Below are 114,494 nucleotides of genomic sequence, written 5' to 3'. Positions count from 1 at the left end.
ATCTGGCTTGTCCGTGGAGATTTCGCCGATCCGCGACTACGAACGAGAAGCCCGATACAGCGACACCCCGAGCCGGTGGCGCCAGATCTCCCGGAGACCGGGCGGGGATTCGCGGTTGCCTCAAGGCGGTGGCGGGGCCGGGCTGGGTGCCTCCGCGCGGGCTGCCCCCTCCGGCGTCCCGGTAAATCAACGCGTCGTGCCGGAAGTCCGGCGGCGCGCGCGTGTGCGCTTCGTGCCGTCGGGCGGCGTGGTCGATGGAATGATCTGCTCACCGGTCATCGAATCCAGGGAGGTCGTCCTCGAATTCCCCGCTGCTCGCAGCAGGCCGGTGTGGCGGTGGGTTCGCGATGCGTGAATCGCGCTGGTTCTCTGCGAATCGACCACGCTCGAGGGTCGGCGCGGCAGAATCGCTCGGCAGGGTGTGGGCACCTCCCGGCATGAACCATGCTGGCGGACATACAATTCGGCGAATCGGAAGATCCGTGTGATGCCGGTGAGCGCGCTGGCTATGTGGACCGCCGGACCACCAGGTACGAGCGTGCCGCGTGGAGTGCAGGCCGGCCCGGTGCTGTTCTGATCGATGGAACAGGACAGCACCGGGCCGGGAATGGAGTGATCGGCGGAATCCGTTGGTGGGCAGGGCCCTCGGTTACTCGGTGTAGAAGTCGCGGTAGGCGTTGATTTCCACATCCGTGGCTCCGTGCAGAAGCCGTGGTATGTCGGGATCGGCGCCAGAGTGACGAATGACCGATGCGACGTAGTCGCGTTCCTGGTCGCTCCACACGAACTCGGTGGTCTGACGCCACCCCAGATCCGCGATCAGATCCACGGCCCCGGCCAAGTCGTCGACGGGTGCGACGGCAGCCAGCACGACTCGAACCCGGTCGTGCTGCCAGAACTCCAGATCACCGGTGTCGGGTCGGTAGAAGATGTCGACTTCCCCAGATGTGGCAGGAGCGATGCGAACACCCATGAAAATACTTTCTCCGTTCTCGGGGTTGTGGCGACAGCCGAAAGCCTGTGCGGCCATATCGTTCTCACGCAGCAAGGCCCATGCGAACTGTCGATCGGCCATGGACGGCCAGCACCACGCTGGCCGATGGTGCATGTTGAAAGCGATCCGCCCGGGAACAACATCATCGGCACCGTGAGTGCCGATGATGTCCGGGCTGGTGCGGCGAAGCGCGCCGGAACGGCCGCGCGCGCCGCACGGGAGATAGGCACGAGACGAAGACCGGCCACGTTCGGTATTTCGGCGCTCAACCCGGTGGACCTGGAATCATCCCTCCCTGCGTGCGCTGATGACAACGTTGCTCGGCGAAGTCGCAATTCGCAGGATGAAGGGAAGAGCAAGATGGTCAGCGACAGTCGGATGTTATGCCGCGCGGCCGGTGGACGTGGCGCTCCGCATCACGACGGTGTCTGCGTGCCTGCAAGTTTCCCGGATGCGCCGGAGTCCTCCGGCAGGCGCTCCTGTGGAGGAGGGCCGTCGAGCGCAGAGCGGGAGGCCAGAGTGAGCCGGGTGGAAGGCCGGCGAAGGATTGGAGTCGCCGAGCGGATCCGGTCTCACAGTCGTGTGGTTCCCGCGGGCAGCGGTTGCCCGGACGTCGCGGTGCGGGGGCGGGCGATCGGAGTGAAACCGGTCTCGGTCAGGGCATAGTAGCGGTGATCGATCGCGATCACGTCACCGCGCGCCAACGGGCGGTTGCCACGATCGACGTAGTTGGCGACGCGATGATCCGCTGCCCGGTCGGCGGGATCGGGCACGACACCGAACGACTCGATGATCTGCCCGGCGAGATCCAGGTCGGACACACTATTGGGGACATCATGCTGGTAGTAGGCGTAGACCTCGGCGACCTCGTCCGTCTCGGCGGAATAGCCGACGGTCACTGCCGAGGGCGACGTGTTGTGGTAGAGGTTCGTCACCACGGCGTAGCGCGCCGACCGGAACGGAATCTGCGACGGGGCCGACACAGTGGACTCGCCTTCGGCATGTTTGGGCATGGCCGTCTCTCCTAACGAGATGAGGATTGGTGGCTGCCGCCCGCCCCACCGGCCGTGGCGGCACAGCTTCCATAACATCCCGAAAGTGTTGGCATGTCCAGGGATTCGACCGCCACGGCAGGTGGCCCCACAACCAGTGGCGGTGAGATCGCCTCCCCCAGCAGCGACCTCGAGGACAAGGACAGCCCTCGGTGGCGCCGAAACTCCCCCGGCGGGCAGCAACGGCCCCAGGCACTTTCGAAGCCGCGGCAGGTCGCCGGGCACTCTCACGCGGAGCCATCGAACAAATTTACTGCGGCACATCGTATTTGATGCCGATCAACAGCTATACGAGCAGGGGTAACAGCACCGCGACTCCCGCGATTCCACATACGACGCTGGAGACGGTCAGGGGCGTCGAGTCGTTGTCGCGCATATCGTTGGCGAGTTCGGCGATGAGGGCAGCGAGGACCAGGACGATCCCGGTCAGCAGTCGCGCCCACCAGGAAATGTGCTGAATTATGTTCACGGAGTGAACCTTTCGGGTCCGATCTGATAGACAGGTGAGATTCCTGCGGGGTCGGTGCAGTGGTACGTCGCGGTCGATCAGCCTGGCGCGCACCCCGAGAGAGCCGGCGGCGGCGCGGTGCGCGTTGTCGATAAGCCGCCGCCCGCGTTGCCCGTCGCCGTACACCCTGGCGCGCAATCGAACACCTCTGGCACTAGGTGGGGGCAGTCCGGTGATGACACGGTGAGAGTGAAGCGACGGTTGCTGGAGTGGCCGGAATGTGACTCGGGTCAGGATTCGGGCCACCAGTCACGGTCGACAGGCACGGTCGGTCGCCAGAAGGTGCGCACTTGCATGACGCCGTCGAGCGAGCAGGTGGATTCGGTCACGTATTTGCGGACCTCCCCGGGATGTCGGACCCCAAACCATGTTGCCGCCGCGCGGCGATGGGCGCTGCGGTAGCCGCGGCCTCGATTGCTCAGCACACTCAACGCACGCGGCCCGTGATGAGCATGCCAGGGTTGCGGTGGAAGCCACCCCAGGACCATCCGGCAGCCGAACACCGCACCAGTCGCCGAGGCAGCCAGTAGGTAATCGGGTTCAGCTGCGCAGCGAGAACCGTTGCGGCTCACGACCCGTGCTCAGGAGTGTGTGGCCCTGTGGTGCCGGGAGCGAGCCCATCGCCGGGGTGGGACCCGGATCGTTGGAGAAGGGCGCGGCACAGTTGTGTCCACTGCCCGGACGCGCGCGCGGCGTGGACCTCGGCGATGCGATGGGCGTGAGCAAGGGCCTGCTGAACGTCGTGGCCGGTCGTGGCATCGGCAGCGGTGCCGAGGGTATCCAGCCACTGATCGAACGCGGTGGCAGGCGGGACGGCAGTCACCTGACACTCTCCTTATTGGGTTGTAGCGCAATGGGTTACGTAGAGGGCAGCAACAGTGTCGCCTCGTGGCAGAGCCGGTGCAGTGGTTCCGGTCGTGGGTCGTGAGGGTCGAAGCGGTCGTGGTTCCAGTCCTGGACGTCCTGGTAGCAGGTGCTGCACCAGGGATAGGCGCGACCTTTCTCCCGGACGTCCACGGTGTGCTGGTGGGTCCGGTAGTGGCAGCCGCAATCGTGGTCGGCGTGGCATTCGCGGGTGCCGCCGTCTGGGTGGTTCTGGTCCCACTCGCGCTGCCAGAGGTCCTCGTCATCGAGGACGGGATAGTTTTCCAGGGCCGTGATCACGGCATCGAGTGCATCCAGCGCGCCGGCATCATCGGCGCGGACCACCAGGGTGCGGAGGGTTCCGCCGGGCCACAGGTCGTACCGGTACCCGACCCCGAACGCGGAGGCGGCGTTGATGCGGGACTCGGCGACGTCGAAGTTCGATTCCACGGCGGGGGTATCGCCCCGATCGTCGACGGTCAGCGGTGTGGTGAGCTCGAACCACCGCTGGCAGCTGGCGCGGCGGGTCATCGGACTGCTGTCGCACTCGGCGCCGTGCGCACGCAGCGTGGCAGCCAGCGGTATCGCCTCGGCCACCCGACGTGCACGGCGTGTTCTGGCCCCGGCCATCGCACAAGGTCCTTTCTTGCGGCGTATCGGATCTTGCAGCGGATCGGTCACTCGAGGGATAGCGGTAGCACCGTGCGTGCGGCTGGAAATACGCAGATCACAGCACTTCGAATGGATCGGTGTCGACCAGAATGAGGTGACGGCCGCTGTCCCAGGACACGAAGATCTGGGTTCCCCAGGAATGAGGGAGAACAGCGGTGACGGTGCCCTCCTCACCGATATCCAAGGGCGCGGGGTCGTCCATCGGGCCGGTGATCCGGACCCGGTCACCGACAATCGGTATCTCTGCCATCGGGGCACCGCCTTCGTGCATGCGACGAATCCGTCGCGAGTGTCGGAACTGGTGGTGTGAGAGGGGACAAGTTGCTTCGGTCAGTGGTTAGAAGCCGAAGTGAGGGAGCTGACCGAATGCCTTGACGAGGTATCCCTCCAGATCGGGCAGATCCATCACGACAAAGACCGCGTAGCCGCCCAATTCCATATTGGCGGTTGCGGAGACCTGGCCGCGCAGCGGAGCGGGGCAATGACCTACTTGCCAGGATTCGAACGAGACGCCGGCACCGGCCAGCATCGCCCATGCTTTCGGGCAATACAGCCGCAGGATTTCGGGCCATACCCGCTCGGGGACATCGACCCAACTGTTGGTCACACACGCCACGACCGCCGTCGTGGACGCGTGGCCGGTCAACAAAAATTCCCAGTTCGGGTCGAACTGCTCGGTCGGGCGTTGCCGTTTGTACCGGCCGGTCGCCGGCGGCAACACGGTGCCCGCCTCGGGTTCGGCCGCGCGGTACAGATCCGGTGGTACCGGGATGAACTCGATGGTCATGCTCGATGTCCTGTCCTCGAAGTTCCGTGGAGTAAATGGCTTGTCGCACAGCGTGATTACGGGTATCGACGTTGCGCGGCCGCAGCACGCGCTGATGCGATCCGGTCGACGTGGTAGGCGCGATAGCCGTTGCCATCAGGGATCGGCATCGCGGTGATCCCTCGCGCGTACGAATGAATCGCATCGTGTGAGCGCGCTGGTGGGCGCCGCCGCCTCGTCGACTCGCCGAGGTTCGCTGATTCCGTTGGTGTGCACGGAAATTCACGGTGGCGGTTGTTGGCCTGACTGCAAGCCGGATGCGATCCTCGTGGGCGGCATCAGTTGTCGGTGGGGGGCACGGCCCGTTCGATCACCAGGTGCCGGTAGTGCCATTCGTCCAGGCCGCGATCGGCCACGACGCGCCATCCGTGGCGTTCGAGTACATCGACGGGATCCTCTCCGATCGGAGAGAGCGGATTGGTGTGCACGGTGTAGGCGGCGACGAGTGTGCCGTCGCCGCCTTGGACGGTGATTGCGATGTCGGCGCTATGGCGCGAGGGCACCCCGGCGAGTTCCTCGACGAGCTCCGGATCGGCGAGTTCTTCGCTTGTGGCCCAGACACTCTCGTCGGTGACACACCGTGCCAGGAGTATCGCGTTGTCGGGGATCTGCGGCGTGGTGACGTAGCGCCTGGTTTCGTGCAGGGTCTCGATGAGCAGATCCAGCAACGCCGGAGGGATCGTGGGTTCGCGGAAGTCGCCGGCCAGGACGATCTGGCCGTCCTCGAGCACGACGACGTGGCCGTCTGCGTGTGGCGATCGGCCCCGGACGACCAGTCGGCCGTGCGGGTCGTGATCGGTGGTGATGTGCGATATGGTCTCTCCAGACGCGCCGGGACTCCCCGGTCGAGATGCTCGGTGGTGCCGAGACGGAGGGTCGGGTTCAGTGGGATCGTTGCTGCGCTGAGCGCATCGTGCGGTGAATCTCGTTGTGTGGCAGTCCGATGTCCGATGCTGCGGCGACGAGGTCATCGAGGAGTTTCTGGTTCGCGGCCTCGCGATAGGCGCGGGAGGCCGCCCAGAACAGAGCCTGGTTGCGATGGCCGGGCTGGGCGCGCCGCACGTACCGGACCAGGCCCTCGCCGTCGCGGTCGTGACGGTACAGGTGGGTGGTGTCCGGGAACCGAATCTGCGCTCTGGATCTCAGGTGTTCAGGCAGCGCCTGGATTCGGGTGTCGTTGAGCCATGTGTACACGGCGCCGGAGGGGTGGATGCTCGGCGGAACGACGACGTAGCCGGTGTGAGACTTGATGTCGACCCCGGACGCGTTGCCCAAGCGCCCTCGAATCCGCCCCGGGCAACGGAACCAGAGGTGCCAGCCTCCCCCGCCGGTCACCGCGGTCCATGTTTCCGGAAGCAGCCCGAGAGTGTCGAGGTTGCCACCGGCACGAGGGTCCACATCCAGGACCAGCACGCCCTCGGGTGGCCGGATGCCGATATTGCGCAACGGATAAGCATCCCACCACGCCCGGATGGCGTCGAGGTCGGTGGTGGCATCATTTTTGCCGTGGGCGGTGACCGGCACCTTGCCGCGCCGAGCCAGCGGCAGCACAGCCAGCCCGGCTGAAGCGTAGCCCAGGGCGTGAACGAGCATCGAATCGTCGACAGACAGAAGACGGCCTCCCTTCATCTCCAGATTCCATCCGGCCGTACACTGCGTATTCGCAGGCCGCGCATGTCGACAGCGAGCCGATAACGTTGGCAAGGGGTAGGTCGGAATGACGTTCGGGATTCCGTTAGAGGGGTATCGCAACCAGTGGACTGTGATCGTCCTCGGTGCCGTACGCCTCGGCAACTCGCTGTAGGGCATCGATCTGGCTACTACTCAAGACGTCGAACTGGTCGCCAGTGGTGCCGAAAAGTTCGATACCAGCGCGGGCTGCGAAAACGAGTTCTCCCAGCGACACCACCGATACGCGGTCGACGGGCTCCGTCGTCGATGCGGATTCCGGCCGCGTCCGCGGTGCATCGCACAGGGCGGTGATCCGCGCGTCGGCGCGCTGATCCTGGTCGTGGAGCCAACCCAGAATCGAGTCGAGCACGGTGCGGATGGGTTCGCTGGTGGTGTAGCCCCGATCGTCGCGGGGACCGTTGAAATTCCGATCGTAATCCACACCGTCGAAGGCGACAGTCACGGTGCCCCGAGGGGTGGGGATATCTTTGGTGAAATAGCCGCAAATGCCATCCTCGTCACTGGCATCGTGAAAGTTGATATCGGTCGACACCAGCCCGGCATCATGAAGGGTATGCAGAACGACGTCCATGTCGAATTCGTCATCGATGCGATACTGGTCTTCAACGGTCATATCGACACCACCATAGGTGGACAGGGCCATGAGAATTCTCGGTATCCGCTCATCGAGCAAGTCGGGATAAATCACCGAACTACAATCCTTTTCAGAGAATGCGGGCGAGGCGGCGACAGAATCGGTGACCCCGCACGATGGACGTCGAGACACGGATCAGTGTTCGAGCAAGTGAGTGAATCAGCAGGTGAATCGCTCCCGTAGGGGTTGAGTGGTTGATGCCCCAGGTGTGCAGCGCGGCAGCAAGGCCGCATGCTGCGCTCGGGGTCAGGTCGATTCCGGCCGTGGGATCCTCGGGATTTCCCACCAGCAGCAGGAGCAGGCCATCATCGACATCGCTCAGCTCGAGATAGAACCCGTCGTCGTCGACGAGCCGATCGCGCCCATTGATCTGGACGATGTTCACTGTTACATCCGTTCTGGTCTCGAGGTTCGTCGAGTGCGGCGGTGCCATGCGGACATCAGGGGAATACAACGGCTCCGTAACGCGGGCCCGGCGCGATGTCGGCCAGCGCCCGCTCCGCGGTCGCGGCGGTATCCCGCCGAGCTATAGCCTTGTCGCCCAACGCAATCGCATATGTGCGGCGGCCCTCGAGATGGATGTTGTCGTATGTCATCCGGATCTCCCCGGGCGATCCGGAGACGGGAGTCGCCGGGTCGCGACCGCCAGCCGTCGGCGCGTCATCGTCTCGAGTTCATCGATCCGGGAGCCGACGCTGTGCTCGTAATAATCGAGATCGTCGGTGACGCCGTCGATTTGCGGGAGTCCCGCCATACGCCACATCCGCAGGTAGAGCCCGACCGCGGCGGCACGGAAGGGCGCTGCCAGGCTCGTCACCGAGCACACTGCACAGACCTCCGCCGCGGTTCCGGGACGGGTGTCGGTTCCGGCCGCGACACGGGTGAGGATCTCACGGCAGTGGGACCGGTAGAGATCGGTGTTGCGCATCAACGGATGCGTAGGGCCCAACAGGTCGATGCCGGCGATCAGAATATCGGCGTCCTGCGGGTAGTGCGTGATCGCCGCCGCGATTTCCTGGAGAACAATCGCATGGTGGGCCGGGAGAACCGACTCCAGGGCCGCGGCCCATGCGTGGTCGGAATCCATCAATTCGACGGCCGATGATTTCTTATCCACCCCGGGTCCCTTTCCAGTTGGCTCGACATCCGGCATGGCGCACACCCGCATGTGGGGTGTGCGCCGGAAATAGGGGGCTAGAGGTGGGCGGGGCGCCGGGCGTGGAGGAATACGCTGTTGGCTTCGGTGCCGGATGTGGCGAATGTCCGGGCGGGCAGTTCCTCACAGCCGCCGTGCGCGGTGATGAATTCGCGCATCGCCTGGTATTTGCGCTCGGGTCGCCAGGTGTAGCTGCCGTGTGCGATCGCCAGGAGCTGGCCACCGGGGACCAGCAGGTCCCAGGCGGTGTAGAGGTGTTCCATCCACACCGTCGGCCGATTCGGCAGCGCGAAAGGCGGATTCATCACCACCGCGGCGAACGGCCCGGGTGCGGTCGCGGCGAACGACTCGAAGCTGGACACCACCACGCTCACCCGCGGGTCGGAAGCGATCTTGGCGGCGCGTTCGGGATTGGGCTCCACGGCTGTGACGTGCACGTCCGGATTGGCGTGCAAGATCGCTCGCACCAACGCCCCCTCGCCGGCGGAGGGCTCGAGGACGCGGGCCCCGGCTTCGAGATCGGCGATGCCGGAGTGTTCGCCCGCGACCATATGTGTGGCCAACGGCTCGGGTGTGGCGTAGTACGCCTCCAGGATCTTGCCCACGGTGTTGGGGGTTGTACCGCTGGCCACGGCTGCCGCGATGACTTCGGCGGGATCACTGGAGAAAATGTGGGCCCGTTCTCGGCGGTTCCACTTGCCGCCCATGGTATGGAGGACCCGGTCGACTTTCTTGTACTCGGACTGCGTGAGCTGCGTCTGGAGAAACAATTTGTTTCCCTCGGTACGCGATTCAGCAAGAATTTCCCGCACGAACTCGGGCACGGGCACTGATGTTCTTACGGCCATTGACGACCGCCTTTCCAACTATGAAGAGTGACGGAATGGTCTGCACGCAATTCGGTTGCCCCGGGACTTTCCACCGAGCGCACACCGACGCCAGGTGGGGGCAGTGCAGACCCCGGCTTCAGCGCCGCTGGGGGGAGTGAGTCGACGAACGTGGGGAATCAGCCGCGCGGAATTCAGGCCGGCGGCGAGGCGAATGGGCTTGACTGCCATCGCGATAGCCGTACGTCCGCAGGATGCCGGATAGTGCCGATCGCGTGTTGCGTCGTCGTCTACGGTGCCAGCCAATCGATGGTGCGACCGATCCTGACGGCGTTCATGTGCTGAAGCTGTCGATACGAGAGGAGCGAGGTTCGGGCTGGGGATGCGTGGGTGACAGAGCGTGGTTCGTGTAACGGTGAGAGCTTCGGCAGCGGCCAGCGCTCGGGGTGGGCGTTGCCGTGTTCGAAGATGTGCCCCTCGGGCAGGGCGATCCGAATCGGGATGCCGACGCGCGCCTGGCCGGTGACCAGGAAGACACCTCCCGGGAGGTTGTGGATCTGGTCCCTGGACGCTGCGGTGAGTTCTCGGTAGACGGTGCCGAGCGCCATGAAGCGGCCGATATAGGTCGTGGACTCGGCGGTGCCGATCGAGGTGTACACCGGGAACGGGTCAGTGACCAGGTGATAGGTCGAGGTGAGTGCCGGGCCGAGGTTGTTGCTCATGTTCTGGAAATCCTTCGACGAGTGGCTTTCATGCGGCCCAGTTCTCGACGACGTCGATGCGGGGTTGTCTGGCCGCGAGGTCGATCACCTCGGCCATCGACAGTTTGTGTTGGAAGCGATGCCCGATTCGGGCCTCGAGTCGCGCGATCTCGGCGACATGGTCGGGGCGTAGCTGGGCGGCGAGGATGAGCGCGGATTTCGACGAGAGCACGCACGCCGAGCAGCTCAGGCGCGGCATTCCCCAGCCGTAGGCGGGGTGTGGGCGAGTTCCGGCTTCTGCCACGAGTTCCCAGATTTGTTCGGTCGTGAGATCGTGGACCGGCAGCCAGGTGTCGACGTGTCGGCGGGTGTTGGATGCGCCGTGGCCGACCTTGAGGTGATCGGGCACTTTCTCTTTCCGGGCGGTGTATTCGGCGGCGGCGGCGCGTTTGTGGTGGCACGGCAGACACGGACAGGTCTGGCTGCTGTCGTGGGAATACGGCACGAGGCGGCCGCGGGCCGGGGATTCCTGGGCTCTCATGCCCATCACCGACAGGACCCGTACCTGGTTCAGCCCGAATCGTTTGCGTGCCTGCTCGACGAGGGCGGTCAGGACGACCCGGATCGGCCCACGCTTGTGGTCACTGGTACTTCTCTGCACCAGATGTGCATCACCGTGGCGGACGAGTGGCTCAGCCCGCGAAGTCGTGATTTGAGTTGTTCAGAGCCCTATTGGCGTGCCGCCGCCGCGCCTCTTCGGAGATGTTCACGGATGCAGACAGGATGGGCTCTGGCAAAGTTCGCGCTTCAGTTGGTGACGGTCCGTCACTTGGGGATGTTCCTGGCCGATCCGTTGGCTGTGCCTACGGAGGTGGTCGCCTACGTCGCTGAACAGCTCGACATCGCCGATCCGGCGTGTGTGAAGGGCTATGTGGATCGGGAGAAGACCAGGCTCGAACATGCCTGGTTCACGATGGCGGCTGGTCGGCGCTGGCACTTACGGCTTTGTGCATCTGCGCGTGGGCGAGGTCTGCGGTAGTGGCGGGGTTGACCACCAGCAATCGAAGGCGCCGATCGTGCGGGCCGAAGACATCCATCACCTGGGGTGGCTGGTCCGGAAGCGGTCCGGTGACCTCGATCCCGTCGGGAGCGTCGATGCGGCGTTGAGAAAGGCTCAGCGCATTCCAGTCGAAGCTGATCCGGGCAGTCGGGCCCAGTCGCGGGGTGAGGGCGGTGACCAGGTCGTGCAGTTCGCTGGTGAGGTTGTCGGTTCTGGGCCACCAGACGCCGTCGACGCCACCGGATTCCTCGTCACGCTCGCGCAGCAGCAGCCGCGGTGTGCGGGTCGGTGTGTCGAATGGTTGCCCACCCTCGGCGCTGGCCTGGAATCGGCCCAGGCCGCGGTCGGCGGCGCCGCCGCTCTGCGGCGGGTTCTGTGTCATATCAGGCCTCCCGCACGGGATGGGGATCGGGCGGCCGATGCGCGTCGGTTTGCCGGGTGCATCGGCGCGGGGTGGCCGCCTTCGTCGTCCCAGCGGCGCAACGCGGCCTCGTTCTGGGTGTGGTCGAGGCTGCGCCGAGTGTCGGCGGCCAGGAGTTCGTCGGCGGTGAGTTCATTGCCCGGTCGGGACGCGGCCCACAGCAACGTCTGGGCGGGGGCGTTCTGGGTGTGGGCGGGGATCACCAACAGGACCAGGCGGGTGCGGTCCAGGCCCAGGACACAGAGAGTGTGGGCGGACAGGTGCCGGTATCCGTCCAGGCGAACCGAACGCCCGCCGATCATCGTGCGCCTCGGGGCCAGCTGCCAGGCGTCCATGTTGTACATGATTCGGTCGAGATTGCCTGCCCGCCCGGCCAGCAGCGCCTCCAGATCGGACAATTCGGCGACCAAGTCGCTCGTGCGGGGCCACCAAGCCCCATCCACCGCCCCCGGGCGCGGTGCTCGCGGTGTCGGTAACCGCCGTGACGCCGGCGGCGGGCCGCTGCGGAGGGTAAAGCGTGAAGAGCGATCCAGCAGGATCGGCTCGTGTTGTCGCGTCATCACGACGCTCCTGACCGGGGCCGCGTGGCAGCCCCTGTACATTCGCCGGGCGACGACCAGACCACGGGTGGTCTCGTACGAAAAGCCCCCGACACCTTCATCCTACCCACCGGGTACACACCGGCCCGACGTGCACGCATGCACAGTGACCTGCGCTCTTTCCCGAGTCGTCATTGTCGGTGTCGGCGGTGTTGTGGTCGGAGGTTGCTGCCGTTCACGGTAGATGGGGAGGACACTCGAGAGATGGAAGGCGACAATCGTCGGCGCCCGTGCCCGTCCGGTCACCTCGCCGAACCCGCCGACACCTGTGCACAGCCGGATACCGCCACGATCTGCCGGTGTTCAGGAGGGGCCCGGTACTGGTCAGTGACCCTGATCGCCCGCGCGTGGGATCTCGGGTACGCGGCCGGCTGGCGGCTGGTGCGGGCCGTGCCGCAGCGCTGGGCGATGCGATCGTTCGAGGTCGCGGCCGATCGCGCGGCCCGGGGAGGCGGACCGGTTCAGCTACGCCGAAATCTGGCCCGGGTGCTGTCCACCACCCCGGAGCGGGTTCCCGACGAACTGGTGCGCGCGAGCCTGCGCTCCTACGCCCGCTACTGGTGTGAGGCGTTCCGGCTGCCGTCGATGGATCCGGTGCGGCTCGCGGAGACCATCGACTCCGCGGCCACCGGGTTCGAACACATCCACGAGGCAGTCCAGGGCGGGCGCGGCGCGGTGCTGGCGCTTCCGCACAGCGGCAACTGGGACCTGGCGGGAGTGTGGCTGGTACAGCGGGTCGGCACGCCGACCGTCGTCGCCGAGCGGCTGCAACCGGAATCATTGTTTCAGCGCTTCGTCCGGTTCCGTGAACGTCTGGGATTCGAGATCGTCCCGCTCACCGGTGGCGAGGTACCACCGTTCGAGCAGCTGAGCGCACGGCTGCGGCAGGGACGGATCGTGGGGCTGCTCGGTGAGCGCGATGTGACCGGTGCGGGTATGCCGACCATTTTTTCGGCGAACCGGCGCGCATGCCGACCGGTCCGGCCCGGCTGGCGATCGACACCGGTGCACCATTGCTACCGGTGCATTGCTGGTTCACCCCCGGCGGCTGGGGATTCCACGTCGACGCGCCGATCGACACCACCGGCGGCGTGCAGCCCACGACTCAGGCACTGGCCGACCGGTTCGCCGCCGGAATCGCCGCGCACCCCGCCGACTGGCACATGCTGCAACCGCTGTGGACCGCCGACCAGCTCATCCGTGAGCAGGCACGCAGTAATCCGCACCACTGATGGCCACCTCCAGGGCGTAAGCTCGACAGTATCCGGCGGCAACACGCGCGCTGACCAGCAGAGGTTGCGTCGTCACCGGATTCGACGATCCGGCCTTTCGGCAAGGCCGCGACAGGAGCGTCCGATGACGCCATCACCGCTACCCCCGCCGCCGCGAGTTCTCGACTCGACCTCGCGACTTCATCTTCATCCGGATCCGAAGGACTACATCGACGCTACCTGGTGGCCACGATCGAGCGACCTCGTCGCCGAGCTCCCCGATCTGCTCACCGCGTTCGAGTTACGGACCGGGCCGATATCGCGCGTGGTGTATGACCCGACCGTCTGGTCACCCGTCGGTTCGCATCTACTCATGGACGACCGCGCCATCCCACTCGATCCGTACCCGTTCGAGCTGTTCAACACCATTTACGTGTACGGAACCAACGGCACCGTGATCGTGCTGCAGGTCGTCCACCCGAGCACCGACCCCGCGCCCCGAGCAACCGGCGAACCCTCCCGATCTACATCACCAAACACGATGTGCGGAAATCACGAACCCCGCACCATCACCAACCACGCCGCGATGGGCACCTGCGCCGATCAGTGACCACACCGCCGACGCGCAGCCAGGTCGCTGTCGGCGCGATAACGCCGTAGCCCCTCGTCGGACACCCTCGCGCACTTGCCGAGACTACGCACCGACGCGTGCCCCGACAGCTTCATCAACACCGGCGTCGACGCGCCCTTCCTGCCTGGCGTGCGTTAACCGGGAATGCCGCAATTGGTGCAGCGTGTACGGGCCGTCGTCGAAACACTCGGTGTAGGCCTCGAACAGCTCGGCCGCGCGGCGGTAGGGCAACCGTGCCCGCCCCGTCGCCCGGTCGACGTCGTTGCGGACCACCGAAGCACGGGCCTTGCGGTCGGTGAGGAACAGCGGACCGGATTTGCGGCCGGCCAGCATCCGCGGCAACAACCGGGCGGTGCCGGTCTGCCACGCAATGACGCGCCCCGCCCTTGCGGGTCACCACCGCACACCGATTCGCCGGATCGAGATCCGCCACGTCCAACATCAGCATCTCCTCGGCGCGCGCCGAGGACTCGTACAGCATGTGTCACAACACCCGCTCCCGCAGCGGCGCATCCGATCCCAGGATCTCCGCGCCCCGATCCTCGGCCCCCGATATCCCGGTCCTGCGCGCCGAAACCCCGCGTGTTCGGCATCACCACGCTCGCCGCCCACGCACCGAAAGTATTGTCCGCGTTACGATCCGCCCGCCACGAAGCCCGCGCGAAAGCTTGGCGCGCCGCCGGTGGCCATGCGCCGGACCGTGCGATCATCGCGGCGAACCCGCTGATCATTGATCTCGATGCGACCATCGTCCTCGCGAGTTGGACCAGGAGAACTTCGCACTCATCGAGCCCCAGAAGCGGGTTTGCGACCGCCTGATCGGCATCAGCGAACTGCGGCCGGGCCAGCTCGTGGAGATCGAAGCCAACTGCAGCATGGTCACACCTGGACGGTGCTTGATCAAGGATGTGGTCGTAACGTATCGGCGCAGAGACGGCCTGGTAGGGCGCCACATAGATCGCCGACTCTTCGGGCAGACCTTCGCGCCACTGGCGCTCGGCAGCAACTACAACCGGGCCGGAAACCTTGCCGATTACGGCTGGCAGGCATCGTCAAGCCCCGTTGCCCAGCCAATATAGGGTCTCTGGTCTCTATGGGCCCCGATCGAAACTGCGAAAATGAGGTTCGAGATCGAACATGTTGGGGTCACATGGATAAGGACCGTGATACCGGATTCGTGCCCAGAGGAGGGCACGGCGGCATTGCGCGGCTGCAGTCGAAGGCTGACGCGCGACTTGGTCTGCTGGCTGCGGGAATGCGTGAGTACGGGATCTTCGTGCTCGATACGGCCGGCCGTGTGCAGAGCTGGGATAACGGGGCAGAACTCATCACGGGCTATCGCGGCGGGGACATCATCGGGAGACATTTCTCGGTGTTTGCCCCGGCGGAACCCGGCACTGCCGACCACGCGGACTGGGACCTGGCTCAGGCCGCCGAGTTCGGCAGGCATGTGGACGCGGGCTGGTGCGTGCGTCGCGACGGCACCCGGTTCTGGGCCCATGTCGTGATCACTGCGCAGAAGTCGCTGGAGGGCAGCGTGCAGGGTTTCATCCAGGTCACCCGTGATGAGACCGAAGCCGGTATCCGGCAGCAGCGGTCGAGTCGGCGGTTCACCGACCTGTTCGACCTCGTCCCGGCCGGTATTGCGTTGTTCGACGAAGCCGGGCAAGTGCTGGACGCCAACGAGGCGCTGTGTGGCCTGCTGGGTTACCGGCTGCCTGAACTCGACGCCATGCCCGCGGCAAGCCTGCTGCATCCCGACGATCGTGGTCCGAGCCTCATCACGGATGCGGCAGCGGCGGAGGCGACGTTGAACCAATCCCGCGTGCACCAGCGGACGCTGCTGCGCTCGGATGGCCAGCCGGTGCCCTGTGATGTGCACAGCGCGGTGTCGGTGGCCGACGACGGAACGCGGTTCTGGGTGATGGTGTTCCAAGACAATGGGACGCAGCTGTGTCGCCGAGGGCGTGGAAACCACCGGCCAGTTCCAGGCCCTCGAACGACTCGGAATCGACCTCTACCAGGGCTGGCTGTTCTCCCACCCGCTCCCAGCCCGCCAGCTCCGCACCTTCCTCGAAAACCCAAGGGGATAACACACACAACTCCCGGCTGATGCACCGGCTCGGTCGCCGACCAGCGGTCGAGTACGAAGCCGACGACCATTCGACCTGCTCCGAACGACCGGCTCGAGATAGATAACCAGGCGTACACAAAAACCCTGGCGATTCACTACCGTATGAGCACTGTGCATGAATATCTTGTGTGCCGCTGGGCGACGAGTGTTGGGTACGGTCCTGAGACGTGCTGGCTGCCATCGTCGAGGAAAGTCCGGCCCCGCAAGAGCTCTCATCCGCAAGGTGAGTGAGGCTCTCACGGAGTGGATTTCAGCCCCTGATCTGTCTCCGGGGTGTTGTTGGCAGGCCGAGGGTGACCGTCGGCCGCTGTGACCGTCGCTTGGTGTCGTCTCGTTTGGCGCGCAGGAAGGTGAGGGTCATGTCGATGCCCTCGATTTCCCCGGCCCACCCTTCGGTTTCGGCGCGCTGGCGGCGTTGCAGCAGGTCGTCCTCCAGTTCGTCGAGTCGGGTGATCATCCGGGGATCGACATGCAGCATCGGGCAACGGACACAGGCGAATTCATGGGCGCAGCCCGTGCCGTAAGGTCTTCCGCACGAGCCGAGTTCGACTTTGCGTTTGTCGAAGTGTTCGTCGAACTCGTCCCATTCCCCGGCCGCGAGTGGCCGGTATTCGTCGGTGGGCCGCAGCTGTCGGCGTTCGGCGAGGAATGCGACGTAGTGGTGGACGACGTCTTCGTCGAATACCGCGACGTACCCGCGGGTGGTCTGAATATTCATGTGGCCCAACAGAGCTGAGCCGATGTGGATCGGCAGGCCGCTGTTGACCAGTTCGGTGGCGAAGATTCTCCGGAAGTCGTGTGGGGTGAACTTCACGGTCCGGAATGCCGGGTGGTGTTCGGCGAGTTCGGTACAGAGCCGTTTGAGCTGGTTCAGCACGGTGCCGCCGGCGATCACACTGCGTTTCGGGCCGGTGCGCCGCTGGAACAAGAACGGCATCGGTGCGCTCCAGATCTTGTCGTGCGGGTCGAACCGGCTCAACAGGGGGATAGTCCGGCCGCCGCTGGTGTGGCGGCGCACGATCGCGGCGATGACGTGGAACAACTCGGCACTCATCGGTATGACGCGCTCGCGGTCGGTCTTGGACGGCGCGATGACCAGCAAGGCGATCACCTCCCCGTTCGGGCGCTGGTATTGGCGGATCGACAGATGGGTGAGTTCGCACATCTCCTCGATCCGAGCGCCGGAGTGCCGCAGGGTTTCCACGCATGCCCAGTCCCAGAACGCAGCCTCCTCATCGGCCTGGACGGCCAGCACCGTGCCGGTGGCCTCATCGCGGACCCGAACCGGATCGTCCGGATGCGGATGGTGGGTCTGTGCGATGCGCCGGTAGGTGGTGCTGTCGTAGACGAGGGTCTCCCCGACCGCGACGGAGCGAGCCTGCTCGAACAGCGCGCGGGCGCGGTCGTATCGATCCTCGACGTGTTTGACCAGGGTCGGCAGCAGGGGCTGCCGGATCCGGGTCCGGTCGGCGGAGCGGTCGTTGATCCGCCGACGTCGGGTGCCCAGTCCGCGGAGCTCGCTCGGCGGGATCGGGCAGGGAGCGACCCAGACGGCCCACTTCTCCGGTTCGTCGGCGGCCCAGGTGTGCAGGTCGTAGTAGAAGCTGCGGACGGCGATGAGGATGACGTCCTGACCGGCCCGTGGTTTGCCGTCGTCGCGGACTTTGATCGCTTCGCGCCACCGGGTGTAGGTGTCGGTGCTGATGCGCAGGTCGGCCTGGCCCGGGTTGATCTGTTCGATCCGGGACCAGAAGTGGAAGGCGATCATGAGGACCAGGTTCGACAGGCTCGAGTAGTCGGTGTCGGCCGCGCGGCGGTGGAAGTACTCGATCAGCAGCTGGCGCACGGCTTGGTTGCCGATGGAGTAGCGGTCGACCAGTTCCTCGACGCTGAGCTGGCCACGGTGCAGCGCGGCGCGCATCGTCTCTGGGGTACCGGCCGGGAAGTGCCCCATCGCGTGCAGTACGGTCCACGCCGATTGGCCGATGAACCGGTTCGTCACCTTGCTCGCGGGTTGCAGGATCGCGTTCACCCGCCGCGTCTCGTGCGTGTGGTGCAGCATGGCCGCCGGGGTGAGATCGGCCAGGCCGATGCCCTGCACAGTCAGCAGAGTGGTGACATCGAACACCGCCCTGAGCCGGTGCTCGTGCACGAAGTCCTGCTCGGCCACCTGCTGGACGAACTTCTCCAACAACGGATCGCCTTGCGTGAGAACAAATTCGGTTCCGAAGTAGACCGGCGGGTTGGCCCGGAACGCCAACAGGGTGGGCCGGACCGCACGCAGGCAGTACAGGGTTCGGATCCCGACCCCGATCGCCGGACCGATATCGGCGGCCCGGACCGTGCCGGCCCCGAGCGGGCTGGCGTCCCACTTCTGCTGCCAGCCGTGGCCGCCGAACTGGCCGAGGTAGTCCAGGACGGCGCGGACCCCGTCGCGACGGAACTTGCGCTTGGGCAGCGATCCGTCGTCGTAGCTGTATGCATGCTCGGCGATATGGTCGGCGGGGGCGTTGTCCAGCTCACCGAACGGCCGTGGCACGACGGTCGGTGTCCCGGGTTCGGCCTCGATGGACGATCCCCACGCGAAGCGGCTGGGGAATCCGAGTTCCGGCACGACAGGTCCGTGGCGGCGGCTGACACCGGTGGTAGGGCTGACCTGGGACCTAGGCACCGAACACCGCCGCGATGTCGACCTGGTTGTAGCGTGCGGCGTAGGAGGTGGGAGGTCGTTCCCGGTTGTAGTGTTCGGCGAGCTTGTCGAACAGTTCCTCGATCCCCACGGTGACGTAGCGGTTGGTGGTCTGGATGTTCGCGTGCCGCAAAATTTCCTGGACCTCGTGCAGCTGGAGACGGCCACTGTTGGCCATGCGACTGGCCGCGGTGTGCCGCATATCGTGCAGAGTCCAGTTGGTGCCGAGAATATCGTTGGCGCGCTGAAGAACTCGGCGCAGCGTCCAGTAGGTCATCGGGCGGTCCGGGCCGCGGCGGGCTCGCCAGATCGATTGGCCTGCCGGTGGCGTTCCGATCTCGGTCAAGTAACGCGCCAGGCGGACGAAAGCCTGCGGGGACGCGGGTACCGGCTGCCGGTTCCGGGTTCCCTTGGACACCACGTAGATTCGCCTACCAGCCCAGTCGATATCCTCGGGTGTCACCTCGAGCAGCTCGGCTGCGCGGGCACCGCTGGAGACGAAGAACTCCAGCAGCGCGCGGTCGCGTTCGCACCCCATCGCCTCGAACAGCGCATCCCACAACCGATCTGGAATCGCGCGCGGCGACCGGTCTGGGACCCGCTGCCGCATCCGGGCCCGCCGAGTGGGCGGTGTCGGCTCCAGCGGGCTGCGGTGAGCCAGCGCCGCTCGACGCTGCGGCGACACCGGGACCGGATTGATCACCGGGCCGCAGCCGAAGTAGCTGTGGTGCTCGTAAAACCCGCCAACCGCGGATAATGCGTGATTGATGGTCGTGCGCGCGTACCCGGCCGCCAGGGCGGGCTTGCGGGTGCGGAGGTTGACCGTTCCCGGTCGGGGCGATGTCGCCTTGCGTCGCTGCCGCTGCGGGTTCGGCGCGGTGCGCAGCCACCCGACCATCACGGCCACCTCGGACTGAGTCGCTGTGTCCCAGTCGATCTCCAGTACCCAGAGCACGCGGAACCAGCGCAGCAGGTCGTAGGCGTAGCTTCGGCAGGTCAGCGGGCTCGAATCACCGAGTGCCAGCTCGGCCAGATACTCGGTGACCGCGGTGATCTCAACGCCGCCGGAGTCCAGCACCACGAACGGGGGGTGCGCGCGGTCGACCGCGACGACCGATCCGGCCCGAGGTAGCGCTGCCCGACCCTGCATCAACTGCTGACGGATATCCAATCCAGTTCTCCTCCCATCACAACGGAATCGCCATGATGGAGGATGGTCAGATAGTGCAGTCAACAGTGCAGAAACGAGCAGAGCTGCTCGGGAACCGGCCTCGGCTCTCGATGTGCTCGAGCAGGTTGGGACCGTTTCGGCGGGCCAGGATGAACGGAACCCGGTAGTGCGCCGCGTGTTCGGCGGCCAACTCTTTGACTCCGCTCCATTCCATGATCCCCATGTCTGCGTGCACGCAGACGACGCGATCGGCGACTCCGGCGGCGCGTGCGGCGCGCATGGTGATCTCCAACGCGCCTTGGCTGTCTTTTCCTGCCGAACTCGACACGATGATGATGTGGTAGCTGGCCAGGTCGGGTCCAGAGGCCACCAAGGGTCGCGGATCGAATTCTGGTATGTCGAAGCACAATTGGTTCGCAGGCGGTTTCGCACGGTGGGGCATGATCATGGGTTCTGCGGTTCGGCTTGGTTGCGGTTGCGCTGCCGTCGGGCGTGAGCGGTGTCGGGTTGTAGGTGCCCGCAGCGGCGGTGTTCGAGGGCGAATTGCGAGTGGCGGATCGGGTCGAGTTGTTCACTGCGACTGTTCATCCGGGTGCACCTGTGGTTCGCATTCAGGCTTTTCGCGGGTCGACATGCCGCTACCGTCGACGGGGGTCGGGCCGGCGTCGAACGTGACTGTCCCTACCACACGGGGATCTCGGTCGATGAGCTGATGATCCACGTCCCAGAATCGCATGCGGCCCAATACATTTCGGTGGACGATCAGGTACCGGGTGAACGTTCGATCGGCCACAGCGACCAGGTCGTGCAGGTCAGGTGATGAATCGGTGAGAGAGTCACGGTCCGGACAAATCAAATCCAGATTCTGGGCGGCCGTGTCGAGATCGGCCAGATGGCGACGCAGCTGCAACGCTCGCCGATGAACCGGAGACTGCTCGTCGTCGATGGCTGGGCCGGTCATGAGGAGACTCCTTCGAGGACGGAGATTCGGGCTGACTTCAGGGCGTGAGGCTCGAACAGATCGGTTCCGCAGACCGCTGGGCGGACGAGGCAGACATCGGCCCCACGATCGGACGAGGCGATACCGAGCGAGGATGTCCTCCCCCGGACAAACCGGGTGCGCTCCGCCTCGCCACAGATGTGGAAGCGTCGCGCAGAACTACGCCGCGCGGATTTCCTGGCGTCACTGCTCGCGAAACTGGGCACCCTGCCCGACCGGTCGCGGATCCGCGCGGGTTGAGTTACCGGGGCCGGTGGTCGTGATATCGCGGATTACGATGCGGTGACCGGATGGATCGTCCAGTCGATTCCCGCGTGGCGGGCCCAGTCAGCGAGTTGTTGCTGGTCACCTGCGCCGGCAGCGGGCTCGGCAGGGGCATCGCGGGTGCGCAGTTCGTCCAGCAGAGCTGTGATGACATCGCGCTCGTGGGCTTTGACGGTGACGAAGTCCAGGCTCTGTCCGGGGCGCGCTGCATGTGCCCGAGATACGCGATGGTGTCGTTTTTGAAGATGTAGTCCAGGCGGGGTTCGCTATAGGCGTTGCCGTCGTCCAGACGTGATCGGTACTGGTCGCCGTGGGTGCCGTCTTCCTCTTCGTGGAAGAAGCTTCCGGTCGCACCGTGTTCGGCGAGCACGCTCATGATCGTCTGCCATTGATCGATCTGCATCCGACCGTTGTTCACCGTGATGCCGATGACGGTGTCGGTGTCACCCGCATCCACCGACACTCCATCGTGGTTCAGTGTCAGATCGTCGTCGTAGGGCGATCCGGCGGCCAGTTCGTACAGATGGTCGGCAAGATCTTCGATCGTGGTGATCGGGTCCTGGGTGTCGGTGAGACAGCCGACAGCAGCGAGTATCGCCTCGACGGCGGTAGTGGCGACGACGATCTCGCCATTGGTGTAGAGGTCACGGCCCACAGCGAGGGCACTCCTTCGATGAGCGAACGGGCATCACGTGTCGGATCTGTATCGCTGACAGCGGCTCTGACGGATTACGGCCGCGAAATCGCATAGGGCTCTTGATAATCGGCCGAGAATACTTCGTCTCCGTTGACGGTGATCAGCATCGGCACCCGTTCGGCATCGTTGAGCAGCCACGGTGCGACGGAGTCGAGATCGACCGACACGCGCAGTGCCTTGTGGTCGCGATCGAGGTAGACGAAGACCAACGATCCCGCGACCTCGATGGCGGGCAGGGAGTCGGAGTTCGCACCGCGATAGGGATGCAGCAACGCGGCGGTATGCGCGGTATCGACGCGCCGACGCCACCGCGCGGTTCGAAGACTGGACGGCCAGGTCCGTGGGTCGAGGCGCCCCAGCCAATACAGTGCAGTCCGATAACGCAGTCGCAGTCGCAAAGAATGTTTCACAGTGCCCTCCACGAGGATTGAGGCCGAGTCGGTCGCGAATGGATGAGCGCAAGGCGGCAGTGGCTCGGCCCGCGAGTCGGGCCACGGGGCCTCCAGCGACGCGAGATTTCCGGATTACACGCGTGAGGGGCAGCGTGATCGTGGAGGGGTTTCGCACACCGGCTGAGGATCCAGAGTGGGTCGTTCGACGCGGAAGTGACTGCGGGACAGCCAGATTGGGGTGGCGGCGTCACCACGCCGGACGCCGCCGTTCCGGTGAGCGATCATTCACAACGAAGAGCGTTGCTGCTCAGCTGGTGTGGATCCCACGTAGGACGCGCTCTCCCCGAATATTTCATGCCGCCAGGGGAAGAGGATGGTTGTGCGCTGGACGGTGCTGGCGGGAGGTTGGGGTGAGGGTCCAGCGGTCGAGTTCTTCGCCGGTGACTGCTTCGACGAGCGCGGAGATGAGGATCTCGGCCACGGGCGGGGTGACGGCGTTGCCGAGCTGCCGCACCCGTTGACGTTTGTTGCCCAGGACGACGTATCCGGATTCGAAGGCCATGGCACTGCTGATTTCGTGGGGCTCGAGCATCCGGAAGCGGACATCGGCGATATCGAGTTCGGAGATGCTCTCGACCAGCGCGTACCTGTCGCGGGTGGGTACCGCGCCCATCGGGTCGTCGACTCGCCTGGGCGTGCTGTGGCCGTAGTACGGCAGCAGCATCGAATCCCACAGTGCCCCAACAGTGTTCGCATCGGGGGTGACCAGGCCGTGATGATTGCCGCTGGCGGTGACCGTGGCCAATGCGTCGGTGACCGCCCGCGCGTCGCAGGAGCCGCCGCGCAGCTCGGCGATGAACGGTAGGAATGCGACTGCGGTTTCCGCGCGGGTGGTCTGTGTGCGCAGCGGCAGCGTCGCGGGCACAGCCTCTTTGCCGTCGCGGCCTTCGGCCGGCACGATCAACGGCGGCACGACCAGCCCGTGGTTGGAGCCGTCGGCGACGATAGTGGCCAGTGGCTCGTGCAGGCCGACAGTGCGGGGGCGATCCGACCGCAACAAGGCCAGGAATGGGGCGGGCACCGCGAGCCCGTCGTTTTCCCGGGTCGTGCGGGCACTCATCGGCGTGGTGATCGGCATCGCGTCATCGCGCCAGGTCCCGCCCGCGGGAACCATCATCGGCATCTGGGTGGTGTAGCGGCGCAATCCGACCTGGATCCGTTGCATCGTCTTGTCCGCCAATGGTTTCGCCCGATCGCCGATGCGGGTTCCCTCCAGGCTCCAGTCGATCGCGGCCGCGGCCGGGAGCGCGGGTGGTTCGAGGATCGCGTTGCGGCACCGGGTGTGCGGGCACCGGTAGTGATACTGCTGCCGGTACCGGCCCATATCCGCGTGGGGCTGTTTGAACACCTGCAGCGCGTGCACCCACTCGTCACAGCTCTGGCAGTACGCCAGCGGCCGTAACCACTTGTCCCAGTCCGGTTCCCGGCCCACCGTGGCATCCCAGTACGCCAGATACAACCGGTCGCGGCTCTGCGGTGCGGGCGGTGTGCGGACCGGCTGGGCGTGCATGGAGTTCATCGCGATGAGCTTGGTCTTGTAACCCAGGGACCGGATTTCACCAATCCATCGCTCCCACTGGTCCCATTGCCGCACTTCGATCACGTTTTCCACGACCCCGGCGCGGACCCGGCGACCTCGGTCGATCACACCCCGCAAATAACGGGGCACTTCCTCCATCAGCGCCCGGCTGCGGTCGGCTTCCTCGTCACGCTCGAGCTCGAGCAGGTCACCCTGCATCGTGTTGTGGTAGTCGCGGCGTTTACCGCGTGCGGAGGACCATTGCGGGCATTCCGGAGACGCCCAGAACAAGTCGGCGGCAGGCCAGCGTTCCACCGGCTCGTCGCGGATGTCGCCGAGATAGTGATCAGTGTGCGGGAAATTTTTCGCGTGGGTCTCGATGGCTGCCAATGATTCGCCGCATGGGTGACGGTGACACCCGGCACCGCGTGCGCGCCCTGCGAAGAGCCACCGGCACCGCAAAACCAATCCGTGAGTTCGAGCATTAATATTGTGTCCGTTCATGATTCGCCAAGGAGGCGGAAGGCAGTGAGGGCCGATTCGGACGCCTGCGGTTGTGGGGCGCTGTGACGTGCAGAACCGGGAGAAACGCGAACAACCCACACGCAGCGGGCAGAAGGCGACGAGCAGCGAGGTGGGAAACGAAGCCGGGCAAAGAGACTGGCCGCGGTGTTCAACTACGGATGTCCGCCCCCATGCCGCAGGCCCGCGACGAGCGAGTCAGTGGTGCCCCGACCGAAGGCGGGGCAGGCAGCATCGGCGCGTAATCGCGGGGAAGACGAGCCGGTGCGTGATGAATTCAGCGATGTGCAGCTAATGCGGGTGAACCGGGCGGCCTGCCGGTTCATCAGGGGCTGCGAACCTATGCAGCACAACCAATTTCAGATCCAAGTGTCGGGATCGGATATTGCCGCAGAGGAACCCAGCGCTGAGGCAGGAAAGCGCGAACGACACGAGGTGTCGCGGCGAGTCAGCAACGCGCGGTGAGAATGTCGCTGACTGATCCGACGGCACGGACGGATGGGCTTCGTGGTCGTCGAACGCAGTGTGGATGGCGGCGGTGCCCCCGGGGCGGGACCTAGTTGCCGTCCGCTGGTACCCACTCATACGGCAGGGTGTGACAGCGGCAGTCGTGGTCGGTGTCTGGATGGCCGGACATGCCGACGATGACGGCCCGGTCGGGATAGATGGTGTCGGCGTCGGTCTCGGGGACGAACAGACACGAACAGTCGGTGCAGCCGTAAATGGCGGCAGTGACTCGATCCAGTTGGACACCAGCGGTGGCGAACTGCGGCCGCAACGATCGCGCGGCGTCGGCGGGGTCGGTTCGGCAATGCGTCGGGTCGATCGAGTTGATCCGCTCGCAGAGAGTATCGATCTCCTCGGAGGCCAGTGGTGTGGTGTCCACGAAGTGCTCGCTGGAATGAATTGGTGTGCATTGGAATTGACGCAATGCGGCCAGGATGGTCGTGATTTCGCGGTCGTTCAGACGAGGGTGGTTCACCAAACCTCCTCGGAGAAGTGAGTGGGAGGCAACGCCTCTCGGCAGCTGATAGGCGGGAGTCGCGGGGATGGCGGGTTGAGCACCCGATTAGCCGTAGGGGGTCTCGGGTCCGTTGTTGACCGACACGACCAGCGGCAGCGCGTCGGCCGGGATATCGTCGTCCTCGACATGGACGAAGGTATCGGCGTCTGCGCTACCGGAGCCTGCACCGCGCTGGCGGATGTGCACACAGACACCCGCGAACTGGAAGAGGTACATGTCGGTCCGGTCGCCGTCCCCAGGGCGAGCCTCGAAGACTTGAATGCGAGCCAGTCCGAGCTGATGAATATCCGGAATTCCCGAAGAACCCGGAGTGGCAGTGTAGGTGATCGTCATCGCTGACTTTCCGTGGTAGAGAAATAATGGGAACGGCGCGTCGGCCGATCAGGTTAATCCTCGGGGTCGAATACGCCATCGGATGCGCGTCTCAACTGTTCATCGAGGGTGCCTTCGACGATATTCACGATGAAGCCTCCATCCCGGTACACGCACACAGTGAACCTGTCCGAGCCTCCCATCACTCCATCCATTTCATTGTTGGATGCCGCGATCTCATATCCATTGCGCAGGCGTGCCCAAAACGCAAAATAGCCCGCCCCTAGATCGACGCATTCGCATTTTCTATCAACGGCATAGCGCCGAACAAGCCGGAACTGTTTGGCATACTTGGATGTGAAATACTCACACTTGCCGGTTACCACGGTCGAATCATGTGAACTGCCGCGTTCATGGAGACGCTTGGCCCGGCGGACGGTGACCGTCAGCCTGGCGATTGCGGCCAGGCACAGCAGGGCCGGAACCAGCAGCAGAACGATCGGCAGAATGTGGTTCATTCGTCATTCGCCTCTCAGTATCTTGGTTTCCATTCATGTCATGAGCACGGAGACCGATACCACTCGGCTGACCGAAAGAAAGGTCGGCAGCCATGCACTTGTCGCTGTTGCGCTGAAACGCCGACCACCGTGGCAGCGGTCGATTACACGAACACAGTGATCACCGTTGTCTATAACCGTGAAATGTCGTGATGAATGGAAATTCGAGGTTTGTTATTGGTTGCCGAGGTGATGCGACGCCGGTATCAGAACAATCGTGGCGATCGGCAGGAGCCGTGGATCGGTTGCGCTGAAGAGAAGCCAGATGCCGTTGGTGTGGTTCAGCCGGCCGGCCCGGATCGGTCGGCGAGTGCCGGCGGTTGGTGTAGATGCGGGTGGGGACTGGTGTCAGAACAAAGGGCGCTGGGCGCGTACGTTGTGCATCCAGTTGCGGACGGTGGGCAGTAGTTTGTCCGGGCCGTAGGTCAGGTAGGTGCCGTCGGCGGTGGAGGCACCGATGTGGTCGGCGAAGCGCAGACGGGTCAGGGAATTGACTCGCCCGAGGTGGACCGCGTGGCCGTGGTCCAGGGCAACGCGAGCCAGCTCGGCAGCGGCGGTGCCGAGCTTCCAGGATGTGCTGCCTCCGATGAACAGGACGTCGAAGGCGTCCCAGAGATCGGCGCTGTGGTCGTACTCCATCCCGTCCTGGGCGACATAGGCCGCGGGCAGGGACAGGTCCCGGATACGGGGAAGGATTTCGCGCGAGCGCGCCCAGGTTGCCAGATGATCAGCGACGACGTCCGGTGCGACGGCCCACAAACATCGGTCGGCGTGGACGGCCAGCCCGGTGAGCCAGGCCAGATATCGTGCGTCTCCCGGGTAGGCGCCGGAATACGCGGAGTTGTCCGCGGCCCACAAGGCATCGCGGGGCACGGCGTTGCCTGCGGCCGGGGTCACGATGGCGGCCATCTCTCCGCACCGCATCGCGGCACGAATCGGGGCGGTCGAGGGCGGCGACAGATACAACGGTGCCGACCAATCCACCTGGGCCCACGGATTCACCGTGGGCGAACCGGCAGTGGCTTCCGTGACGGTCCCCGATGAGCAGACCGCCGCACGGCCGTCGCCGATCTGGATATTCGGCTGCACTGTGTCGACTCGCTGGAGTCCTGGCAGCGCAGGGTCGTGGACCTGTCGGTGAGTCACTGGCCGGTGTGGGCGGCCTCGCGGATCAGCTGCTCGGTTTCGGCGCCACCGAACTGCTCGTTGAGATATTCGATCTGAGCGGTCAGGCCGTTGTTGTTGATCTGGGACGCAGTGTTGCTGGCAGCGTCATGAACAACGTCGAACAGCTCGATACCGTCGAGGCCGAGGTCTTCGGCCAGACGCACCAGTTGTTCGGATGTCGATTCGGGCATCAAGAAACCTTCCTTGGGAACGCAGACGACGGCCTGCCTGTCAGGACACCGCAGGTCGGTGGGCCGTGGTGAGGTGGGCGAAGGCGTCGGCGGCCGAGATATCCAGGGCCACTGAGGATTCGGAGGTCAGGACCGATCATTTTGGATCGAATTCTGGTCGCTATACTGTGGGGTCCACAGCGTTCGACGACGAGGGTGCGGGCGTAACTACTGCTCAGCTTCTGCCCTACCTGTGCGCGATTGCGGCATGGGGCCAGGAAATCTACGCAGCCCGCTGGTCAGGTCAGTTCTCGAAGTCGGGTACGCCGTCGGATGCGCTTCCTGGACTTGATAGCCCCTATGTCAGTGGGTTGTGGACCCGGTCGGCCGCCGGGATTGTCATAGAAGCCTTCTATGGTGGCAGGCGAACTATGTAACTGCTTCGTTCCAAACAGTTCGCCAAATAGACTGTGTAATCGACGATTTGGGCCACTTCGCCGCGAGGCCACGCACCTCCGGCTGTCCAGAGTTCGATCGTCGCCGGGTGTCAATGCGCGCTACAGGCTCGCGTCCGATTAGGTCGCGCGTTCGGCGATCCGGCGATCGCAGCTGGCCACGATCGACTCCCAGTACCTGACTGCCGCGTCTGCTTTCAGCCAGCGGCGAGTGTAGCTCTCGAACATGATATGGATCTTGTTGCTGCCCCGGTGGGCGTTCGATCCACCGTAGCGAGGGCCCGGCGCCAACTGGGCCAGCTCCCGCTCGGCCGCGTCGGCCGCCTCGGCGAGCTATAGTCTTGTCGCGCAATGCAATCGCGTACGGCCGACGGCCCTCGAGATCGATGTTGTCGTACGTCATCCGGATGCCCCCCATGGTTCTGCGTTGCGTCGGCTGCGGCCCGGATTCAGGTGCAGCGAGGTAGTCGCGGTGGTGTAGTCCGCGCTGGGCCGCCCCGCACGAGGCGGGACGGCCCAGCGGTGCGCTCAGTCGGTCTCCGTCGGGTCGTTGCTAGCCCTCGCCCTCAGCGTCCTCGGCGAGGATGTCGGCGTGGTCGAGGTCGGGGTGCACAGGGGCGCCGTTCGGGGGACGCGGGGTCATCGCCCCATCCGTCGTTGCTGGGGTCGAATTCGCTTCCGCCGAACACCGAATGCTGGGTGTCATCGTGTTTCCTCCTTGCGATTGTGTTGGTGCACGATGGCTGCAATGAGGGCAGCACGATTGAGCTTTGAGTAGCCCCTGATGCCGTTCTTCCGGGCGATAATCCTCAATTCGCGCACGGTGACGCCAGTGGCGTTGAAGGTGATGCTCATCCCGCCGTCTCCCCCTTGACTTCACAGATCATGTGCCGCTCCGGGCGCTCACCACGTCGCATAGCCCACCTCGAGCGCCGGGTCCGGATAGTCGTCGGAGTCCGCGAATCGAATCAACACCGCGGAGAACGCGGAGTCGGTCATGTAGGCGTGCCAATGTGCAAGCGGCTCACCAGCTGCTACCCAGATCCCAGTGAAATGCACACCAGGGCAGTCTCTTCCCTTCACAGCAATGACACTGAAATCCTCGATGTCGTACCAATAGCTTCGATACGCGAAGAACCGTGACGCGTACGACACCGCGGTGTTGATGTCGCCGGGATCGGTCAACAGGTGGCCGTACCGATCGAATACCACTCTCATCGGAACCTGGTCGATCGAACATAGCTCTCTCACATGATGATTGGATGTTATGAGCATGGCGAGTCCCGTTCGTTTGCTGCTGCGGTGTGTGACCGATCGATCGGACGCCGCGAACCTGACAGGCTCTGATGTTTCGTAATCGACGGGCCTGTAAGTTGTTTTCCTGCCGGGGGTAGTTCCGATCGCTGCGTCGCGGTGGAATTTGTTGCGGGCCGCGATGGACCGGCGGGGTTCATCCCACCTCGTGGCCTCAGTAGGCCAGGGGGCCGGACGTCGAGCGGCGCGAAAATGGCGGGAACGCGCGTGGGCGAGCTGGTCGGTTCACGTGGGCTGGCGGGGTGCGGGATCGATGGTTCGGCGCGCGGTCAGCCTTCGATCACGATGTCGAGGTCTTTGCGGGCAACGGCGATGGAGGTATGGGGCCGACCGTGCTTGTGGTGCACATCGACATAACAGTTGCGGCACACGACGCCGGTGAACGATTCGGAGCCTTTGCCGGTGGCATAGCAGCAGCGAGTCAGCACGGCGGTGGAGTTGCCGATGGTGAGGATGACACAGCCTTCGTCGTCGAGACCGACGATGTTGCCGATGTCGTCGCGGAGACTTTCCGGCACGGTTATTCGTGTCTTCATGGGTCGCTTCCGTTCTCGCGGATTTCGGGTGTGCGCCCGCTGGCGTAGCGGGAGCTGTTGGCCGGGGCGGAGAAATAAGGCCGCAGGTCGCTGCGTGCGGTGGCGAACTCTGCGCGCCTGAAGAGTGGTTCATCTTCTGGACGATGCTTCGGTTATCGTCGATGGATCTCTGATTCGGTATTCCCAGAGCACGCCGACGCTCTGTCGAGCATCACGACCGGGATCGTCCAATCGCAGCCGCCGGGCACTTCACCGACCGGCGTGGTAGCGGCGATCGAGTATGGGGTGATCACGCTCGGCCGGGATCGGCTCCGTGGCAGGTGACGATCCAGTCGTTGTTGGCCTGATGGCTGCCGATCTTGGCTTCGATCCAACTCCCGGCCCACTCTCCCCGTCTGCGGTGCCACGAGGTGATGAGGTGTCCGAGGGGACACAGGACGTCGATGCCGACGGATGTATGCCGGATGACTACGGCCCCGATGTGCGCCACGGCGAACTCCTGACGGCTGATCCGGAAGCTGAATGTCGGAGGAACGTGCGAACGAGAGGCCGCATCGGTGAGTGGAGCCGGGCGATGCGTGTGGATCGCCCGGTCGCGCTGCTCAGGCGGCGGCCCTGCTGGCGTAGTGGGTTTGGACGTGGTCGCGCAGTTGGTTGTGGACCTCCTCGACCCACGCGATGTCACCCTCGATCGCAACCTCGGAGACCTCGACCTCGACAGGTTCGCCGCGGGAGACGAAAGTGGGTGTTTTCCCGGCTCGATACGCCGTGACGCGGATGAAACCCGGTTCGGTCACCGGCTCGCTCTCGCCGCGCCACCAGTTCTGCGGATGACGCCAGAACGCGTGGTACTCGACATCGCCGACCCGCCATTCCCAGCGCTCGCCTTCGGCGGCGCGATGATGGCTGAGTTTGACACTGCCCCGTTTCTTGCCCGGACGCGGACGGGCCGGCGCGGCATCGAGGGCCACGAACAATTCGGGGAACTGCTCACGGGCCTGCGCGGCGGTGAGATGACCGATCACCTCGTGATACGGCAGCGGCTGCGGGCGGCCGTTGCGACGGGTCAACCCGGCCATGGTTTGGACTCGACCGCCGACGGTGTCGTACAGACCAGCCACACTGACCGACTTCGGGTTGACGCGAGCAACCTCGTGCCAGCGATCACGGCTCCAGGAAACGAAGTCGCCGACCGCGAAATCGTCCGGACCCCAGACGTGCACACCCGCCTCGTCGAGAACCCGCCACCAGTAGTCGATTTCCTCCAGCTTCTCCACAATCTCGGCACGCGTGATCGCCAAAGAGTGATCCGACCACCGGTCACCATGCTCTTCCAGTTTCTTGCCGATACGGCGGAGATCGGTTTCGATGCCGAGGATGCGGCGCTGGGTGGTGCCCGGATTCTCCTTGTAGGCACGGAAATTCGCTGCCGCCGCCGCCCGGTCGATGCGATGTTTGGCCTTGTCGTAGAGCGCCCACGCCTTGCCCTCACGCTGCCACAGCCGATCCAGCAAGCGCCGGTGCCGGTGCTCGGAATGGTGGCCGACGAGAATCGGCTGACCGTTGAGCATGTCGTAGGTGCGCTGATTGGCCGCTCGGATGCTGTCCGAAGTCCAGAACTCGCGCCGCGCCATGTACTGCTGATAGGCAGCTCGATCGTCGGCCCGGTCGTACTTTTCCTGCATGAATCCGGCGAAGTCGACCGCCGGCGTGGTGTCGTCGATCTCGACATCGATCTCGTGGCCGAGTTCGCGAAGCCGCTCGACCGCAGTGTCGATCTTGTAGGTGTCGGCGCGGCGGCGCCGCGAGTGCGGCAGATACCAGTACGGGTCACCCCACTCGTCATCCTCGGGAAGGTTCTCCGACCCGCGGAAGTTGCAGGGCCACTCGGTGAGTGCCTTCCCGACGCCTGACATGCCGCGGTAGGTGCCATAGACAAGCGTGCCGAGTTGACGGTTGTGGCGAATCATGATGTGGCTCATCTGGTTACGTCCTTCCAATGAAAGGTGCGGTCGACGAATAAGAGAGCTCGCCGGACACGGGGCATCGGGCGAGGCTCGAAGAAGCCGATTCCGGTTGCAGGCGTCGACCTGGTCGGGCGAATGGGTTGGCGCGGTATGCGGGCCGTCGGTGGCAGCGGGGTCGATGGCGACGACTCAGCCGACGTCCGATACAGGCCCCGGCTGCAGGTAGCCGGATCGGCAGGACCATCCAGACGGTCACGGCTGCGCGGTCACGAGCAGCGGCAGCGCGTGGCGTGGAGCTATGGCTGTGTGACGGCGAAAGCGACCTGCCGGGCGGTCACGGTGAGCAGCACGTGGACATATCCGTCGTCGACGGCTTTGCGAAGAAAATCGAGCAGCGTGTCGCCGGTGTTGCCGGCGATCGGCTCGTGCAGATCGAACAGTTCGGCGAAATCGTCACCGCCCAGCATCCGCGCGGGATCGGTGCCGGGCCCCCATCCTTCCACGTACACGACCTGGACGGCGTCGTCGCTCGTGCGCGCGGCGTTGCTCATCAGGTAGGTGCCGTCGTCCTTGACCCACCACAACGCGGGCCGGACCGAGCGCTGGTCATACAGGGGCCGGTGGTCGGTGGCAGCGGCGGTGTGTTCGGCGACGTCGAGGACTCGACGCAACGGAAATCGCAGCTCGACGGAGCCCTTGTCGGCGGTGTCGAGGTCTGCGGGTTCGTCATCCGGGTTCGGCGGCGTCGGAAACTTTCCCCGGAACAAGACCAGCAGTGCGATGGCGTCATCGCGGGCCCGGAAGGGTTGCGGGAACTCGATATTGGCCGACGCGATCCACAGATCGCCGGTCTGGTAGACAACGCCGAATTTGGTGACATAGTCGGGGGTCCAGATTTCGAAAGCGGTACTGTCTGCCGGCGGGGTGGTATCGGTGAGGGCGATCGGCGGGAGGTGCGGGCTGATGTTGATACTGTCCTCGCTCATGTACTCGTCTCGATTCTGGTCGTGTGAAGACCCGGAAGAAGCGGGCTGGACTGGAGGGATGAGAGTGGCGCAAGGCCGCTGTCGGTCAGCACGTGGACAAGGACGGCGGCAACGCCAAGCTGCCGAACGGAGGTGAAAGAGTTCACCTTCCGGACGTTCGTCGTCAGGCTGATGGAGTAGATCCCGCCAGGAGATCAGCAGTTGTTCGGCCTCGGGGTGCCGAGGTTGTAGAACGCGACTACAGCGGCACCTGCGGGTCCAGTCGACCGCTCATCGTGTTGATTCATGATGTCCTGCAACAGCTTCCGCCCGTGCAGATCTCCTGCGGGGTGAGCGAACGCCACGAACCGTTCGTCCATGCCGTGCCCACTACCAATGCGTGGCGCAACTGGATCGGAGCAACGTTCGATTATGAGCGGGGCGGCAGTACAAATGAATCCACGATGGTGTGACTGTCGATCATCGATCCACACGGATCCAGATAGGCCAGGAACAATGGTGTACTCGGTGACGCGAGGGCAGCGGAATCACATGGGTGGTAATGGATTTGATCGAGCGTGGTGATACTGACGTCGGAGCAGGAGCGTCGTCGCGCGCCGCACATCGACGGCATGAAGCTGGCCGGCGCGCGGCAGACAGTCAGAGTTGGGATGCCGACTCGGCGGCGGCGTCGCAGGCAGCGTCGAGAACCTGCCGCCTGAGAGCGACGTCCACGTGAGCATCGAGCCGGGCTTTCGTCAGCGCGACGAGTTCTCTGCGCACGGTCGCATACAGTTCGTCGTACTCGAGGGTTTTGCGGTCGAGATGTCCACGGACCAGGCTGATCATGTCCGGATCGCCGTCGCGGTCGGCGGCGTCGAGCATGTCGCGAGCGCGGTCCAGACCGGCCTTCGCGGTCTTCAAATGCTCGATGAGGGCGTCTTCTCGTGACTTGGACACGATCGTCTCGGCGTCGGTGATGCTCTGCGCGGACGACAGTTCACGCAGAGCGGCCTCTGCGATGGCGACGTACTGTTCGACCTGGCGGATGTCGTCGAGGTTCATCGTGCTCCTGATTGCCCGGCGTTGGGCCCATGGTAGGTCGCCGATCGACAGGCTGCACGCGAGTAGTTCCGTGGAGACCATCAGTATCCTTGGTGTACATGGAATCTCGATTCGAAAACGCCTGGCCGGAGGTCTTCACTGGCCTGGATGCGACGGTCAGGCAGTCGGTGGTCGCCACTCTGGCCGATACGGCCCTGGCCGGTACGGAGCCGACACGGCAGGACGCAGTGGACCTTGTCGCACTCGCGTGCGGCGACATCTCCGAGACGGAGTATCGTCGCCGCACCGCCGAACGTGTGGCGAATTCGCGCGGCGGAGATCGTTCCGCCGAGGCATGACCTCCCCGGAGTCGTCCGCGTGGGACAGCTACCTGACCACCGGCGACGACGGCAGGCCGATGTTGCGCAATACGATCGGCGCGGTCAACGACTATCACCTCTGGGTTCTCGAATTCCGCGAAGTGATGGCGCGGACTCAGGAAATCCGCAGCGGAGCCGCCCCTATCGCCCGGACCGGAGATCTGGCCCAGTGGCGGGCGATCCACGCCCACCAGTTCGGCAACATCTACGAATGGGCGGGGCGACTGCGGACAACCAGGATGTCCAAGGACGGCGCCGGATTCGCCGCACCGGGCGAGTTGGAACCCTATCTGTCCGAAAACATCCCGACCGCCGCTGGGATGCCGTGGCGGCGGATGGGCCGGGACGAGTTCGTCGAAGCCGTCGCCTGGTCGTTCTCGGCACTCAATGCGGCACATCCGTTCCGGGAAGGGAACGGCCGCTCACTGCGGGTGTTCCTGGACCAGCTCAGCGAGCACGCACGCTGGAGGATCGACTATTCCCAGGTCAGCGACCGGGAAGGTGCCGAGCGGTGGGACGCAGCCTGCCATGCGACACGAGCACGATGGCCGGAGATAAACCCCGCACCCCTGGAAGAGTTGTTCGATCGGATCGTCGGAATCACCGATGTGCCGGCTGTCCAGCAGACCGGTGTCATGCCGCCCGCGCAGCGACGATTGCTGGGATTGACCAACATTCGGCCCGCCGAGCCCTCACATGAGGTACCGGGATCGGCACCGATGAGCGAAACCTATGAGGTGCCCCTGGACCGGGACACCGACCCGGACATGTTCTAACGTGCTTCTCCCGTCTCGACGGCGCTGCCGGTTGGTCAGTGGGCCGACAGGTATGGGCCCGGGAGCGGATGCCGGGACGGCGCAGGAAGGGGATCCGCGCCGCCCGGCTGTACCATTGTGCCGCCAACCGTGTGCCGCCACGAGTTTCGAGCGACGGGTTGCGCTGAACTCATGGTCATCGGTGATCGTCTTTCGGGTAGTTGGCGGAGGTCAGGTCGTGTTCGCAGTCCCAGTGCTCGTGGCGAGCCTGGTCGAGTTCGTCGTCGTCGCAGTGCGACCAGGTCGAGCATCCCGCCTCGAATCCGGTGCAGCCATCGACCACGATCACCGGGCCGCGGAAGCCGACCGAGTCTGAGCTGTTGGGATATTCGGGCAGTCGCGGGTAGATGGCGGTGGCTTCGGCGTCGTAGTTGCCGAGTACATCGATCGGGCACGTCACGATCGTCCATCGGAACCGGTTGCTGTCGTACGGGTCGATCGCGCGGACGGCTACACGAGTGAGCTCACCCTCGATCGTAGCGACGATCGTAGCGACCCCGGACTCCTTCGCTGTCTCCACCGACTCGTACGGCACCGCGTCGCGCCACGCCGCGTCGTCGTAATGATCATGGGAGATGAACAGAGTTATCTCGCCTCGGTCTTCGTCGAGCGCGGACTGTTCGACATGCATAGAGAACCCACCCCACTCGGCCGAAATCCATTGCAACGCTTCCAAACGTCCGAGTTCGGCCGGATCGGTCTCAGCATGCCATTCGAGCGTGGGCACCTGGACGGACTCACTAAGGTCGACGACGGGCTCGGGCACCTCGTTGCTGGTCATCTACTTGCTCTCCTCGATCAGTGCGGGCATGTAGCGGGACCGGCGCCCAGCCCTGGTAGATCAGCCGCACTCGGCGGCGTTGCCGGTGGTGTGAATTGGCCTCGCGGGCGCGGAATCGTTGTCGAGCGTTCGGACTCGACCGGGCCTGGCGATCGCCGGAGTCCACCTCAAGCCGCGGTGTGAAGTGACCCCGGTGTTGTTGCACGCTCGGATCTGTGGTGTATCGCGTGCGGCTTGTTGCCGAGCTGCCCGTTGTGGCATCGGCCTAGATCCTGAGCGTCCTTTACGAGAGACACACCGTAACCCGCTGCGCAACAGGTGAATCCGTGAGAACAGCAGGCGGGAACGATGGGCAGCGCAGCGACACCGCGGACCGTGCCGGGAATGGTGGCCGGCGTGATGAGCCGCTTGTCGGTGTGTCAGTGTCAGCTGGAATTGTTGGCGCTCAATGTAGTTGGCATCGCGACATTGGCGCCGGTGAGCCGGGATGGGGGGCGGAGGCCGGATATCAGCATCGCACCGGCATCGAGAACGTTTCTGGTCGCTGCGGAGCTCTGTACCGATCGGTCGCCGACGCTGCGGTGCGAACATACCGCGCGCACGGCAGATCACGCCTGGACATAACGTCGGGCCCTGGCCCGGCGGAACCCGACTGCGTGCCACGACCACCGCCGTCGGCAGGAGGACGACTTCCGGACAACGGGACCGCCTCATGCGACCGCTGCGGATTCTGCGCCGTCCAACCAGAGCATGGAGGAGAACTGGATTGATCGGCAGGCCTTGACCGATGCTGGGCTCGACCCCGACGATCCGCAAGTCTGGGCTGATCAACGCCGGATCCGCACACTGCTGCAACAACACTGGCGACAGGGCGCACCAGGTACCGCGGGCGCGGGACTCACGGGGCCGATGATCGATGATCTCTGGCGGACACGGCGAGAAGGCTGCATCGAACGATGTCGATGCGGACAGACGGCGATGGCTGAGCTGGGTATCAACGCGACTCGGCGCGAGGACCGGGTGAGTCCTCGCGCCGAGTGGGTGGGTGCTACACGGGAGATGTACCGCGATCACCTTCTGCGGGGGCATGGTGGGTGACACCATGCCCGCGCGTTGTGCGTGTTACGGAAGTACCTGCGGAATACTTTGCGGCGCAACATATCCGGTGGCGGCTCCCAGCAGCGCGCCACCGATGATCGGGGCGGCCGCGCCGAGAACGCCACCGATGGGTGCGCCGATGATGCCGCCGATGACCGTGCCGGGCACCGTGAGCGTGCCGACCGGCAGAGTACCGAGTGCGCCACCGATGGCGGCGCCGGTCGAGGCACCGCTGGCGAGGCCACCGACGAATCCGGGAATCGCCAGGATCGCACCGATACCAGCCCCGATCGCGGCACCGTTGTCCACCGGGTTCCGATCAGCGATGTTCTGGGCGCGTGGAATCGGAGCGGATGCGGCCGCGACGACCGCCGGTTGGGGTCCGTGAATGGCTGGGGACGCGCTTGCAGCCCCGGCGCCGACAGCGCTCACGAGCAGGGGAATCGCGACCACGCTCGCAACTTTGGACATCGAATTCATTGGGTGTCTCCGTTTCTCTCCAGTGGCTTATTCAGCCCTGCAAGAATCACAGCCAATAAATGTCGGTATGTCCATGATTTCGGCAGCCACTGTTGATGGGGCCACTGATAGTGGTGACACGATGGGAATTTCTTCCGCGAAACACCACTGGCAGTGGGGCCACAAAGGGTGTGGTCCAAATTAATGGACAATAATAGCGCTTCGGGTTTTCATGAATCCATGGCTGTAACCCGAATTTCTCACACATTCGAAGCGGTTGCCCGGACCGGCACCGGTGCGGCAGCACAAAGCCGGCGTGCGCTGTGACCTCGGCGGGAGAATCACACTCCGAGGCACAGCGGCCGTTCGGTGCTCTGACGCGGCACCAGGTGTCGTTGCTGCGACGCACTGCCGTGTCCGTGGGCACCGGCCGCTGCCGAGCGGTGGCCGAATCGATCTACGCCCAATTCGCCGACGTTCCCGGAACTCACCCGTTTCTGTACGACCTTCCCGCGCGGATCCGGTCGACGGCGGAGTTTCTCGGAATTCTGGTCACTCTCGCCAGCACGGACCCGCTCGACACTCGACGGCTCGAGGCGGAATTCACAGCAGTGGGACGAGCACACGCCCGTGCGGGGTTACCGCCGGTACTGCTCGACCTGGGAGCGGCGGTGTTCGTGCGGTGCATGGCTGCTGCGGCGGCCGAGAACGGCCGGGCATGGTCCCCGCAGGACATGTCGGTGTGGGAGGCGCTCATGCGAACCGGTGTGGACATTCAGAAACGCGCGTACACACAGACCGCGAACCACGAGCAGAACGCTCCTCCGGCAGTAGCCGCGCCCTCGACCTCGACTGCACCATCTGCGTCACCGGCCCCGGAAACGGAGACCGGCGTCGAATGAAAGACCGCTAGGGACAAACGATGGTCGGTAATTCCTGGCAGCGTGACACGTACGCGATGACGTACATGACCATGGGCGACGATGGTGAGCCGATGATGCGCAACCTGCTCGGCGCCACCACCGAGCGTGTCCTGCGGCTCATCGAGTACCGGCAGACCATGCAGCGCACACTGGAGATTCGGCTCGGCTCCGCAGCGATCCCGCACACGGGCGACGTCGGGCAATGGAAAGCCCTCCATGCCCATCTGTTTCGCGGAATCTACGAGTGGGCCGGACAGTTCCGGACCATCGACATGGGCAAACAAGATGTGGCTTTCTGCCCGCGCCACTACCTGGATACCTATGCCCGCCAGGCCGTCGAGGCCGTCGCGAGCCGTCCATGGGCAGACCTGAACCGCGAAAGGTTTTGCGATGCGGCAGCCGGCGGGTTGGCCGCGCTCAATGCGGCACACCCGTTTCCGGAGGGCAACGGCCGGTCGACTCGCCTGCTGTTCGATCAACTCTCCGATGCGGCCCGATGGACGATCGACTACAGCGCCGTCAGTTCGGCCCGGTGGAACGACGCCTGCCGCGCCACGCTGGTGTGGGCTAGTCCGAACACCGATCCCCAGCCACTGCGCACCTTGCTCGACGGGATGATCGAGGAGAAGGTCCAGAACGCCCAGATCGACGAAACCATGCCCGACTTGATGCGGCGGGTGCTGGAAATGACCACCTCACTGCCCCACCTGATTGCCCCAGGCCAACTCGCGCCGGGAACTGGGAGCGGCATGGACACGCTCATCGGTCTCATCGGGGACCCGACACAACACCGGTCACCCGAGCCCCCGGAAACACAACTCGAATGACCGGTATCCCTGTGCCACGACTCCCGAACACTGGCCGACCACCACAACGACCTGCCCTGCCATCGGCAAAGACCTTGCAGAACCGTCGCTGCGCCGCGCACAGCAGCGCGCCAGCGCACAGGGACGGCCGTGGACCAACTCACGGAGCCGCCGGTCAATGTCCAGTGGCACCATCGGAGGCGGCAATCCACTTGTCGTAGGCAGTGACCGGGCGGGTGTCTCCAGCACGACCTCGGGCACGGTGGTGAAGCAGGAACCGCAGGACGCGCTCCCCCTTGGTCTGCGCCTGATCACGCAGCGCATGCGGACAATCGGCGGGAATGTGCACGCCTTTGGCGCGCATGTCGACGGCGATCCGGGTATCCACGCAGATCGCCCCGCCTCCTTGGCGGCGTACGAACAACCGCAGCAGGCCGGTAACCACGGCCGGGTTACGCAGATCGGGTGTCAGCAGCACGTATTCGTTGCGCCACGAGTAGTATTCGGTGTCCGGCGCGAGGCGAACACCGATGGGGCGGGTGATCTCCGGCTTCGCGAAGGGTTTGTAGCGGGTGTAGAACGGCCACCACCCTGGACCGTAATGAATATTGAAATCATCGAGGTCATAAGCCCAGTCGCCGGGCGGGGTCGGTCGGCCCCACAGATCGCAATAGCTTCCCGCGGGATCTTCGTGGACGAGTGATGGAGTCATAACGTTGAGGGCTTTCACCGGCGAGGATCGGCGTCGTGTGTGTGGGCCAACGAGGGGTGCTGCAGACCCAGCAGCAATGCGGGAACCATGTCGTTGTCGAGACGTTCGGCGACCGTGACCAGGCACGACCACCTCTGATCGGTGGACTGCACGCGACGTTCGATGTGAACGAAATCCGCGCCGGTGTGTTGCTCGATGCTCAACGCATAGCCTGCGACGGTGATGTCGATGACCGGCTCGAAGTAGTGCTCGAGCTCGTTGGGGTCGAACGTGGCCGCGAAACCGAGCGCACGCAACCGCGCATAGAGTTTGCGTAACGCCCGATATTGCTCGTCGTGGACCGGCCGACCATCCTCGTCGTCCGAAAACATAGTGAGTGTTCTCCTATCTTGTTGTCTTACAACGCATCCGAGCCTCCCCGGATATGACGTGTGCGAGGTCGGCGGTTCGGGCAGATCGACCGCGGGGGCTGTCGGCGCGGCGCCGACACATGTCCCGTATCGGTGGGCACGGCGGCTCCTGCCAGGGCCACCGGGACGGCGGGGTCCTCCGCCAAGATCGACGATGAACCTGCACTTGATGTTGCGGGGACACTGCACGACCGGCTCAGCGACTGGGCGGGCTTTCTATTCACTGGCGAGCAAGTGGAACGGCTGGCCTGGGCGTTGCCCGAGTACACCCTGGCCGAGGTGATCGGCTCCCTCACCGGCTCGATCCGCACGGCTTATGAGCTGGAGGAAACCCCTGATCCTTGAGGCTTGCTCAGTAGGAGGCAAGGAGTTCGCCACGAACCGTCTGGATGGCGCCGTGTGTGGCGATGGCGGCGGTGGTGAAGAAGGCGGCGTGTGCGCCGCCAGCGATGTACAACGGGAAATCCACGTGCCGGGTCCGGTTGTTGATGCGCACATACCAGCCGCCGGGCTGTCCGTCGTGTGGCGGATACAGGCGAGCGGAGACGTCGATCCGGTCGGCGGGCGGTGCGATATCGATGCACGCAAGACCACGGCCAGGGTCGTTGACGTGCGTGGTCCATCCGTCCGGAACGACGCTTCGGATGTCGTCGAGCTGGCGGCGGAGGTTAGTGCGGGTCTGGTCGAACCACTGGACGTTGCGCGCTTCGTTCTCACGCCACAGCTTCTCGGCGAAGCTGACCCACTCGCCCACTGCGGGATCGAGCGTGAGATAGCACCCACACTGCTGACACCACGGGCGATCGTGTCGCCGAGCGGTGGAGACGCCACCACAGTGGACGCAGACAATGCGTCCGCCGGTCATGATGGTCTCCCGTCCGCGCGGAAACCGGATCAAATCCGGCCGCCCGTCGAGCAGAGCCGCGGTGACCGGCGAGAGTACGGGCGAAGACGACGCGGACTGCACGCTCACGAGGTGCTTACCACGCGTTCATGAAACTCCGCGCACGCCTGGCAAGCGGCGATCGGCCCCAGCGGTCCGCGATCGATGATCGCGACAGCCGGTACGGCCATCCAGCCATGAGCTACCGAATACGCGCAATGAGCATCCATGGATTTCGGTAGAGATAGAACAGGCAATTCTCCGCCCCTTTTGTCCGGCCGGACGAACGTGACAGATCCGGCGACAGTGATCGGTGATATAAGACGAGTCACTCGACCATCGGTCAGATGATGCCGATGAAACCGGCACCGAGCAGCTGCGCTTGTCGAATGAGATGGCTCTCGTACCCCTGGACGTCATCGAGGATGACGTCACACAGAATCGATTCCTTGGTATCAAGCCAACCGAAATATCCGCTGCCGGAACCTACTATCTCGCCGGAACGGCGTGCGACCGAGTATCCGAACGCATCACCTTCGGCCCAGTACGATAGTTCTTGGATGTCGTCACGGACGACGTGGTCCGGATCCGTTACCTCGGACACGAATTCCGGGGCGATAAATGCGACGCCGCGGAGCGCGCCATTGTGCATGATGGTGTCAGGTTTGAACGGTGGATCGACGGCGATCCGTCCATCGTTGCCGGAGTGGTGCAGCGTGTGTATGCCGCGGCATCCACGCAGGGCGAGCCACCGCACTACCGATGCCTCTGAATGGATTCCAGCCGCGAGGATCCGGGAAACTCTCTCGGCCATCGGGCCGTAGCTGTAGGTGAGGGAGCGTCGATCACGGGGACCGAGCACGACAGAGGTGAGGTGGTCGCATTCATCGAACGGGTTGTTCACGTATTCGTCGATCCACCAGGTGACCTCGTAGGTGCCGAGCTCGCCCGTGATCGACTCGATGTCGATAGTGCACACCAGGGAAGTTTCCAATCGCGGTAAGAGGGCACAGGTTTCGATGATCCCGATAGCGCCGCCGTTGCTCGATCGCATAGAACGCACGCGCAGTAGGATCGGCTGCAGAACAGACTCGGCCAGCGGGTACTGCCAATACCGGTCAGATCCACCATGATCCCTTGGCATCGGGAAACAGTCGGCTAGTTGCGGGAAAGAGACGGGAACGAGCAGGAAATATGACGAATTTCCAGGCGCATTTCCAAGTGCACAGGTTATCGCGTAACGTACTCTAAGTTACGTGACCAGGGTATTTTAGGTAAAGCGACTGTTAATCGGCAGGTTTCTGGTTCGAGTCCAGATGGGGGAGCAATACAGCCAGGGCAATGCTACGGCAGAACCCTGGTTTTTTCTTTTCTGCACCCGTAAATGACACGGAAGTGCGCTGCTGTCCGGGTCGATCACGCCGAGCGCCGTTGGGTTCCGCCGGACCGCTGCCGCTGTTGGACAGCATCGGCGTCGGGTGACACGATGTGCGCGCCCTCGAAGGTCACGGTCACCCGGGTCACGATGTGCCACCCAGAGGTGATCGGCCACCACCTCTGCGCGTGTACACGTCCGCATGAGCTCCTCATATGTCACCTCGGTCCGGCTCGGTAGCGACTCTCGGAGTCCCATGGGCGAAGGTCTCGAGGATGCGCTGATGGGTTTGGCGAGGCAGCTGGCGGTTGCCGGGTTCGCCGAAGGGGGTTCCGGGGCGCGCCGGAGATTCCCCCAGGAGCCGGTCGAGACCGGGACAGGTCATCAGCAGCAGCCGATGTGGAGCCGAGCGGGACTGGGTCCACAGCAGATTAATTACCCTGCATGGCAGAGAGATTCGCGGAAGAAATGTTGAGGACCGGTCTCCCCGAAGACCGGTCCACCCGTGTGCGGTCGCGTCGTCATCTACGTGCGGACCACACTTACGGGATCACCTACCCGGAGGAAGCAGCGGGTTGGTGGGACCGGGCTGGCCGGGACGGCCCTGACCGGGGCCACCGGGCTTACCATGGCCGGGGTCACCATGCTGACCCTGACCGGGCTGGCCGGGATGAGATTGGCCAGGCCCGCCGGGCTGACCGGGATGCCCCTGGCCAGGCTGGCCGGGATGCCCTTGCCCCGGCTGAGTGGGCTGGCAGTTCGGAGCGCCCTGGCATCCACCGGGCTGCGGGCCTTGCTGCTGAGCCGGAGCGGCCAACGCCGGAGCGGCCAACGCCGGAGCGGCCAACGCCGCGATCGGGGTAACGACCAGCGCACCCGCGACAGCGATTCGCGCCGCAAGGCGGACACCGCGGTTTTGTGTCATGGAAACACCTTTCCAAGTAGGGAATGTTCCGATGATCACCCAACCGGCGAAAGCTAGGTTAACCGTAAGTCCCAGCTTGGAATTAGCCTCGATCTTTCACAGGGGTGATGTGCTGGTCAGCCCGGTTGCAGACGGGTCGGCGCGGTGAGCGCGAGGCCGGTCCAGAGGTGGTGGTCCGGCAGGCGCAGGTGGGTTCGCCGGGCATGGCGTGCGAGGCGGGCAGGGATCGAGAACAGCAGCAGCCGAAGGGTTTTCGGTTCCCACCGGCGTGCGTCGTGATCGGCCGGGGCAAGCGTTCGCATCCAGGCGGTCAGATCCAGCGCAGTCGGCCGTGTAGTTCGTCGAACCGGTTGCCCAGGGTTGTGTACGTCTCCAGCCAGCCGCTGCTCGCCGCGATCTCGCACAGCGGGCCGGTCGGCAGGAACAGGTAGCGCAGGTCAGCCAGGGCGCTCGGGTCACCCCGGCGGATCCGTGCGGCGAGTTCGCTCAGTTCGGCGGCGAGCTCGGCTTCGTCCGCATATCTGTTCTGCCACAACAGATCCTGCGGGACGGTCCGGATGATCCGCAGCACGTGGTCGATGATCTCCAGTATCTCCGCTGATTCCGACCGCACGGTGCCAGCATGGCATGCGCTCGCCGAGGGCCGGAAGATCCGCCCGGACGAAACGCTGTTGCGTAGCGGGGCATGATGAAGGTTCCGATTCGAACCATCTAGGAGAATCACCGTATGCCCCGTATCGCTACTGCCGATCGTGTCGAGTTGGCCGCGCTGCTGGAGTTCCTGCGGCCGCGGCACCGCGGTGTGCTGGTCACCTCCCGCACCGACGGGAGTCCGCAGATGTCGCCGGTGACCTGCGGCGTCGATGCCGAGGGACGGATCGTGGTGTCGACCTATCCGGGACGGGCCAAGACCGCCAACGCGCGGCGGGATCCGCAGGTGTCGATCTGCGTGCTGTCCGACGAGTGGAACGATGCGTACGTCCAGGTCGACGGACGTGCCGAAGTGTTGGACATGCCCGACGCGCTGGACGGTCTGGTCGAATATTTCCGCTGCATCTCCGGCGAACATCCCGACTGGGACGAGTACCGCGAGGCCATGGCCCGGCAGAACAAATCCCTCATCCGCATCCGCATCGAACGCTGGGGGCCGGTCGCCACTGGCGGGTTCCCGCCGCCGAAGGATTCCTGACCGGTCAGGCCGGCCCTTCGATCCGATGCTCGGCGATCGGCGTGCTCAGCGTGACGCCGTTGAGATCCAGGTAGAGCACCCGTTCGGTGACCGACACCCCGACGGTATTGCGGCGGTCGAGCGCGGCGACCGCGGAATCCACGACCGCGCGCTCGACGCCGTATACCGGAATCTCCGCCGCGCGGTGAATTCGCTTGCCGGACAACGCCGCCAGCACCTTCACCGGATCGCGATGGGTGTACACCGCCACCCGATCGGCCGATTTGCTGCCGCGATGCAGGCGATCGGCATCGGGTGCGCCGACCTCGATCCAGGCGGTCATCCGCCCGCTGAGATCACGCACCAGCACCGCGGGTTCATCGGTGGACGACACCCCGCCGTCACTGAACGAGATCCCCTCCTCGTACTCGAGGCAGTACGCCAGCACCCGGGTCACCATGAATTCGGCCGTCTCCGACGGATGCCGCGCCACCCGCAACTCGAAGTCCTCGTAGATCCCCCGATCCACATCTGCCAGCTGGACCGCGAACGTATGCAGAGTTGCTCCGAGTGCCACAAGTCCCCGAGCTTAGCCCCGACCGCCGCCTGCGGATTCCCCGCGCCCATGGCCTCCCGCCCCGCCAGGCCGGTAGAAGAACCACCGAGCTGTATGAAACGGGCGGCTATGCGGCCGGATTCGCGGGCATCCTCAGCAGGTGTCCACCGATGTCGGCCAGTAATTCGAGCTTGCCTCTTCGGCCAGCTGGTACCCCCACTGCTCGGCCATGATCGCACCGCGCCTGCGCGCGGCCTCGTCCGCGCCGACCCGCTTACGGTACGCATCCCTGTCCCACTTGCTGAAGCTGCTCATACCTCACCTTCCTCCGCCGCGCGTTCCTTCACGCCCCCGTCCTGCGGGCGATTACCGAATGAGCTCCTCGAACAGGATCTGGCCGATGACCACGTGCTCCAGCTGCACTGATCCCTCACGATGCATTCGATGTAGGCGATATTCACGGGCATGAGCGTCCAGCCGGAATTCCAGCACCTCGGCGATCCGATATTTCACATCGAGTACGACCACCAGGTACAGCGGTATTCCCACGCGGGCGTACTGCACCTTCTTGTCGAGCAGATCCTCGGCCGCGGTCGACGGCGAGGCGACCTCGACCACGATGAGCGCATCGTGCGCCTCCGGCTTCGCGCCGGGCTCGTCCAAGCCGCGATACACGACGACATCGGGTCGGCGGAACGTGAACCTCGGTACCCGCCACAACACCACATCGATATCGGTGTCGACCCTGACGCACGGCTCGGTGGAGGGCAGGGATTCGAGGGTGTTCGCCATACGGCGGGCGATTCGGTTGTGCTCGGGTGAAGGGGATTCGCAGACGATCACATGTCCGTGGACCACCTCGATGCCGCGCGCGACCGCCTCGGGCAGACTTCTGTACTGCTCTTCGGTCATCTCGTGCGGCAGCGAATCCACCGACTGGATCGTCATGCCATGAGCGTACCGAGTTCTGGCACCGGCGACGGATACCTGTCTGTATTCACGTGACCCCTTCGGACGTGGCTCGCGTTGCGATCAGTGGGCGCTCGCTGTTGCTGGTTCCTTCGGTCGGGTTGCGGAGACGGTTGCCGGGGTTTCCTTCGGTGTGGTTGTCGCGGTGGGGGTTTCGGTTGGTGATGGGGTGGTTGACGCCGGGGTTTGCGTGGGGCGGGCGACTTCGGTGAGCTTGGGCTCGGGGGCCTTGGACTCCGTGATTGCCGGGGTGGTGGTCGCCGGGACGGGATGGGTTGAAGTCGTTGTGGTTGTCGGGGTCGCTGTTGTCGTGGGGGTGGCCGAGGTCGTCGTCGCGGCGGGTGTGACCGCGGTAGTCGTTGTCGCGGGGCTGGTTGTGGTGGGAGGCGTCGTGGTCGTCGCGGCGGCCTGGGATTCGGCGGCCTGGGTTTCGGCGGCGGCCTTGTAGGCGGCGGCGACGTCGGTGGAGGTGGGCTTGGCGGTGGTGTCGACCTGTTCTCCGGCCTGGGCCTGCTGGGCCAGGTGGGTGAGCCAGGCGGCGGCGTATTCGGCGGAGGTCAGGGGCTTTCCGTCGGCGGTGTTCGAATCCCGCCAGTAGTCGAAGTGGTGGCCGGTGCCGTTCGGGCCGAGGGTGAGCTGGTACGGATCGCTCAGGATCACGGGAATCGTGTTCTGGTTGGTAACGATCAGGCCGACCACCTCGTTGAACACCTTCTGCGGCAGATAGGCCAGCGGGGCCAGCTGATCGGTCGAGATCGACTGCGCCGGAGCGGGATCCGCCTGCTGCTGTCCGGGCTTGTACTCCGGGGCGGACACCTTCAGCAGCACCTGGAGCAGAGTTTCCTTGCCGGCCATCCAATTCGGCTGGGACCGGATGTATTCGAAGGCGTTGTAGCCGATGCGCCCCAGCACGGTCGCGACGTCCTGTCCGGTCGCGGGGGTGAGCCCGTTGGCCTGCAACGCGTCCACGTTCAGCTGCCGCCCGACGTTGGCCGCCAACTGCAGCAGCGAGATGTTCTGCGGCGCCGCGCAGGTCAGATCGCCCTCCGAGCAGAACGAGGCGACCTTGCCGCCGAGCGAACCGAAATCGCCGCTGTTGTCCGGCAGCGCGCCCTGACCGGAGATCGGCGTGGTGCCGTTCTGATACTTCTGATCGAAGCCGTCGGGGTTGCCGTAGGGATTCTGCGCGCCCGGGAACGGCCCGTCACCGGCGGACCGACCCGCATCGGCGAGAATGACCACACCGGTCACCTTTGCCGGATCGACGATGGCGTAGGTGCCGTCCTTCGCGGGCTCCTGATGGCCGACCTGCATGGCCACCCGGCGCACCACGTCCGCGCCCTCGCTGTAGCCGACAATCGCGAATTTGGTTGCGGGACAAGCCTGTTTGATCTGCTCCATCACCTTCTCGGTATTCGCCACGCCCGCGTTCACCGCGTCCTCGTAACTGTTCATGTTCGCGGGGTAGGAGATGTAGACCGCGGCGTACGAGCCCTTGTCGACCTTGCCGTTCGGCGCGTTGACCACCGGATCGACCCACTGGCTGTGATAGTCGTCCGACTGCGCGGCGGGCAACTCCTTGCCATCCGCTCCGACCAGCAGTTTGGTCGTGCTCGCCGACGGACTGTCGTTGCGCCCGGCGACCGAGATGGTCACCATGTCGTGGCAGTCGGTGACCGACGAGAGCAGCCGCGGCGCGGCCGTGCGCGGACCGGCGTCCGGCAGTACCGCGACCGCGACGGCGACGGTGGTGCCCAAAATCACAGGCGCGGCGACCGCTGCCGTAATACGGTGGCGCACAACGAATCTACGTTTACGCGCCCAGAATTCACGAGATGCCATGCCCGATCCCATTCCGGAGTGACTAGTGCAGGAACCGGTCTCCCCGAGGACCATGTGCCATACGGAACGTCGTCACGGAGGCTGCGGGCGTTACGCGGACCGGACGACCGGCCGAAATCCGGATGCCAGCGGGATGCCACGATTCCTGTCGTACCCCTGTGGCATCGTGTGGTCGGCACGCACACCCCCGGCCCGGTGCCGGATCGACAGCGCAGCCGGACGTCGGGCAGGATGTACGGCGCGGGACAGGCAATTGGAGGGAGCTCGAGCACATGTTGCGGTTGATCATCGGTATAGCGGCCGGGTACGTACTCGGCGCGAAGGCCGGACGGGTCCGCTACGAGCAGATCAGCAAGACCACGCGCGCAATCACCGAGAGCCCGGTCACCCGCAAGCTCGTCCAGGTCGGCCGTCAGAAACTGTCCGACAAGCTCAGCACGCAGCCCAAGCTCGAGCCCATGGAACCGATCGACGAGCACACCACGATCCTGGTACCGCACGACCAGCTGCGCGGCTGAGGCGGTCCGCCGGCACCGCGCAACGCGTATCGGCGAGTTGTCCAGGGCTCACGCGAACCGCAACCAATTCCCCTGCGCGCGGGCCCTGTCCGACCGGGTGCCGCAGGATCAGTTGACGGCGAAGTCGCCCGAATTCCCCATCGCCTGAGCCTGCAGGCTCCTGCGGTACTGCTCGAGCGCGACCAGATCGCCGAACAGGGCCATGTACGCCTCGGGCTGCTCGGTCGAGGAGATGCGCTGCAGTTTCGACTTCAGCTCCGCGACCTGACGCCCTACCCACGCCTCCTGGGTGCGCGCGAGCACGCCGGTGATGAAGCGCTGGACGTCATCGATCGATTTGATCGGCAACGGCAGCGCGGCCAGTTCGGAGACCAGCGCCCGCAGGGTGAGGTCGTCGGTGTGATCGGCGACCCGCGCGACCCATTCGGCGCCGCCGATTCCGGCGGAGGTCCCCCCGGCCTCGGTGATCGCGGACCGCACGGCGAGGTAGGTGGGGTGCGTGAACGCCTCCGGCTCGATCGCATCGAACGCCGGGCCGGCCAGCGCCGGATACTGCAGGGCGGCGGCCAGTGCCTGACGTTGCGGCAGCAGCGTTGGATCGTTCGGATTCAGCGGAGCCGCGGAACGTTCGGCCGCGGGCTGCGCCGCCGGAGCCACCCCGCCGGCCCGGCGCGCGCCGGGCGATGATCCGTTGCCCTGCGTGCGATTGCGCCGTGCCTCGTCGCCGACCCGGCGCACCACCATCTGGATGTCGTCCCAGCCGATCCAGCCCGCCAGGCGGGTGGCATAGGCCTTGCGAGACGCGTTGTCGGTGATCTGCGCGACCACGGGCACCGTGCGCCGCAGCGCCTCGACCTGTCCCTCCGCGGAGTCCAGATCGTATTGCGCGAGATAGCCCTTCACGATGAACTCGAACAGCGGGATCCGGCGCGCGACCAGATCCTTCAGCGCCGCATCGCCCGAGCGCTGGCGCAATTCGCACGGATCCTGGCCGTCGGGCGCGATGGCGATGTAGGTCTGCATGGCGATCTTCTGATCGCCCGCGAACGCCTTCTGCGCGGCCGCCAGACCGGCCTCGTCACCGTCGAAGGTGTAGATGAACTCACCGCTCATCCAGGTGTCGTCCATCAGCAGGCGGCGCAGCAACGACAGATGTTCGCCGCCGAAGGCCGTACCGCAGGACGCAACAGCCGTTTTCACCCCGGCCATATGCATCGCCATCACGTCGGTGTAGCCCTCCACGACCACCACCTGACGCCCCTTGGCGATCTCCCGCTTGGCGTGGTCGAGGCCGAACAGCACCTGAGACTTCTTGTACAGCAACGTTTCCGAGGTGTTGATGTACTTGGCGGTCATCTGGTCGTCATCGAACAGCCGCCGCGCGCCGAAGCCGATGACCTCCCCGCCGAGATTGCGGATCGGCCACAGCAGCCGCCGGTGGAACCGATCGATCGGCCCGCGCCGCCCCGGCTTGGACAGACCCGCCGCCTCGAGCTCCTTGACGTTGAAACCCTTGCGCAGCAGGTGTTTCGTCAGGGTATCCCAGCCGCCGGGGGCGTAGCCGCAGCCGAACTGCTGCCAGGCCGCGGTGTCGAACTGCCGATCGGTGAGGTATTTGCGTGCGGTCTCGGCCTCGGGCTCACGCAACTGCGCGATGTAGAACTCGTGCGCCGCGGCATTGGCCGCGACCAGCCGCGAGCGGGTGCCGCGATCGCGCTGCACCGAGGTCCCGCCGCCCTCGTAGTTGATCTTGTAGCCGATCCGGTCGGCCATCTGCTCGACGGCCTCGACGAATCCGACGTGCTCCATCTTCTGCAGGAAGGCGAACACATCGCCGCCCTCACCACAGCCGAAGCAGTGGAACAGACCGTGATTGGGCCGCACGTGGAACGACGGCGACTTCTCGTCGTGGAACGGGCACAGTCCCTTCAGCGAATCGGCCCCCGCCCGCTTCAGCGCGACGTACTCCCCCACGACATCCTCGATCCGCACTCGCTCACGAATTGCCGCGATATCGCGATCAGGAAGTCTACCGGCCACGGGTTCCGAGTCTAGCGGTGCGCGACGGAAACACCGGAGCCGGTCGTCGGCGGGGTGCGGCGCTCGGGAGGGGGCGCTGCTCGCCTGACGACCGGCTCGGTCGGCATCATCGGGGTGGGTCAGCGGCGCCAGCCCCCGAACCAGCCCTGGTGGAAGTTGTTGACGAAGGGGTGGAAGAAGTCGTTGAAGTTCTGCCAGACGTGGAACATTTTATTTACCTTCTCTGTCGGGATTGCGGATCATCACTTTGCGTGATCCGTGCTGCCGAAATCCAGCTTCGGCTTCTCGGATTGGTGGACTATTGGGCCGAACTGTGAGTTATCTGAGTGACCCAGCTCTCGGTGTTCGAGAAGTGCGGCGAGAAGTACAGCTCTTTCACAGGCAGGTCATGCATTGCGCCCATATTCGGTCGCCAATATTGCACGTATCGACCTGAACATGGAGAAAGGTTTCACGATGGGGCTTTTGATTCTGCTCGCTCTCGCTGTGGGGGCCGGATTTCTGATCGCCTCGATGACGCGGCGGTCACGAGCGATGAGGCCGCAGCCCGCACCCTATGTCGTAGATGCCGTTCCGCCACAGAACCGCGTGGTCATCGACGGTAACGAGTACATCGCCTCGAACCAGCAGGGCACCGCGACGCCGTACTACTACAGCGGCGGCATGGTCGGCGGCCGTGCCGTCTCACCTGGCTGGTACAGCACGCCGTGGTGGAAGACCGCCCTCGTCGCCGGTGCGGCCGGCGTCGGTGGCGTACTGCTCGCCGACACCCTCATGGACGGATTCGGCCACCATCACATGGGCGGTATGGGATTCGGCGGCGGATTCGGCGGATTCGGCGGCCCGGATATGGGCGGCCCGGGATTCTTCTGAGCCACCCGGATCGGATATCGAGAATAATCAGCTGATGAGCGCCCCGGATGCTTCCGGGGCGCTCATCATGTTGTCGGCAAAATATCGTTAGATCTGTTTCGACAACCGAATTCGAGGATGTCCCGCTATCCGATCGCGGCGGCGACTCGTTCGAGTCGGCTCTCGGTGTAGGAGGCGATCTGATCGACGATGACGCGGGTACGCGACGCGTCGTCGTCGACCTCGTTCCACCAGGGCAGCAGGACCGGGTCCAAGGTGCGCGGGGCATCGGTCAGCAGGTAGTCGGCGACCAGATGGATGCGCTCACGTTGGGCGACCTGACGCTTGTTGTGTTCCGGATCGGACATCACATAGCGCAGTGCAACCGTTTTGAGCATGGCGACCTCGGCGGCGACGATGGGCGGCACCTCCAGATCCGCGGCGTAGCGCGAGAGACGACGGCCGCCCCAGGCGTCCCGGGTGGCCGCCACGGCGGCGGTGGCGAAGCGCCCGACCAGATCGCTGGTGAGCCGCTTCAATGCCACCGAGGCGCGCAGGGTGCCGTCGTATCCGGCGGCCTCGGCGATCACCGGCAATTCGGACAGACGTTGCAGGGCGGCGACCAGATCATCGATGGACAGATCACGATGCTGGGCATGCCCGAGTTCGGCCAGCGCGCGCTGCTCGGCCGGGTCGGCCAGGGCGCGCAGATCGATGCGGCCCGCGATCACCCCGTCCTCGACGTCGTGCACCGAGTAGGCGACGTCGTCGGACCAGTCCATCACCTGCGATTCCAGGCACTGCCGTCGCGGCGGCGCATCGAGCCGGACCCATTTCAGGCGGTCCGTATCCGCGGCGTAGGCGCCGAACTTGCGGACCGAATCCGTTCTGCCCCAAGGGTATTTGATCGTCGCGTCCAGCGCGGCGCGGGTCAGGTTGAGCCCGAAACTCTCCCCGTCCGGGCCGAACACCTTGGGTTCGAGCCGGGTCAGGATGCGCAGATTCTGCGCATTGCCCTCGAAACCGCCGAAGGCCGAGGCGAATTCGTCCAGGGCGAGCTCGCCGTTGTGGCCGTAGGGCGGGTGGCCGATATCGTGCGCCAGCCCGGCGAGGTCCACCACGTCCGGATCGCAGCCGAGTTCCTCGCCGATACTGCGACCGATCTGGGCGACTTCCAGCGAATGTGTGAGCCGGGTGCGGGGGGTGTCACCGTCGCGCGGACCCATGACCTGTGTCTTGTCCGCAAGACGCCGCAGTGCGGCCGAGTGCAGGACCCGTGCGCGGTCGCGGGCGAAATCGCTGCGCCGCTCGGCGACCGGTGACCAGCTCAGTCCCGCGCTCTTGGCGGACTCGATCACCATGCGCTCATGATCGTCGGCGCTGTATGCCTGCGCGGCGCCGCGCTCGGCAGATCCGCCCGGGAGGCCGCCGGTCATCACATCTCCTCGGAAATCACTGCTCCGCAGTGTATTTGAAGTCTGCGGGGAAGTGGGTCAGCTTGTACCAGAGCAGGGCAACGGTCTCGCGGGCGATGCCGTGGAACTGCGATTCTCGGGTGTACACCGCCGGGCCGGTGCGGGTGGGCGCGGTCCACGCCTCCAGCCCCGCGTCGCGTGCCATGGTCCGGGTGCGCATCGAATGCCACGGGTCGCTGACCAGCACCACCGACGACAGATCCCGCGCGCGCATGGCGCCGGCGACCGCATCGATACTCTCCAGAGTGTCCGAACCGGTCTCCACCGCGAGCACGTGATCGGCCGGAACGCCGTGCTCGGTCAGATACATCTTGCCCGCCCCGGCCTCGGTGTATTCGTCGCCCGGACGCTTGCCGCCGACCGTGATCACCAGTGGCGCAATACCTTTCCCGAAAAGCCGGTATGCCTGGCCGAGCCGCGCTTGGAACACCGAGGACGGTGTCCCGTCGTACTGCGCCGCGCCGAGTACGAGGATCGCGTCGGCGTGCGAGTAGTCGTCGATCCGGGCCACCTGCCACACCCGGAACGCCGTCCCCCCGATCAGCACCAACGCGGTCAGTACGCTGCCCGCGATCACACGCCGCACCCAGCGTCCGGCCGATCCGCGGCGCGGACGAACGGCCATGGAGACGGCGGGCGACGGTGCGGGACGAGTCGGGGCCCAGGACATTCCACGAGTGTGCCAGGGTTCGATCACGCCGAGGTTGCGACGCGAGCGACGATCCACGAATCGCGAATCGACCATCGCAGGGCAGGGCGTCCGCACGAGCGCTGCGGGACTGCGGAGCCGTGGCCATTCTCACGCCCGGCCGCGAAGGCGTGCGGCGCACTCGGGTCTACCAGCCGCGTTCACGCCATTCGCCCAGATGCGGACGCTCGGTGCCGAGGGTGGTGTCGTCGCCGTGGCCCGGGTAGACGATCGTCTCGTCCGGGAAACGATCGAACAGCTTGGTGGTGACGTCACCGTAGAGCGAATCGAAATCCTCCGGCGACGTGGTGCGCCCCACACCGCCCGGGAACAGCGAATCACCCGTGAACAGGTGGACCTGCCCGGCGCCGTCGGTCAGGACCAGCGCCACCGAACCCGGTGTGTGCCCGCGCAGATGGATCGCTTCCAGGGTGAGCTCGCCGACCCGGACGGTATCGCCCTCGACGAGCAACCTGTCCGGGGTGACCGGCAGCGGTTCGGCGTCGAGTTCGTGTGCGGCGGTCGGCGCGGACGTCCCGGCGACCACCTCCTCGAGCCCCCACCAGTGATCCGGATGCTGATGCGTGGTGATGATCAGCTCGAGCCGCCCGGCGACCTCCTGGCCGATCAGTTCCAGCAGGCGCTCGGGCTCGTTCGCCGCGTCGATCAGCAGACTGGCCCCGGTCGCCGTGTCCTGCACCAGGTAGGCGTTGTTGTCCATCTTGCCGACGGACATCTTGACGATGCGCGCACCCGGCACGGCCCGCTGCTGCGGGTTCGATCCCGGCGAGACATGACCGGTGTATGCGTCCAGCGTAATCACGATTCGATCGTAACCATGGGCACCGACAACGCGCCCGCTCAGCTCGCGGGCGGGACGGGCTCGCCCGAGCGCGTGTCACGAAACCCACGCCGGCCGCGCGCCCTACAGCCAGCCCAGGCTTTCGGCGGCCCGGATCGCCTCGGCCCGGGTCCTGGTGCGGGTCTTGCCGATGGCCGCGGACAGGTGATTGCGGACCGTGCCCTCGGACAGGTGCAGGCGAGCGGCGATCGCACCCGCGGTGGACCCGTCGGCCGCGGCGGCCAGCACCTCGCGTTCGCGAGCGGTCAGGGGTGAGGTGCCCGAGGTGAGGGTTTCGGTGGCCAGGGCGGGGTCGACCACTCGCAGTCCGAGATGCACCCGCCGCACCGCATCCGCCAATTCCCTTGCGGGCGTGTCCTTCACGACGAATCCGCTCGCCCCCGCGTCGATCGCGCGACGCAGATACCCCGGACGCCCGAACGTGGTGACCATCAGGATTCGCACCTCTGGATGGCTCGCGTGCAGCTGCGCGGCCACCGAAATCCCGTCCGCCCCGGGCATTTCCACGTCCAGCAGCACCACGTCGGGTGAGCTGCGCTCGACCGCGGCCAGGACCTCGTCACCGCGGCCGACCTCCGCGACCACCTCGAGATCGGATTCGAGCCCGAGCAGTGCCGCCAGCGCACCGCGCACCAGGGCCTGATCGTCGGCCAGCAGCAGACGGATCACCGCGGCCACCTCCGTTCGCCGCACATCGGCAGTCCTCCTTCCGATCCCCCGTCGCATGTACCGTAACCCGTTCGCGCGGTGGTCATTCCGGGAAGTCCGCGGTCACCCGCAGGCCGCCGCCGAGGGCCGCGGCGAGCGTGAGCGCGCCGCCCTCCGCGCGGACCCGTTCACGCAATCCGGCCAGGCCCGAACCGAATTCGGCATCCTGCCGCAATCCGGTGCCGTCGTCGATCACCTCGATGCGCGATGGGCCGACCCGCACCGTGCAGCGTGATGCGGCGCTGTGCCGCACGACATTGGTCACCGCCTCGCGCAGCACCCAGCCGAAGATCGGGCGGTAGTCGCTGAAGTCGCCCTCGGGCAGTTCCGCCTCGATTCCCGCCGCTCCCAAGGCGGTTCGCACGTTGGCGAGCTCACCGGCCAGCGAAACCTCCCGCAACCCGCCGACCGTATCGCGCACACCGGCCAGGGCCTCGCGCGCGAGCCGTTCCACATCGGCCATCTCTGTCTTCGCACGGTCGGGATCGAGATCGATCAGGCGAAGCGCCAGTTCGGTTTTCACCGTGATCACCGTCAGCGAATGACCGAGGATGTCGTGCACGTCGCGGGCGACGCGGTTGCGGTCCTGGACGATGGCCAGCTCGGCCCGCTGCCGCCGCCGCAGTTCGATGCCGCGCTGCCTGCGCAGCCCGATCTCCCGCCCGCCCCAGATCAGGACCGGGATCGCGGCGAGATAGACCCGGAAGCCGCCGAGATGCCACTGCGGCACCAGCATGGGCACGACGATCATGAGGATCGCGAAGGAGAAGACGAAGCGCGCGGAATCCCTTGTGGGCAGTACGAATACGGCCATGGTGGCCAGGTACGTCAGGGTGGCGATGCCGGGCCCGCCCAGCAGCACGAGCGTCACCGCGCTCAACATCGCCAGCGCGCCCAGCAGCAGCCATGCCCGCCGATCCGACGAACGCTCCAGGGCCCCGCCGTCCCAGGACGGATGCGGGAACAGTATGAACGACACCGCGACCAACACACCGAATACCACCACGCAGACCCCGGCGGCGACCGCACGCACATGCTGGCCCTCGCTCCAGCGCTCGGCGATGGGCGCGAACAGCCAGAACAGCCATACCGCGGCCATCAGCCCGCCGAACCAACCGCGGCGCACCGGAGACGTGTCGGACGCGCCGAGCTGCGCGAAACTATCCAGCACGCCGGATACCGGCCGCGCCGCCGCCGCGAACCAGGACCTCACCGGCGGCAGCCCCCGCCGGTCCCCACGCATCCGATCATTCATCGAAGCTAACCCATCCACCGCGCCACCGGGCCTCTCTCCCCGCCGAGGCACCCCCGGACCAGCTCGTACATGAACGACCACGGTCCGGCGCCACGCGCGCGATAACACCTCGAACTCCGAATCGCCGTGTCCGGCCGCACCACACCATGCAGCGCAACGACCGAACCGCGGTCGAGCGACCGTCACGCGCGAGCCGCCGGACGGATCCGCCTCGGCGCCGGGGCTCGTCGCCCACACAGCAGACCAGGCGAGCCGGAATCCCCTCGACCGCAATGGTTTCTCGTCGAGGTGGAAATCGGCAGCACCCACTCCCGCCGCAGCCGTGCGCGCGGTGGCCGGACCGCTCGGCAACGGGACCGGGAACTGTTCGCCGGATACGGGACTCCACGCAAGCGCGTTCGGCAGGCGTCGAGTCGATCGGCGATCCCTCGGTGGGGGCGACCGCGAGGACCGGCCGGAGCATGCTCATCGGGCGGTGTCGCGGCGGAACAGGATCGTCGAGCCGACGGTGAACGCCACCGCCCAGAACACCACGTTCAGCACCGCGAGGGCGATGTCCAGCCCGCTCGAACCGCCGAACGGGATGCGGGCGAGGGTGGCCACGCCGTTGGTCGGGAACGCTCGCGAGAGGTCGCCGAGCCAGCCGTGCAGCGGGAAGAACAGTCCGCCCGCGAACCCCAGGATCGCCAGCAGCAGGCCGAGGATCTGCATGATGCTGCTCGCGGGCAGCAGATATCCCAGGAACAGTCCGAGGGCGGCGAAGATGAGCGATCCGGCCCAGACGATGAGGAAGCAGCTCACCCACGCCACCGCGGTCAGATGCGCGCCGAGCACCGCGCCGACGATGAATACCACTGTGACGGAACAGCATCCGAGCAGCATGGCGAGCATGAGCTTGGTGAGGATGTAGAGAATCGGCCGCAGCGGGGTCAGCCGCAGCTGGCGGCTCCAGCCCGACGCGCGCTCCACGGCGACCGTCGCGCCGCCGCTGGTGGTGCACAGCATGGCGCCGTAGAGCGCCATCGACACCATGGCGGCGGATACTACGCGCCCGGCGGCGAGGTTCTTGATCGCCGACGCGCTGCCGTCGGCCACCACGGTTCCGTTGCGCACCAGCACGATCCGGTCCGCGTAGGCGTCGGCCTCGTCGAGATAGTGGGTGGCGAATACGACCGTGCGGCCCTCGCGGGCATCGGCGCGGATGGCGTTCCAGAACTGACGCCGGCCCTCCACATCCATGCCCGCGGTCGGCTCGTCGAGGACGAGCAGATCCGGATCCGGCAGCAGCGCGAGCGCGAATCGCAGCCGCTGCTGCTGGCCGCCGGAGCATTTGCCCACCATCCGCCCGGCGATACCGTCGATGCCCGCGCGCACGAGCACCTCGGTGACCGGACGCGGATGGCTGTGCAGGCTCGCGACCAGCCGCACGGTGTCCGCGACGGTCAGATCCGGCAGCAGCCCGCCGGTCTGCAGAACCGCGGAGATCCGGCCCGCCGCGATGGCCTGATCGGGCGTGCCGCCGAAGACGCCGATCCGGCCCTCGTCGGGGCGCAGCAGGCCCAGGAGCATATCGATGGTGGTGGATTTGCCCGCGCCGTTGGGCCCGAGGAGGGCGACGACCTCACCCGGCGCGACGACCAGGTCGAGCCCGTCGACCGCGCGGACCGGCCCGGCGGAGGTGCGAAAGGTCTTGCGCAGACCGCGAATCTCGATCGCCGGTGCGGCGGTCCGGTGCGCCGTCCCGGAGGTGAGTGCTGATGTCATGATCCGAGTCTGCGGCGCGCGGGGATGTGACACCTCCGCCGTCCGTCACGACTCCCCCATGACATCTGTCATGGCCCGGTCCACCTCCGAGCCACCCCACCGCCGCGCCGCGGGCACCATCGGCAGCGGCAACGCGAGGACGGCGCCGATCACCCGCAAGCAGGTGACCGAATATCCCGCGACCTCCACGACGATGTTCAGCGCCACGTTCGATCCGCACAGCGCCGCGGCAGCGATCCGGCACAGATCCCTACGAGCACAACATCATCGGACTACAGCGCAGCCGAATCACCTGTGCGCGAACACCGGTCAGGGATGCAGGACGATCTTCCCGTGCGTGTGCCCGTGCTCGAGTTCGGTGAAGGCTGCGCGCACATCGGCGAGCGGATAGACCGCCGCGACCGGCACCTCGAGCTTCCCCGCGACGACCTGATCGGCCAGTTCGGACACCACATCGATGGTGTCGGCCGCACCGTTGCCCTCGGCCTTGACCCCGTACTTCGCCACGGCGGCGAAATCGGCGATGGTATCGATGCGGTCCGGCTGCACGCCCAGCTCGATCGCCAGCTCGACATAGTCCGGCCCGTAGAGATCGATGAACGCGTCCACGCCGTCGGGCGCGGTGGCCCGGATCCGATCGGCCAGACCGTCGCCGTAGGTCACCGGAGTCACCCCCAGCGACCGCAGCCACTCGTGATTCCCGGTACCGGCGATGCCGATCACCGTGACGTCCCGAGCCCGGAGTAGTTGCACCACAAGCGAACCCACACCACCGGCCGCACCGGACACCACGATCGTGTCACCGGCCTCGGGGCGCACCGAACGCACCGCCGCGAAGGCGGTCGTCCCGGCCACGAACAGCGATCCGGCCACGTCCCAGGACAGGCCGGCGGGTTTGGGCGCGACCTGTTCGACCGGCACCACCACATGCGTCGCATGACTCGCGCGCTCGTTGGTGAAGCCCAGAACCTCGTCACCGACGGCGACCCCGCTCACGCCCTCGCCGATCCCGACCACCCGGCCGGCCAGGTCACTACCCTGCCCGGAGGGGAACGTCGCGGGAAAGACCTCGTGCAGCAGGCCGCTGCGAATCTTGCCCTCCCCGGGGTTGATTCCCGCCGCGACCACCTGGACGACGACCTGGCCCGGACCCGCCACCGGATCCGGCGCCTCGACCACGTCCAGTACGTCGACATCCCCGTACCGGTCGAACCTGACTACCTGCGCCATGGTGCATCTCCTGTCTGCGACGTCTACGACGTAACCGAACAGCACCTACCGGCCCGATATTTCCCGCGGATTCGGGCCCGGCCGAACGCTCAGGCCCCGAGCAGACGCTGAGCCAGATAACCCTCGACCTGATCCAGGGCGATGCGCTCCTGCGCCATCGAATCGCGCTCGCGCACAGTCACCGCCTGATCCTCGAGCGTGTCGAAGTCGACGGTGATGCAGAACGGCGTGCCGATCTCGTCCTGGCGACGGTAGCGGCGGCCGATCGCCCCGGCATCGTCGAAATCGATGTTCCAGTTCTTACGTAGTTGCGCCGCAAGGTCTTTCGCCTTCGGCGACAGATCCGCATTGCGCGAGAGCGGAAGTACCGCGGCCTTCACCGGGGCCAGGCGACGGTCCAGGCGCAGGACGGTGCGCTTCTCCATGACGCCCTTGGCGTTGGGCGCCTCGTCCTCGGTGTAGGCGTCGATGAGGAAGGCCATCAGCGAGCGGGTCAGACCGGCCGCGGGCTCGATCACGTACGGGATGTAGCGCTCGCCCGAATTCTGGTCGTAGAAGCTCAGATCCACGCCCGAATGCTCCGAATGCGTCTTCAGGTCGAAGTCGGTGCGGTTGGCCAGTCCCTCGAGTTCACCCCACTCGCTGCCCTGGAAGTGGAAGCGGTACTCGATGTCGACCGTGCGGGTCGAGTAGTGCGAGAGCTTCTCCTTCGGGTGCTCGAACAGCCGCAGGTTCTCCGGATCGATGCCCAGGTCGGTGTACCAGGCCAGGCGCGTGTCGATCCAGTACTGGTGCCACTGCTCGTCTTCACCCGGCTTGACGAAGAATTCCATCTCCATCTGCTCGAACTCGCGGGTGCGGAAGATGAAGTTGCCCGGGGTGATCTCGTTGCGGAAGCTCTTGCCGATCTGCGCGATGCCGAACGGCGGCTTCTTGCGCGCGGTGGTCTCGATGTTCTTGTAGTTGACGAAGATGCCCTGCGCGGTCTCGGGCCGCAGGTAGTGCAGGCCCTCCTCGGATTCGATCGGGCCGAGGTAGGTCTTGAGCATCATGTTGAAGTCGCGCGGTTCGGTCCACTTGCCGACGGTGCCGCAGTCCGGGCACGAGATCAGTTCCATGGACACGCTGTCCGAGTCGTCGATCTTGTGCTTCTCGGCGTACGCCTCCTGCAGGTGGTCCTGCCGGTGCCGCTTGTGGCAGTTCAGGCATTCCACCAGCGGATCGTTGAACACGGTGACGTGGCCCGAGGCGACCCACACCTGACGCGGCAGGATGATCGAGGAGTCCAGGCCGACCACGTCGTCGCGGCCGGTGACCATGGCCCGCCACCACTGCCGCTTGATGTTCTCCTTGAGCTCCACGCCCAGCGGCCCGTAGTCCCACGCCGACCGGGTACCTCCGTAGATCTCACCGCTCGGGTAGACCAGGCCCCGACGCTTGGCGAGATTGGCGACGGTGTCGACCTTCGACTTGGGTGCCACGACTGGAGCTCTCCCTCTGCACTGGTGATCGGTCTGATTCGCCCCAGAGTATCGGGCGAACCTCGACCGAGGCGAGGCAGTATCCACCGGCCGCACCGGGTGGCGTCGGCAGGCCAGGTCATCGCCGGGGCGCCTCGGTCCTTTCGCGGATCGCTGCCGACACCTGACGGCACCACATCGTTCAGATACCGAACTATCAGTGGCCGATCCAGTGATATCAGCCGCTGAACAAAGCGGGATCAACAGCTCGATCATTCATATCTCAAATAATCTCGCCCAGTTGCCTTGGTAATTAGTCGAATTATTTGATATCGTGAGGCCTCATTCGACAATAACGTTCGGATTCCGAATATTTTGCGGATCCATCGGAGCATCTTCTTCCGCTGCTCGAACGGAGACGGGAGAGCCCCTCCGACTCTGCGATCAGAAAGATCACCTGATGAGTATCAACGACAAGCACTACGACGTCCTAGTCGTCGGATCCGGAGCGGCGGGCAGCACCACTGTGAAAGAACTCACCGAGCGCGGTCTGGACGTGCTTCTCATCGAAGCCGGGCGCGACATCACCGAGGCCGACTTCGTTCCCCCGCCGCCGAAACCGCCGGCCGCGATGAGCATCGACCTCAACGGCAGGGTCCGGGCCGGTCTCAAGGGGCAGCATGTCCAGGCGCGGCGGGCGATGTTCCAGGAGCAGAAGAACAAATTCCTCGTCAACGACCTCGCCCAGCCCTACTCCACCAAGGGCGACGGTTTCCTGTGGATCCGAGGCCAGCAACTCGGCGGTCGCCTGCACTCCTACGGCCGGGTGCTGCTGCGCGCGTCGGACCACGAGTTCAAGGGCAAGAGCCTCGGCATCGCCGATGACGATTGGCCGATCTCCTACGCGGACCTCGCCCCGTACTACGACCGGGTGGAGGAGTTCCACGGCATCTACGGAACCGAGGAGGGCATCGCGAACCTTCCCGACGGCAGGTATCGGGGCCCGTCGCTGCTGACCGAGACGGAGAAGGAGTTCAAGGCCACCGTCGAGGAACGCTGGCAGAGCAGGCACGTCATCCCCTGGCGGTACGCCGCCCCGAATCCGCACCGGGTGCCGCTGGGCATCGTCGCCGCGCGCGCGACCGGCCGTCTCACCACCCGCACCAACGCCCTGGTCAGCCGGGTCACCGTCGACCGGAACACCGGCATGGCCGACGGCGTCGTCTTCATCGACCGGCTCACCAAGCAGGAGCACCGCGTCCACGCGGACGCGGTGGTGCTGTGCGCCTCGACCATCGAATCGGTTCGGCTGCTGCTTAATTCCGCCACCGACGATCACCCCGACGGGCTGGCCAACTCCTCGGGGCTGCTCGGGCGGTACTTCATGGATCAGACTCCGAGCCTGCTGTTCGGCGGCGACACGAAGCACCCCGGCTACGAGACCATCGACCCGGCGCCCGCGGACCCGTACTACCCGCCGGTCGGCGGCGTCTACATCCCGCAGTTCGACAACGTCGGCGGGCCAACCAACCCCGACTTCAAGCACGGCTGGGCCGTGCAGGGCACCGTCGGGCGGATCCCGGTTCCCGAGGGAGCCCCCGGCACGGTCGGTCTGATGGGCTTCGGCGAGATGCTGCCGTACCGGGACAACCGGGTCAGCGTGCACCCGCGCCGGAAAGACCGCTGGGGTATCCCGATCCCGCAGATCCGGCTGCGGATCACCGACAACGAGCGCGCCCTGATGCGTGCCCAGGTGAGCGGTCTTCGGGAGATGGCCGAGGCGAGCGGATACACGGTCAACTTCGCCGGCTCCGCGCTCGGCCTGGACTCGAGGAAGGTCTGGCCCGACGCCGACCCGATCCGCCGGGCCATCTTCATCCTCTCGTTCAAGAAGAGCATGGCGATGGGCGCGGCGATTCACGAGTGCGGCGGCGCCCGAATGGGCGAGGACCCCACGACGTCGGTGCTGAACTCCTACAACCAGACCTGGGACGTGCCGAACCTGTTCGTCACCGACGCCAGCTCCTACGTGACCAACGGCGCGGTCGGCCCGACGCTGACGATCATGGCGCTCACCGCACGCGCCTGCGAGTACATCGCGAACGAGCACGCCTCCGGCAGGCTGCACGCGAAGCAGGCCGGGCGGATCTGAATCCCGGCGACCCGCATGCGAAGCGACCACTTTCCGACGGGGAACGTGGTCGCTTCGCACATTTCTCCGGCCGCCACATCCGTCGAGAGTTGACATGCGCACCTGTGCATATCAATAATGGCATCGGTTTCCGATAAGGAGTTGGATGCTATGACGTCCGAGAGTGGTGCCCCAGCGCGCGAAGGCGGTGTGCCCGCACGTCGCAGCCGCGTCGCGGAAGCGCCCACCCCGATCCCGCACGACCCGTTTCCGTATCGCGCGCCGCTCGCGCCCGCCGTGCCCACGCGGCCGGTGCTGGACAGTGCGGGTGAGCTGCTGCGCGCGCTGGCCGCGCCGGTGCGGATCGCCATCGTCCTGCAGCTGCGCGAGTCGCCGCGCTGCGTGCACGAGCTGGTCGATACCCTGGGGGTGACGCAGCCGCTGGTGAGCCAGCATCTTCGCATTCTCAAGTCGGCGGGGGTGGTGCGCGGCGAGCGCACCGGGCGCGAAGTGATCTACGAGCTGGTGGACGACCATCTCGCCCGCATCGTCGTCGATGCGGTCGCACATGCCGAGGAAGGGTGACAAGTGCCGGACAAGACGGGCACGGCAGACAAGATCGTCGGAGTTCGCAGTACCCGCCAGCGCAGCGCCATCGCGGCGCTGCTGGGTGATACCGAAGAGTTCCGGTCCGCCCAGGACCTACACGACGAGTTGCGCCGCCGTGGCGAGGGCATCGGCCTGACCACGGTGTACCGCACCCTGCAATCGCTGGCGGACGCGGGCGTGGTCGACGTATTGCGCACGGACACAGGCGAATCGGTGTACCGGCAGTGCTCCCAGGGACACCACCATCACCTGGTGTGCCGCCACTGCGGGCGCACCGTGGAGGTCGAGGGCCCGACCGTGGAGGCGTGGGCACAGACCGTCGCGCGGCAGCACGGCTTCACCGATATCAGCCACACCATGGAGGTCTTCGGCACCTGCTGCGACTGCGCCGCGGCCGGACGCTGATCCCCGTACCGGTCAGGGAACCAGCCCCTGCCGGGCTCGGCTCGCGCCGGACAGGACCAGCAGCAACATCGTCGCCAGGGCCTCGTCGCCGAGACCCGCGGCCGGGAAGGTGTAGCGCAGGATGACATCGGCCAGCTTCTCGTGGCCGATCACCGTCAGCGAACCGAACTGCAGGGCGTTGTTGCGGTCTGCGACGCGCTTGTGCAGCTGGGCCTTGAGCGGACGATCCCAGGCCAGCACGGCGGTGAGGGTGAGTACGTCCAGGCCGGGGGCCAGATTCACCGCGCGCAGCGAGCACAGCGCGCCCTCGTATTCGAAACCCAGGGCCTTCTCCTCGACGCGCACGTCGATGCTGCCGTAGTGGGCCAGGCAGGCCCCGGCCCGCGCCTCGAGGTCCGTGGTGATGTCCTCGCTCATTTGACGCCACCGAACCGGCGGTCGCGCTTGGCGTAATCCAGGCAGGCGGCCCACAGATCGCGGCGATCGAAATCCGGGAAAAGCGTGTTCTGATAGACGAATTCGGCGTATGCCGATTGCCAGATCAGGAAGTTCGAACTGCGCAACTCACCCGAGGGCCGCAGGAACAGATCCACGTCCGGCATATCGGGCTCGTCCAGGTACTTGGCGAAACTGGCCTCGCTGATCCGTTCGGGATCCAGTTCGCCCGCGGCCGCACGACGCGCGATTTCCCTTGCCGCATCGACGATTTCGGCGCGACCGCCGTAGTTGACGCACATGGTCAGCGTCATCACCGTGTTGTCCTCGGTGAGTTTCTCGGCAATCTCCAACTCCTTGATCACGCTGCGCCACAACCGCGGTCGCCGCCCGGCCCAGCGCACCCGCACACCCATCTCGTGCATCTCGTCGCGGCGGCGGCGGATCACGTCGCGGTTGAACCCCATCAGGAAGCGCACCTCCTCGGGGCTGCGCCGCCAGTTCTCGGTCGAGAAGGCATAGGCCGACAGCCATTTCACGCCGATCTCGATACATCCTTCGACGGTGTCCATCAGCACCGCCTCGCCGCGCTCGTGGCCCGCGGTGCGCGGCAGGCCGCGATCCTGCGCCCAGCGTCCGTTGCCGTCCATCACCAGCGCCACGTGGCGAGGCACGAATTCGGCCGGGATCTGCGGCGGCCGCTCCCCCGAGGGATGCGGCGACGGCGGGCGAATCGTGCGAATGGGCGGCGCGTCAGCGTTCTGGGTGCGATTACCGATCACGCCCCCATCCTGCCCGATGCGCCCCGGTGGTTCCGAACGCCTGGGGGAATTTCCCGAGACTCACCAGGTCCGGCTGGGTCGCCCGTTCTCCAGATGACCGGTGAATCGGCGGGACCAGGTGGCGGGTCCGGTCCCGGTCAGGGTCAGGTCGTACCAGCCGTCCGAGGCCGGGACCGGAAGTTCGCGCACCTCGCCCGGCGACACGGTGACGCGGTCGGCGTCCCCGACGAGGAAGGTGACCGGCGTCGGCGTCGCATTCCGGACGCTCACCACCAGCACCGGCGTCGCGGCCGTACCGCTCAGCGCCGCCGACACCGCGACCCCGAGCCCCTCCGGTCCCCCCGCCGCCGAGAACCGGAACCCGTTCGGCGCATACACCTCGACGTCGTAGCTCCCGGACCAGGCGATCTCCCGAGACATCGCCCCACCCGCACCGACGACGATCTGACTCACCCGCGCACCCCCTTCGGCCCCGAAGGCATACACCTGGAACGCGATCGCCTCCCGCCCCTGATTGGCCAGATGCAGAGTGAGCTTCGCCCCGGACGCCTCGGCCCACACGATCGGCTGATACGGCAGCGGTCGCGCCTTCGCATGTCCCGGATCCTGGTGCGGCACTGCCTGTTTCACTGGTGGCGCGGGCGTGGGCAATTTCGATTGGGTCCGATCAGCCTGTGCGCGCAGGGCTTTCGCATTCGGCAGTGACGGGATGCTGGTATCCGGATTCTCGAAATCGAAGCAGCTGAGCAGATCTCCGCAGACCGCCCGCCGCCAGGCCGAAATATTCGGCTCGCGCACCCCGGTCCACTGTTCGAGGAACCGCAGCACCGAGGTGTGATCGAACACCTGCGAATCGACCCATCCCCCGCGGCTCCACGGCGAGACCACGATCATCGGCACCCTCGGCCCGAGCCCGATCGGCGTCAGCGCACCACGAGCGTCGTCGCGGGCCGCGACCCCGGCGCCGGTCTGGGCGAGCGGCAACTGTTCCCCCGGCGTGCCGGGCGGCGCGGTCGGGGGGACCAGATGATCGAACAATCCGTCGTTCTCGTCGAAATTGATCAGCAGCACCGTCGAGCGCCACAGCTCCGGATCCGCCCACAGCGCCTGCAGCACCCGCTGGACGTAGGCTTCGCCGTCCACCGGCCGCGCCGCGGGATGTTCGCTGTATCCCTGCGGCGCGACGATCCAGGAGACCTGCGGCAGAGAATGCGTCCGGCAGGCCGAAATGAATTGCCGCAGAACGTAATCGATGCTCCTGCCGTTCTCGTCGGTGGCCAGCGGCCAACTGCCGGTGACGTTGGCGCGATCGGCCAGCCGCCGCACCGCGGGATCCTCGGAGTTGAGCGCCTCGTGATACGCCCGGAACAGCCACAGCGGATTGTCACCGAAATCGCCGAGGAACATCTGATCGGTGTCCCCGGCGACGTCGTCGGCGTAGACCTGCCAGGACACTCCCGCCTGCTCCAGACGTTCGGGATAGGTCGTCCAATCGAAGACCGGCCGGTAGTCGGGCGGATTGTCGGTCGCGGGCCCGCCCCGGCGGCCCTCGGGGTCGATGGTCCCGGTCCAGTGATAGAGCCGGTTCGGCGTCGTCGGGCCCTGGATCGAGCAGAAGTAGTGGTCACACAGTGTGAACGCCCTGGCCAGGGCCCGATGGAACGGGATGTCGGCCTCGGTGAAGTAGCCCATCGTCATGGCCGACTTGGCCGCGACCCACCCGTCGTACGCGCCACCCGCCCAGGCCCGATGGGTCGAGGCCCAGTCGTGCTTCAGATCCGACATGTCCTGGCCGTCCACGACGTGGGTATCGATCCGGAACGGCAACCGGTAGCCGATACCGCTGCCGGTATCGGGCTGGGCCAGGACCGTGCCCGGATGTCTCGGGGCCGGGCCCGGCAGCACACTGCCCACGCCACGACCGGCGAATCGCGCACCCGACCCACCCGCGGCGGCACGTCCGGCCGACGAGCGCAGCGCGGTGGGGTCGCCGAAGCCCCGGACCCCGGCCATGGTGCCGAAGTAATGGTCGAAGGAGCGGTTCTCCTGCATGAGGATCACCACGTGCCGCACGTCGTCGAGACTGCCGCGGTGCGGTGCGGCCCGCACGGGAGCCGCCCGGCCGGGCCTCGCGCCGATCCCGGCGAGTCCCGCCGCGCCCATCAAGCCGCCGAGTACCGTACGGCGCGTCGTTCCGGATGTTCGGTTCATCGGCTGATCCCCCATACATTCGGTGGACGAGCAGTCCTCGCCGATCCCTGGGTGGCTCCCGGTGACGAAATGGTCGCAAGCGAAAAGGGACTGGCGGTTACCCGCGGACGGCCACCCCGATGAATTCGGCCCACCGGTCCGGTGAACGGCGACACCGACTGTTCCGGCTCCCGTTTCCCGCAGGTCACGGCGGCGCGGTAGGCAGCGACCGGCGAAACGCGACCGATGCCGGTCACACCGCCGAGAAGTCGTCCCGAGTCGGCGAAAAGTTCCGACCGGTCCTGCTAATCTGGGGCGATTGCCCGGGTTTCGGTCGGCCGCCCGGCCCTCGGGCCGGTATCACATCGAAACCCGTTGTCCTGCAACGGTTGCGAGGTAGATGGTTCCGACGTGGTTGCCCACCCGCACCGTATTGTCGTTCGACCCATGGAGTCTCCCCATTGAGCCCGCCCTCGCTGCCCGGCACGACCACACCCGGAATCTGCCCCGTCCAGCACGGATCGCCCATCGACCTGGGCGAGGCCCGGATCCTTTTGGACACACCGGAATTCGCGGCGGACCCGCACGCGACCTACCAGCGGATGCGGCGCGAATACGGTTCGATGGTGCCGATCGAACTGTCCCCCGGCGTCCCCGCGACGCTCGTCCTCGGATACCGCACGGCCGTGCGGATCCTCAACGATCCCGAGCACTTCCCGGCCGACCCGCGCAACTGGCAGGACACCGTGCCGCCGGACTGCCCGGTGCGCCCGATGATGCAGTGGTACCCCAACGCGCTGCGCAACACCGGCACGATCCACGCCCGCTACCGCCGGGCCTACGTGGCCGCCATCGACGGAATCGACCTGCACGCACTGCATTCCACGGTCGAGCGGATCGCCATCCCGCTGATCAACACCTTCTGCGAGCGGGGTTCGGCGGATCTGCAGGCCGAGTACGCGTTCCCGCTGGTGTTCGAGGCGCTCAACCAGATGGTCGGCTGCTCGCCGGACATCGGCCAGCGCATCGCCACCGGGATGGCCGCGCTGTTCGACACCGAGAACGCCGCGTGGGGCATGCAGCACACGGCCGAGGCGATGATGGAACTCATCGCGCTGCGTCGCGCGGAACCCGGCAACGACGTCACCTCCCGCATGGCCCACCACTCGGCCGAACTGAACGACGAGGAGATGCTCTACAACCTGATCAGCTTCTACGGCGCGGCCATCGAACCGCAGACGAATTTGATCACCAACACCCTGCTGCTGATGCTCACCGACCAACGGTTCGGCGGCGGCTTCCTGGGCGGGGCCACCACCACCCGCGACGCGCTGGACGAGGTGCTCTTCAACGACCCGCCGATGGCGAACTTCTCCATCACCTACCCGCGTCAGCCGATTCTGATCGACAACACCTGGCTGCCCGCGCATCAGCCGGTGGTGATCAGTCTGGCCGGGTGTAACAACGATCCCGCCATCTCCGGCGGCGACCGCACCGGCAATCGATCGCATCTGGCCTGGAGCGCCGGACCGCACGCCTGCCCGGCCCGCTCGGTGGCCTACCTGGTCGTGCAGGACGCCATCGATCAGCTGTTGGACGCGATTCCCGAACTGCACCTGGCCGTGAACAAGGACGAATTATCCTGGCGGCCAGGACCTTTCCACCGGGCGATGGCAGCGTTGCCGGTCGTCTTCCCGAAGTCTCCCGCGTTGAATGTGATGTAAGGAGCTCGTTGATGGTGCACGAACCGATCGTCCTGGACACCAGCGGCGTCGATATCCAAGGCGAATCCGCCCGGATTCGGGCCCGCGGTCCGGTGACTCTGGTCGAGCTGCCCGGCGGCGTGCCGGCCTGGTCGGTGACCGATGCCGGGGCGCTGCGCACCCTGCTGGCCGATTCCCGGGTGTCGAAGGATCCCCGCCGGCACTGGGCGGCGTTCATCAACGGCGAGATCACCGAGTCGTGGCCGCTGCTGCCGTGGGTGATCGCGGAGAACATGTTCACCGCGTACGGCCCCGAGCACCGGCGGCTGCGCACGCTGGTCTCCCCCGCGTTCACCAATCGCCGCACCCAGGCGATGCGTCCGCGCATCGAGAAGATCACCCGCGACCTGCTGGACACCCTGGCCGCCACCCCGCCCGGCGAGACCGTGGACCTGCGGGCCGGATACGCCTATCCGGTCCCGATCCGGGTCATCAGCCAGCTGCTGGGCGTGCCGGAACATCTGGACGCCGACATCCACAAGTGTGTCGACGGATTCTTCGACGGATCGCTCACCCCCGAGGAGTCGATGGCCAACTACATCGAAATGTCCCGGCTCGTCGGCGAACTCGTCGCCTACCGGCACCGTGAGCCCGGTGACGACATCACCTCGGTGCTGATCGGTACCCAGCAGGAGGACGGGTCCCGGCTCTCGGACAAGGAACTCGTCGACACGCTGATGCTGGTCGTCAACGCGGGTCACGAAACCACGCTGAACCTGATCGACCAGTCGATCCACACGCTGCTGACCCGTCCGCAACTGCGCGAGGACGTGCTGGCCGAGCGGATCTCCTGGGCCGACGTCATCGAGGAGATGCTGCGTTACGAGTCCCCGGTCGCGCATCTGCCGCTGCGTTATGCGGTGGAGGACATCGAGATCGACGGCGTCTCGATTCCCAAGGGCGAGGCCATCCTCGCCTCGTACGCCGGGGCGAACCGCGATCCGAAGGTGCACGGCGACACGGCCGACGAGTTCGATCCGTTGCGTACCACCAAGGATCAGCATCTGGCCTTCGGGCACGGCGCGCACCACTGCATCGGCGCTCCGCTGGCCCGGATGGAGGCCGCGATCGCCCTGCCCGCCCTGTTCACCCGTTTCCCGGAGATGCAATTCGCCACGGAGCCAAGCACATTGGCGAAGCTCGGCAGCTTCATCTCGAACGGGCACGTGGAGTTGCCGGTAATCCTGCAACCCGCCCGCTGAGCCCCGTACGCCGGGGACGCCGCGACCGCCGCCGCGCGGACGCGGCGTCCGGCGTTTCGGTGTCATCCCTTGAATCCGACCCGTGTGGCGCGCGAGATCGGTTACCGTGAGCGTCGGTTCGTCCCAGTCTGATTCGGGAGGGCAAGGATGCTCAACCGGCGTGATCTGCTCCGCAACGGCGCCCTGGCGGGCGCGGCTCTGGCCGCGCCGAGTCTGGCGGGCTGCGGATCGAGTTCCGACGCGCTGACCTTCTTCTTCCAGGCCGCACCCGATGAGGCCAAGGTGCGGATGCAGATCATCGAAGCATTCACCAAGTTGCACCCGGAGATCGAGATCCAGGTGCAGATGTCGGGGCCCAACCCGACTCAACAGATCCTCACCTACGCGGCCGGCGGCAAGTGCCCGGATGTGGTGATGCAGTGGGAATCCTATTCGCACTTCGTCGAACTGGGCATCCTCGAGAACCTCGACACCTACCTGGATGCCGATCCGGCCTACGCGGCCCAGCTGCGCGCGGACGGCGAACCAGCGGTCTACGAGTTGTTCCGCTATCGCGGCGGGCAATACGTGCTACCCGAACAGTGGGCGGGAATCTTCCTGTACTACAACAAGAAACTGTTCGAGGAAGCAGGCGTGCCGCCGCCACCGGGCCGCTGGGAGGACGCCTGGACCTTCGACGAATTCCTGACCGCGGCCCAGGCGCTGACCAAACGCGACTCCTCGGGCCGGACCACCCAGTGGGGGTTCGCCGACGCATGGCCGGTGCCGCGGTACTCGGCGTCGATCTTCGGAATGAACAACGGCGGTGAGTGGTTCGTCCCGCCCACCGATCCGCGACACACCGCGATCGACGGCGATCGGTTCATCGAGGGCTTCCAGTTCTACGCCGATCTCGCGGTACGTCATCATGTCGCGCCGCGTTCGACCGACGCCGACGCACTACCGTCCATCCAGCTGTTCTCCCAGGGCAAAGCCGCGATGGTGTTGACCGGCCACTGGCAGTACAGCGCCATGCTCGCGGAGCCCGATCTGGATTTCGACATCACCGTGCTGCCGGTCGGACCGCGCGGCCACGGCGCGAAGTCCGATATCGGCACCACGGGCCTGGGTATCTCCGCGACCAGCCCGCGCAAGGAATTGGCTTGGGAATTCGTGAAATTCGCGACCGGCCCGGTGGGGCAACAGGCGGTGGCCAAGTCCGGCCTGTTCGTTCCGGCACTGAAGTCGGCCCTGCATTCGGAGGATTTCGCCAAGGCGCACAGTGGGATTCGCAATCTCGAGGTGCTGACCGGAGGACCGTCCAACTCGAATCCCATTCCGGTGACGCCGAATTGGTCGCGGGTGGATGACGCCTTCCATCGCGCATCGGACCGGGTCCTGCGCGGCGCTGCTCCGGCCACCTACTTCAAAGGCGATGTGACCAGGCATATCAACGATCTGCTCGGGGGTGCGGTATGACGGCGGTCCAGGACAGGCCGCGGGCACCGCGGAGGCAGTCGGCCCTGATCCGCATGAAGGCCATGGCGGGTCGCCGGTTCATCGTGCCGAATCTGCTCGCGGTGCTGATCTTCATGCTGATCCCGCTGCTCTTCTCGTTGTATCTGAGTTTCCAGCAGTGGGATCTGTTCCACGCACCGCGATTCGTCGGCGTGTCGAACTACCGGCGGCTGTTCACCGGCGATCCGATGTTCTACATCGCATTGGTCAATACCGTGATCTTCACGATCGCCACAGTGGTGCCGACGATCGTGATCAGCCTGGCGGTGGCCGCGGCGCTGAATGCGAAGATCAGGGGAATCGGTATCTTCCGCAGCATCATGTTCCTGCCGCTGGTGTCCTCGGTCGCCGCGATGGCGGTGGTGTGGAACTACATGTTCGACCCCGATACCGGCGTACTCAACGACGTGTTGCACTGGTTCGGCATCGGCGCGGTCCCCTGGCTGACCGAGCCGCACTGGGCACTGGCCTCGCTGTGCGTGGTCAGCATATGGAAGAGCGTCCCATTCGCCGCGGCGGTACTGCTCGCCGCGATGCAGGGGGTGCCGGAGGATCTGCACGAGGCCGCGCGCATCGACGGCGCGGGTGGATTCCGGCGGTTCATCGCGATCACCGTCCCGCTGATCCGGCCGGCTATCGGATTCGTCTTCGTGATCTCGATCATCAACTCCTTCCAGGCATTCGATCAGGCCTATGTCCTGACCGGCGGTGGGGGCGGCCCCGAATCCGGCACCTACGTCTTCGGAATCATGTTGTTCCAGAACGCCTTCCAATTCGACGACCTCGGCTACGCATCGGCCCTGGCCTGGGTACTGTTCGCGATCCTGCTGGTACTGACCTATCTGCAGCTGCGGATGGGACGAAAGGACGAGCGATGACCGGACCAAAGCCCGTGTCCCCCGGCTACCAGCGCGTCATCGCCCAGCGCAGCGTGCGCGGGCTGCTGGCGTACGTCGTTCTCGTGGTGATGGCGTGGTGCGCGCTGTTCCCGATTCTGTGGGCGCTGTCCGGATCGCTGAAAAAGCAAGGGCAGCTGACCAATTCGCTGATTCCGCCGCATCCGCAGTGGTCCAACTATCACACCGTGTTCGAGTACGTGCCGTTCGGACGGATGTTCCTGAACACCGTGATCTACGCCGGATGCGTCACCGCGGGTCAGGTGTTCTTCTGCTCGCTGGCCGGATACGCGTTCGCGCGGCTGCCGTTCAAGGGTCGTGACACGCTGTTCCTCGCCTATCTGGCCACGCTGATGGTGCCGCTCACCGTCACCGTGATTCCGCAGTTCATCCTCATGCGCACGTTCGGCTGGGTGGACACGCCGTGGGCGATGATCGTGCCGGGACTGTTCGGCAGCGCGTTCGGCACGTTCCTGATGCGGCAGTTCTTCCTGACCCTGCCCACCGAACTCGAGGAGGCCGCGATCCTGGACGGCTGCTCGATCTGGCAGACCTACTGGCGGGTCCTGCTGCCGCACGCGCGTCCCGCGGTGATGGTGCTCGCGGTGCTGACCTGGGTGACGGTCTGGAACGACTTCCTGTGGCCGCTGGTGATGATCCAGCGCACCAGCATCTCCACCCTCAACCTGGGCCTGGTCTGGATGCAGGGCCAGTACACCGCGCACTGGCCGGTCCTGATGGCCGCCTCGATCCTGATGCTGCTGCCCATGATCGTCATCTACGCCTTCGCGCAGAAGGCTTTCGTCCGCGGCATCGCCACCTCCGGCCTCGCGGGCCGCTGACTCCCCGACCGAGGTGCTAATATGCTTTTATGCGCACCACAATTGACGTTCCCGAAGAGCTGATGCGTGCTGCCAAAGTCGCGGCCGCTGAACGTCACATGAACCTCAAAGAGCTGTTCACCAAAGCGTTGGCGCATGAACTCGGTGCACAGGTGCCGGCACAGAAGCAAGGGCGGGTCAAATTTCCTCTGGTCGGCAGCAACCGTTCCAGCGAGAAGGTCGATCTCACCAACGAGGACATCGCTGAGATCTTCGCCGACGAAGATGCAGAGAAGTACGCGTGACGACGCTGATCGACGTCGGCGTGTGGCTCGCCGCGACGTGGCGCGGACACGTCCATAACGAGTCGGCGGTCCAGTGGTTCGAGCGCGAGTCCGGAAGTCTGCTGATGTGCCGGGTTACGCAGACCGGACTGCTGCGCCTGCTCTCCAATCCAGCGGTCATGGGTGATGACGTCCAGACCCGCAGTTCGGCGTGGCGCATCATCGACCAGTTGCTCGCGGACGAACGCGTGCTGTGGGCCGAGGAACCCGCCGACCTCGGGGCGGTCTTTCGGGCGCTCTCGGCGCGCGACGAGACCAGCCACAAGCTGTGGACCGACGACTATCTGGCCGCGTTCGCCCAGACCAGTGGAGCCGAAATAGCCACATTGGATAGGAAATTCGCGGCCCGATATCCGTCGGTGAAGGTCGTGACCATCGCGTTGTAGATCGTCGGCTGCCGTAGTCGGTTCGTGCCATGGGGGACATCGATCGTTGAGCGGAGCGGCTGGGCGGCGGCATCCGTGGAACCGGATCAACCCGCGCGGGTGGCCGATTCCGCAGTCGTGTCGTGCGGGCGGCTGCGTTCGATCAACGGCAAAGTGCGGAGCTGGCGTTCGAGGTGCCATTGCAGGTGGGCGGCGGTGAGGCCGCTGGACTGGCGGCGGATGTTCTCCGGGATCGCGTCGATGCCGGACCACTCGCCGCGGTACAGCGCGCTCATCAACTCCAGCACGCCCACCGACGGCGTCGCCGCACCGGGCGGGCGGCAGTGCACGCAGACCGCGCCGCCCGCGGCGACGTGGAAGGCGCGGTGCGGACCGGGTGTGGCGCAGCGGGCGCATTCGTCCAGCGCGGGTGCCCAGCCCGCGAAACCCATGGCGCGCAACAGGAATGCGTCCAGGATCAACTCCTGCGGTCGCTGCGCGGCGGCGATCGCGCGCAACGCGCCCGCGGTCAGGGTGTGCAGTCGCGGGGCGGGTGCGCGCTCCTCACCGGCCAGGCGCTCGGCCGTTTCGAGGACCGCGCACGCGGCGGTGTAGCGGCCGTAGTCGGCGACGATATCGGAGGCGAACGCCTCCACGGTGTGCACCTGGGTGACGATGTCGAGGTTGCGCCCGGGATACAGCTGCACGTCGACGTAGGCGAACGGCTCGAGCCGCGCCCCGAATTTGGATCGGGTGCGCCGAGCCCCCTTCGCCACCGCTCGCACCAGCCCGTGCTGACGCGTGAGCAGCGTGACGATGCGATCGGCCTCACCCAGCTTGTGCTGGCGAACCACGATCGCCTGATCCCGATACAACTGCACGGTCCCATCCTCCCACGCCGCGCGAACGGGCACGCCGGGCCACGCACATCCCGCCGCGCCTGCGCCAGCCGCGCTTCGCACTTCACCCTTGTCGCGTCCCTCGCACACGACAGTGAACGGCAGACCGCTGAGTTGCCCTCTCCCCACAGGCATGCCCCACCCGATCGGCCCGGTGGCACCGGTGTGCCTGGTTCAAGCGGGGCGATACCCGCTCTCGCCGTAGACCTGGGCGATGCGCGGGGCGTGAATCGTGCGCAGCAGCAGGGTGGTCCAGCCGCGTCGGGTGCGATCGATCTCGCGGTCGTCCGCCTCGATCAACATCCGTTCGGGCCCTTGCAGTTCCATCGATACCGCCGGATGGCCGAGCGGAACGTCGACCAGGGCCGCGCGATTACCCCACACGACGAACCGCCGCCGGCTCATCGCGATGGTCCCCTGCCCGATGTTCTCCCAGCTCGAGGAGGCGTAGTGCAGCGGAGTCCGATAACTGCGCCGTGCCACCGATCCGTCCACAGGACCGAATACCACGATCCCCTCCCATTCCATATCCGAACGCAGTTGGGGCGGCAGCTCTTTCGAGCCGAACGCCCGGGACATCCACTTCACCTCGCCGATCGTAGGTGCGTCCGGTAGCGCACGCATCGACACATTTGCGCCATCCTGGGGAAATGCCGTCCGCCGGAGATCACAATGTGGCTACGGGGACCAGGATGGTTACGAACGGGACTCAGAATCCGAGCTTGCCGAGCTGTTTCGGGTCACGCTGCCAGTCCTTGGCCACCTTCACGTGCAGATGCAGATAGATGCGGGTGCCGAGGATGTGCTCGATCTGTTTGCGGGCGTTGGTGCCGACTTCCTTCAGGCGCGCGCCGCCCTTGCCGATGACGATCGCCTTCTGACTCGGGCGCTCGACATAGAGCAGCGCGTGCACATCGAGCAGCTCCGGAGACGAATCATCTTGGCCCTCATAGCCTTCACGCGGCAGTATCTCCTCGATCACCACCGCGAGCGAATGCGGGAGCTCGTCGCGCACGCCCTCGAGCGCGGCCTCACGGATCAGCTCGGCCATGAGCGTCTCCTCGGGCTCGTCGGTCAGCTCGCCGTCCGGATAGAACGCCGGGCCCTCGGGCATCTTCGAGGCGACGACGTCGACGAGAACCTCGACCTGCTCACCCTTCACCGCCGACACCGGCACCACGTCGGCCTCGGGACCGAGCAGTTCGGACACCGCCACCAACTGCTGGGCGATCTGGTCCCGGCCCACCTTGTCGATCTTGGTGACCACGCCCAGCACGGTCGTCTTCGGCGCCATCTGCCGGATCTGGGTCAGGATCCACCGATCGCCGGGACCGATCTTCTCGTCGGCCGGAATGCAGATCGCGATCACGTCGACCTCGGAATAGGTATCGCGCACAAGGTCGTTGAGCCGCTGGCCGAGCAGCGTGCGCGGCCGGTGCAGGCCCGGGGTGTCGACCAGGATCAGCTGCGCGTGCTCGCGATGCACGATGCCGCGGATGGTGTGCCTGGTGGTCTGCGGACGCGAGGAGGTGATCGCGATCTTCTGCCCCACCATCGCATTGGTGAGCGTGGACTTGCCGGTATTCGGCCGTCCCACGAAACAGACGAAGCCGGAACGGAATTCGGCATCGGTCATTGCGATGCCTCGGCGCCGACGGTGTCGTAGACCGCGCCGTTGCGATCGGCGAAGATGATCTTCCCGGAGGAGGACAGTTCGCGCACCGCCGCGATTCCGGCATCGTGGAACGACGCCCCGATCACCACCGCGGCCTCGAAACCCTCTGCGCCACTGGAGATCGCCGCGGCAACCGCGGCCTGCAGGGCGGTGAGCGTCAACGCGCGCAACTCCACCGGGCCCGCGGCGTAGGTGCGGCCGTCGGTGTCGCGGACCGCCGCGCCGCTGCTGCCGCCGGTGCGTCCCATCGCGCCGCGCGCGAGTACCAGCAGCTTGTCGTCCTCGGCATCCAAACCGCCGGTCTGCGGCGCAGTGTCAGTCATTGCTGTCTCCATCCTCGTGTCCGGGTTCGCGATCCTGTTTCTTCTCCGGCGCCCGCCGCACCACCACGGTGTGCACCCGCATCCGCCCCCGAGCGTCCGCGCCGCCCTCACCCCGGAGTTGCAGGCCGTGGATGACGCCCTTGGACCCGGGCAGCGGCACGCGCCCGAGCGCATGCGCGAGCAGACCGCCGACGGTGTCGACGTCCTCCTCATCGATCTTCATCCCGAACAGCTCGCCGAGGTCCTCGATCGAAAGCCGTGTCGAGACACGGAATTTGCCGTTGCCGAGCTGTTCGACGGGCGCGATCTCGTCGGTGTCGTACTCGTCGGCGATCTCCCCGACGATCTCCTCGAGTACGTCCTCGATGGTGACCAGGCCCGCGATACCACCGTATTCATCGACCAGCAGCGCCATATGGTTACGGCGACGCTGCATCTCGTCCAGCAGCGCGTCGAGCGGTTTGGAATCGGGTATGAACACCGCCGGGCGCATCACCTCGCGAACCTGCACCTTGCGGCTGCGATCACCGTACGGCACAAGGTCTTTCAGATAGACGACGCCGAGGATGTCATCGACGTTCTCGCCGACCACCGGAATGCGCGAGTGTCCCGATCGGACCGCCAGCGAGGTCGCCTGCGCCGCGGTTTTGTCCGCCTCTATCCACACCATCTCGGTGCGCGGCACCATCACCGCGCGCGCCGAGGTGTCGCCGAGTTCGAAGACCGACTGGATCATCCGCCGCTCGTCCGAATCCACCACGCCGCTCTGCTGCGCCATATCGACGACCTCGCGCAGTTCCACCTCGGAGGCGAAGGGGCCGTTGCGAAATCCGCGGCCCGGGGTGATCGCGTTGCCGACCGCGATGAGCAGGCGGCTCAGCGGGCCGAGCAGCACCGCGATGGCCTGTAGGGGCAGGGTGGCGGCGAGCGTTATCGAATAGGCGTGCTGGCGTCCGAGCGTGCGCGGCCCGACGCCGATCACCAGATAGTCGACCAGGACCATCACCACCGCGGTCACCACCAGCGCCCAGCCGGTGCCCAGCTCGTTGAGCAGCGCCGCGGCCAGCAGGACCGTCGCGGTGATCTCGCAGACCAGCCGCAGCAGCACCATCAGATTCACATAGCGGGGACGGTCGGTGATGATCCGCGCCAGCCGCCGCGCCCCGGCCCGATCCGCGCGAACCAGATCCTCCACCCGCGCGGGCGACACGGTGGCCAGCGCCGCGTCCAGCGCCGCGAACACTCCACCCACCGGAACCAGCGCAATGGCCAGCGGCAGCAGGATCAGTGCATTCACGCTGTTGTCCTAGCGGCACGAGCGGGGCCCTGCGTGGTGACGCTTCGCTGCCGCCTCCGGGCCTGACCGCTCATGCTGTGCCGATCAGCGGCATGAGCGGGGCCCTGCGTGGTGACGCTTCGCTGCCGCCTCCGGGCCTGACCGCTCATGCCGGATCCAGCGGATCACCCGCGTCGCCGAAACCGGTTTTGCCGAGGAGTTTGCGGTCGCGTTCGGCGAGGGCGGCGCGCCGCTGGGCCTCGCGCAGGCTCTCGTACCATTCGGCGAGCAGGGTGTTCTGCAGGCCGAACATCTCCTTCTCCTCCTCGGGCTCGGCGTGGTCGTAGCCGAGCAGGTGCAGCACGCCGTGCACGGTCAGCAGCGCGAGTTCGTGGTCCAGCGAATGTCCGGCCTTGGCGGCCTGAGCCGCGGCGAATTCGGGGCACAGCACGATGTCGCCGAGCATGGACGGGCCCGGCTCGGCGCCGTCCGGGCGGCCGCCGGGTTCGAGTTCGTCCATCGGGAAGGACATCACGTCGGTCGGGCCCGGCAGGTCCATCCAGCGCATGTGCAGGTCGGCCATGGTGTCGAGATCGACCAGCACCATCGACAGCTCGGCCGCCGGATGCACATCCATGCGGCCGATCGCGAAGCGCGCGACGCTGACCAGATCTTCCTCGGGAACGTCCATTCCCGATTCGTTGGCGATCTCGATACTCACGCCGCTCAGCTTAGGCCACCGCCGCCGGGCGGCCGCGCACTGCGCCGCCGCTGCTCAGTCGGCCGATGTGCCTGCCTGTGAACCTGGCGCGGCGGGCCACCGAACCGCGCGAGGGCTGCTAAGTTCGCGGCGGTGAAGACCACACGTTCGGTGAGCCAGGCCGCGGTCACGACAGTTTTCGCCCTCATGATGTGCGCTCCGGTGGCGACAGCCGCGCCGCCCGCCGCCCCGGACGCCGGTTCGCTGGCCGCCGCGGTTCGCCGGGATCTGGGGATTTCCGTTCAGGAGTATCAGCGGCGTGCCGATCTGGCCCAGCACCTGGCCGCCTTCGCCGCGACCGAGCAGCTGCGGTCGCCGGGGTCGGTGCGCGGAGTCCGGCTCGATCAGCAGGGCCGGGCGATGGTTGCGGCCGTCGGCGCCGCGGCGCAGGCCGCGGCACGGCAGGCGGGTTTCCAGCTCACCGACGATCCCGCGAACCCATCGAATTCCGCTGCGCCCCAAGGTGGTCGGCCCAACAAGCAGATCTCGGCGCCGCAGAACATTCCGACCCCGGCCGACCAGATCGCCGGAGGCGATGTGTACCTGAGCCGCACACCGCCGAGCAGCCAGGCGGCCAAATGCTCCTGGGCGTTCAACGCGATCGACACCGACGGCATGCCCGCCGCGCTCACGGCGGGTCACTGCAACGAAACCGTGCTCGACGGCGAGGCCATCGCCCCGGACCAGCAGACCTTTCAGTGGCAGAAAGACCGCGTGACCGGTCCGGCGACCGGCTCGTTCGAGAAGTCGGTGGTGGACGGCATCCGCGACTACTCGATCGTGCGCATCGCCCCGGCGGCGCGAAAGTCGTTCCGGAACAACCTCGTTCGCGGGCCGATCGGCGGTCCCGATATCCGGATCACCGGCGTCGGCATCCCGGTTGCCGGTGCGCCCGTATGCAAATCGGGTGCCACGACCGGGTTCACCTGCGGCGTGATCACCGGCGTCGACCAGCCCGACCCGCAACGCCCGCCGATCCGCTTCAAGCACACCGCCCTGGCCCTGCCCGGCGACAGCGGCGGCGCACTGCTGTCGGGAACCCTCGCGATGGGCATCATCAGCGACGGCGGAATCTATTCCGACCCTTCACAATTCCCCACCGACCGCCCCGGCGTCCTGCCGCCCGCACCGCCCGGCTCCCCGATCACCCTGGGCCGCATCCTCGAACAGATCGGCCCGCAACCCTTCCAGCAACTCGGCCCGCTGGCCGGCGGCGTGCTGCCCTATGTCCCGCAGGTCGCCATGATCGCCCAATCCGTCGTCGACGTGCTGGCCCAGAACCCGGGCCTGCACCTGCGCACGAGCTGAGCAGTTCCGGACCGCACCGCCGGTAACCTCCGGCAATGCCGAACAGGTTCACACCGAGCCGAAGCGATGCCGCCCGAGTGACGCCGAAGCGGACGGCATCATCCGACCCACACGCACCAGCCGCGCGAGACTCGTCGAACGTTCCGCTGTCAGCCCGAAACAGGTTTATGCCGAAGAGATTTCGCACGTCACGGTTCGGCCGACCGGGCGGTCTCTAGCCTCGAACACCCAAAGCCGGAAAGGTGCTCACGTCAAGGTCGACCCGCATGGACACGCCCGCGAGGCGGACGCCGAAGCAGAACCCGATCGGCTCCGTCGTCCGCCGTCGTCTTCCCCTCAGCGCCGCGAACGCTCCGCGGCCCGCCGCTGTGCCCGGTTGCCCGGGTAGTGCGGTGCGGCCAGTGCCGGACGGTCGGCCTCGTAACGCTCGTAGGCGTCGACGATGTCGGCGACCAGGCGGTGCCGCACCACGTCGCTCGAGGTGAGCTGGGCGAAGTGGATGTCCTCGACACCGGTGAGGATGTCGCTGACCACGCGCAGGCCGGATCTGGTCCCGCCGGGCAGATCGACCTGGGTGATATCGCCGGTGACGACGATCTTGGAACCGAAGCCGAGCCTGGTCAGGAACATCTTCATCTGTTCGGGCGTGGTGTTCTGCGCCTCGTCCAGGATGATGAACGAATCGTTGAGCGTGCGACCGCGCATATACGCCAGCGGCGCGACCTCGATGACCCCCGACTGCATGAGCTTCGGGATCGACTCCGGATCCATCATGTCGTGCAGCGAGTCGTACAGCGGGCGCAGATACGGGTCTATCTTCTCGTTCAGCGTGCCGGGCAGGAAGCCGAGGCGCTCACCCGCCTCGACCGCGGGCCGAGTCAGGATAATGCGGTTGACCTGCTTGTTCTGCAACGCCTGGACCGCCTTGGCGACGGCCAGATACGTCTTACCGGTACCGGCCGGGCCGATGCCGAAGACGACGGTGTGCTCGTCGATGGCGTCGACGTAGCGCTTCTGGTTCAGCGTCTTGGGGCGGATGGTCTTGCCGCGACGGGACAGGATGTCCAGGCTCAGCACCTCGGCCGGGGAGTCCGAGGAACCCTCGGTGAGCATCGCGTAGGTGTGCCGCACGGCCTCGGGCGTGACCACCCGATTTCGCCCGGTCAGAGCCACGAGCTGTTCGATGACACGCTCGGCGAGGGCGACGTCGGCGGCCCTGCCGGTGAGCGTCACGGCATTGCCGCGGACATGGATGTCGGCATCGAGCAGGCGTTCGAGTTCACGCAGGTTCTCGTCGGCCGAACCGAGAAAGCCGAAGACGGATTCTGGAGCGAGTTCGATACTGGAGCGCGCGATCCGCGCGGCCGGTCCGGTACCGTTGCCGCCGTCCCCGGCGGTGGGAGTTGTCGGGTCGCCTATTTCACCTGGTGTTCTCAAAAGTGACTATGGCCTGCTTTCCGGTCTCGAACATCACTGGTTGTGATGAAAGTTTACAGCCGAGCACCGACACAGCCCAGTGAATAGACCACGACCAGCAGGTCACGAGCCCGTGGATGGCGGCGTCCCGGCCTGCGTGAATGCCGATTACTCACCCGGCCCGCTGCGCCCAGCCCACGGCGAAGTCGCGAAACACCCGCACCGCATCCGAGGGCGCGGCCGATGCCGACCAGATCAGGCCCACCGCCCGCGCCGCGCCCGGATCGGCCAGCGGCACCAGAACCGGGCCGGATTGCGTACCGGCCGCGCCCGGGCGCACGACGTCTCCGAGCGGTAGCAGCGCGACGCCCAGTCCGGCGGCCACCAGCCCGCCCACGGTGACCAGATCGCTCGACTCCAGCACGATCCGCGGCCGGAAATCCGCTGCGGCACAAAGATCGTCGAGAATCGCACGCATTCCGTGCCCGGTGTGCATCGCGATGAACTCCGCATCGGCGACCTCGGCCAGCCGCACCTGTCGCCGACCCGCCAGCCGATGATCCGGCGGCACCGCCAGGGCCAGCCGCTGCCGCAGCAGCTCACGCCAGCCCAGACCGGGCGCGGCGGGTTTCGGCGAGACGATGCCCAGGTCGGCACTGCCGTCCAGCACCCGGTCCGCGACGATCTCGGCGGCATCCTGACTGAGTGTGAAGGTGACCGTCCCGGACCGCCGACGGAATCCGGCGATCAATTCCGGCACCAGGCGGCCTCCGAACGAGTGCAGAAACGTCAGCCGCACCACGCCGCGCGCCGGATTCGCGAGATCGGCCAGTTCGCGGGCCGCGGCATCGAGTTCGGCCTGCGCCCGGCGGGCGCGCTCGTAGTAGACGTGGCCGAAATCGTTGAGCGACAGTCGTTTTCCGTGCCGATCGAAGAGTTCGACCCCCAGCCTGCGTTCGAGCCGGGCGAGCATGCGCGAGAGCGTCGGCTGCGATATCCGCAGGCGATCGGCCGCGGCCCCCACATGCTCGAGTTCGGCCAGCATCAGAAACCAGTGCAAATCGTCACGCTGCACGAATCACCACCCGTCGCCGACCTCCGCTAATTCCGATAACACATCAAGTATCAAATGTTAATGCATTTCCTTTTCCAAATTACCGCTTCCATGCTGGATGTATGACCATTCGAGGAGGATCCACCACAGGTACCGACGCATCGACCGCGAGCGCTACGACCGACGTGCTGACCGGGCCGGGCCGGGCCGATCGCCCGGATCCGGACACGCCCAGCGATCCCCCCGACGCGTCCGAATCCAGCGATCGCCTCGCCGCGGTCGCACTCACCGATCAGCCGACCGCACTCACATCCCCGGATCAACACATACCGAGCCCTGACAACCATCGCGAGCGCCGGATAACGATCGCGCTGTTCGCCGCGGGCTTGACCACATTCGCCTCGATGTACAGCACACAGGCATTGCTGCCCAGTCTGTCGCAGGCGTTCGCTGCGACTCCGGCCCACGCGGCGCTGTCCGTCTCGCTGACGACCGGGCTGCTGGCATTGGCGATCATCCCGGCGGGTGTGCTGTCGAGCCGGTTCGGTCGCACCCGGGTGATGATCGGATCAGCCGTGACCGCGAGCGTGATCGGCCTGCTGCTGCCGTTCAGCCCGACGCTGGACGTCCTGCTGGCCGGACGCGCGGTGCAGGGTGTGGCGCTGGCCGGAGTCCCGGCGGTCGCCATGGCCTACCTCGCCGAGGAGATCGGCGCGGCCGGACTGGGCACCGCGATGGGCGTCTACATCTCCGGGACGACGCTGGGCGGCCTTGCGGGACGGTTGATTCCGTCGTTCACCCTCGAGGCCGAGTCGTGGCGCTGGGCCGCCGCCGCGGTCGGCGTGGCGGCGGCGGTGTGCGCGATATGGTTCGCCCGGACGTTACCCGCCTCACGCCGCTTCACCGCGCAGCCAGTCGAATTGCGTTCCATGGCAGCTGATTTCGCCGGCCATCTGCGAAGCCAGCGGCTGCTGGCCCTCTTCGGGCTCGCCTTCGTGCTGATGGGCGGATTCGTCTCGATCTACAACTTCCTCGGCTACCGGCTCGTCGGCGGAGAATTCGGATTATCCTCCGCCACAGCGGGTCTGGTCTTCGTGCTCTATCTGGCGGGAACCGTGAGCTCGACCGCCGCGGGCAGACTCGCCGACCGCCTGGGCCGCCCGCGCGTGCTCGTCGTCTCGGTGCTGACCATGGGCATCGGCACGCTCGTCACCCTCCCCGATCACCTGCCGACCATCCTGATCGGCGTATTTCTCTGCACCGCAGGGTTTTTCGGCGCGCATTCGGTGGCCAGCGCTTGGGTCGGCAGCACCGCCGACGGCAATCGCGGCAACGCATCCTCGCTGTACATGTTCAACTACTACCTCGGCAGCTCGATCGTCGGCGGCGCGGCGGGTATCGCCTACGGCTGGCACGGCTGGGCCGGGGTGACGCTGTACGTCGTCGTGCTGATCCTCGTCGCGGGCGCGCTGACCACCGGTCTGGTCACAGCCGCACACCGCACCCGCGCCCGACAACGCCCTGTTCCGGCCGCACACTGACCGGACTCGACGGGAGCGTGTGCACGTGGTCAGTGATCGCGACGACGCAGCCCGCGAAATGCGCGGCTGGGCCGACGATCTCGAGTGAAAGGCCGAGCGATGTCAGGATCTGCACGCTCGGATGTCGGGACCGTCCGCGACCGCGTCGAGTGAATCGGCAGCACCGACCGGCCCCGAGGAGTTGGATCAGGGTTTCCAGCCCCTCGGCTCACGATCGGGCCGAGGGGCGGCAGGCTATCGGGACGGACGCATCGCGTGCCGTACGGGCGGAATCACACGGGGACGGCCGATTCACCGGCCTTGGCGGCTTCGCGGGCGAGGATTCGGGCGCGCTGTTCCTCGAAGCGGATGACGTCGCGGCCGAGTTTGTCCATGTATTCGGCGAGTTCCTCGCGGCTGCGCTCGCCGCGGGCGGTGAAATCGTCGCGGCCGAAGATGTTCCAGGCTCGCAGGACGGGGTTGAGCACCTCGTCGAGGTGTTGGCGCAGGTCGTAGATGCCGTGCTTGACCATCAGCACGCCGTTGCGACGCCAGTTCGGCATGCCCTCCCCCGGCATCTTGAAGTGCTTGACCACCTTGGTGATCGCCTCGATGCTCTGGTCGGGGGACAGGTCCAGGGCCGTGCCGCACAGGTTGCGGTAGAACACCATGTGCAGGTTCTCGTCGGCGGCGATTCGGGTGAGCATGCGGTCCGCGATCGGGTCGTTGCACACGCGTCCGGTCGTGCGGTGGCTGACCCGGGTCGCCAATTCCTGGACGGTGACATAGGCGACCTGGTCGAGCACGCCGCCGAAGTCGGCGGGCGCGTGGACCCCCCGGGTCATGTGCACCATCCGGTCGTTCTCCAGCGACACCGGATCGACGCCGCGGGTGACCACCAGATAGTCGCGCATGGCAATCGCGTGGCGGTTCTCCTCGGCGGTCCAGCGGCCGACCCAGGTACCCCACGCACCGTCGTTGGCGAAATTCTCGGCAATCGTCCGGTGATATGACGGCAAATTGTCCTCGGTGAGCAGGTTGGTGATCATGGCAACCTTGGCCACCTCCGACAATCTCGACTGTCCGGGCTCCCAGTCGACTCCACCCATAGCGGCGAAGTTGCGGCCCTCGTCCCACGGAACGTAATCGTGCGGATACCAGTCCTTGGCCATGCCCAGATGCCGGTCGAGGTTCTGCGCAACCGCGGGCTCCATCTCCTCGAGCAACTCCAGCTGCGTCAAATCCCTTGCCATACAATCCCTTTCGACGTAGTCGTTAGCGGTGAGGTTGCCATCCGCCGAGGGCGGCACTTCTCGCGGAGATCGACGCACCAACCGTCGGCGGCCAGGAGATCGGAACATACCTGGACGAGCGATCACCTTCGTGCGGGCTGCCGAGCCGTCTCCCGGCCGGGCATTACAGCTCGAGCGGTACGGAGCGTACCGAGCGTCCGCGACCGTGTGTCACAAACGCGGACAAAAGCTTAGGGCGACCATCAAGCTCATGTCCAGCTAACCGACCGTATCGCGGACATGAAATGACTACTCCGCATGCCGCAGCTCCCGATCCGCCACATTCCCGGATCGGTCCTCCCGAGAGCTCGACCGCAGTAGCGAGAGCGGACCCAGGGCCAAGATCGCGACTGCTGCGGCTATCGCGGGCAGGAATGTCAAGAGGCCGAGGGAGGATGCCAGGCTGCCGAGCCCCGCGCCGAGGCCGATGCCGAGATTGAGGACCGTGATCAGAATGCTGCCCGCGGTGTTGCGGAACTGTTCGGAAGCCAACCGCATGACCCGGGCTTGCAGTACCACGGGCAGAATTCCGATGAGCACACCCCACAAAGTGACCAGGATGACGTAAACGATTGGGCCACTGGGCATTCCCATCCCGGCGGTAACTACGGCAAGTGCGAGTGCGGTGGCCGGCAGCGCCGCCCGGGGCCAACGATCGCCGATCCGGCCGGCGACGAGCACACCGGCGAAACCGCCGATCCCACTGGCTAGCAACACTCCTGGCACAGCGCCCGCACCGATTCCGGCGGCTGCGCTGACGGGCACGACGAAGGTGAACACGGCGTAGTACCCGATCAGGGAGAAGAAGCCGCCCCCGGCCACCATCAGCACCGACCTGGCCGATCGGTCCCATCGCTCGGGCTCGGGCCGAACCGTGCCATCGCCGACCGGCGGTACCAGCGTTCCGATCGCCGCCGCGCACAGCAGGCACAGTGTGGCGAGCGCCGCGAAGGTCACCCGCCAGCCGATTTGATGCGCCACCTGCGTTCCCAGCGGCACACCGACCAGGCCCGCGACGGTGGGGCCGGCAAGAACGATCGACAGGGCGCGCCCGACCCGCTCGGCCGGGACCAGCGAAGCGCCGTAGGCGACGACCACGGCCCAGAACAGACCGTGCGCGCCCGCTGCGACCATCCGGGCGACCAGCGCCATCGCGTACGTCGGCGCCAGCGCCGTGACCAGGTTCGCGGCCGCGAGGACGCCGAGGCTAGCGAGCACCACCGACTTGCGAGACCAGCGCATCGTCAAGCGCACCAACGGAATTCCGGTCAGTGCGATGGTGCCGGCCCACCCGGTCACCAGCAATCCGGCCGTCGACACGTCGACCGAGAGGGACGAGCTCATGGAGTCCAGGACTCCCGCGGGCATCATCTCCGAGCTGACGGTCGTGAACGTCGCCGCGCCGAGCGCCAGCAGAGGTATCAGAAAGCCCTTTGATCTGTTCATGTTCCAGAACGTAAACTTTGACATCGGTGTCAAAGTCAAGCGGAAAGTTCAGGCTCACCATGAAGATCGGCGAACTCGCGGAACGCACCGGAATCTCCACGCGGATGCTGCGCTACTACGAATCACAGGGCCTGCTGCGCTCCGAGCGAGGCTCCAACGGCTACCGCTACTTCCAGGACAGCGACATCGAGCGCGCCCGAACCATCTCGAGCCTGATCCGATCCGGCCTGCCCACCAGGCTGATTCGAGTCGTCCTGTCCGCGGAAGATCGGCCGGACGACTGGACACAAGCATGCGACAGCGAATTCGCCGCACTCCTGCGCGCGGAGCTGACCACCCTCGACGACAAGATCGCCTGCCTGAGTCTGAGCCGGAGCACGGTCAGCGCGTACCTCGAACGCGCCGCGGGGTGAGGGGCGCCGAATCGCGCGACCGTCGATAAGGCTTGTCCCGACCCCGCCGACATGGCACGGCAAAGCCGGCCAGCCGGAACTCGAACCGGCAGCGGCGCACCTTCGCCCACGGCGACGGAGGCCGGATGTTAACCCCGGGTTAGATCCGGGCCCGGATTGCTGTGGTGGCGGGATCTGACCGACCACCCTTCGGTGACCCGCGGAGAACATGACCGCGGGCCTATCGAGGAGGCATTCATGGCCACGACTGGAGCGCCGGCCGCGCGCAACGTCTGGACGGCGTTGATCGGCGGATCGATCGGGAATCTGATCGAGTGGTACGACTGGTTCGTCTATTCGACCTTTTCCGTGTACTTCGCCTCGGCGTTCTTCCCCAAGGGCAATCCGACGGCCCAATTGCTCAATACCGCGGGCATTTTCGCGGTCGGGTTCTTCATGCGGCCGGTCGGCGGCTGGCTGCTGGGGAGGCTGGGCGACCGGAAGGGGCGCAAGGCGGCGTTGACCACCAGCGTGACGATGATGACGGCCAGTGCCCTGCTCATCGCCATCGCGCCCACCTACGCGCAGGTCGGCTATTTCGGCGCGCTGGTGCTGCTGTTGGCGCGGTTGCTGCAGGGGTTGTCGATCGGTGGCGAATACGCGGCCAGCGCCGCCTATCTGAGTGAGGCCTCGAAACCTGGCAAGCGGGGGTTCTTCTCCAGCTTCCAGATGGTGTTCATGAAGGTCGGGCAGTTGTTCGGACTCGCGATGCAGATAATCCTGCAGCATTCGATGTCGGACCACACCCTGCATTCCTGGGGCTGGCGCATACCGTTCGTCTTCGGCGCTTTCGCCGCGGCCGGCATCTACTACATGCGGCGCAACATGCTCGAGACCGAGGCGTTCGACGAGGACGACACGGCCGGGCGGGAACGCGGCACGCTGCGCGCCCTGTTCACCTACAAGCGGGAATTCCTGCTGGTGGTCGGTTTCAGCATGGGCGGCACGCTGTGCGACTACATGTATTCCACCTACATGACCAAGTACCTGTCCAACACCGCCGGACTCAGCAAGGACACCGCCGCCCTGGTCAGCTTCTGCGCCATCGTGGTGTTCATCGTCCTGCAACCGCTGGCCGGGGCGCTGTCGGACCGGATCGGACGTCGCCCGCTGCTGATCTTCTTCGGTGTGACCGCGACGCTGGGCACCGTGCCGCTGATGACCGCGCTGAGGAGCGTGCACGGTTTCGGTGACGCGCTGGTGTTGATGGTGGTCGGCCTGGTGATCATCACCGGATACACCTCGATCAGCGGTGTTGTGAAGACCGAGTTGTTCCCCACCGCTGTCCGCACCCTCGGTGTCGCGCTGCCCTACGCGATCGCCAACGCGTTGTTCGGCGGCAGCGCCGAATACGTGGGGCTGTGGTTCAAGCACGCCGGGATCGAATCCGCGTTCTTCTGGTATGCCTCCGGATGCTGCGCGATCTCGCTGGTCGTCTACATCGCGATGCGGGAGACCCGGAATGTGGCGTTTTCCAGGCAGGACCGAATGCCGGAAAAGGTCGGCGCGTAGTCTGTCGCGACGATGAGAGTGCTGCTGGTCGAGGACGACGATCGGTTCGCCGACGCCTTGACCACGGCACTGTCCGGTCGCGGTCATCAGGTCGAGCGGGTGAGCCGCGCCGACGAGGGATTGCGCCGCAAGAGCGGCGTGGAGTTCGTCCTGCTCGACCTCGGCCTGCCCGACGGCGACGGCCTGGACATGCTGCGGCGGCTGCGGCGGGTTTCGGCGGTGCCGGTGATCGTGCTGACCGCGCGTACCGAGGAGACCACCGTGCTGCGCGCCCTGTGGGGTGGCGCCGACGACTACCTGATCAAACCGTTCCGGATCATGGAGTTGCTGGCTCGCATGGAGGTGGTGCGTCGTCGTCTGCCCCGGCCCGGAACACCCACTGCCGGTGCGGATTTCGTCGTGACCGGGGACGTCCGGATCGAATTCCGCACCCGCACAGTCACTGTCGCCGGTAGCGCGGTAATGCTGACCAGTCGCGAATTCGACGTGCTGGCCCTGCTCGCCCGCACCCCGGGTATCGTGCGCAGCCGGGCCGAGATCCTCGACGCGGTCTGGGGTGACGCCTTTCTCGCCGCTTCGCGCTCGCTGGACGTGCACATCCGAGGCATTCGCGCGAAAACCGGTCGCCCCGAACTGATTCGGACACTGCGGGGTGCCGGGTATCGCCTCGACCCCGGTGACCCGGCCGGGTCCTGATGCGCCGCCGGATCCTCGCCACTCACCTCACCCTCATCGCGGGACTGCTTCTGGCCCTGGCGATTCCGCTCGGGTGGGCCTTCGCGCTGGAGCGCACCAACCAGCTGCTGCTGGACCGGCGCGCCGACGCCACCCGATTCGCGCTGCTCGCCGAGCAGGCCGTGCAGGACGGCGACACCTCCCGGTTGCACATCGAAATCGCCCGCTACGCGGACCTTTACGACGCGACGGTGCAGGTGCGCTCGAACACCGGCATGATACTGACCTTCGCGGGGCCATCGCTGCCCGCCGGTGGCGAGGACGTCGTGCGCGGGGCCCGGCTGGGCCGGACCACCGAGAATCTCACCATGATCACGCCGTTCGGCCCGGCCCGCGCGGTGATCGCGGAGCCGGTCGGCCGCGACGCACAGGTGCTGGGCACGGTCGTGCTGGTGACGCGGACGACCGCAGCGCGGCACGCGGTCGCGGCGGTCTGGCTGGCGCTGACCAGCGCGGCGTTGGTCGCATTTCTGCTCGCCACCGTGGCCGCGCGATGGCTGGCCCGCTGGATACTGCGACCGGTGGCCGAATTGGATTCGACCACCGCGGCGATCACCGCGGGCCGGCTGTCCGCCCGCGTGTCGGTCACCGGTCCACCCGAATTGCGTCAGCTGGAACAGCGTTTCAACGCGATGGCCGATGCCGTGACCGACGCGCTGAATCGGCAGCGAGCCTTCGTCTCGGACGCCTCCCACGAACTGCGGACACCGCTGGCCGTGCTGTCACTGCGGCTGGAGAATCTGCGCCCGCACCTGACCGGATCCGGCGCAACGGCTTACGAGCAGGCGCTGGAGGAGATGGACCGGATAGCCACCCTGCTCGACGATCTGCTCGCCCTGGCCCGCATCGAATCGGGAACCATCGTCGCCGAACCCATCGATCTGGTCGGCGAACTGGATCCGCGCCTGCGGACCTGGCAGGAGGTCGCGGCCGCCGCCTCGATCACATTGCGGGCCGAGTTGCCGCCACGGCTGACAGCCGTGTGCCCGCCGGACACCGCCGGCCGGGTCGCCGACATCGCCATCGACAACGCGCTGAAGTTCACCGGGCCGGGCGGCCGGGTGACGGTGTCGCTGAGCGCCGCCGGCCCCATCGCCCGGCTGCACATCGCCGACGACGGGCCCGGCCTGCCCGTGGAAGAGATTTCCCTTGCACGCCAACGCTTCTGGCGATCCACCCGGCATGCCAACGTCGACGGCAGCGGACTCGGCCTGGCCATCGCCGATGAGCTGGCCACCGCGGCGCACGGTCGGCTGACCCTCGCCCCCGCCACCCCGCACGGCCTGATCGTCACCCTCGAGCTGCCGCTGCACGAGGGGTGAACGTCGTTCAGCCGTACACCGATCGGTAGTAGCGCCGGGCACCGGGATGCAAGGGGACTATGCCCGTGCCGATGGCGAACCGCTCGTCCAAGTAGGCCCCTGGGGTCTCCGGGCCGGGCAGCCGGTCCCGGGCGGCGAAGATCGCCCGGGTCACCCGGAAGGCCGGCTCCTCCGGCAGATCACGATGTGTCACAAGGTAACTCGGCACGCCGATGGTTGGCACCTCGGCCCGCTGCCCGTAGGTGCCGGCGGGGATCACCACATCGGTGTAGGTCGGTCCGTAACTGCGGCGCAGGCCGGCGGCAAGTCCGTTCAACGGCAACAGGCGAATCGGCGCGTACCGGGACAGCGCGGTGAACACGTCGATCGGCACGCCGCCGGAGAAGAAGAACGCATCGATCTCCCGCCGGGCGAGGGCGTCGATGGCATCGTTGGTGCCCAGATACCGGGTCACGGCGGGCTCGGCCAGTCCGGCGGCGACGAGGATTCGCTCGCCGAGTACAGCGGTCCCGGAATCCTCGGCTCCCAGCGCCACCCTGCGCCCGGCCAGGTCGGCGACCTGGTAGTAGGGCCCGTTCGCCGCCACCACCAGCAGCGTGTAGTTCAGATAGAGCCGGGCCAGGGCCGCCAAGGGCACCGGTACCGAGAATGCCCCGGTCCCGGTGTAGGCATCTGCGGCGCAATCGCCCAGCGACAAAGCAAGTTCCGCGCCGCGAGAGCCGATCAACCGCAAATTCTGCACGCTCGCAGAGGTATTGAGCACCGGGACCGTCAAACCGCTGACGTTGCGCTGCAATTCGTCGGCGAGCCGTCGGCCGAAGGTGTCGTACGGCCCGCCCGCCAGTCCAGTTGCCAATGGCAGCCGCACCCGATCCGGTCCGGTCGCACACCCCGCGGCCACCGGCAGGACAGCCGCCGACCACAGCAGCGACCGCCGACTCATTTTCCCCACAATCGGGCCCGGTCCTGAACGGTTCAGGCGAGGAGGTCCTCGGCCCGGCCGACCTCGATGGCACGGCGGAGCCATTTGCCCAGTTGTTCGTGGTCTGTGCATCCGACAATTACTTCGCGCACCCGTTCGGGTACAGCGATACCGCGCGCATCGAGAACTGTCAGCACGGAGTTGGCTTCACCGCGTGCTTTTCCTCGTGCTTCACCACGTGCTTCACCACGTGCCTCACCCCGCTGCTCGCCTTCGGCGATGTAGTGGCGCGCGAAGTTGCTGCGAAACTCGTAGTTGCGCAGATCGGTGGACATGAATGCCTCCCATTCGGGTCTGACGGCTGCGGGCAGCATCATCAAGACCAAGTCATAATATCTCATCCCCGGGTCTCGACCGACTGCTGTGAGGGCAGTGACCAGGGCTTTCCAGATTTTCATATGCTGCGGGTGGGTCGGGTGCGCGACGGCGGACAGGACCGCCAATTCGGGGAGTTCGGCAGCTTTGGCCGGACAACACGAATTATGCACGGGGAGTTGGCAATTCGGAACAATCCCACTTTGGAAAGTATCGGTTTCATGTCTTCTTAATTGAAATATTAACTGTTGGCGGCGATTTCAGATCGTACGGGCTCGATGCGATGCCCGACGATGCCCGCGATCCCTCCTGGGACTAGATCGTCAATTCGCCTGCACGCAAAGGCTTTTCGCAGAGGTCGGGAGCGGGACCGAGACAACCCCTGAGGCAATGTGCGACGGGCTTTCCATCTGGCCTACGCCGATGCCGACCGCAGGCATCGCACCACGGAGCAGACCTACGAGTGGCTGAACGCGGGTGCGAACATGACGTCGACGACCTTCGTTCCGGCCTATCCGCCCAGATTTCCTGGACTGGCGCCCGGACAGGTGTTCACACGGCCCGTCCGAACTACGCCCGCGATATCGATACAGCCGAAATCCACTGCTACAAGCCGAATTTCGGCTATCGCCGGTACACCGAGAAGTCGATGGACCCGAGGCGGGAGTGCGGCCGGGATACGTACGGGAGGCCGCGGTGATTTCGGTCCGGAAATCCCGTATGGGCCGGAAAGCATTGGCGGGAGCATGCCGGGGTACCCCACAATTGAGTCGCACCGTATCGGATGCGGTGCGGGGACGGGGGTGATGGCAATGCCGGTTCATACAGCAGAATGGCTGATCAGCAGCGATATCGTGGATGAGGTGGCGTTCCGGGTCGATGTACCGGGCCGCGCCCAGGGGCGGTGGATCGTATCGTTCCTCCCGCCCGAGTTCCGGCTGACCGAGGCGCAGGCGCTGACCTGCCTCGAACTGGCCGAAATGGTCCTGCTCGCCCTGGACTCGCCGGTCGACTCGCTCGAACTGGAGTTCGCCCGGATCCGGGCGACCGAGGTGGAACTGAGCCTCGAGGACCTGATGTGGTTGCTCGCGGTCCGTTCGACCACCCTGCGGGAGCACCCGGCTCCGGAGACCTCGGGGTCGTCCGCACAGGCATAGGTACACCGCACCGGCTTCGCGCCGGTGCGGTGCCACCCACCGCTCTCACGCGCTGGGTCACCTCCACTTGCTCAGCGCCACAAACGAATTCACTTCACACAGGGGACGCCGCTGCCGTTCATACTGGACAGGTCGGTGGGGGCCGGGGCCTTCGCGCCGACGTTCGTCGCCGAGACCGGCGGCGGGGGCGGTGTCGTCGACGTCGGGGTTTCGGACGAACCGCCACTGGTGGCGCCCACGATGGCGGTGAAGGAATCGCTGCCGGCCAGTTCCGTGCCGACGGTCAGCTGAATCGACTGTGAACTGATCGACGACGACTCGGTCGGCGTCAGCCCCAGCTGCCCGGCCAACGCCGTCGCGGCCTCCCGCGCACCCGAGCCGTAGAGCAGCGTGCTCGAACTGCGCGCGGACCCCGTGACCGCCTCCCCCTGCGTGAAACCGCGAGCGGCAAAAGCCTTTTCGACATTTCCGCCGAGACCGTTCTTGCCCGAACTGTTCACCACGTTCAGCACGATCCCGTCGGCGGAGGCGATCGCGGTGGTGGTCGGCGGTGCGGTGGTGGTCGCGGTGGCGGCACCGGGCTTGGGCGGGTTCAGCAGGTTCTTCACATAGGCGTGGATCTTGTCCGGGTCGACGATGTTGATGGCCTCACCGTTGTCCGGATCGTTGCCGAAGTCGTCGACCGGCAGGGTGAACAATGTCAGTCCGCCGGACATCAGCGATGACGCCTCCCCGGCGAACTTACCCAGGTCCAGACCTTTGTCCACGGCCATGTTCTGCTGAGCGACGCCGAGCAGATTCATCAACTTGCCCGGACTCGACATCGTTCCGCTGCTCTGCAATTTGCTCGCGAGCGACACGATGAACGCCTGCTGGCGGCGGGTGCGATCCAGATCGGTGAAGTTCAGCGCCTCGTCGGGATCGCGGCGCTGCCGCACGAAGGCCATCGCCTGCGAAGCGTTGATCTGCTGCGGGCCCTTCACGAAATTCGCGCCGGAGAACTTGTCCTGAGTCCGCTCGTTCAAGCACACCGTGATCGGCTGTACCGCCTGGGCGACCTGGAAGAAGGCCGCGAGCGTGACCTCGACGAAGTGATCGATCGGCACGTCGCCGAGGAATTTTGTGACGGTATTGGCCTCGGCCTTGCGGCCCGCATCACGGGCCTTGGCGTCCAGCGCCTCCGGGCTCTTGATCGTGCCCTCGTACTTCTGCTTCGCCGCGAAATACGCGCGGCCGTACGCCTCCTTGATCTTGCCCTTGCAGATGTCACCGCCGCACGAGGTCGGATCCAGGGTGACGTAGTCGTCGCGAGGGATCGAAATCGCCGTGGACTTGGAGCCGTCACCCGGGATGTGGATCAGCATCAGCACATTCGAATTCATGCCGACGACGCTGTCGTCACCCGCGTGCAGGGCGTTGTACATGTCCTGCGGCAGTGGATTGCCGTGCTCGTCCAGACGACTGTCCAGACCCATGATCAGGATGTTCTGTTCGTGGCCGACCGATTTGGGGCCGTCGCTGATCGCGTCCGAGGTGGTGACGCCCTTGATCGCGTGGTCGTAGACCCGCCACGCCGCGCCCGTGCCGACCAGAACCAGGGTGGAGACCAGCGCGATGAGCGTGCGCCCGGCCATCGCCGCCTTGCGGTTGCGCCGAGGACGCACCGGAGGCCGGGCTTGCCGACGCGGCCACGCCGCCGACTGCGTTCCCTCCGACCGGGTCTCTTGTGTGGCGGACTCATCCGGCCGGGATTCGTCCGCCTCTGCCGAGCGGTTGCCACCAGCTTGCTTCCCAGCGCGCGCCCGATCGCCGCGCGTCGCGCGCGCCTCGCTCTCGGGCGCCAACCGCGGTTGGGTGCCGTGCGGCAACCGCTCGGTGCTCGGACCGTCGGCATCTCTTCGCCGACGCTCCCCTTCATAGGTCATACGGACCGAATATAGGCCGCGATCTCACGGCTCGCGAAATGCGCGGGTTACCGGCCCGAGACCGAACTCACAGCCTTCGGCGAGCCATCGGTCCCGGGCGGATCGGCCCACTCGGCCATGTGATCGGAATCACTTGACGCAGGGGATTCCGCTGCCCTTCATACTCGACATATCGGTCGGCGCGGGAGCCGTCGTGCCCGCGTTCGTCGCCGAGACCGGCGGTGGCGGCGGGGTCGTGGAGGTGGGGCTGCTGGAGTCGTCGCTCGAATTGCCCACCATGCCCGTGATCGAGCTGCTGCTGGCCAGTTCGGTGCCGACGGTCAGCTGAATCGACTGCGAACTGATCGACGACGACTCGGTCGCGGTCAGCCCCAACTGGCCCGCCAGCGCCGTGGCCGCTGCCTGCGCACCGGAACCGTAGAGCAGCGTGCTCGAGCTACGCGCGGAACCCGTGATCGCCTCGCCCTGCGTGAAACCGCGCCCGGCGAGCGCCTTTTCGAGATTTCCGCCGAGGCCGTTCTTGCCCGAACTGTTCACCACGTTCGCCGTCACCCCGGATGCGGACGGGATGTTGGTTGTCGTCGGCGTCGCGCTGGCGCTCGTCGTGGGAGCCCCGGGCTTTGGCGGGTACAGCACGCTCTTGACGTAGGAGTGGATCAGGTCCAGATCGACGATGCTGGTGTCCTCGCCGTCGATGGTCTTGAAGTCCTTGACCGGCAGGGTGTACAGCGTCAGCCCGCCGCCCGTCAGCGAGGACGCCTGCCCGGCGAACTTACCCAGATCCAGACCGCTGTCCACGGCCATGTTCGCCTGGGCGACCTTGAGCAGACCCATCAGCGTGCTCGGACTCGACAACGTTCCGCTGCTCTTCAATTTGCTCAGCAGCGAGACGACGAAAGCCTGCTGGCGGCGGGTGCGGTCCATATCGGTGAAGTTCAGCGACTCGTCCGGATCGCGGCGCTGTCGCACGAAAGACATTGCCTGCGAAGCATTGATCTGCTGCTGCCCCTTGACGAACTTCGCGCCGGAAAAGCTGTCGCGGGTATTCTCGTTCAGGCACACCGTGATCGGCTGCACCTGCTCGGCGATCTCGAAGAAGGCCGCCATGGTGATCTCCACGAAATGGTCGATCGGTATGTCGCCCAGGAACTTGCTCACCGTTTTCAGCTCGGCCTTGCGGCCGGCGTCGCGAGCCTTGGTCTCCGCGTCCGGATCTCCTTCGGCCTGCTTGCCCAGCACCGCGCCGTAGGTGCGGCCGTACGCCTCCTTGATCTTGCCCTTGCACAGATCGTCGCCGCACGCGGCCGGATCGAGCGTCACATAGTCGTCGCGCGGGATGGAGATCGCCGTGGATTTGGAGCCGTCACCCGGAATGTGGATCAGCATCAACACATTCGAGTTCATCCCGCCGTTGTCGTTGTCACCGGCGTGCAGGGCGTCGTACATGGCCTTCGGCAGCGGATTGCCGTGCTCGTCCTTGCGACTGTCCAAGCCCATGACCAGGATGTTCTGATCCTTGCCGACGGACTTGGGGCCGTCGCTGATGGCGTTGGAGGTGATGACGCCCTTGACCGCGTGGTCGTAGACCCGCCACGCCGCACCGGTACCGACCAGAACCAGCGTGGACACCAGCGCGATCAGGGTGCGGCCCGCGACCACCGCCTTGGAGGTGCGCTGCCGCCGTGCGGGGCGACGGGTGTGCCGCGGCGGCCGCAGCAGCGTCGTGGCCGCCTCCGGATCCGGCTGCGCCTCGTCCGTCTTCGACTCATCGGACTGTGACTCACGCAACTCGGATTCGCGTGCCTCCGAACGACTTCCCCGAGTCTGCTGCGCGGCGCGCGACCTGTCGGCACGCGCGCGCGCCTTCGCCTCGCGCGACAGGCGCGGCTGGGTGCCATGCGGCAACCGCTCAGTACTCGGACCGTCCGGCTCCTTTCGCCGATGGCCCCCTCCGTAAGTCATACGGACCGAATATAGGGGTCGCGACCAATGTTTGCCAGGCGAACGATCCTCAGCGTGGAATTGATCACCGAAAGCCGGTGCGAGGTATGACAACGCGATCGAAGCGGTTGTGCGACAAGACAATGAAGGATTGCTCTACCACCTGGAGGTCAGTGCACCGAGCGCACCCAGCGCGACCGCGGCAGCGGTCGAGGTGCGCAGCACGGTCGGACCGAGCAGTGCCACATCCGCGCCCGCATCGGCGAGCGCGGTGAGTTCGGCATCGTCCAGGCCGCCTTCGGGCCCGACGATGAGGACGATCCGCGATGCCGCGGCCAACGGCAGGGAAACGAAACGGGCCGAACCCGATTCGTGCAGCGCGACGGCAATCCCGTTGTCCGCCTTGATCTCCCGCACGAGCGCCAGCACATCGGATGTGCGATACAGCTCGGCGACCTCCGGGATGAACGCTCGACGGGACTGCCGGGCCGCCGCGCGCGCCGCGGCACGCCATTTGTCGACGCCCTTGCGCGCCTTGCCTTCCCAGTTGGCCACGCACCGCGCGGCCTGCCATGGGATGACGACGTCGGCGCCCGCCTCGGTCATCAACTCCACCGCCAGCTCCGAGCGATCGGATTTGGGCAGCGCCTGCACCACCGTGACCGGCGGTGCGGCAGGTTGCGCGAGGATCCGGTCGAGCACCTCGAGTTCGAGCCGATCCTTCTGCGCCGCAACGACTTCCGAGGAGGCGAGCACACCCGCGCCGTCGGACAGCGTGATCGGCTCGCCGACCCGGATGCGGCGCACGGTCGCGGCATGGCGTCCCTCGGGCCCGTCCAGTATCGCGATACCGCCGGGCTCGGGAATCTCGTCGAGATAGAAAACCGTTGCCGCCACAGTGATTCCGCCGGAGTCAGCGACCGCTGAACGAGGCGCGCAGGCGCGCGAACAGACCACTGTTGTGCTCGGACTGGGCCGAAAGCACTTCGGTGCGTTCACCGTTGCGCATGGCCTTGTACTTGCGCAGCAGATCGGACTGCTTGGCATCGAGCTTGGTCGGCACCACGATGTCCAGGTGCGCGATCATGTCGCCGCGGGCGCTCGAGCGCAGTTTGGGCATACCGTGCGCGCGCAGCACCGAGACCTCGCCCGGCTGGGTTCCGGCCGGAATGGTCAACTCGGTAGGGCCGTCGAGGATCGTGTCGACCACCACGGTCGCGCCCAGCGCCGCATCGACCATCGGCACGCGGATCGTGCAGTGCAGATCGTCGCCGTCGCGGACGAACATGTCGTGCGGCTGCTCGACGATCTCGACGTACAGATCACCGGCCGGGCCGCCGCCGGGGCCGACCTCGCCCTGCGCGGCCAGCCGAACCCGCATGCCGTTGGCCACACCCGCGGGAATCGGCGCGGCGATCTCCCGGCGCGAGCGGACCCGGCCGTCGCCGCCGCACTTGCGGCACGGATCGGGAATGGTCTCCCCCGCGCCGCGACAGGTCGGGCACGGCCGGGAGGTCATCACCTGGCCGAGGAAGGAGCGTTGCACGGTCTGCACCTCACCCGCGCCGCCACAGGTCTCACAGCGCACCGGCTTGGAATTACCGTTGGTGCCCGCGCCCTGGCACAGGTCGCACAGCACGGCGGTGTCCACGGTCAGATGCTTGGTGACCCCGACCGCGCATTCGGCCAGCGACAAGCGGGTCCGCAGCAGCGAATCCGCGCCGGGCTGCACGCGCCCGCGCGGACGCCGCGGACCCGAGGTGTTCATGCCGCCGAAGAAGGCCTCGAACACATCGCCCAGACCGCCGAATCCGGCAGCACCGGAGAAACCGCCCGGACCGCCGCCGGACTCGAGCGGATCGCCGCCCATGTCCACGATGCGGCGCTTCTCGGCATCGCTGAGCACCTCGTAGGCCGCCGACACCTCGCGGAACCGCTCCTGGGCGTCCGCATCGGGGTTGACGTCGGGGTGCAGCTCGCGCGCCAGCTTCCGATAGGCGCGCTTGATCTCCTGGTCGGACGCGTTGCGTCCGACACCGAGCAATCCGTAGTAGTCCCGTGCCACTTGCGTCTCTAGTCCTGTTCCGAATCCATTTGCTTCACGATCTCATCGCGCACTCTGCACGCGGCGCGCTCACCGGTCGGCGAGTACCTCGCCGATGTAGCGGGCGACTGCCGCGACCGAGGCGATCGTCCCCGGATAGTCCATGCGAGTCGGGCCCAGCACACCCATGCCCCCGAGCACGGTACCCGGCATACCGTACCCGGTGGAAACCACCGAGGTTCCGCGGATCTGCTCGAGCTGCGTCTCCTCGCCGATCTGCACCGTCACAGTGCCCGGATGCTGTGCCGCGGCCAGAAGCTTGAGCACGATCACCTGTTCCTCCAGGGCCTCGAGTACCGCGCGCAGCGAACCCGGGAAACCGAAGTCGTTGGCGTTGCGGGTGAGATTCGCGGTGCCGCCGAGCACCAGCCGCTCCTCGGGATGCTCGACGAGGGTCTCAACCAGCACCGTCGACACCCGGACCAGCACGTCACGCAGGCGAGCCGGGGAATTCTCCGGCAGACCCGCGACCGCCGCGGAGGCCGCCGAGAGGCGTTTGCCGTCCATCGCCTTGCCGAGCATGGCGCGCAACGCGGTCAGATCCTCGTCGCCGATCACCCCGCCCAGTTCGACCAGGCGCTGATCGACGCGGCCGCTGTCGGTGATGACGACCAGCAGCAGCCGGGCCGGATTGAGCGCGACGACCTCGATGTGCCGGACCGTGGAGGCCGTGACCGTCGGATACTGCACCATCGCGACCTGGCGGGTCAGCTGCGCCAGCAGCCGCACCCCGCGACGCAGCACGTCGTCCAGGTCGACGCCGCCGTCGAGGAAATCCATGATCGCCCGCCGCTCGGCCGGGGACAGCGGCTTGACCTCGGCGATGTTGTCGACGAACTGGCGATAGCCCTTGTCGGTGGGAATGCGGCCGGAGCTGGTGTGCGGCTGGGTGATGTACCCCTCGGCTTCGAGCACCGCCATATCGTTGCGCACCGTGGCGCTGGAAACACCCAGATTGTGCTTGTCGACCAGCGTTTTCGACCCGATCGGCTCCTTGGTCGCGATATAGTCCGCGACGATCGCGCGCAGGACCTCGAGCCGCCGTTTCTCGGTGCTCGACATCCGCCCCACCTCCTCGTTCGCCATCGGGCCGCCCGGCGTCTGCGAGCAGCATCCACCGACGGATCCCAGGTATCCGGTTCCAGTTTAGTTCCTGAAAACCGAATCCCCGGTGTGGCGTGGCACAACCGCGGCGGAGCTGTCTCAGCCCAGGAGTGTTCGCACGACTCCGTCCGCCAGGAGCCGCCCGCGGTCGGTGAGGACCATCACCCGATCCCGGACCACCACCAAACCGTCGGCGACGAGTCCTTCGACCGCTGTTCGCCCGTCGCCATCCAACTCGTCCACCGGCAGCCCGGAACGCAATCGCACGCCGAGCATGATCCGTTCGGTGTACCGCTCGACGTCGCTGAGCTCCTCCCAGCCGTCGGCGGGCAGGACCCGGGCAGCGGCGACCCGGTCCGCATAGCGTCCCGGATGCTTCACGTTCCACCAGCGCACTCCACCCACGTGACTGTGCGCACCCGGCCCCGCGCCGAGCCAGTCGCCGCCGTCCCAGTAGCCGAGATTGTGCCGACAGCGGCCGGAATCGGTTGCGGCCCAGTTGGATACCTCGTACCACCGCAGACCGGCCGCGGACAGGCGCGCATCGATGCGCTCGTAGCGGGCGGCGAGCACGTCCTCGTCGGGGGCGGGCAGTTCGCCGCGGCGGACCTTGCGGGCCATCGCGGTGCCGTCCTCGACGATCAGAGAGTAGGCCGAGACGTGGTCGACCCCGGCCGAGAGGACGGCGTCGAGACTGATGTCGAGATCGGCGTCGGACTCACCGGGGGTGCCGTAGATCAGATCCAGGTTGACGTGGTCGAAACCGGCCTCGCGCGCCTCGCGGGCGGCGGCGACCGGCCGGCCGGGGGTGTGCGTGCGATCGAGAATGCGCAGCACGTGCGTCGCGGCCGACTGCATTCCCAGCGATATCCGGGTGTAACCGGCGGAGCGGATGCGTTCGAAGAATTCCGGTGAGGTGGATTCCGGATTGGATTCCGTGGTCACCTCGGCATCGGCGGCCAGGGTGAAGTTCGCGCGGATGGCCTCGAGCACGTCGGCAAGTCCGCCGCCGCCCAGCAGCGAGGGCGTACCGCCGCCGACGAAAACCGTCGACACCGGCGGCTGCCGGCTCGGCAGTGCGCCGAAAGCCTCTGCCGCCGTGGACATCTCACCGCGCAGCGCCTCGAGCCAGGACTGCGGCGAGGCCGAGGTGCCCAATTCGCCCGCGGTGTAGGTGTTGAAATCGCAGTATCCGCAGCGGGTCGCGCAGAACGGGACGTGCACGTAGATCCCGAACGGCCCGCCGCCGAAATCACGCAGCGGCGGTGCGGGCAGTGCGATCTGCTGGACGGCTGGGCTCACCCCTCCAGTGTGCGGCCGGGCCGCCGCGACGCCGGGCGCGGGTGCCGGTTCCGCGCGCATCCGATTCGGACGGTTTCCGCGGATCCGCCGACCGCTAACCCTCGGCTGTGACGGACATCTCCCGCGCTGCGGCGGATCGGTACTCGGGAGGTCGCGATCCCGTTTCCGCGGATGATCTATGACGGATCTCACAAACTGAGACGAGCGTCCAGGGAATTTCCCTCGAATCTTCGGAAAATATGGGCGGTCGGTCGGAACTACCCGGCTGACATGGCACAATAGACCGCATGACCGGACTTGGAGTACGCCTCGTGGCTCGCCGCCACGTCGACTTCAAGCGTGTTTGCAGTGCGAGCTGTCTGCCGGAAAGTCTCCGGTAATTCGGCCCTGTAGCTCCGGTTTCCGACACCACATTCTCGGTGTCGACCCTCCCGGCCGTTCTGAATCCGGAGGCGTGAGTCAGCCCCTCCCGCCTGCCTCCAGGCCTGATCACCATGCAGGAGTGACCCTATGACGTCGAGCACCGACGCCGGTCCCACACCCGAATCCGAGCGCGTCACCCGTGAGGACTCCGAACGACGCGCACTCGAAGAGGAAGTCGCCCGCGAGCGCGCGCAAGCCGCCCGCGAGCGCCGGGCGCGTTCGCGTGCGGGCGCGCAGACCACCAGCGGCCCGCGTGAACGGACCGGAAAACCACTGCGCCGCAAGTCCGAGGGCCAGTGGGCACTGGGCTACCGCGAGCCGCTGAACGCGAACGAACAGAGCAAGAAGGACGACCACCCGCTCAACGTCCGCACTCGCATCGAGAACATCTACGCCCCGGGCGGATTCGACTCGATCGACAAGGCCGACCTGCGCGGGCGTTTCCGCTGGTGGGGCCTGTACACCCAGCGCGAGCAGGGGTACGACGGCACCTGGACCGGCGACGAGAACCTCGACCTGCTCGAGGCCGAATACTTCATGATGCGTGTCCGCTGCGACGGCGGCGCGCTGAACGTCGAGCAGGTGCGCACCCTCGGCCAGATCTCCACCGAGTTCGCCCGCGACACCGCGGATCTGTCCGACCGGGAGAACCTGCAGTACCACTGGATCGAGATCGAGAACGTCCCGGAGATCTGGCGGCGGATCGAGGGCGTGGGCCTGCAGACCACTCAGGCGTGCGGCGACTGCCCGCGCGTGGTGCTCGGCTCCCCGCTGGCCGGTGAATCGCTGAACGAGGTCATCGACGGCACCTGGGCCGTGGAGGAGATCACCCGGCGCTACGTCGGCAAGAAGGAGTACTCGAACCTCCCGCGCAAGTTCAAGACCGCGATCTCGGGCCAGCAGGACGTGGTGCACGAGATCAACGACGTGGCCTTCATCGGCGTGGAGCACCCCGAGCACGGCCCCGGCTTCGACCTGTGGGTCGGCGGCGGCCTGTCCACCAACCCGATGCTCGCCAAGCGGGTCGGCGCGTGGGTCCCGCTGGCGGAGGTGCCCGATGTGTGGGAAGCGGTCGTCTCGCTGTTCCGCGACTACGGCTACCGCCGCCTGCGCACCAAGGCGCGGCTGAAGTTCCTGATCAAGGACTGGGGCATCGAGAAGTTCCGCCAGGTGCTCGAGGACGAGTTCCTGAAGCGCAAGCTGATCGACGGCCCCGCGCCCGAGGCGCCGGTGCGGCCCATCGATCACGTGGGCGTGCAGAAGCTGCGCAACGGACTGAACGCGGTCGGCTTCTCCCCCATCGCCGGGCGGGTCTCGGGCACGACCCTGACCAAGGTGGCCGACGCGGTCGAGCGGATCGGCTCCGACCGGATCCGGTTCACCCCGTACCAGAAGCTCATCGTGCTCGATGTTCCCGACGACAAGGTCGAGGAGTTGATCGCCGAGCTCGAGCCGCTGAACCTGCAGGCGCGGCCGTCGGCCTGGCGGCGAAACCTGCTGGCCTGCAGTGGTATCGAGTTCTGCAAGCTGTCGTTCGTGGAGACCCGCAAGCGCTCGCAGGTGCTCGCGCCCGAACTGGACCAGCGGCTGGCCGATATCAACGCCCAACTCGACGTCCCGGTCACGATCAACATCAACGGCTGCCCGAACTCCTGCGGCCGCTCGCAGATCGCCGACATCGGCTTCAAGGGACAGCTCGTCGACGACGGCGACGGGAATCAGGTGGAGGGATTCCAGGTTCATCTGGGCGGCACCCTCGGTCTCGACGCCGCCTTCGGCCGAAAGCTGCGCCAGCACAAGGTGACCAGCGACGAGCTCGGCGACTACATCGAGCGCGTGGTGCGCAACTTCGTCAAGAGCCGCAACGACGGTGAGCGGTTCGCCCAGTGGGCGGTCCGCGCCGACGAGGCCGATCTCCGGTAAGGGAAAGAGACGCAATGACAACCGCTTTGGACAAGCTCTCCGAGGACGAACTGCGGCGCATCGCCGAGGACGGCGCGACCGCGCTCGGTCCCGACGCCTCGGCCGCCGAGTTGCTGCGGTGGACCGAGGAGACCTTCGGTCCGGGCTACATCGTCGCGTCGAACATGCAGGACGCGGTGCTGGTGCATCTGGCCGCGCAGACCCGGCCCGGGGTGGACGTGCTGTTCCTGGACACCGGCTACCACTTCGCCGAGACCATCGGCACCCGCGACGCGGTGGAGACGGTGTACGGCGTGAACATCGTCAACGCGCAGCCGGAAAACTCTGTGGCGGAACAGGATCGGCTGCTGGGCAAGGACCTGTTCGCCCGCGAGCCCAACGAGTGCTGCCGGCTGCGCAAGGTGGTGCCGCTGAAGCAGTCCCTGGGCGGCTACAACGCCTGGGTCACCGGCATCCGCCGGGTGGAGGCTCCCACCCGCGCCAACGCCCCCCTGATCTCCTTCGACGAGGGCTTCGGCCTGGTGAAGATCAACCCGATCGCCGCCTGGTCCGACGAGGAGATGGCCGAGTACATCGATCGGCACGGCATCCTCGTCAATCCCCTTGTGGAAGAGGGATATCCGTCCATCGGTTGCGCTCCGTGCACGCGGAAGCCGGAACCGGGAGCCGATCCGCGAAGCGGCCGCTGGGCCGGCCTCGCCAAGACCGAATGCGGGTTACACCAGTCATGACTCCTACCGCGACCGATACCCAGCTCACCGACGCCGCCGCCATCGACCGTGCCCTGCGAACCCCCGCCGCGCGGTTCGACACCCTGGCCGCGCTGGAGTCCGAGGCCATTCACATCTTCCGCGAGGTGGCGGGGGAGTTCGAGCGGCCGGTGATCCTGTTCTCCGGCGGCAAGGACTCGACGGTGCTGCTGCACCTGGCGCTCAAGGCTTTCTGGCCCGCGCCGCTGCCGTTCGCGCTGCTGCATGTGGATACCGGGCACAATCTGCCCGAGGTGCTGGCCTTCCGCGATCATGTGGTGGAGAAGTACGGGCTGCGGCTGCATGTGGCCAGCGTCGAGGAGTATCTCGCCGACGGGCGGCTGACCGAGCGCCCCGACGGTATCCGCAATCCGCTGCAGACCGTGCCGCTGCTGGATTCGATCACCGACAATCGGTTCGACGCGGTGTTCGGCGGCGGTCGGCGCGACGAGGAGCGCTCGCGCGCCAAGGAGCGGATCTTCTCGCTGCGTGACGCGTTCGGACGCTGGGATCCCAAGCGGCAGCGGCCCGAACTGTGGAACCTGTACAACGGGCGGCACGCGCCCGGCGAGCACGTGCGGGTGTTCCCGCTGAGCAACTGGACCGAGCTGGACATCTGGCGGTACATCGCCCGCGAGGACGTCGAGCTGGCGACCATCTACTACGCCCATCAGCGCCCGGTCTACCAGCGCGACGGCATGTGGATGACCCCGGGCAGCTGGGGCGGTCCGCGCGAGGGCGAGGAGCTGGTCACCAAGTCGGTGCGGTATCGCACCGTCGGCGACGGATCCACCACCGGCGCAATCATTTCCGACGCCGCCGACAACGAGGCGATCCTCGCCGAGGTGGCCGCGTCGCGGCTGACCGAGCGCGGCGCGACGCGCGGGGACGACCGCGTCTCCGAGGCCGCGATGGAAGACCGTAAGCGAGAGGGTTATTTCTGATGTCCGACCTATTACGACTCGCCACCGCCGGCAGTGTCGACGACGGTAAGTCCACTCTGGTCGGACGTCTGCTGTACGACACGAAATCCGTTCTGGCGGACCAGATCGACGCCGTCACACGGGCCTCGGTCGACCGTGGTCTGTCCACCCCGGATCTGTCGCTGCTGGTCGACGGCCTGCGCGCGGAACGTGAACAGGGCATCACGATCGACGTGGCGTACCGCTACTTCGCCACGCCCCAGCGGTCTTTCGTACTCGCCGACACCCCCGGGCACGTGCAGTACACCCGCAACACGGTGTCCGGCGCGTCCACCGCGCAGTTGGTCATCCTGCTGGTGGACGCGCGCAAGGGCGTCATCGAGCAGACCCGACGGCACGCCGCGGTGATGGCGCTGCTGGGTGTGCCCAAACTCGTTCTGGCCGTGAACAAGATCGACCTGGTGGACGACGCGGCGGGCGTGTTCGAGAAGATCGTCGAAGAATTCACCCAGCTGACAATGAAATTGGGCTGGGCACGGGAGGACGTCACCGAGATCCCGGTCTCGGCGCTGCACGGTGACAACATCGCATCGCGCTCGGAGAACACCCCCTATTACGACGGTCCCTCGCTGATCGAACATCTCGAGTCGGTTCCGGTCGACGCGGATGTGCACGGGCGGCACCAGGTCGGGCTGCGTTTCCCGGTGCAGTACGTCATCCGGCCGCGCACCCCGGAGTATCCGGACTACCGCGGCTATGCCGGGCAGATCTCCGCCGGTGTGGTGCGTCCCGGAGACGAGGTCGTGGTGCTTCCGTCGGGAACTCGCACCACCGTCGAGCGGATCGACACCGCGGACGGTGAACTCGAGTCGGCGCAGCCCGGCCTCAGCGTCACGCTGATCCTCGCCGACGACGTGGACGTCTCGCGCGGAGACGTCATCGCGTCGGCGACCGACGCCCCCGAACCCATCGACACCTTCGACGCCACCGTGTGCTGGCTCGGCGACAAGCCGTTACGCGCGGGCGCGCGACTGCTGCTCAAGCACGGCACCCGCACCACCCAGGCGGTCGTGGGCGCACTGCTCGAGCGTTTCGACGAACAGCATCTGGCCGCGGACACCGAGGCGGAGTCGTTGGCGCTCAACGACATCGGTCGTGTCTCGCTGCGCGTCGCGGACCCGATCGTGGCCGACGACTACCGGGTCAACCGGCACACCGGCAGCTTCCTGCTCATCGACCCGGCCGGGGGCAACACCCTGGCCGCGGGCCTGGTCGGCGATGTGCTGACCGCGGTCGAGGTCGGCACCGAAGGCTGATGTCGTACAACGGCAGTGTCAGCGGTCCGCTCATGGTGCGGGCCGACAGCGTCGGGCTCCGGGCCGGAGCAGGACCGGTGCGCGCCGTATCCGAATCACCCGGCGTACCGGTCGATTTCGCCGATGCGGTACCGGCGGCACGGGACAGCGATCTCGTGGCGCGGGGCCGTGCGGATTCACCCGGTGCTCCGGCGCTGATCGCGGTCGCCCACGGCAGTCGCGATCCGCGGTCTGCGGCAACGATGGCCGCGGTGGTTTCCGGTGTGGCACACCGGAATCCGGGACTGGACGTGCGGCTGGCATTCCTGGACCTGAGTACGCCGTCGGTCGAGCAGGTCATCGATGCCGTTGCCGCACAGGGGCATCGGGATGTGATCGTGGTACCGCTACTGCTGGGCAGCGCATTCCACGCGCGGGTCGATCTGCCCGGTCTGCTCGCGGCCGCCCGTTCACGCCATCCGCGGCTGCGCCTGGTTCAGGCCGATGTGCTCGGGCCCGATCCGCTGCTGATCACCGCGCTGCGTGAGCGTGTGCTGGCGACCGATGCCGATCGCACCGACGACACGCTGGGTGTCGCCGTCGCGGCGGTCGGCTCCTCGTCCGCCGAGGCCAACCGCCGCACCCGCGCCCTGGGCCGACTGCTCACCGCCGACACCGCCTGGCGCGCCGAAGTGTGCTTCGCGACCACCGAACCATCTCTCCCCCAGGCGATCTCGACGTTGCGTGCGCAGGGATGCACCCGGGTCGTCGTCGCGCCGTGGTTCCTGGCCCCCGGCCTGCTCACCGATCGCCTCGGCGCGGCCGCACCGCACGTCATCCACGCCGACCCGCTGGGGAGTCACGGGCTCGTCGCGGAGGTCGTGACGCGGCGGTACGCGACCGCGGTGCGCGAAATCCGGGCGCGGCGCGATACCGACATCGCCGTCGCGTAATTCGGCGTATCAGGACGCGGGCGTAGTCATCCGCACTGGCGCGCATGCGCATCCTCACCGGATAGCGGCCGGGGTGCGGATCCAGCACGTCACGCGCGATACCGCGGTTGTGCAGGCACCTTGCGCCGCATCAGTTTTCAGTCATCTGCGGTCCCTTCGATCTCGGGTAGCCGACCCGCGAAGGCCTCGACCATCAGCCCGCTGGTTCGCTGACCGGTCAGCGGAACCAGCGCTCGAGCACGGCGGCGACACCGTCCTCGGCGACCGTCACGGTGACCTCGTCCGCGGCGTCCCGGGCGGCGTCGACGGCATTGCCCATTGCCACGGAATGCCCTGCCCAGGAAAGCATTTCGCAGTCGTTGTAGCCGTCGCCGATGGCCAGGGTGGCCTTCGCCGGGATGTCCAGTTCGAGGCGCAGTCGTTCGAGTGCCCACCCCTTGGACACACCGTGACGGGAGGCGACGAGCCAGGGCTCGTCCTCACCGTGCACCCAGCCCGCGCCGGGGAGTTCGCGCTCGCCCATCACGGCGACCATGTCGGCGAGTGAACCGCCGGGCCACCAGCCGTTCAGGCGCGTGGTCGGTTCCAGGCTCAGATCGACGTCCTCGACGAAACGGAATTCGCCGAGGCGGAAGCTGCCGGGGTAGTAGCCGGTGGCCCAGGTGCCGACGCCGACCTTCTCCACCGACAGGACCATATCGGGGAACAGTTCGCGTAGGACCCCGACGGACGGCTCCGGATCGAAGGTGTGCACATCCCGCGGTTGCCACGTCGAAATATTCGCCTGCACAGCACCGTTCGAGCAGATCGTCCATCCCTCGCCGATGCCCAGATCCTGTACCACCATCCGGGTCGCCAGGAGGGTTCGTCCGGTCGCCACGACCACGTGCGCGCCCGCGTCGGCCGCCGCCCGCACCGCGTCGCGCACGCGCGGGGTGATCGACTGGCCGGTGCGCAGCAGAGTTCCGTCTACATCCAGAGCTATCAGTCGAGGTCTGTCAGCAGTGTCGTCCACCACCTCATTCTTGCCGATCGCACAGATGCACTTTCATCGCCTGGGTGGTCTACTACCGATCCTCCGATTCGGGCAGCGGCAGATAGGGGGTGATCGCATGCGCGAGATTGGCAACGGTCAACGACTGCAACCACACTCGGCCCGGTCCGGTGAGTGCGGCGAGGAACAGACCGTCCCCGCCGAACAGGATGTTCCGGATGCCGCGCAGGATGGTGATGTCGAAACCGACCGTGGCGTCGAACATTCCGACATGTCCGGGATGTACCCGCAACCGCTCCCCCGGGGCAAGATCGTATCGGATCACCTCACCGGACAACTCGGCCCACATCCGGCCCGAACCACTCACCCGTTGCAGCGTGAACCCCGTACCGCCGAAGATCCCCGCGCCGAGCCGACGCTGAAAACTCAGCGAAACGCGGACATCGCCTGTGGCACAGAGAAACCCGTGCCGATGCAGAAGGTACTCCCGCCCCGGCTCCACCGGCACCGGCACGATCTGCCCCGGTAGTTTCGCGGCGAACGCCACCGTCCCCGGCTGACGCGCCGCCGAGTACTCGGTCATGAACAACCCGGCCCCGGCCAAGGCCCGCTTCACCGCCCGGAACACCCCGCCCGACCCCACCCGCGTCGAGGTGTGCAGCCGGATCGACTCGGTCATCCACGACAGCTGCCCCGATTCGGCAACCAGACTCTCCCCCGGCTCGAGCGACACCTCGAGCACCGGCATCACACTTCCGATGATCCTGGGCTCCATCACTCCAGTGTGCGCCCGCGATTCCGCCGCCGCCCGTGATCCGATCCCCTTGCCGCACAAATGATCCACGAGTTGTGCGACCGATCCGCGCCTCTCCCACATGAGATCCACGACCGGCCCTGGTGCATGCACACGCTCGACTCGGGCCTCCGCTATGCATCCGGACCACCGGCGAAGCCGCAGCACGGCCGCTGGAAAGATGCCGTCGTCGAGCCGTGGCCGCGTCGATGACGAAGTAGCGAGATCAGCGCCGCCCGGCAGACGAATTACGCCGCAGCCCCCGATGGCCCGGTCAGTCCATCTCTATCGGCATACGGGCATTCGGATAGCCGAGCATCCGGCTGCCGATCCGCCCGCGCGACCACCGATACACCGCGACATGCCAACGCGTGGAACGTTTCCCCAGATACACCCCGGGTCGATTGGCGGCTGCGATACCGACGGCACCGGGCGCGCGAAGATCGACATTCCCTCATTAGAACGCATCAACCGCCTACCGACAGGGTCGGCTCGATCCGGCTGTTTCGACGCCGGTTCTCCCTGTCGAGCAACAGATCCGAACACCGATGCGGTTCGCGGATCAGCACGACCGGCGGCCGGCCCACGGTCACACCACGTGACCCGGTTCGGAGTCTTGTGCGTCGAATGCTCGGGCAACCGCAAGGCTGTCCTCGTAGACGTGATAGCGGACGATGAGGCCGTCGTCGATCGTGACGTGCAGCGCGAAGCGGGAGCGATATGCGCGGCCCGTGTACCGGGCGGTCTGACGGATCTCGCCCAGCACCACCGCATCCGCACCGTCGACCAGGATGCGCTCGATCACGGTGCCGACCTGTTCCGGCACATGGTGACGGGCGATCTCACGAAAATGCTCGGCCGCGTCCGCACGGGTGGCGCGGCGCCGGATCCACGGGGTCGCGGGGCGTCCGTGCTCATGCTCCGGCCAGTTCAGTTTCCAATCGGTGACCGGGGCATACAGTGCTGCGATGGCGTCCGGATCGCCAGCACCGATCCGCCGCAGCAATTCCTCGACGACGGCGCGTGTGGTGTTCGCCCCTGGATCGTTCATACCCGACACCGTGCCCGCAACGGTTCATTCCGTCGATTACCCCCGACGTAATACCGCTCGACTGCGGGCCGCGCGAACCTCCGGCATGGATTCGATCCTCCACCCCACCGCACCACCGAATTGCCTCGCATTCGATGTCTCGGCATGACATCGAATGGGATGCGAACGGGGTGCGGCTGGGCGGTGAGAGTGAGGTCAGGACCGCCGCCCCTCAATTTTGCGGCGGCCCGGATGACGTCAGTGGTGTCCGCCGCCGCCGTGAGATCCGCCGCCCAGGGAACCGCCATGTGAGCCACCGCCCAAGGAACCGCCGTGTAAGCCACCGCCGAAGGAATGGCCACCTGCGGAGTTGGACGTGCTGTGCGAGGTCACGCCGCCCAAGGAGTTGTGCGAGGTCGCGCCACCCAGGAAGTTGGACGTGCCGTTCGACGTGGCGCCGCCCAGGGAGTTATGCGACGTCGCCCCACCCAGCGAGTTGGAGGTGCCATTCGACATCGCGCCACCTGGGGAGTTGGGGGTTGCGCCGCCGAGGTGATTCGGCATGTTCTGGGACGCAACGCCTCCGGGGGAGCTCGGCAGCCCGTTGCCCGAGCCCGGCGAGCTTGCGGAATCGCTCGCATCGGCGGAGGACGAACTCGGGGCCGGGCCGCCGTCGGCGGGACCACTCGATGTCGTGTGGCCGCCCGGGGACAGGGCGCCTCCGGTATCGGTGTTCGCGGACGCTGTGGAGTCTCCCGGAGAGGTCCCGGTGCCCGGACTCGGCGCGGGGTCGGAGTGGACCGTGCCGGGAGTGCCGGAACCGGGATGCGCATTCGTTCCGGGATTGGTCCCCGGTCGCACACTCGTTCCAGTGGCTCCCGAATGCGCACTCGTCCCCGGTGCCGAATTCTGTTCTCCTGCTGTCGAATTCGATCCGGGCAGACCGGCTCCGGCCTGCGGCCCGGCAGCCGGGTGCGGAGTTCCGGTATTCGGCTGTGTCGCAACCGGATTCGTCAGCGATGTCTTCGAGATCGCGGGCGGCGTTACCCGGGCCGACGGATCCCAGGTTCCGGGCAGCGTGTCATGGTCCGAACTGTGCTGTGGGGCACTGTTTCCCGAGCGGACAGGCGGACGGGGCAGACTGATGACGGGGATCGCGGCACCGGACGTGGACGCGAACGGCAACGGGTTGACGAACTGCGCGGGGTTGGCGTACGTCTGCGGCTGAAGCCGATCCAGCGGGCCGCAGTGCGTACCGGGGCCGTGTTCACTGAGCGAACGTTGCACATCGCCGAACGTCGAGACCGAAACAGACTGTGTCACAGTGCCGTACGACTGGCCCCTGGAGTAGTTCCGCAACGAGAACCCGGCATCGGCCACCACCGGCGAGCCCATCGATCCCACACCGGGATCGGTTCCGTCGATCACCTGCACGTCGCGGGCCGGGTCGGGTGCGGGACCGGCGAGCACGGGCGCGAATTCCAGTGCCGGACCGTCGGATCCGATCGGGCCGCCGCCCAGCATCGTGGCCGCCGACATGGCCAGCGCCGAAGCGACCGCGGCACTGGACAATACGGCCGCACCGCGCGCGTACCTGCCGAGATTGCCGCCGGTGTCGGCCATCCGGAACGAAGCCAGCGCGGCTCCCGCCGCGACGGTTTGCGCAGGATCCGGCGAGATCACCACCGGACGCCCAAGTTCCGCGATCACCTGCGCCACCTCGAGCGGCCGCGCCGCGCCGCCGACCAGCAGAATACGGTCGATATCGCCGATCGTCAGCCCGGCCGCGCGGACGCAACGCCGCACCAGGCGCAGGGAATTGCGGATGTTCCAGGTGCGCAATCGGGTGGTGTCGTCGGCCGGGATGACCTTCGAGACCGGCGACGACGCACCGGGCGACAACGCCCGGGCATAGCGGGCCAGGGTTGCTCCCAGCGGCCGCCCGCCGTATTCGTAGGAGCGCACCGGCTTGCCCAGCACACCGCGTTTCTCCCGGTCTGCCTCGGTGCGCACGACCGCGATGTCGAGGCTGTTGCCGCCGAGATCGTAGACGAGCGTGAGACCGTTGTCGGAGACGTCGTATTCGGCGTCGAGCCACTCGACGGCCGCGACCGGTTCGGGCATCAGCAGTGTCCCGCTGGCCCCGGCCCAGTCCAGGGCATGCCGCAGTGCCGCCACCCGCGAGTCCGAATAGCAAGCGGGATAGGCGATCACCGGTTCGCCGTCGGATTCGGCGGCGCCGATCAGGCAGGTGGCAACGGCGGCAACGAGATCGGCCGCGGTCCAGATCCGCCCGCCCACCACCACCGGCTCGAACTCCCGGGTGAGATCGGCGAAATCCGTTACCACGGGCGCGAATCGAGGGAGGCCGCCGATTCGCGCGCCGCCGGCGCTGTCGAAGGTGACGGCGGTGCGACGCACCCGCACGAGGGGAAGGTCCCCTTCTCCGACGGTGGCCGCCCACACGGAGTTCACTGTGCCGATGCTCATGCCGAAGCCAATAGTCATTGCCATCCCGTCAAACGCACCGAGACCACGGCCCGGGGGACGCTCCTCGCGGTCGCGGTCGTTTACCAAACAGCGAACACAGGTTAGCTGGTCGATATCGGTCGCGGATACGCAATGGGCGGAAAAGGTTTCATACCCACCGGTCCATATCGCATACCCCCTGATAGACCCGCATACAGGTCGGAAAAATGGGACACGGAATATGCGACACGCCCAATTAAGCGGAAAAACCAGCTACCTTTCGGTAACTAGCTTTACAAACCAACCGGTGCGCGGCGAATGCGCCAAAACAGCTTTCCGGCATCATCATTCGATCGCGGAATATGGAATGCCTGAATAGTTGCCACCGATAGAACGGCACATGTTTCAGACAGAACCACCAACCCGGACAGACCGGCCGGTACCTGACATCCGGCCTCGGACAGCGGCATTCGGCACGTCCGATCAGAACCCGGCCGCTGCCCGAAAGTGCCGTCGGAGACACCCAGCGAGCAGCGGCATCGTCGCCACCATCCGATGACGCCGTCCGAGCAAGCCGACACCTCACTCCGCAGGAGCACCCGCGGCAACGGCCGTCCCCGGACCGAGGCCCCATTCCGGACAGCACTTTTCGCGAACCACACCCCTGCCCGCGCACCACCCCTGCCCTGGGCAGAGGTCGATTCACCCGGGAGGCGCAAATCGACCTCTACCCACGTCACCCGACCTCTTCGCCCCTTCGGCCACACGGCCACACGGCCACACGGCCACACGGCCACACGGCCACACGGCCACACGGACGCACGGACGCACGGACGCACGGACGCACGGACGCACGGACGCACGGACGCACGGACGCACGGACGCACGGACGCACGGACGCACGGACGCACGGACGATGGT

At 66.3% G+C, this 114,494-nt stretch carries 121 protein-coding genes and 1 pseudogene; 37 read left to right on the top strand and 85 right to left on the bottom strand.

The window, feature by feature from the left end:
- Window positions 1-649: 649 nt before the first annotated feature.
- The 16 genes from NM2_RS07160 to NM2_RS07095 form a co-directional block, all read right to left on the bottom strand.
- Window positions 650-973 (bottom strand): hypothetical protein, encoded by a 324-nt coding sequence (locus tag NM2_RS07160; RefSeq protein ID WP_157120934.1) that lies wholly within the window; start codon window positions 971-973, stop codon window positions 650-652.
- A 593-nt stretch (window positions 974-1,566) separates the two neighbouring features.
- Entirely contained in the window at window positions 1,567-2,007 is a 441-nt protein-coding gene (locus NM2_RS07155) for a hypothetical protein (RefSeq protein ID WP_067665611.1), read from the bottom strand.
- A 325-nt stretch (window positions 2,008-2,332) separates the two neighbouring features.
- Window positions 2,333-2,515, bottom strand: coding sequence for a hypothetical protein (locus tag NM2_RS48760; protein WP_157120933.1), 183 nt, complete (start codon window positions 2,513-2,515; stop codon window positions 2,333-2,335).
- 607 nt (window positions 2,516-3,122) lie between these two features.
- A complete protein-coding gene (locus NM2_RS48755; protein ID WP_157120932.1) occupies window positions 3,123-3,377 on the bottom strand; it encodes a hypothetical protein in 255 nt (84 codons plus the stop codon).
- Window positions 3,378-3,412: 35 nt separating this feature from the next.
- Window positions 3,413-4,048, bottom strand: a complete 636-nt coding sequence (locus tag NM2_RS07145) for a hypothetical protein (RefSeq protein ID WP_067665604.1) — start codon at window positions 4,046-4,048, stop codon at window positions 3,413-3,415.
- Window positions 4,049-4,145: 97 nt separating this feature from the next.
- A complete protein-coding gene (locus NM2_RS07140; RefSeq protein ID WP_169816119.1) occupies window positions 4,146-4,340 on the bottom strand; it encodes a DUF4314 domain-containing protein in 195 nt (64 codons plus the stop codon).
- 87 nt (window positions 4,341-4,427) lie between these two features.
- On the bottom strand, window positions 4,428-4,877 hold the full coding sequence (locus NM2_RS07135) for a hypothetical protein (RefSeq protein ID WP_067665598.1): 450 nt from the start codon (window positions 4,875-4,877) through the stop codon (window positions 4,428-4,430).
- Window positions 4,878-5,194: 317 nt separating this feature from the next.
- Window positions 5,195-5,647 (bottom strand): hypothetical protein, encoded by a 453-nt coding sequence (locus NM2_RS07130; RefSeq protein WP_067665595.1) that lies wholly within the window; start codon window positions 5,645-5,647, stop codon window positions 5,195-5,197.
- A gap of 151 nt (window positions 5,648-5,798) precedes the next feature.
- Entirely contained in the window at window positions 5,799-6,509 is a 711-nt protein-coding gene (locus NM2_RS07125) for a bifunctional DNA primase/polymerase (protein WP_169816118.1), read from the bottom strand.
- A gap of 142 nt (window positions 6,510-6,651) precedes the next feature.
- Complete coding sequence (locus tag NM2_RS07120) at window positions 6,652-7,296, bottom strand: hypothetical protein (protein WP_157120931.1); 645 nt, start codon at window positions 7,294-7,296, stop codon at window positions 6,652-6,654.
- A gap of 16 nt (window positions 7,297-7,312) precedes the next feature.
- Complete coding sequence (locus NM2_RS07115) at window positions 7,313-7,627, bottom strand: hypothetical protein (RefSeq protein ID WP_067665590.1); 315 nt, start codon at window positions 7,625-7,627, stop codon at window positions 7,313-7,315.
- Between the two features lie 55 nt (window positions 7,628-7,682).
- Window positions 7,683-7,838 carry a hypothetical protein gene (locus NM2_RS48750; RefSeq protein WP_157120930.1) on the bottom strand — a complete coding sequence of 52 codons (156 nt, stop codon included), beginning with the start codon at window positions 7,836-7,838 and terminating at the stop codon, window positions 7,683-7,685.
- Window positions 7,835-8,359, bottom strand: coding sequence for a hypothetical protein (locus NM2_RS07110; protein WP_067665587.1), 525 nt, complete (start codon window positions 8,357-8,359; stop codon window positions 7,835-7,837). The genes NM2_RS48750 and NM2_RS07110 overlap by 4 nt, the downstream gene beginning before the upstream one ends.
- 77 nt (window positions 8,360-8,436) lie before the next feature.
- Complete coding sequence (locus NM2_RS07105) at window positions 8,437-9,168, bottom strand: methyltransferase (RefSeq protein ID WP_169816117.1); 732 nt, start codon at window positions 9,166-9,168, stop codon at window positions 8,437-8,439.
- 347 nt (window positions 9,169-9,515) lie between these two features.
- Window positions 9,516-9,947, bottom strand: coding sequence for a hypothetical protein (locus NM2_RS07100; protein ID WP_067665579.1), 432 nt, complete (start codon window positions 9,945-9,947; stop codon window positions 9,516-9,518).
- A 28-nt stretch (window positions 9,948-9,975) separates the two neighbouring features.
- Entirely contained in the window at window positions 9,976-10,587 is a 612-nt protein-coding gene (locus NM2_RS07095; RefSeq protein WP_067665576.1) for a phosphoadenosine phosphosulfate reductase family protein, read from the bottom strand.
- 3 nt (window positions 10,588-10,590) lie between these two features.
- Here NM2_RS07095 and NM2_RS51410 point away from each other — a divergent pair, with 3 nt between their 5' ends.
- Window positions 10,591-10,965 carry a DUF4158 domain-containing protein gene (locus tag NM2_RS51410; RefSeq protein WP_369690307.1) on the top strand — a complete coding sequence of 125 codons (375 nt, stop codon included), beginning with the start codon at window positions 10,591-10,593 and terminating at the stop codon, window positions 10,963-10,965.
- Here the strand turns inward: NM2_RS51410 and NM2_RS07090 are convergent.
- Together NM2_RS07090 and NM2_RS07085 are read right to left on the bottom strand one after the other, a co-directional pair.
- On the bottom strand, window positions 10,895-11,368 hold the full coding sequence (locus tag NM2_RS07090; protein ID WP_067665572.1) for a DUF5994 family protein: 474 nt from the start codon (window positions 11,366-11,368) through the stop codon (window positions 10,895-10,897). The two genes, NM2_RS51410 and NM2_RS07090, sit on opposite strands and share 71 nt — an antisense overlap.
- The gene (locus NM2_RS07085) at window positions 11,365-11,967 is read right to left on the bottom strand and encodes a DUF5994 family protein (protein WP_245717882.1); all 603 of its coding nucleotides are present in this window, start codon (window positions 11,965-11,967) and stop codon (window positions 11,365-11,367) included. Before NM2_RS07085 ends, NM2_RS07090 begins: the two co-directional genes overlap by 4 nt.
- A 366-nt stretch (window positions 11,968-12,333) precedes the next feature.
- Here NM2_RS07085 and NM2_RS07080 point away from each other — a divergent pair.
- Window positions 12,334-13,238 (top strand): annotated as a pseudogene (locus NM2_RS07080) (phosphatidylinositol mannoside acyltransferase).
- A 124-nt stretch (window positions 13,239-13,362) separates the two neighbouring features.
- Entirely contained in the window at window positions 13,363-13,827 is a 465-nt protein-coding gene (locus NM2_RS07075; protein WP_067665566.1) for a DUF5994 family protein, read from the top strand.
- A gap of 84 nt (window positions 13,828-13,911) precedes the next feature.
- Here the strand turns inward: NM2_RS07075 and NM2_RS51405 are convergent, their stop codons facing one another.
- Window positions 13,912-14,190 carry a hypothetical protein gene (locus tag NM2_RS51405; protein ID WP_245717881.1) on the bottom strand — a complete coding sequence of 93 codons (279 nt, stop codon included), beginning with the start codon at window positions 14,188-14,190 and terminating at the stop codon, window positions 13,912-13,914.
- Between the two features lie 419 nt (window positions 14,191-14,609).
- On the opposite strand from NM2_RS51405, the gene NM2_RS07065 reads away from it, so the two are divergent.
- Complete coding sequence (locus NM2_RS07065; protein ID WP_067665563.1) at window positions 14,610-14,927, top strand: hypothetical protein; 318 nt, start codon at window positions 14,610-14,612, stop codon at window positions 14,925-14,927.
- Between the two features lie 14 nt (window positions 14,928-14,941).
- Window positions 14,942-15,961 carry a PAS domain-containing protein gene (locus NM2_RS07060; protein WP_218025867.1) on the top strand — a complete coding sequence of 340 codons (1,020 nt, stop codon included), beginning with the start codon at window positions 14,942-14,944 and terminating at the stop codon, window positions 15,959-15,961.
- Between the two features lie 271 nt (window positions 15,962-16,232).
- Here NM2_RS07060 and NM2_RS07055 read toward each other — a convergent pair whose 3' ends face one another.
- The 18 genes from NM2_RS07055 to NM2_RS06975 all read right to left on the bottom strand — a co-directional run bounded on the left by NM2_RS07055 (window position 16,233) and on the right by NM2_RS06975 (window position 32,784).
- On the bottom strand, window positions 16,233-18,596 hold the full coding sequence (locus NM2_RS07055) for a tyrosine-type recombinase/integrase (protein WP_169816115.1): 2,364 nt from the start codon (window positions 18,594-18,596) through the stop codon (window positions 16,233-16,235).
- Window positions 18,597-18,645: 49 nt separating this feature from the next.
- Window positions 18,646-19,842, bottom strand: a complete 1,197-nt coding sequence (locus NM2_RS07050; RefSeq protein ID WP_067665554.1) for a tyrosine-type recombinase/integrase — start codon at window positions 19,840-19,842, stop codon at window positions 18,646-18,648.
- A gap of 46 nt (window positions 19,843-19,888) precedes the next feature.
- Window positions 19,889-20,212 (bottom strand): adenine nucleotide alpha hydrolase family protein, encoded by a 324-nt coding sequence (locus tag NM2_RS07045; RefSeq protein ID WP_067665551.1) that lies wholly within the window; start codon window positions 20,210-20,212, stop codon window positions 19,889-19,891.
- Window positions 20,213-20,413: 201 nt separating this feature from the next.
- On the bottom strand, window positions 20,414-20,752 hold the full coding sequence (locus NM2_RS07040; protein WP_157120928.1) for a hypothetical protein: 339 nt from the start codon (window positions 20,750-20,752) through the stop codon (window positions 20,414-20,416).
- A gap of 331 nt (window positions 20,753-21,083) precedes the next feature.
- The gene (locus tag NM2_RS07035) at window positions 21,084-21,761 is read right to left on the bottom strand and encodes a hypothetical protein (RefSeq protein ID WP_067665544.1); all 678 of its coding nucleotides are present in this window, start codon (window positions 21,759-21,761) and stop codon (window positions 21,084-21,086) included.
- Window positions 21,762-21,835: 74 nt separating this feature from the next.
- Window positions 21,836-22,213 (bottom strand): hypothetical protein, encoded by a 378-nt coding sequence (locus tag NM2_RS07030; protein WP_157120927.1) that lies wholly within the window; start codon window positions 22,211-22,213, stop codon window positions 21,836-21,838.
- Window positions 22,214-22,547: 334 nt separating this feature from the next.
- Entirely contained in the window at window positions 22,548-24,164 is a 1,617-nt protein-coding gene (locus tag NM2_RS07025) for a DNA cytosine methyltransferase (protein ID WP_067665538.1), read from the bottom strand.
- A gap of 688 nt (window positions 24,165-24,852) precedes the next feature.
- Complete coding sequence (locus NM2_RS07020; protein ID WP_067665535.1) at window positions 24,853-25,278, bottom strand: hypothetical protein; 426 nt, start codon at window positions 25,276-25,278, stop codon at window positions 24,853-24,855.
- Window positions 25,279-25,365: 87 nt separating this feature from the next.
- Window positions 25,366-25,653 (bottom strand): hypothetical protein, encoded by a 288-nt coding sequence (locus tag NM2_RS07015; protein WP_067665533.1) that lies wholly within the window; start codon window positions 25,651-25,653, stop codon window positions 25,366-25,368.
- 53 nt (window positions 25,654-25,706) lie between these two features.
- Entirely contained in the window at window positions 25,707-26,150 is a 444-nt protein-coding gene (locus NM2_RS07010) for a hypothetical protein (protein WP_067665530.1), read from the bottom strand.
- 387 nt (window positions 26,151-26,537) lie between these two features.
- Complete coding sequence (locus NM2_RS07005) at window positions 26,538-27,098, bottom strand: hypothetical protein (RefSeq protein ID WP_067666153.1); 561 nt, start codon at window positions 27,096-27,098, stop codon at window positions 26,538-26,540.
- Between the two features lie 233 nt (window positions 27,099-27,331).
- On the bottom strand, window positions 27,332-27,547 hold the full coding sequence (locus NM2_RS07000; RefSeq protein WP_067665527.1) for a hypothetical protein: 216 nt from the start codon (window positions 27,545-27,547) through the stop codon (window positions 27,332-27,334).
- Window positions 27,548-28,683: 1,136 nt separating this feature from the next.
- Entirely contained in the window at window positions 28,684-28,836 is a 153-nt protein-coding gene (locus NM2_RS47230) for a Rho termination factor N-terminal domain-containing protein (protein WP_084530554.1), read from the bottom strand.
- 48 nt (window positions 28,837-28,884) lie between these two features.
- The gene (locus NM2_RS06995) at window positions 28,885-29,166 is read right to left on the bottom strand and encodes a hypothetical protein (protein WP_157120926.1); all 282 of its coding nucleotides are present in this window, start codon (window positions 29,164-29,166) and stop codon (window positions 28,885-28,887) included.
- A gap of 398 nt (window positions 29,167-29,564) precedes the next feature.
- Entirely contained in the window at window positions 29,565-29,831 is a 267-nt protein-coding gene (locus NM2_RS06990; RefSeq protein ID WP_067665520.1) for a hypothetical protein, read from the bottom strand.
- A 289-nt stretch (window positions 29,832-30,120) separates the two neighbouring features.
- Window positions 30,121-30,321, bottom strand: coding sequence for a hypothetical protein (locus tag NM2_RS06985; protein ID WP_067665517.1), 201 nt, complete (start codon window positions 30,319-30,321; stop codon window positions 30,121-30,123).
- 112 nt (window positions 30,322-30,433) lie between these two features.
- Window positions 30,434-31,813: a DUF3560 domain-containing protein gene (locus tag NM2_RS06980; protein ID WP_067665515.1), complete on the bottom strand. Its 1,380-nt coding sequence runs from the start codon at window positions 31,811-31,813 to the stop codon at window positions 30,434-30,436.
- A 281-nt stretch (window positions 31,814-32,094) separates the two neighbouring features.
- Window positions 32,095-32,784 carry a DUF3085 domain-containing protein gene (locus NM2_RS06975; RefSeq protein WP_067665512.1) on the bottom strand — a complete coding sequence of 230 codons (690 nt, stop codon included), beginning with the start codon at window positions 32,782-32,784 and terminating at the stop codon, window positions 32,095-32,097.
- 92 nt (window positions 32,785-32,876) lie between these two features.
- Between NM2_RS06975 and NM2_RS48745 the strand changes: the two genes are divergently transcribed.
- A complete protein-coding gene (locus NM2_RS48745) occupies window positions 32,877-33,236 on the top strand; it encodes a hypothetical protein (RefSeq protein WP_157120925.1) in 360 nt (119 codons plus the stop codon).
- 187 nt (window positions 33,237-33,423) lie between these two features.
- Here the strand turns inward: NM2_RS48745 and NM2_RS06970 are convergent, their stop codons facing one another.
- Complete coding sequence (locus NM2_RS06970; protein WP_157120924.1) at window positions 33,424-33,828, bottom strand: hypothetical protein; 405 nt, start codon at window positions 33,826-33,828, stop codon at window positions 33,424-33,426.
- 98 nt (window positions 33,829-33,926) lie between these two features.
- Between NM2_RS06970 and NM2_RS06965 the strand changes: the two genes are divergently transcribed.
- Both NM2_RS06965 and NM2_RS06960 read left to right on the top strand, forming a co-directional pair.
- Entirely contained in the window at window positions 33,927-34,166 is a 240-nt protein-coding gene (locus NM2_RS06965) for a hypothetical protein (RefSeq protein WP_067665506.1), read from the top strand.
- Entirely contained in the window at window positions 34,163-34,963 is an 801-nt protein-coding gene (locus NM2_RS06960; RefSeq protein WP_067665503.1) for a Fic/DOC family protein, read from the top strand. The genes NM2_RS06965 and NM2_RS06960 overlap by 4 nt, the downstream gene beginning before the upstream one ends.
- A 175-nt stretch (window positions 34,964-35,138) precedes the next feature.
- Here NM2_RS06960 and NM2_RS06955 read toward each other — a convergent pair whose 3' ends face one another.
- Both NM2_RS06955 and NM2_RS06950 read right to left on the bottom strand, forming a co-directional pair.
- Window positions 35,139-35,783: a hypothetical protein gene (locus tag NM2_RS06955; RefSeq protein ID WP_067665500.1), complete on the bottom strand. Its 645-nt coding sequence runs from the start codon at window positions 35,781-35,783 to the stop codon at window positions 35,139-35,141.
- A gap of 1,122 nt (window positions 35,784-36,905) precedes the next feature.
- Entirely contained in the window at window positions 36,906-37,352 is a 447-nt protein-coding gene (locus NM2_RS06950; protein WP_157120923.1) for a hypothetical protein, read from the bottom strand.
- Between the two features lie 431 nt (window positions 37,353-37,783).
- On the opposite strand from NM2_RS06950, the gene NM2_RS06945 reads away from it, so the two are divergent.
- Together NM2_RS06945 and NM2_RS06940 are read left to right on the top strand one after the other, a co-directional pair.
- On the top strand, window positions 37,784-38,242 hold the full coding sequence (locus NM2_RS06945) for a hypothetical protein (protein WP_157120922.1): 459 nt from the start codon (window positions 37,784-37,786) through the stop codon (window positions 38,240-38,242).
- Window positions 38,243-38,307: 65 nt separating this feature from the next.
- Window positions 38,308-39,090, top strand: a complete 783-nt coding sequence (locus tag NM2_RS06940; RefSeq protein ID WP_169816114.1) for a Fic/DOC family protein — start codon at window positions 38,308-38,310, stop codon at window positions 39,088-39,090.
- A gap of 154 nt (window positions 39,091-39,244) precedes the next feature.
- Here NM2_RS06940 and NM2_RS06935 read toward each other — a convergent pair whose 3' ends face one another.
- Together NM2_RS06935 and NM2_RS06930 are read right to left on the bottom strand one after the other, a co-directional pair.
- Window positions 39,245-39,799 carry a hypothetical protein gene (locus NM2_RS06935; RefSeq protein ID WP_157120921.1) on the bottom strand — a complete coding sequence of 185 codons (555 nt, stop codon included), beginning with the start codon at window positions 39,797-39,799 and terminating at the stop codon, window positions 39,245-39,247.
- Entirely contained in the window at window positions 39,796-40,152 is a 357-nt protein-coding gene (locus tag NM2_RS06930) for a hypothetical protein (protein ID WP_067665485.1), read from the bottom strand. The genes NM2_RS06935 and NM2_RS06930 overlap by 4 nt, the downstream gene beginning before the upstream one ends.
- Window positions 40,153-40,284: 132 nt before the next feature.
- Between NM2_RS06930 and NM2_RS06925 the strand changes: the two genes are divergently transcribed.
- Window positions 40,285-40,536: a hypothetical protein gene (locus tag NM2_RS06925; RefSeq protein ID WP_067665482.1), complete on the top strand. Its 252-nt coding sequence runs from the start codon at window positions 40,285-40,287 to the stop codon at window positions 40,534-40,536.
- Window positions 40,537-40,543: 7 nt separating this feature from the next.
- Here the strand turns inward: NM2_RS06925 and NM2_RS50100 are convergent, their stop codons facing one another.
- From NM2_RS50100 to NM2_RS06900, 4 genes are all read right to left on the bottom strand, one after another.
- The gene (locus NM2_RS50100) at window positions 40,544-40,945 is read right to left on the bottom strand and encodes a hypothetical protein (protein ID WP_169816113.1); all 402 of its coding nucleotides are present in this window, start codon (window positions 40,943-40,945) and stop codon (window positions 40,544-40,546) included.
- Between the two features lie 472 nt (window positions 40,946-41,417).
- Window positions 41,418-42,218, bottom strand: a complete 801-nt coding sequence (locus NM2_RS06915) for a hypothetical protein (RefSeq protein ID WP_157120919.1) — start codon at window positions 42,216-42,218, stop codon at window positions 41,418-41,420.
- Between the two features lie 1,272 nt (window positions 42,219-43,490).
- A complete protein-coding gene (locus NM2_RS06905; RefSeq protein ID WP_067665469.1) occupies window positions 43,491-43,676 on the bottom strand; it encodes a transposase in 186 nt (61 codons plus the stop codon).
- Between the two features lie 8 nt (window positions 43,677-43,684).
- Window positions 43,685-43,987, bottom strand: coding sequence for a hypothetical protein (locus NM2_RS06900; RefSeq protein WP_067665465.1), 303 nt, complete (start codon window positions 43,985-43,987; stop codon window positions 43,685-43,687).
- A gap of 114 nt (window positions 43,988-44,101) precedes the next feature.
- Between NM2_RS06900 and NM2_RS06895 the strand changes: the two genes are divergently transcribed.
- The gene (locus tag NM2_RS06895) at window positions 44,102-44,563 is read left to right on the top strand and encodes a PPOX class F420-dependent oxidoreductase (RefSeq protein WP_067665462.1); all 462 of its coding nucleotides are present in this window, start codon (window positions 44,102-44,104) and stop codon (window positions 44,561-44,563) included.
- A gap of 4 nt (window positions 44,564-44,567) precedes the next feature.
- Here NM2_RS06895 and NM2_RS06890 read toward each other — a convergent pair whose 3' ends face one another.
- The 4 genes from NM2_RS06890 to NM2_RS06880 all read right to left on the bottom strand — a co-directional run bounded on the left by NM2_RS06890 (window position 44,568) and on the right by NM2_RS06880 (window position 47,909).
- A complete protein-coding gene (locus NM2_RS06890) occupies window positions 44,568-45,119 on the bottom strand; it encodes a YaeQ family protein (RefSeq protein ID WP_067665459.1) in 552 nt (183 codons plus the stop codon).
- Between the two features lie 132 nt (window positions 45,120-45,251).
- Window positions 45,252-45,413, bottom strand: coding sequence for a hypothetical protein (locus NM2_RS48740; protein ID WP_157120918.1), 162 nt, complete (start codon window positions 45,411-45,413; stop codon window positions 45,252-45,254).
- A gap of 51 nt (window positions 45,414-45,464) precedes the next feature.
- Window positions 45,465-46,046, bottom strand: a complete 582-nt coding sequence (locus NM2_RS06885; RefSeq protein WP_067665455.1) for a Uma2 family endonuclease — start codon at window positions 46,044-46,046, stop codon at window positions 45,465-45,467.
- A gap of 84 nt (window positions 46,047-46,130) precedes the next feature.
- Entirely contained in the window at window positions 46,131-47,909 is a 1,779-nt protein-coding gene (locus NM2_RS06880) for a cutinase family protein (RefSeq protein ID WP_067665452.1), read from the bottom strand.
- 272 nt (window positions 47,910-48,181) lie between these two features.
- Between NM2_RS06880 and NM2_RS06875 the strand changes: the two genes are divergently transcribed.
- Window positions 48,182-48,427: a hypothetical protein gene (locus tag NM2_RS06875; protein ID WP_067665449.1), complete on the top strand. Its 246-nt coding sequence runs from the start codon at window positions 48,182-48,184 to the stop codon at window positions 48,425-48,427.
- Between the two features lie 108 nt (window positions 48,428-48,535).
- Here NM2_RS06875 and dnaG read toward each other — a convergent pair whose 3' ends face one another.
- Entirely contained in the window at window positions 48,536-50,467 is a 1,932-nt protein-coding gene (gene dnaG / locus NM2_RS06870) for a DNA primase (protein WP_067665446.1), read from the bottom strand.
- Window positions 50,468-50,923: 456 nt separating this feature from the next.
- On the opposite strand from dnaG, the gene NM2_RS53355 reads away from it, so the two are divergent.
- The gene (locus NM2_RS53355; RefSeq protein ID WP_157120917.1) at window positions 50,924-51,340 is read left to right on the top strand and encodes a hypothetical protein; all 417 of its coding nucleotides are present in this window, start codon (window positions 50,924-50,926) and stop codon (window positions 51,338-51,340) included.
- Window positions 51,341-51,465: 125 nt separating this feature from the next.
- Here NM2_RS53355 and NM2_RS06860 read toward each other — a convergent pair whose 3' ends face one another.
- The 9 genes from NM2_RS06860 to NM2_RS06825 all read right to left on the bottom strand — a co-directional run bounded on the left by NM2_RS06860 (window position 51,466) and on the right by NM2_RS06825 (window position 60,782).
- The gene (locus tag NM2_RS06860; protein WP_067665440.1) at window positions 51,466-52,755 is read right to left on the bottom strand and encodes a deoxyguanosinetriphosphate triphosphohydrolase; all 1,290 of its coding nucleotides are present in this window, start codon (window positions 52,753-52,755) and stop codon (window positions 51,466-51,468) included.
- A 16-nt stretch (window positions 52,756-52,771) separates the two neighbouring features.
- Window positions 52,772-53,464, bottom strand: coding sequence for a YdcF family protein (locus tag NM2_RS06855; protein ID WP_067666150.1), 693 nt, complete (start codon window positions 53,462-53,464; stop codon window positions 52,772-52,774).
- 166 nt (window positions 53,465-53,630) lie between these two features.
- Complete coding sequence (locus tag NM2_RS06850) at window positions 53,631-54,305, bottom strand: MBL fold metallo-hydrolase (RefSeq protein WP_169816112.1); 675 nt, start codon at window positions 54,303-54,305, stop codon at window positions 53,631-53,633.
- Window positions 54,306-54,407: 102 nt separating this feature from the next.
- Window positions 54,408-55,022 (bottom strand): response regulator transcription factor, encoded by a 615-nt coding sequence (locus NM2_RS06845; RefSeq protein ID WP_245717897.1) that lies wholly within the window; start codon window positions 55,020-55,022, stop codon window positions 54,408-54,410.
- Between the two features lie 73 nt (window positions 55,023-55,095).
- Window positions 55,096-56,295, bottom strand: a complete 1,200-nt coding sequence (locus tag NM2_RS06840) for a sensor histidine kinase (protein ID WP_084530553.1) — start codon at window positions 56,293-56,295, stop codon at window positions 55,096-55,098.
- A gap of 477 nt (window positions 56,296-56,772) precedes the next feature.
- Complete coding sequence (locus tag NM2_RS53350; RefSeq protein WP_084530552.1) at window positions 56,773-58,071, bottom strand: ABC transporter ATP-binding protein/permease; 1,299 nt, start codon at window positions 58,069-58,071, stop codon at window positions 56,773-56,775.
- Window positions 58,072-58,116: 45 nt separating this feature from the next.
- Window positions 58,117-58,278, bottom strand: a complete 162-nt coding sequence (locus NM2_RS48735) for a hypothetical protein (RefSeq protein ID WP_157120915.1) — start codon at window positions 58,276-58,278, stop codon at window positions 58,117-58,119.
- A 102-nt stretch (window positions 58,279-58,380) separates the two neighbouring features.
- On the bottom strand, window positions 58,381-59,301 hold the full coding sequence (locus NM2_RS06830; protein ID WP_067665431.1) for an NADP-dependent oxidoreductase: 921 nt from the start codon (window positions 59,299-59,301) through the stop codon (window positions 58,381-58,383).
- Window positions 59,302-59,390: 89 nt separating this feature from the next.
- Window positions 59,391-60,782, bottom strand: a complete 1,392-nt coding sequence (locus NM2_RS06825) for a glycine--tRNA ligase (protein WP_067665428.1) — start codon at window positions 60,780-60,782, stop codon at window positions 59,391-59,393.
- Window positions 60,783-61,221: 439 nt separating this feature from the next.
- Between NM2_RS06825 and NM2_RS06820 the strand changes: the two genes are divergently transcribed.
- The 3 genes from NM2_RS06820 (at window position 61,222) to NM2_RS06810 (ending at window position 63,906) form a co-directional block, all read left to right on the top strand.
- A complete protein-coding gene (locus NM2_RS06820) occupies window positions 61,222-62,913 on the top strand; it encodes a GMC oxidoreductase (RefSeq protein WP_218025866.1) in 1,692 nt (563 codons plus the stop codon).
- Between the two features lie 114 nt (window positions 62,914-63,027).
- Window positions 63,028-63,477 (top strand): ArsR/SmtB family transcription factor, encoded by a 450-nt coding sequence (locus NM2_RS06815; RefSeq protein WP_439956850.1) that lies wholly within the window; start codon window positions 63,028-63,030, stop codon window positions 63,475-63,477.
- 3 nt (window positions 63,478-63,480) lie between these two features.
- Complete coding sequence (locus NM2_RS06810) at window positions 63,481-63,906, top strand: Fur family transcriptional regulator (protein WP_067665425.1); 426 nt, start codon at window positions 63,481-63,483, stop codon at window positions 63,904-63,906.
- A gap of 12 nt (window positions 63,907-63,918) precedes the next feature.
- Here NM2_RS06810 and NM2_RS06805 read toward each other — a convergent pair whose 3' ends face one another.
- From NM2_RS06805 to NM2_RS06795, 3 genes are read right to left on the bottom strand one after another with little or no spacing between them, the layout of a single operon-like run.
- Window positions 63,919-64,323, bottom strand: a complete 405-nt coding sequence (locus NM2_RS06805) for a hypothetical protein (protein WP_067665422.1) — start codon at window positions 64,321-64,323, stop codon at window positions 63,919-63,921.
- Complete coding sequence (locus NM2_RS06800; RefSeq protein ID WP_067665419.1) at window positions 64,320-65,123, bottom strand: isoprenyl transferase; 804 nt, start codon at window positions 65,121-65,123, stop codon at window positions 64,320-64,322. Before NM2_RS06800 ends, NM2_RS06805 begins: the two co-directional genes overlap by 4 nt.
- Window positions 65,124-65,183: 60 nt before the next feature.
- On the bottom strand, window positions 65,184-67,334 hold the full coding sequence (locus tag NM2_RS06795; protein ID WP_084530591.1) for a phosphocholine-specific phospholipase C: 2,151 nt from the start codon (window positions 67,332-67,334) through the stop codon (window positions 65,184-65,186).
- A 440-nt stretch (window positions 67,335-67,774) separates the two neighbouring features.
- Between NM2_RS06795 and NM2_RS06790 the strand changes: the two genes are divergently transcribed.
- The 7 genes from NM2_RS06790 (at window position 67,775) to NM2_RS06760 (ending at window position 74,222) form a co-directional block, all read left to right on the top strand.
- A complete protein-coding gene (locus tag NM2_RS06790) occupies window positions 67,775-69,037 on the top strand; it encodes a cytochrome P450 family protein (protein WP_067665417.1) in 1,263 nt (420 codons plus the stop codon).
- An 11-nt stretch (window positions 69,038-69,048) separates the two neighbouring features.
- On the top strand, window positions 69,049-70,278 hold the full coding sequence (locus tag NM2_RS06785; RefSeq protein WP_067665414.1) for a cytochrome P450 family protein: 1,230 nt from the start codon (window positions 69,049-69,051) through the stop codon (window positions 70,276-70,278).
- Between the two features lie 147 nt (window positions 70,279-70,425).
- Window positions 70,426-71,736, top strand: a complete 1,311-nt coding sequence (locus NM2_RS06780) for an ABC transporter substrate-binding protein (protein ID WP_067665411.1) — start codon at window positions 70,426-70,428, stop codon at window positions 71,734-71,736.
- Entirely contained in the window at window positions 71,733-72,653 is a 921-nt protein-coding gene (locus tag NM2_RS06775; protein WP_067665408.1) for a carbohydrate ABC transporter permease, read from the top strand. Before NM2_RS06780 ends, NM2_RS06775 begins: the two co-directional genes overlap by 4 nt.
- Window positions 72,650-73,513 carry a carbohydrate ABC transporter permease gene (locus NM2_RS06770; RefSeq protein WP_067665405.1) on the top strand — a complete coding sequence of 288 codons (864 nt, stop codon included), beginning with the start codon at window positions 72,650-72,652 and terminating at the stop codon, window positions 73,511-73,513. The genes NM2_RS06775 and NM2_RS06770 overlap by 4 nt, the downstream gene beginning before the upstream one ends.
- A gap of 29 nt (window positions 73,514-73,542) precedes the next feature.
- Window positions 73,543-73,797 carry a hypothetical protein gene (locus tag NM2_RS06765; protein WP_067665402.1) on the top strand — a complete coding sequence of 85 codons (255 nt, stop codon included), beginning with the start codon at window positions 73,543-73,545 and terminating at the stop codon, window positions 73,795-73,797.
- Window positions 73,794-74,222, top strand: a complete 429-nt coding sequence (locus NM2_RS06760) for a TA system VapC family ribonuclease toxin (protein ID WP_067665399.1) — start codon at window positions 73,794-73,796, stop codon at window positions 74,220-74,222. The genes NM2_RS06765 and NM2_RS06760 overlap by 4 nt, the downstream gene beginning before the upstream one ends.
- A gap of 86 nt (window positions 74,223-74,308) precedes the next feature.
- Here NM2_RS06760 and recO read toward each other — a convergent pair whose 3' ends face one another.
- The 6 genes from recO to ybeY all read right to left on the bottom strand — a co-directional run bounded on the left by recO (window position 74,309) and on the right by ybeY (window position 79,095).
- Entirely contained in the window at window positions 74,309-75,082 is a 774-nt protein-coding gene (gene recO / locus NM2_RS06755) for a DNA repair protein RecO (protein ID WP_067665396.1), read from the bottom strand.
- Between the two features lie 192 nt (window positions 75,083-75,274).
- Window positions 75,275-75,688: a hypothetical protein gene (locus NM2_RS06750; RefSeq protein ID WP_157120914.1), complete on the bottom strand. Its 414-nt coding sequence runs from the start codon at window positions 75,686-75,688 to the stop codon at window positions 75,275-75,277.
- Window positions 75,689-75,809: 121 nt separating this feature from the next.
- A complete protein-coding gene (gene era / locus NM2_RS06745) occupies window positions 75,810-76,736 on the bottom strand; it encodes a GTPase Era (RefSeq protein WP_067665390.1) in 927 nt (308 codons plus the stop codon).
- Window positions 76,733-77,098 (bottom strand): cytidine deaminase-like protein, encoded by a 366-nt coding sequence (locus NM2_RS06740; protein WP_067665387.1) that lies wholly within the window; start codon window positions 77,096-77,098, stop codon window positions 76,733-76,735. The genes era and NM2_RS06740 overlap by 4 nt, the downstream gene beginning before the upstream one ends.
- Window positions 77,091-78,395 (bottom strand): hemolysin family protein, encoded by a 1,305-nt coding sequence (locus NM2_RS06735; RefSeq protein ID WP_067665383.1) that lies wholly within the window; start codon window positions 78,393-78,395, stop codon window positions 77,091-77,093. The genes NM2_RS06740 and NM2_RS06735 overlap by 8 nt, the downstream gene beginning before the upstream one ends.
- 145 nt (window positions 78,396-78,540) lie before the next feature.
- Complete coding sequence (ybeY, locus tag NM2_RS06730; RefSeq protein WP_067665380.1) at window positions 78,541-79,095, bottom strand: rRNA maturation RNase YbeY; 555 nt, start codon at window positions 79,093-79,095, stop codon at window positions 78,541-78,543.
- Window positions 79,096-79,227: 132 nt separating this feature from the next.
- On the opposite strand from ybeY, the gene NM2_RS06725 reads away from it, so the two are divergent.
- Complete coding sequence (locus tag NM2_RS06725) at window positions 79,228-80,442, top strand: S1 family peptidase (protein WP_067665377.1); 1,215 nt, start codon at window positions 79,228-79,230, stop codon at window positions 80,440-80,442.
- Between the two features lie 336 nt (window positions 80,443-80,778).
- Here NM2_RS06725 and NM2_RS06720 read toward each other — a convergent pair whose 3' ends face one another.
- Both NM2_RS06720 and NM2_RS06715 read right to left on the bottom strand, forming a co-directional pair.
- A complete protein-coding gene (locus NM2_RS06720) occupies window positions 80,779-81,798 on the bottom strand; it encodes a PhoH family protein (protein WP_439956849.1) in 1,020 nt (339 codons plus the stop codon).
- 232 nt (window positions 81,799-82,030) lie between these two features.
- Window positions 82,031-82,903 carry a LysR family transcriptional regulator gene (locus tag NM2_RS06715; protein WP_067666131.1) on the bottom strand — a complete coding sequence of 291 codons (873 nt, stop codon included), beginning with the start codon at window positions 82,901-82,903 and terminating at the stop codon, window positions 82,031-82,033.
- A 131-nt stretch (window positions 82,904-83,034) separates the two neighbouring features.
- Here NM2_RS06715 and NM2_RS06710 point away from each other — a divergent pair, with 131 nt between their 5' ends.
- Window positions 83,035-84,453, top strand: a complete 1,419-nt coding sequence (locus NM2_RS06710; protein ID WP_084530549.1) for an MFS transporter — start codon at window positions 83,035-83,037, stop codon at window positions 84,451-84,453.
- 272 nt (window positions 84,454-84,725) lie between these two features.
- Here NM2_RS06710 and NM2_RS06705 read toward each other — a convergent pair whose 3' ends face one another.
- Window positions 84,726-85,685 carry an acyl-ACP desaturase gene (locus NM2_RS06705; RefSeq protein ID WP_067665374.1) on the bottom strand — a complete coding sequence of 320 codons (960 nt, stop codon included), beginning with the start codon at window positions 85,683-85,685 and terminating at the stop codon, window positions 84,726-84,728.
- A 288-nt stretch (window positions 85,686-85,973) separates the two neighbouring features.
- Window positions 85,974-87,170: an MFS transporter gene (locus NM2_RS06700; RefSeq protein ID WP_169816110.1), complete on the bottom strand. Its 1,197-nt coding sequence runs from the start codon at window positions 87,168-87,170 to the stop codon at window positions 85,974-85,976.
- Window positions 87,171-87,196: 26 nt separating this feature from the next.
- On the opposite strand from NM2_RS06700, the gene NM2_RS06695 reads away from it, so the two are divergent.
- The 4 genes from NM2_RS06695 (at window position 87,197) to NM2_RS06680 (ending at window position 91,191) form a co-directional block, all read left to right on the top strand.
- Window positions 87,197-87,583: a MerR family transcriptional regulator gene (locus NM2_RS06695; RefSeq protein ID WP_218025865.1), complete on the top strand. Its 387-nt coding sequence runs from the start codon at window positions 87,197-87,199 to the stop codon at window positions 87,581-87,583.
- 237 nt (window positions 87,584-87,820) lie between these two features.
- Window positions 87,821-89,134 carry an MFS transporter gene (locus tag NM2_RS06690; RefSeq protein WP_067665365.1) on the top strand — a complete coding sequence of 438 codons (1,314 nt, stop codon included), beginning with the start codon at window positions 87,821-87,823 and terminating at the stop codon, window positions 89,132-89,134.
- Between the two features lie 12 nt (window positions 89,135-89,146).
- Window positions 89,147-89,830: a response regulator transcription factor gene (locus NM2_RS06685; RefSeq protein WP_067665362.1), complete on the top strand. Its 684-nt coding sequence runs from the start codon at window positions 89,147-89,149 to the stop codon at window positions 89,828-89,830.
- Complete coding sequence (locus tag NM2_RS06680; RefSeq protein ID WP_067665359.1) at window positions 89,830-91,191, top strand: sensor histidine kinase; 1,362 nt, start codon at window positions 89,830-89,832, stop codon at window positions 91,189-91,191. The genes NM2_RS06685 and NM2_RS06680 overlap by 1 nt, the downstream gene beginning before the upstream one ends.
- Before the next feature lie 7 nt (window positions 91,192-91,198).
- Here the strand turns inward: NM2_RS06680 and NM2_RS06675 are convergent, their stop codons facing one another.
- Both NM2_RS06675 and NM2_RS06670 read right to left on the bottom strand, forming a co-directional pair.
- A complete protein-coding gene (locus NM2_RS06675; RefSeq protein ID WP_067665356.1) occupies window positions 91,199-92,134 on the bottom strand; it encodes a TAXI family TRAP transporter solute-binding subunit in 936 nt (311 codons plus the stop codon).
- A 32-nt stretch (window positions 92,135-92,166) separates the two neighbouring features.
- Window positions 92,167-92,448 carry an RpnC/YadD family protein gene (locus NM2_RS06670; RefSeq protein WP_067666124.1) on the bottom strand — a complete coding sequence of 94 codons (282 nt, stop codon included), beginning with the start codon at window positions 92,446-92,448 and terminating at the stop codon, window positions 92,167-92,169.
- A gap of 852 nt (window positions 92,449-93,300) precedes the next feature.
- On the opposite strand from NM2_RS06670, the gene NM2_RS06665 reads away from it, so the two are divergent.
- Window positions 93,301-93,645, top strand: a complete 345-nt coding sequence (locus NM2_RS06665; protein WP_067665353.1) for a hypothetical protein — start codon at window positions 93,301-93,303, stop codon at window positions 93,643-93,645.
- A gap of 89 nt (window positions 93,646-93,734) precedes the next feature.
- Here NM2_RS06665 and NM2_RS06660 read toward each other — a convergent pair whose 3' ends face one another.
- From NM2_RS06660 to hemW, 6 genes are all read right to left on the bottom strand, one after another.
- A complete protein-coding gene (locus tag NM2_RS06660; RefSeq protein WP_369690305.1) occupies window positions 93,735-95,570 on the bottom strand; it encodes an LCP family protein in 1,836 nt (611 codons plus the stop codon).
- Between the two features lie 129 nt (window positions 95,571-95,699).
- Window positions 95,700-97,532 (bottom strand): LCP family protein, encoded by a 1,833-nt coding sequence (locus NM2_RS06655; RefSeq protein WP_084530547.1) that lies wholly within the window; start codon window positions 97,530-97,532, stop codon window positions 95,700-95,702.
- Window positions 97,533-97,667: 135 nt separating this feature from the next.
- Complete coding sequence (locus NM2_RS06650) at window positions 97,668-98,408, bottom strand: 16S rRNA (uracil(1498)-N(3))-methyltransferase (RefSeq protein ID WP_067666114.1); 741 nt, start codon at window positions 98,406-98,408, stop codon at window positions 97,668-97,670.
- Window positions 98,409-98,424: 16 nt separating this feature from the next.
- A complete protein-coding gene (dnaJ, locus tag NM2_RS06645; protein WP_067665349.1) occupies window positions 98,425-99,576 on the bottom strand; it encodes a molecular chaperone DnaJ in 1,152 nt (383 codons plus the stop codon).
- 69 nt (window positions 99,577-99,645) lie between these two features.
- Window positions 99,646-100,677 (bottom strand): heat-inducible transcriptional repressor HrcA, encoded by a 1,032-nt coding sequence (hrcA, locus tag NM2_RS06640; RefSeq protein WP_067666111.1) that lies wholly within the window; start codon window positions 100,675-100,677, stop codon window positions 99,646-99,648.
- Between the two features lie 141 nt (window positions 100,678-100,818).
- Window positions 100,819-102,021, bottom strand: a complete 1,203-nt coding sequence (hemW, locus tag NM2_RS06635; protein ID WP_439956846.1) for a radical SAM family heme chaperone HemW — start codon at window positions 102,019-102,021, stop codon at window positions 100,819-100,821.
- Between the two features lie 287 nt (window positions 102,022-102,308).
- Here hemW and NM2_RS52905 point away from each other — a divergent pair, with 287 nt between their 5' ends.
- The 6 genes from NM2_RS52905 to NM2_RS06610 all read left to right on the top strand — a co-directional run bounded on the left by NM2_RS52905 (window position 102,309) and on the right by NM2_RS06610 (window position 108,287).
- The gene (locus NM2_RS52905; RefSeq protein WP_353526446.1) at window positions 102,309-102,401 is read left to right on the top strand and encodes an Ms4527A family Cys-rich leader peptide; all 93 of its coding nucleotides are present in this window, start codon (window positions 102,309-102,311) and stop codon (window positions 102,399-102,401) included.
- Between the two features lie 130 nt (window positions 102,402-102,531).
- Window positions 102,532-104,367, top strand: coding sequence for a nitrite/sulfite reductase (locus NM2_RS06630; RefSeq protein WP_084530545.1), 1,836 nt, complete (start codon window positions 102,532-102,534; stop codon window positions 104,365-104,367).
- Window positions 104,368-104,381: 14 nt separating this feature from the next.
- Window positions 104,382-105,098: a phosphoadenylyl-sulfate reductase gene (locus NM2_RS06625; protein ID WP_067665346.1), complete on the top strand. Its 717-nt coding sequence runs from the start codon at window positions 104,382-104,384 to the stop codon at window positions 105,096-105,098.
- The gene (gene cysD / locus NM2_RS06620; protein WP_439956845.1) at window positions 105,077-106,060 is read left to right on the top strand and encodes a sulfate adenylyltransferase subunit CysD; all 984 of its coding nucleotides are present in this window, start codon (window positions 105,077-105,079) and stop codon (window positions 106,058-106,060) included. Before NM2_RS06625 ends, cysD begins: the two co-directional genes overlap by 22 nt.
- Complete coding sequence (locus NM2_RS06615) at window positions 106,060-107,355, top strand: sulfate adenylyltransferase subunit 1 (RefSeq protein ID WP_067665343.1); 1,296 nt, start codon at window positions 106,060-106,062, stop codon at window positions 107,353-107,355. The genes cysD and NM2_RS06615 overlap by 1 nt, the downstream gene beginning before the upstream one ends.
- Window positions 107,355-108,287 carry a sirohydrochlorin chelatase gene (locus tag NM2_RS06610; protein WP_281182405.1) on the top strand — a complete coding sequence of 311 codons (933 nt, stop codon included), beginning with the start codon at window positions 107,355-107,357 and terminating at the stop codon, window positions 108,285-108,287. Before NM2_RS06615 ends, NM2_RS06610 begins: the two co-directional genes overlap by 1 nt.
- 217 nt (window positions 108,288-108,504) lie before the next feature.
- Here NM2_RS06610 and NM2_RS06605 read toward each other — a convergent pair whose 3' ends face one another.
- The 4 genes from NM2_RS06605 to NM2_RS06590 form a co-directional block, all read right to left on the bottom strand.
- Window positions 108,505-109,302 (bottom strand): HAD family hydrolase, encoded by a 798-nt coding sequence (locus NM2_RS06605; protein ID WP_157120913.1) that lies wholly within the window; start codon window positions 109,300-109,302, stop codon window positions 108,505-108,507.
- Between the two features lie 52 nt (window positions 109,303-109,354).
- The gene (locus NM2_RS06600; protein ID WP_067666096.1) at window positions 109,355-110,056 is read right to left on the bottom strand and encodes a TIGR00266 family protein; all 702 of its coding nucleotides are present in this window, start codon (window positions 110,054-110,056) and stop codon (window positions 109,355-109,357) included.
- Between the two features lie 607 nt (window positions 110,057-110,663).
- A complete protein-coding gene (locus tag NM2_RS06595; protein WP_067665337.1) occupies window positions 110,664-111,125 on the bottom strand; it encodes a nuclear transport factor 2 family protein in 462 nt (153 codons plus the stop codon).
- A gap of 237 nt (window positions 111,126-111,362) precedes the next feature.
- A complete protein-coding gene (locus tag NM2_RS06590; RefSeq protein ID WP_067665334.1) occupies window positions 111,363-113,594 on the bottom strand; it encodes an Hsp70 family protein in 2,232 nt (743 codons plus the stop codon).
- Window positions 113,595-114,494 lie beyond the last annotated feature (900 nt).

The organism is Nocardia miyunensis NBRC 108239 (assembly GCF_001613065.1).
In the GTDB taxonomy this organism is placed as follows: Bacteria; Actinomycetota; Actinomycetes; order Mycobacteriales; family Mycobacteriaceae; genus Nocardia; species Nocardia miyunensis.
Note: the sequence above shows the minus strand (reverse complement) of the source record. Positions and strands in the feature narration are given on the sequence as shown.

Bases quoted from the DNA above. Each gene is read 5' to 3' on its own strand.
- NM2_RS07160 (WP_157120934.1), bottom strand. From the start codon at position 973: ATGGGTGTTCGCATCGCTCCTGCCACATCTGGGGAAGTCGACATCTTC.
- NM2_RS07155 (WP_067665611.1), bottom strand. From the start codon at position 2,007: ATGCCCAAACATGCCGAAGGCGAGTCCACTGTGTCGGCCCCGTCGCAG.
- NM2_RS07145 (WP_067665604.1), bottom strand. From the start codon at position 4,048: ATGGCCGGGGCCAGAACACGCCGTGCACGTCGGGTGGCCGAGGCGATA.
- NM2_RS07140 (WP_169816119.1), bottom strand. From the start codon at position 4,340: ATGGCAGAGATACCGATTGTCGGTGACCGGGTCCGGATCACCGGCCCG.
- NM2_RS07135 (WP_067665598.1), bottom strand. From the start codon at position 4,877: ATGACCATCGAGTTCATCCCGGTACCACCGGATCTGTACCGCGCGGCC.
- NM2_RS07125 (WP_169816118.1), bottom strand. From the start codon at position 6,509: ATGCTCGTTCACGCCCTGGGCTACGCTTCAGCCGGGCTGGCTGTGCTG.
- NM2_RS48750 (WP_157120930.1), bottom strand. From the start codon at position 7,838: ATGACATACGACAACATCCATCTCGAGGGCCGCCGCACATATGCGATT.
- NM2_RS07100 (WP_067665579.1), bottom strand. From the start codon at position 9,947: ATGAGCAACAACCTCGGCCCGGCACTCACCTCGACCTATCACCTGGTC.
- NM2_RS51410 (WP_369690307.1), top strand. From the start codon at position 10,591: ATGTGCATCACCGTGGCGGACGAGTGGCTCAGCCCGCGAAGTCGTGAT.
- NM2_RS07090 (WP_067665572.1), bottom strand. From the start codon at position 11,368: ATGACACAGAACCCGCCGCAGAGCGGCGGCGCCGCCGACCGCGGCCTG.
- NM2_RS07085 (WP_245717882.1), bottom strand. From the start codon at position 11,967: ATGACGCGACAACACGAGCCGATCCTGCTGGATCGCTCTTCACGCTTT.
- NM2_RS07075 (WP_067665566.1), top strand. From the start codon at position 13,363: ATGACGCCATCACCGCTACCCCCGCCGCCGCGAGTTCTCGACTCGACC.
- NM2_RS07060 (WP_218025867.1), top strand. From the start codon at position 14,942: ATGGGCCCCGATCGAAACTGCGAAAATGAGGTTCGAGATCGAACATGT.
- NM2_RS07015 (WP_067665533.1), bottom strand. From the start codon at position 25,653: ATGACGATCACCTACACTGCCACTCCGGGTTCTTCGGGAATTCCGGAT.
- NM2_RS07010 (WP_067665530.1), bottom strand. From the start codon at position 26,150: ATGAACCACATTCTGCCGATCGTTCTGCTGCTGGTTCCGGCCCTGCTG.
- NM2_RS07005 (WP_067666153.1), bottom strand. From the start codon at position 27,098: ATGGCCGCCATCGTGACCCCGGCCGCAGGCAACGCCGTGCCCCGCGAT.
- NM2_RS07000 (WP_067665527.1), bottom strand. From the start codon at position 27,547: ATGCCCGAATCGACATCCGAACAACTGGTGCGTCTGGCCGAAGACCTC.
- NM2_RS47230 (WP_084530554.1), bottom strand. From the start codon at position 28,836: ATGAGCATCACCTTCAACGCCACTGGCGTCACCGTGCGCGAATTGAGG.
- NM2_RS06990 (WP_067665520.1), bottom strand. From the start codon at position 29,831: ATGAAGACACGAATAACCGTGCCGGAAAGTCTCCGCGACGACATCGGC.
- NM2_RS06980 (WP_067665515.1), bottom strand. From the start codon at position 31,813: ATGAGCCACATCATGATTCGCCACAACCGTCAACTCGGCACGCTTGTC.
- NM2_RS06975 (WP_067665512.1), bottom strand. From the start codon at position 32,784: ATGAGCGAGGACAGTATCAACATCAGCCCGCACCTCCCGCCGATCGCC.
- NM2_RS06970 (WP_157120924.1), bottom strand. From the start codon at position 33,828: ATGAACCTCGACGACATCCGCCAGGTCGAACAGTACGTCGCCATCGCA.
- NM2_RS06965 (WP_067665506.1), top strand. From the start codon at position 33,927: ATGGAATCTCGATTCGAAAACGCCTGGCCGGAGGTCTTCACTGGCCTG.
- NM2_RS06960 (WP_067665503.1), top strand. From the start codon at position 34,163: ATGACCTCCCCGGAGTCGTCCGCGTGGGACAGCTACCTGACCACCGGC.
- NM2_RS06955 (WP_067665500.1), bottom strand. From the start codon at position 35,783: ATGACCAGCAACGAGGTGCCCGAGCCCGTCGTCGACCTTAGTGAGTCC.
- NM2_RS06950 (WP_157120923.1), bottom strand. From the start codon at position 37,352: ATGTCCAAAGTTGCGAGCGTGGTCGCGATTCCCCTGCTCGTGAGCGCT.
- NM2_RS06940 (WP_169816114.1), top strand. From the start codon at position 38,308: ATGACCATGGGCGACGATGGTGAGCCGATGATGCGCAACCTGCTCGGC.
- NM2_RS06930 (WP_067665485.1), bottom strand. From the start codon at position 40,152: ATGTTTTCGGACGACGAGGATGGTCGGCCGGTCCACGACGAGCAATAT.
- NM2_RS06915 (WP_157120919.1), bottom strand. From the start codon at position 42,218: ATGCCAAGGGATCATGGTGGATCTGACCGGTATTGGCAGTACCCGCTG.
- NM2_RS06905 (WP_067665469.1), bottom strand. From the start codon at position 43,676: ATGCGAACGCTTGCCCCGGCCGATCACGACGCACGCCGGTGGGAACCG.
- NM2_RS06895 (WP_067665462.1), top strand. From the start codon at position 44,102: ATGCCCCGTATCGCTACTGCCGATCGTGTCGAGTTGGCCGCGCTGCTG.
- NM2_RS48740 (WP_157120918.1), bottom strand. From the start codon at position 45,413: ATGAGCAGCTTCAGCAAGTGGGACAGGGATGCGTACCGTAAGCGGGTC.
- NM2_RS06885 (WP_067665455.1), bottom strand. From the start codon at position 46,046: ATGACGATCCAGTCGGTGGATTCGCTGCCGCACGAGATGACCGAAGAG.
- NM2_RS06880 (WP_067665452.1), bottom strand. From the start codon at position 47,909: ATGGCATCTCGTGAATTCTGGGCGCGTAAACGTAGATTCGTTGTGCGC.
- NM2_RS06875 (WP_067665449.1), top strand. From the start codon at position 48,182: ATGTTGCGGTTGATCATCGGTATAGCGGCCGGGTACGTACTCGGCGCG.
- NM2_RS53355 (WP_157120917.1), top strand. From the start codon at position 50,924: ATGGGGCTTTTGATTCTGCTCGCTCTCGCTGTGGGGGCCGGATTTCTG.
- NM2_RS06860 (WP_067665440.1), bottom strand. From the start codon at position 52,755: ATGACCGGCGGCCTCCCGGGCGGATCTGCCGAGCGCGGCGCCGCGCAG.
- NM2_RS06855 (WP_067666150.1), bottom strand. From the start codon at position 53,464: ATGTCCTGGGCCCCGACTCGTCCCGCACCGTCGCCCGCCGTCTCCATG.
- NM2_RS06840 (WP_084530553.1), bottom strand. From the start codon at position 56,295: ATGCGTGGGGACCGGCGGGGGCTGCCGCCGGTGAGGTCCTGGTTCGCG.
- NM2_RS53350 (WP_084530552.1), bottom strand. From the start codon at position 58,071: ATGACATCAGCACTCACCTCCGGGACGGCGCACCGGACCGCCGCACCG.
- NM2_RS06830 (WP_067665431.1), bottom strand. From the start codon at position 59,301: ATGGCGCAGGTAGTCAGGTTCGACCGGTACGGGGATGTCGACGTACTG.
- NM2_RS06820 (WP_218025866.1), top strand. From the start codon at position 61,222: ATGAGTATCAACGACAAGCACTACGACGTCCTAGTCGTCGGATCCGGA.
- NM2_RS06805 (WP_067665422.1), bottom strand. From the start codon at position 64,323: ATGAGCGAGGACATCACCACGGACCTCGAGGCGCGGGCCGGGGCCTGC.
- NM2_RS06795 (WP_084530591.1), bottom strand. From the start codon at position 67,334: ATGAACCGAACATCCGGAACGACGCGCCGTACGGTACTCGGCGGCTTG.
- NM2_RS06785 (WP_067665414.1), top strand. From the start codon at position 69,049: ATGGTGCACGAACCGATCGTCCTGGACACCAGCGGCGTCGATATCCAA.
- NM2_RS06780 (WP_067665411.1), top strand. From the start codon at position 70,426: ATGCTCAACCGGCGTGATCTGCTCCGCAACGGCGCCCTGGCGGGCGCG.
- NM2_RS06775 (WP_067665408.1), top strand. From the start codon at position 71,733: ATGACGGCGGTCCAGGACAGGCCGCGGGCACCGCGGAGGCAGTCGGCC.
- NM2_RS06770 (WP_067665405.1), top strand. From the start codon at position 72,650: ATGACCGGACCAAAGCCCGTGTCCCCCGGCTACCAGCGCGTCATCGCC.
- NM2_RS06765 (WP_067665402.1), top strand. From the start codon at position 73,543: ATGCGCACCACAATTGACGTTCCCGAAGAGCTGATGCGTGCTGCCAAA.
- era (WP_067665390.1), bottom strand. From the start codon at position 76,736: ATGACCGATGCCGAATTCCGTTCCGGCTTCGTCTGTTTCGTGGGACGG.
- NM2_RS06740 (WP_067665387.1), bottom strand. From the start codon at position 77,098: ATGACTGACACTGCGCCGCAGACCGGCGGTTTGGATGCCGAGGACGAC.
- NM2_RS06715 (WP_067666131.1), bottom strand. From the start codon at position 82,903: ATGCTGGCCGAACTCGAGCATGTGGGGGCCGCGGCCGATCGCCTGCGG.
- NM2_RS06710 (WP_084530549.1), top strand. From the start codon at position 83,035: ATGACCATTCGAGGAGGATCCACCACAGGTACCGACGCATCGACCGCG.
- NM2_RS06705 (WP_067665374.1), bottom strand. From the start codon at position 85,685: ATGGCAAGGGATTTGACGCAGCTGGAGTTGCTCGAGGAGATGGAGCCC.
- NM2_RS06700 (WP_169816110.1), bottom strand. From the start codon at position 87,170: ATGAACAGATCAAAGGGCTTTCTGATACCTCTGCTGGCGCTCGGCGCG.
- NM2_RS06690 (WP_067665365.1), top strand. From the start codon at position 87,821: ATGGCCACGACTGGAGCGCCGGCCGCGCGCAACGTCTGGACGGCGTTG.
- NM2_RS06685 (WP_067665362.1), top strand. From the start codon at position 89,147: ATGAGAGTGCTGCTGGTCGAGGACGACGATCGGTTCGCCGACGCCTTG.
- NM2_RS06680 (WP_067665359.1), top strand. From the start codon at position 89,830: ATGCGCCGCCGGATCCTCGCCACTCACCTCACCCTCATCGCGGGACTG.
- NM2_RS06675 (WP_067665356.1), bottom strand. From the start codon at position 92,134: ATGAGTCGGCGGTCGCTGCTGTGGTCGGCGGCTGTCCTGCCGGTGGCC.
- NM2_RS06670 (WP_067666124.1), bottom strand. From the start codon at position 92,448: ATGTCCACCGATCTGCGCAACTACGAGTTTCGCAGCAACTTCGCGCGC.
- NM2_RS06665 (WP_067665353.1), top strand. From the start codon at position 93,301: ATGCCGGTTCATACAGCAGAATGGCTGATCAGCAGCGATATCGTGGAT.
- NM2_RS06660 (WP_369690305.1), bottom strand. From the start codon at position 95,570: ATGACCTATGAAGGGGAGCGTCGGCGAAGAGATGCCGACGGTCCGAGC.
- NM2_RS06655 (WP_084530547.1), bottom strand. From the start codon at position 97,532: ATGACTTACGGAGGGGGCCATCGGCGAAAGGAGCCGGACGGTCCGAGT.
- hrcA (WP_067666111.1), bottom strand. From the start codon at position 100,677: ATGTCGAGCACCGAGAAACGGCGGCTCGAGGTCCTGCGCGCGATCGTC.
- NM2_RS52905 (WP_353526446.1), top strand. From the start codon at position 102,309: ATGACCGGACTTGGAGTACGCCTCGTGGCTCGCCGCCACGTCGACTTC.
- NM2_RS06630 (WP_084530545.1), top strand. From the start codon at position 102,532: ATGACGTCGAGCACCGACGCCGGTCCCACACCCGAATCCGAGCGCGTC.
- NM2_RS06625 (WP_067665346.1), top strand. From the start codon at position 104,382: ATGACAACCGCTTTGGACAAGCTCTCCGAGGACGAACTGCGGCGCATC.
- cysD (WP_439956845.1), top strand. From the start codon at position 105,077: ATGCGGGTTACACCAGTCATGACTCCTACCGCGACCGATACCCAGCTC.
- NM2_RS06615 (WP_067665343.1), top strand. From the start codon at position 106,060: ATGTCCGACCTATTACGACTCGCCACCGCCGGCAGTGTCGACGACGGT.
- NM2_RS06610 (WP_281182405.1), top strand. From the start codon at position 107,355: ATGTCGTACAACGGCAGTGTCAGCGGTCCGCTCATGGTGCGGGCCGAC.
- NM2_RS06600 (WP_067666096.1), bottom strand. From the start codon at position 110,056: ATGGAGCCCAGGATCATCGGAAGTGTGATGCCGGTGCTCGAGGTGTCG.
- NM2_RS06595 (WP_067665337.1), bottom strand. From the start codon at position 111,125: ATGAACGATCCAGGGGCGAACACCACACGCGCCGTCGTCGAGGAATTG.
- NM2_RS06590 (WP_067665334.1), bottom strand. From the start codon at position 113,594: ATGAGCATCGGCACAGTGAACTCCGTGTGGGCGGCCACCGTCGGAGAA.